We start from the raw sequence: 115,004 nt of genomic DNA, 5'->3' as shown, positions 1-115,004 counted from the left end.
TTACGTCGCTACCCGCGGCACTAAAATTAGCCCATGCCGCATTCACCTGCGGATTGGTGACGATGGTTTGCTGGATGGTGGAGTTAAGGTCGGTACTGCCAGGCGCATACAGGGTAGAAGGCAGTTGCTGAGCCAGCGCTGACAGCGGTAAGCAGGCAAGCGTTGTTAGCGTCAGCGGTCGAAAAGCTCTCTGTAAAAAGAGAGGTTTGCGTTTTGTTGTAACGTTGTCTTTCATGGCCATTGATCCCTAATAAACGTTTTCGCTACTGATGAGCAAGTCGCCTTTCCTTTGCAACAACACAAGACGCATTGTTACCCCCTGGGCTGCTTACCCGTTGAGCCCTAACGACACCCCATCACGCCTCATTACATCGCCAGTGTTTTCTTCATGAAAACACCTTAGACAAATGATATTACCTTAAATTAATCGCATGAGCGGTAGACACAAGCTATAAGAACAAAAGTCACAAAAATTTACAATAAAACCCCAAAAAAACACACTACACACGCTGCTGCATTTTTCCATGGGGAAGCTGCTGTATCACTAGCCCGCATAAAATAAGCACCAGCCCCAGCAGCGTAGAAGGCAGCATAGGCTCTCCCACCACGAGATAAAGCAGTAATAGAGAGATCGGTGGAGATAAGAAAATCAGATTCGATACCTTAGCGGTACGCGACACTTTTTGTACGGCTATTTGCCAGAAAATGAAGGCAATCCCCATTTCAAACAGCCCCACATACACCCCGGCGCCTAACGCTGGCCAACCATGCCACTGCACACCAGGGCCGAACAGTAGCAATACCGTTAACACAGGTAACCCAACGCTAAAGTTCTGCCATTGACCTACCAACGGGTGCCGCTCATCACGCGCATTAAGCAGCCAGTAAAGCGCCCACAGCAGGGTGGATGCGAGGGCAAACACAACGCCCACGGGGTCTTCAAACGCGACATTGAAGACATTGCCTCGTGTCACGATCACCCACACCCCGCTGTATGCCACCAGCCCTGCGGCTATGTCTAAACGCGTTAGCCGGTGCCCTAGCAAGGGCACTGCCAAGAACGCCATGGCAAGCGCCCAGGTGTAGTTTAGCGCCATCGCCTCTTGTCCTGGCAGCCGGTCATAAGCGGCAAACAGCACCAAGTAATACGCGACGGGATTCATCAACCCCGCCCATAGCGCTGTTCGCCAACCTTTTCGAAGCGCCTGCGCCATATTCCCTTGCTGGACGACCAGCGCCCCCATTAACAGCCACGACACCAATGCGGCGATCCACATCAACTCGAGCGGGCTCATCCACGCCAGGGCCACTTTGAACGCGGTAGCTACTGTCGACCATAGGGCAACGGCTCCAAGGCCATAAAGGACGGCCTGCTGATCTTGGCTCATCGGTCGAGGTGCCCCAAGTCACGGGCAGGATCGATCTGGTCACGTACCTGCTGTTTAAGTGATTTGATATCGGGAAACCCACCGTCGCGCTTACGCTCCCACAGCAGCGACTCATCACACCAGATTTCGAATGTACCGCCATGAGAGGGGGACAACGCCACTTCTGCCAGCTGCTCACCAAACGTGGAAAGAAGTTCTTGCGCATACCATGCGCTGCGCAGCAACCACTGACACTGGGTGCAGTAGCGAATTTGAATGCGTGCCATTATGTAAATCCCTATCGATCAGTTCCTTGACTCGCCAGCACTTTAGCTCAGTTTCTTTGCAGCATTATGTGGCATCCTAGTCAGGCATTCTGTCATCTACTATTCGTAATCGCCAAGGAACCGACCATGGCTCAACAGGAAGTTTCACAAACACAGGTGTATGAGTGGCTAACGGGCGATGATGATAGCCGGATGTGCGACGACATCCCTGATAGCGCCTGCCAAGAGCAGCCACGCAACTTTTTTCTCCACTTATTTGCCTCGCTGGGTAATAAGCTTGCTGATGAACTCTCAAGCGCCCGCCTTGTATTGCCCTGGCTGCTGGGCATCATCGGTGCTCCGGTGTGGATGATTGGGCTATTGGTTCCTATCAGGGAAGCGGGAGCCCTACTTCCTCAACTGTTTGTGGCCGGTTTTATTCGCTTAAAGCCTCAGCGTAAATGGATTTGGGTAGCCGGTGCGCTACTACAGGCAGTCGCCGCTATGGGCTTGGCACTGCTGGCTTTAGTGGGTAGTGGCGCAGTGGGGGGCCTGCTGGTATTGGCGTCGTTGGTGATGCTCTCGCTCGCCAGAGGGTTATCCTCCATTGCCACCAAAGACGTGCTAGGCAAAACCATCGCTAAACATCGCCGTGGCACGCTGATGGGCTGGAGTGGCAGCGTCGCCGGCGCTGCGACGCTGATCGCTGGTGGAGTGTTAGTGTGGTTTGGTGACCGGCCAGGCAATCTCGCCTTAGCGATACTCCTAAGCGTTGCTGCCGCTGGCTGGTTGCTGAATGCGCTGTGCGCCGCCCGCATTAAAGAAGCACCTGGAGCCGTTGAAGGAGGGGAAAACGCCTGGGACAGCATCAAACTTGGGCTCTCGCTGATGCGTGAAGACCGCACGTTTCTGCACTTTAATATGGCCAGAGCGCTACTGCTCTCAAGCGCGCTGGCATTACCCTATTTAGCGCTGCTCGGCCAACAGCAAAGCGGAACAGAGTTAGGCGGGCTAGGCATTTTGGTGGTGGTCTCTGGCCTTGCGGCCATGGTGGCAAGCCCTGTGTGGGGCAAACGGGCCGACCAATCCAGCCGACGTGTCATGCGCGACGCAGCCATTGGCACAGCCATCTGCTGCCTACTGGGTGCGTTATTGACGTGGTTACCGGGGGAGTGGGCACATAGCGTGCTGCCCTACGCCGGCATTTATGCGCTGTTAGTGATTGTGCATCATGGCGTCCGTTTAGGCCGCAAGACCTACTTGATCGATATCGCCAACCAAGATAATCGCGCCATGTATGTGGCTCTCTCAAACACCTTCACTGGCGTGTTAATGCTCGTTGTCGGCGGCCTAATTGGCGCATTGGCACAGTGGCTGGGGAGCGCTATGCTGCTGGTCATTTTGGCGTTAACGGCCATCGGGGCCATGCTAAGCGCACAGCGATTACCCGAGGCAGAGTAGCATTGCGCATTGCAAAGCCCTGCAACGCTCGCCATGATGGTTAGCAAATCGCGGTGGCTATCTGTTTTTTTGCTATTCTACCTTTGTTTGGTGGTGTAAAAGACTGCATCGTCCTGCACTAAGAGAGCCCCGCGCTGATGCACAGCGTCATGGCGAAGAAAGACGAGAAGCAACAGGAACCCATTGATGAAACGATCTCCTTTAATAAGCCCGGAGTTACTTGAACGTATTGTTGACGCTTCTGAAGATGGCATCGTCGTTGCAGAGCAGGAAGGTGACGAAAACATCCTGATTTACGTCAACAAAGGGTTCGAGCGTTTAACGGGCTACAGTGCGGATGAAATTCTGTATCGCGACTGCCGCTTCCTACAAAACGAAGACCGTGATCAGGATGCATTAACGTCGATTCGTGACGCGCTGCAAGATGGCCGCCCGTCTCGCGAAGTACTGCGCAATTACCGTAAAGACGGCACTATGTTCTGGAACGAGCTCTCCATTACACCGGTATACGATGAGGCCGATAAATTGATGTACTACATCGGCGTTCAAAAAGACGTGACCGAACGCGTTGAGGCGCAGTTAGCGCTTGCTGAACTGAAGAAACAGCAGGAACACGCTGAGTAATGCACCGACAACTAGCCACACGTGAGGCATGAACATTCTAAATAAACGCTCACGCTTTTTGCTGGGGTTCCCACAAACACCCCCTAACATTCAAATAGTACTTGAACTTCCAATCCAGTAGCGTTATATAGCGCCTAGGCGCTTATTGAGCGTTAGGCGCCTCTTGCTCTGCCAGCTTATGTGGTGTGCTGGCGACGAGGAAGGGGCCGTTGGCCGGTGCGCCGGCTTGGGTTGGAGGGCATACCATGAGCCGTGACCCCTTAAATCGTGAAACCTATACTAACGATGGGCTTGATGCTGAAGAGTTCGATAACTTAGATGCAGTCAACGACGATCATTACGGTAAAAGCAAACCCAGCAAAGCCGATACTCTGCGCGCTCGTCGCCAAGTGGAAGCATGGCTTGAAGAGCGTCGCCTACAGCGCGCAATTGAAGACGATTGGGACGAAGAAGAGTAACGCTTTACCTGGTGGATACGACCCGAGGGGCACCCATAGGCGTGCCCCTTATCTTTGTGCCCTACCCTCTCCACGCTCCCACCACCGCTACGCTGGCCTTTAGCTCCGCTGGGCACTATCATCTATGCACCAAGCCAGCATATTGCTGGTATCGCTTTTACCACAACCTAACGGATTTCCATGGCGCAATGATTTGAAAACACTGATGAAATTTTGTAACTCACTTAGGTTTACGGGCTAGGTGCCATATACCACGTGGGTTATGGGACGACCTTTCACAAGCAATCAACTAAAAACATCCTAATTCTGTAACCTTTAGGTCTTTTTTGGCACCAAAAGGTTACAAAATGCCATTACTTAACAACGAGACAATGAGTGCGAAGTCACCGACCTTCTTCAATACCTCATAGCTCTCTTCACCGTCGATTCGGACACTCCGAAGTATTGAGCAGTCTTGCTAATGCTTGCCTCGCTCTCTTGCCTCCAGCGCTTTATCTCGAGGGGATTAGTCTTCTTGGGTCGGCCCAAGTGTCGCCCTTCTGCTTTCGCACGACGTATGCCAGCCATTTGCCTTTCACGTATATTAGAGCGTTCAATCTCAGCCATTGCAGCAAGCATCGTAAGCATTGCCTTGCCAATAGGTGTGTTAAGGTCAAATCCCTCACGCAAGCTGACAATCGACACTCCCTTGCTTTGCATGAAGTGAACTGTATTAAGCACATCGACTGTATCTCGCCCGAGACGATCAATCGCATAGACCACTAGCACGTCGCCTTCACGTACATATTCTGCCAAGGCCGAGAAACCCACACGCTGCAGAGCAGGTAACACTCCCGAAGTTGCCTCGTCACTCCACCAACGTTCTACATTATGGCGATTCGCAATCTCGCTACGTTGAGAGTGAGTGCTTTGATCACTGGAGCTGACTCGGAGATAGCCGATCGTTGCCATTGAGCTGTACCCTTAATTTTGGATCATAAGGTGGGGTTTTCTTTTGAACCTAGGCCATAACCCGAAACGACACTTATGACCCACTAAGATTCAAAGATAATAGAAGCGGGTCAAAAGGTACACTTTTTGACCCATAAGTCTTGCAGAGGCAGGGTCTATATAAGAGATAAAAGATGTTGGCGGTAATATTCCGAGAAGCTAAGCGTTAGCAAGGGAGGCTCAAGAGACAGCATCTCACGCTCATTAATGTTTTTTGTAGATAACGGTTGGCCATTGTCTGCAGCTGACCCACTCTCATCAGTGCCGTGCAGATGACTGAAACGCGCTTTCTCTAATCGTAGACTTAGCTTTTGGGTTTGAAGCATTGCCTGGTCTTCGGGAAGATCGTCAGCAATTCGCTGCGAATATTTGCGTAGTAGTGGCTCGGCGATCACATAGAGCCATGCTTGATCATCTGAGTCGCCCATTTTGCGTAAAATGCGCCCTAAAACCTGCCGGTAATGCAATTCCGTGCGAATCCTGCTCAGGTACGCACAAACGCATAACCTTTGAATATCAGTCCCTTCGGAAATCATGCTTACCGCGACAATCCAGCGCGTACTGTTATATCGGTATTGGTCAATTAGCTGATGCGCCTTCGGTGTTCGGCTAGTCACCACTACATAGCTTTGACCTTTGTGGTGCAAAAGCTCGGCGATCTGATGGGCATGCTCAATGTCAGTAGCCACTACCAGACCGCCAGCATTAGGCACACTTTTCCGTTCTTGGTTAAGTCGGTCAATGCTTAGGTCTAGCACCGCATTCAGGATATCGTCGTGTCGCAACAGGTCTTCGTAGCTGATTGGCGATTCACTGAGCAACTGTTGAAATGAGGAAAACGCTTTTACCGATGCTGTACTCTCGTTCTCTTCAATCAAGCGGATCAATGGGTTATCGATAAGCGTAATTCGTGGCGAGCGACATACGCCGTCTTTAATGGCGGATCTCAGGTCATAACGGTAATCGCAGATGAGCTTTCCTTCTGGATCGCTGTAGCGAGCTAATGCGATAGGTAAGTCATCCGAACGCCAGGGTGTTCCTGACAGTGCTAACGTGTAAGTGGCTGCACTTTGGATGCGCTGAATTATTTGCTGGCCCCACGTATTGCTGAGAAGCGGATCATGGCCTGCACAGTGATGTATCTCATCAAAAATGGTTAAGGTGCGATATTCTGTGAATAACGTCCAAAAATCCTCAGGGTGATATTCCATAGACTGGTAGGTATATGCGGCCCCAACCGACGCAAGCGTATCGCCAAACCGCTGGTTCAACACCACTGTAAAGGTGCGCTGTATGCCAGCCACCACCTCTCTGGTAGGTGCAAAGCAGATAACAAAATCTATACGTCCTTCTTCAAGGAGCCATCGCGTAATTTCAGCGGCCAGACGGGTTTTACCGCTGGCAGGGGTTGCTTGTACGAACAAGTCGCTACTAAGTAAATAGTGGGACTTCGCTAGTTCCAAGCACTCTGATTGCCATTTACGCAGCCTCGTGCTCATGAACCCCTCAGCCGATGTAGTGACTTTTCTAGCGCACGTACCCGACCCATTAAGCGTGCGCTCCGGTCGTAAGCATCACGATGATCCATCACAATACTCGGCTTCAGATCAGGGTATTCATCCATAAGCTCACGAAACGCCTCGACTTCACCCAGGGTAGAAAGGAATTCACTTTGCGTTTCCTTCAATACTTTCTCCAAAGCATATTGGCTAGACGCCTTCTTAGTGCTGGAATTGTGTTCAATACTAGCGTCGTCTTTTGGAATAACAGATTTGTCTGATGTTTCATTTGTTTGCGACACGAGCCGCTGGTGCCATGTGTCAAAACTTTCCCCCTCCAGACACACGCTCGCATCTCTTATTGAAGGCAACACAAAATAGAGTTGGTCGCGTTTGCGTTTTTCATGATCTTTCTCTACCAAGCCAGTGTTGATTAGCTTTTTAACCCTTTCATAGATAAAACGCCGCAGATCAGCGCGATGCTCTGCGGCTATGCCATGTCGATGTGCGTACTGGTCACGGAGGCTGCGAATAGTGAATTGAGCGTTATCAGTGTCTAAAAGGAGCTCGAAAATGCGCTCATCAATCGAAGAAGGGGTACCCGACATGACCATCACCGTAGGCTAGGTAAAAACGAAAATGCGGATTATAGTCCGTGGCTAGATAGGCCGCAACGAAGGATAGTCCCGCCAAAAGGAAATGAGGCGGGTATGGGTGAGCTGGCGAAGACGCTGGGAAGCAATATCAGGAAAAAACGAAAGGAAAAAGGTTTCTCGCAAGAGGCTTTTGCCTTGGCTGTTGGCATCGACCGCAGCTACATGGGAAGAATCGAGCGGGGTGAAGTAAGAATAACCGTGGAAAAGCTATATGAGCTCGCTGTCGTGCTCCACTGCGAGCCAGCATCTCTTCTGCCTGCCCAAGACACACTGTGAAGGTAAGGGCAAAAACCGGCCAAGAGCGGACGTTTAGCTCGCCTTGTGGCTGGCTCCCAAATGCCTAAACAAGCTTTGCATTGGCGCAGACAGCTCTTTCCAGTCTCTGAAGCACAGGCATAGCTGCCGACGCGCCCAAGTGTCGGTGAGCATAATAACTTTATAGGAATGCTGCCGCCTGTAACGTCTGGCCACGCTCTGTGGCAAAATTCCGATGCCTATCCCGTGAGAGACCATCTCACACAGCCCTTCATATGTTTTCATACGAATGCGAAGATCAAGAAGGCTACCTGCTGCGCGTGCTTGGTCGTTAATATAATCCTGTAGGGCACTCCCCTGGGCCAAGCCTACGAAAGGCTGTTCAAGCACATCAGCAAAGCTGATCTTAGGGTATTGGGTTAACGAATGCGTCTGAGGTACGATCAAAGCCAGGTGATCCTCCATCACGGGCTGTAGCTGCAAACCTTCTGCTTTAATGGCGTCGGAAACAATACCCGCCTCTGCTAAGCAGGAAGCAATGGCTCGGATAATATCGGTACTGGTACGCTCCTTGAGCTCAACTCTAAAGCGAGGACGCTCTGCCAACCAGGGCGCAAGCCGGCTTGGGAGAAACTCGGTGAGTGCTGCAGTATTAGCGTAAAGGTGAAGGGTTCCCCGTGCGCCCACCGCGAAGTCTTGCAGTTCACCTTTCAGCATTTCCTGCTGCCGGAGTATCAAGCGCGCATGGTGTGCCAACGCCTCACCGGCTTCTGTGGATACCACTCCCCTCGGCCGCCGCTCCAATAAAGCGACGCCAGCAGCACTCTCAATTTTGCGCATCCTCTCACTAGCTGACGCCAACGCCAAATTTGCACGATTTGCTCCGGCCGTGATGCTGCCAGCATCCACGATACACAGAAATAAATGAAGATCCACTAAGTCGAGTCGCATTGAAGTTCCTCACGCTTCCCTTCGGATTATCCGAAGGGTGAGCTGATAATCCCGCATTGTGCCGGGTATTATCCCGAGCTTCAATTTAGCCCTCAATCGTTCCTAAACACGAGCCTTCTATGCACGATTCCATGTTGTATCTTTTGTTTCTGGTAGGCACCTTCCTGGCTGCTGGCGTGGTGAAAGGCATCACCGGCATGGGTCTTCCTACCGTCGCCATTGGGCTACTTGGCATGGCTATGCCACCGGCGAGCGCTGCCGCCCTTCTCGTTTTGCCCTCCCTAGTGACCAATGTCTGGCAGCTGTTTTCTGGCCCATCTGTCACGCAACTGCTGCGCCGGCTCTGGCCTATGATGCTGTGTATCTGCCTGGGCACCATCGCTGGTGCTGCCTTATTGGTGCGCGTAGATCCTCTCTGGTCTGGTTTTGGGCTCGGCATCGCTTTGATTGTTTATGCAGGTTATACGCTTATCGCCCCCGCCTTCGCCGTTCCCGCGCGCCTGGAGAGGTGGCTTTCGCCGGTTATCGGAGTGATAACAGGTATAGTTACTGGTGCGACAGGTGTATTCGTGATGCCGGCAGTGCCATATCTTGCATCGCTGAATATGAACCGGGAAGAATTCGTACAAGCCCTAGGCTTATCATTCACTATTTCCACGGTCGCACTGGCATTAGGGCTGTTCGCCTATGATGCTTTCCAAGCCTCGCAACTAGGCATGTCCGCAATGGCTATTATTCCTGCACTGATCGGAATGTGGGCGGGTCAATATGTTCGGATGAGGATCAGCCCTAAGCGGTTTCGTGTGTGTTTTTTGTTCTTTTTGATATTGCTGGGGCTTGAACTGGCTAGCCGTCCACTTCTGTAAACCGCAAGGGCCAAGGTTCTTCAATCGGCCAAGAGCGGTCTTTTAGGTGTCACTGATATAGCCCTTTAACGCCCGGCTCACGCGCCGGTTTGGAGCCGCGAAAGCGGCGGAAAATCGGTCGCCGTGCAGCCGATTGTTATGCAAAGCTCGCTCATACTGAACTTCCCAAGGGAACTCCTTTCCAGATTGGATGTTTCAAAGCCGGTCCAGTTGCGCCTAGCTCTGAGATGTCATGAGCAACTTGGTAACGCTTTCCGTTTGCTGAGATCACCTCAAGACTCAATATTGTATGCCGATGCTGATTTGGATCTGATTCCTTTGGCGGTCTATAGGCAGCATCATGCACCACAGTGAAAGGCCGAATCTCCCCTGGTTTTAACACAAACGGATCAAGATGGTTGATTGGGACTTCAAGATATGGGGCATCATGCTTCAAATGCCCAAGTGGAGATGGCCCCATCAACAAAGCGATATCCTTGATGTAAAGCTCCTGATTACCAGTATTACTGAAGGTGTAGTTCAGCTCTCTATTCGTTTTTTCACTGAGGCAATCAAAAAATCGGCTATTCAAACAAAGAATAGCTTTTGAAGATTTATGCCAGTGGGAAAGGTACAGCGCTATTAAAGAGACCAGAAAGGCACCCACCGAAACTACCATCTCCATCAGCTAACCCCTTTCATTTCGAACAACCTGTGCATAACGCCGCCAGCATGCGCGCCTTTGTAGTGGAGGCGAAGCCGCAACGGAAAAGGCGTCGCCGTGCCTGGCCTTGTTATCTTTGACTACTGGGCGAACACTTTTGCGGCGTCACCCGCAGTTCTCTCAACGGCCGCCATGACACATTGGTGTTCACTATAGGCGATTAACAAACCGCTTGGACGATGAAAGTTCGCTATACGGGCACCAGTCTCAACATTGTAAACTCTGACTGTGGAAAATCCGTTTAGAGCTCCTGCTGTTTTATGACTTGTAACCTTCCCCATCACTAAAACGCCATATCCACGCTCGCGGGACAGATTCAGTGCCATTTCAACAGGAGCTAAATTTCCGCCAGATGCGATGTCAGTGGACTCTTGCCTCAGGACACTACCTTGCACAATTCGGTTATCCACGGAGCCCTCAAGAATGGACACAAAATAATCAGTGCTCTCTTCAACAAAATCTGGATTACCTTCGAATCTAGGAACGAAGATTACAGCATTTGACGGAATCCCAGAGGCCAATTCCTCTCGCACATTTACGATAGATGGATTCGCACAAGCCTGGAGGAAGATCAGCACCAGAAAAGGAAAAATTCGGATTACTTTCATGTTACTCCCTATAGATAACGCTTGCAGCATGCGCGCCCACGGAATGGAGCCGAAGGCGCAATGTAGTGGGCGTCGCCGTGCCTGCACTGGTTAGAATGCATTTTGCCGTGCGACCCATTGTGTATGCTCACGAGAGAAAGCGAGCTCTGCTTCATTAATAAATTCTGATAGATCTTCTTCAGATTCTATTTCTTCGAGGCGCCCTTGGATTATCCCGATTTCATGTGCGGTCAGCGTATAGGCCGAGGCCAATTCATTGAACTTCTTTATTTGCATCCAGCCGATAATTGACGACGCTAAGACTATTAGTGGCTCGAATGGCCAAAACTGCCATTCTGGGAATGAGGGACGGAGCACTAGCAGGACAATCGCAGCTCCATAGGTTGCCGTACACGCGACGACCCAACGTGTTGCAGCTTTTTTGTTGTCTCTCGCCTTCTTTGTGTACCAACCTCGCTGCTCCTTAATGCGGTTTTCCATGTAAAACTGCTTACGTTCCTCAATCGATAGCGCTCTAATGTCATCCATCGAACCAGTGATCTGATCATCTGCGGCCGAATCTGGAGGGATACGGTCTCCGATGTATCGGTTGGCTCGTAAGATTTCGCGTAAATGATTTCTGAACTCAGCTCGAATTATTCGAACATCAGTTACATTCTCAAACGGAGCCGATCTGATACAGTAACGCCAAGTTGAGGTTTTAATTGACTCTGCAAGTGCCCGCCCCTTATACCAATCTTGCTCCGGTTTAGTCTTGAAGCGATAAATCAACAACGCAGCAAGTGCAATGAATACTATTGTATGTATTGACTGAACTTCTCTACTAGGATCAGCCACCATCGAAATAACTGCGGCTAAGATCAAAAGGCAGTATTCCGATTTCAGGAGTCGGTGATACCAATTCTGAGATTTCTCGGACAGATCACTTGCAGCTTTATATAGTGCCGGATAATCCAAATTCAGAGATTTCAAGGGGTTATCTCCCTGATACCCGAAACGATGGTATTAGCGTTCCAGCCAACCATCTTATTTGCTGCCAATGACACACTTATCGGTGTCCGTTCTGCACCCCATGGAATAATTCCAAGAATGGGCTTACCGAGCGATTGAGCAAAGTCAATTTCAAACTGGATCCAATCACTATGGGCTGCATACATTCCCGCGAGCACAACTACGCACTGGGCGGGACGAATCTGCTGACGAAGCTCTTCTTCAAGTGCACGGACTGACATTTGCCCAAATCTCTTGTCAACGGGCACCGAGTAGTTTGTCCACGAAAAGTTAGGAGCTGCGTTTAAAAATTTGATCGCTCGGTCATACCGTTCGCTGTAACGCCAGGCATGGCTTACGAAAAGCCTGTAATTGTGTAGGTAAGGCATACCTTATCTCCGATTGATTTCATTCTGTGGTGACTGACTTACTATTCTCTAACAGAGTATTAGACGGCGCGTTCTATGATTGAATGAACGTGCTGGCACTTTTTCCTGGCAAATGCAGCCTGCCAGATTCTCCTAAGTCAATGATCCTTATGGTAATTAATTTAAATTAGGCTGTATAATCAAAATTCGCGCGCTTGCTGCATTTTCTGGAATGTCCGCTCAGGGTCGATATCAGCCATTAGCTCGTTCCTGTGTTCATCTGCAACACAAGCTCATAAACCCGCGCAGGATCGTCCTCAATGCATAAATTGGGGCTTTTCCCATCCAGCTGCGGATGCGCTGTTTTCATCCAACGCCTTGCCAATACTTCCCCCATTACCTGAACTGCTGCTTCCCAGACATCTTCTCTGCTGGGGGTGTCGATGATTTCTCTGCCGACATCGCGCATATTCTGCCATCCTTGAATGTCGTCAGGTTCCGGGGCATTTGGATCGCATTGATCAAGTAGGATGTTGAGCCGAGCAGGTCTGACTGCTGATGCTTTCTCTAGCAGTGTCGATGTCTTCAGCAACGCGTCTCGTAACCAAGCTTCAACAGCTGCGCAGACATAATCATTTTCTTGCGGTGGCACCACAGCGCTAGTGTTGCCGCTTTGAATGATGAAAAAATATTCGGGGATAGGCAGTGCGCGACCATCACGGAGGTAAGCCAAAATCTCACCGCTCATATCGGGCAGGTAAGCATCACCGCTTTGTAAGCACTCCAGTGCTTGGCGAAACGTTTCTAGTGGCTGGGGGAATCTGTCCCGTAAATCAAAAGCGCGAAAAGCAAATACACTTTGTAAAGGGTCGTTAGTAGACGGCTTGGCTGGGGGCATCCTGCTCTCCAATAGAATACGCACTGCTATTTTCTAAACCACCTTAGCACCAGATTATTAGATTTGCTCACCATTCTGAGCTTTTTCCATTAGCATCGCTGCCGCTTAAAGCTTAACGTTCACTAGCTCTTCCCAGCGAGTGGTATAGCGCGGCGTGCGATGCTCAGCGCGTAATGTCCAGACATTTCCTGCCCGAGGCAGCCCTAGTTGTATCGTCCCTCGGCCTAATTCTCGATTGAGTTTGTCGACGGTGGCCATCAGTCGTTCGCTGCGTTTTGCTTCAACCTCTGTTTGTGGTGTTTCCGTCAGTGTTAGTTGGCGGCTGGCTTTGGGGGAGAGGTCAAGAAGCATGACGCCAGCTTTGTGGTAGGCATAGCCCTTACGCCAAAGCTGTCTAAGCCCTTGGATAGCGGCGTGGATCAACTCGCGGCTATCGTCCGTCGGTCGTTCTAGTGTCACCACCACGCGATTACGGTACTGCGGCAAGTCAGGTCGAAACGCGTTCGTGCGCACAAACACCATAACGGCACTGGTCACGCTGTGCTGCTTGCGTAGCTTTTCGCCTGCTCGGGCGGTGTGTTGGCGAAGTGCTTCACGTAGATCGTGTGGGCTAGAGGTGAGGCGCCCAAACGAGCGGGATACCATGATTTGTTGTTTGGGTTGGCTCATATCGTCGAGTTGAATCGCAGGCTGTCCGCGTAATTCCCAGACAATGCGTTCCTGCACCACGCTGAAGTGACGCCGAATGTGCTTAGGATCGGCCTCGCGCAGCTGCCAGGCGGTGTCTATCCCCATCACACGTAACCGTTCGCCGGTACGTCGGGCAATGCCCCATAGTTCGGTCACCGGTAGCTGTTTGAGTAGCGCTTGAGTGGCATGGCTATCCGCCGTTAACAGGCAAACACCTTGTTCCTGGTAGCCTGGGTGTTTCTTTGCGGCGTGGTTGGCTACTTTGGCCAATACCCGTGTCGGCGCAAAACCGACCGAAACCGGAATTCCCGTCCATTGCCGTACTGTCTGGCGTAAGTTTTGCCCATAGGCTTCTAGGGTCGCAGGTTCAAAGCCGTGAAACCCCACAAAGCTTTCGTCGATGGAGTACACCTCTACGTCCGGCGAAAACTCTGTTAGTGCCTCTGTCACGCGACGGCTCATATCCCCGTAAAGCGCATAATTACTCGACAAGAGAATAGCTTGGCGGCGGATAAACGGCGGCAGCAAATGCATGGCCGTCCCCATCTCGACACCCAGCGCTTTTAGCTCATTGGAGCGGGCCACCACACAACCGTCATTGTTAGAGAGCACACCAACAGGTCGCCCCTCTAGCGTGGGATTAAACACCCGCTCACAGCTGACGTAGAAATTATTGCAATCGACCAAGGCTATCATAGCGGTGTAGCACCTGGCAGGCTGTGCAGGACATGTGTTACGACACCCCACACATGCGATTCGCGGCCCTCCAATGGGATTGGCTTATAGGCAGGGTTACTTGCTCTCAGGTAGGCACGTTGCCCGACATGCTCTAGCCGTTTAACAGTGAGTTCGCCATCGACCGCAATAACAATCACACGCCCAGGCAGCGGCTCTAGGCTGCGATCCACCACCAGCAGGTCACCATGATGGATGCCATCACCTAACATTGAGTCGCCTTCAGCACGCACAAAGAAAGTGGCCGCAGGTCGCTTAACGACATGGCGATGCAGATCCATCTCCGCATCCAGGTGGTCATCAGCGGGACTTGGAAATCCTGCCCGCACAGCACTGGCGAACATGGGTAACGGTTGGGGTACGGGGCATAGGGCAGCAGTGCCTATGAACGAAGCGGTTGTAGTCATACGCCGAGCCTCTCAAATAACTGTTGTTTCATACAGTATACGGAGGGGCGCCGCATCAACAAGCTCTGAGTAGAGATTTATCGCTTCCTGTCAGGGTCTTCCCCGAGTTCTTTGAAGGATGGTGACGCAAGCTCATCAGCATGGGCAGTCTCAGGCGTTAGCCCATCAAGCAGGGCTGCTCCCCAGTCCTCGACACCAACGGGTTCAAACGGCTGGTTGTAGCGTTGCACGGAGCCTTTGAGCTTTTGCAGTGGGTTATTCTGTGGAGTCTCCACCGGTTTTTGCTTTTCACCTGACATCACGGCCTCCTTGGGAGGTATCACTTTTATTTTTAAAATTGCATCTTGTCACATGATGCAAATGTGATTAGAGTTAAGTCAACCTAATCGCCACATTGGCACCACATATGAATCATCTGCCCAAAGAAAGGTGTTTGCTACAGAGTATTGCCACCATTCAGCCTGGCTATCCCTTTCGTGGAAAGCTAGAGCTGGACGGTAATGGCGATGCTTTTGTTGTGCAGTACCGCCACCTTGTCGTGGGTGAAGCCCTTTATGACCCACAAGGCAAAACGCTGGATCGGGTGACGTTGCCAGGCCGAAAACGCCCAGAATATCTCTGTTCAGGCGACATCCTGTTTATGGCCAAGGGCACGCGCAACGATGCAGCGGTGGTTCGGGAGCTTCCACGCAATACCGTCTGCACGCCGAATTTCTATCACATCCGGCTTACCCCAAGTGCATGTAACGTCATGCCTGAATTTTTGGCTTGGCAGCTCAACCATGTGGATGCCCAGCGCTATTTCGCCATGTGTTCGCAGGGTTCGGCGGCACCCAGCATTACCAAGTCACAGCTGGGCAACCTGCCTATTGTGGTGCCGTCTATTGAGCAGCAAGCACTGATGGTCAAACTGGCCGATGCCGCCACCCGCGAACAACAGCTTTTTAACCAGTTAATCGAAAATCGGCAGCGCATGGTTGATGCCGCTGGCCACCAACTACTTCGTCCTAATACGACGGCAGGGAAATGATATGAGTAACGATTCCGTTAAGCAGGAACAAATCAATAAGGCGGTTTGGAACGCCTGCGACACCTTCAGGGGCACCGTAGACCCCAGCATCTACAAAGATTACGTGCTGACGATGTTGTTCGTGAAGTACCTGTCCGATGTGTATCAGGATCACTACAACAACTACGTGGCCGAATATGGCGACACCCCAGAGCTGATCGAAGAGCTGATGAAGAATGAGCGCTTCGTACTGCCTAATGGTTCCGGTTTTTACGCCCTGTATGACCAGCGGCATGAGCCAGGCAACGGCGAGCGTATCGACAAGGCCCTGCACGCCATTGAAGAAGCCAACATCGTTAAGCTAGCCGATGTGTTCCAAGACATCAGCTTCAACTCCAACAAGCTGGGCGATGAGAAGCAAAAGAACGAGCTTCTGCGCCACATCCTGGAAGACTTTGCCCGCCCGGAGCTCAATCTGAGCCCGAGTCGTATTGGTAAGCTGGATGTCATCGGTAACGCCTACGAGTACCTGATCAAAAACTTCGCGGCCACCTCCGGCAAGAAAGCTGGTGAGTTCTATACCCCGCCGGAAGTCTCCGAGCTGATGGCTGAAATCGTTGAGCCGAAAGAAGGCGATGAAATTTGCGATCCGGCCTGTGGTTCTGCATCGCTGTTGCTGAAATGTGCGAACCAGATCCGTAAAGGTGCCGATGGCTCCAAGAACTTCGCACTGTTCGGTCAGGAAGCCATCGGCAGCACCTGGGCCTTGGCGAAGATGAACATGTTTCTGCACGGCATCGACAACCATAAGCTGGAGTGGGGCGACACCATCCGTAACCCCAAGCTGCTGGATGAAAACGGTGGCCTGAAGCACTTCGATATCGTGGTGGCCAATCCTCCATTCTCACTGGAGAAGTGGGGTGTAGAAGGCGCCGAAAGCGACCCCTATGCCCGATTCCGCCGTGGCTTGCCGCCCAAGACCAAGGGTGATTACGCCTTCATCCTGCACATGATCGAAACGATGAAGCCAAAGACCGGCCGCATGGCGGTAGTCGTACCCCACGGCGTTCTGTTTCGTGGGTCTAGTGAAGGCAAAATTCGCCAGAAGCTGATCGAGGAAAACCTGCTGGATGCGGTCATTGGCCTGCCCGAAAAACTGTTTTACGGCACTGGCATCCCGGCGGCGATTCTGGTGTTCCGTAAGGACAAAACCGACAACAACGTGCTGTTCATCGATGCCAGCCGCGAGTTCAAGGCCGGCAAGAACCAGAACCAGCTCTCTGACGACAACATCGCCAAGGTGGTCAATACCTACCAGCAGCGCGACACCCGGGACAAGTATTCCTACGTCGCCAGCCTAGAGGAAATTCAGGAAAACGACTTCAATCTCAACATCCCCCGCTACGTGGACACATTTGAGGAAGAGGAAGAGATCGACCTGATGGCTGTGCAAGCGGAGCGCAAGGAGATCGAGGCTGAGATTGCGAAGCTGAACGAGCAGATGGACGGTTATCTAAAGGAGTTGGGTTATGGTGCATGAAGGATGGACACCTACAAAGCTTGGGCATATATCTTCGCTAATAACAAGCGGTTCCCGTGATTGGGCAAAGTTCTATTCAGATACTGGAAGCAAGTTTATCCGTATGACGAACCTTCGGAGGGACGGAATTCATCTGAAGCTGGATGATCTGAAATTCGTCAATATCGAGTCAGGCTCAGCTGATGGAAAAAGAACCTCTCTGCAAGCAGGTGATATTCTCATCTCTATCACAGCAGAGCTTGGTAAAATTGGTTGGGTTCCACCTGGGTTAGGTGATGCTTATATCAATCAGCACACCGCGCTAGTCAGAGTGTTGCCAACAGAGGCTGAACCTAAATTTGTGGCATATCTCCTTGCTTCGAAACCCTATCATCGTCGGATCAATGCGTTAAATGATGCCGGGGCAAAGGCTGGCCTCAATCTCACCACTATTCGGTCGCTGCCTTTAGCGCTACCTGATATCTCCGAACAAAAAAAGATCGCCCAGATCCTCTCCACCTGGGATCAGGCCATCACCGCCACCGAGCGCCTGCTTGAGAACAGCCAGCAGCGAAGAAAGGGATTGATGCAACAGTTACTGACCGGGAAGAAGCGGTTGCCGGGGTTTGAGGATGAGTGGAAAAGAGTCAGGCTCGGTTCGCTATTCAGCCGTGTAACGAGTCGAAATGAAGGCCAGAGCACAAATGTAGTAACGATTTCTGGTCAACAGGGCCTGATCCGGCAACAGGAGTTTTTCAAGAAAAGCGTCGCCTCTGAAACCCTCGACAACTACTTCTTACTCAAAAAAGGGCAGTTTGCATATAACAAGAGTTACTCGAATGGCTACCCGATGGGGGCTATCAAACGCTTAAATCGCTACGACGATGGAGTGGTTACGACGCTTTATATCTGCTTCACGCTTACAGATGAGCATGAGGCAGATAGTGACTTCTATGAGCAGTATTTTGAATCAGGACTCCTTAATCAGGGCTTGATGCAAGTGGCACATGAAGGCGGCCGAGCTCATGGGCTTCTAAACGTAAAGCCTTCAGACTTCTTCTCCCTGACGCTTCACAAACCCAATATCAGCGAACAAAAGGCGATCGCTAATGTGCTTTGTACTGCTGATAGCGAAATAGTCGCTCAGAAAGCCAGTCTTGAGCAGTTGAGAAGCGAAAAACGAGCCCTGATGCAGCAGCTACTGACCGGTAAACGTCGGGTAAACGTGGACACGGAGGCCGCATGAGCAAGCTAGAAAACAAAATTGAAGCTCGGCACCGGAACTTGTTCGATGTGTTGAATGAGCAGAAATACACCGTCGACTATTTCCAAAGGGAATACAGTTGGGGCGAGAAACACATTGAAGCGCTGGTGACGGATTTAACCTCGGCCTTTCTGAGTGAGTACACCCCTGGCGATAAGCGTGAGCAGGGGGAGGACTACAATAATTACTACCTGGGCCCCTTTGTGGTCAGCAGTAAGGATGGCAAACGCAGCATTATCGACGGCCAGCAGCGCTTAACCTCACTGACGCTGTTTTTGATCTATTTGAACAATCTTCAGAAGGAACTGCCATTTCAGGAGAAAATCGAGCCCATGATTTTCTCGGAGCTGCGCGGCAGTAAGTCGTTCAATATCACGGTTGAGGAGCGTATTCCGTGCCTGGAAGGCCTTTTCAGCCAGGGCGAGTACGTGCCCGATGACAGTGTTGATGAATCTACCCGCAATATGGCGGAGCGGTATCAGGATATTGATAAAGCGTTCCCTGAAGAGCTGAAAAACGACGCGTTTCCCTTCTTTATTGATTGGCTACGGTACAACGTGATCATGGTGGAAATCATCGCCTACTCCGATGAAAACGCCTACACCATCTTCGAAACCATGAACGACCGTGGCCTAAACCTGACGCCTTCAGAAATGCTGAAGGGGTTTGTGTTGTCGCGTTTCGATAGCACCGAAAAGCGTAAGCAAGCCAACAACTTCTGGAAGCAAGCCATGCTGGAGCTGAAAGCCTATGACAAGGATGAAGATCAACGATTCTTCCAGTCGTGGCTACGGGCGCGCTATGCCGAAAGCATCCGCCCCGGTAAGGCAGGCTCCAAGAACGAGGATTTCGAGAAAATTGGTACCCGTTTTCACAGTTGGGTACGCGATAACCTTTCCAAGGTAGGGTTGGATGCGGACAGCGGTGACTCATTTGAACAGTTTGTTCAGCATGAATTCCGCTTCTACTACAAAGCGTACCTGCGTATTTTGGATGCGGAGAAAACCCTGGTGCCGGGGTTGGAGCATGTGTTTTATATCTCCCGCTGGGGAATTGCCCCCACGCTGAGTTTGCCGCTGATGCTGGCGGCGCTTAATTCGCACGACAGCCACGCCACCGTGGCCCTTAAAATCAATACCGTGGCCGCCTATATCGAAACCTTTGTGGTGCGCCGGTCGGTGAATTTCCGAAATTTTTCCGCCAACTCCATTCGCTACACCATGTATAGCCTGGTCAAAGAGATTCGCGGCAAAGATCTGCCGGAACTTCAGCGGTTGCTAGGTCAGAAACTTGAGGGCATGCACGAGTCGTTCGAGGGCATGAAGCATTTTCGCTGGCACGGCCAGAACCGGCGGTTTGTAAAATTCTTGCTGGCCCGTATGACCGCTTGGTGTGAACAGCAGGCAGGCATGAGCAGCAGCTTTGTGACCTACTACCAGCCTGCCAGCGGTAAGCCCTTTGAAGTCGAACATATATGGGCTGATAAGTTTTCCCGTCATCAAGATGAGTTTGAACAAGAACACGAGTTCCACCACTACCGCAATCGGCTAGGGGATCTTGTTCTGCTGCCCAGAGGCACGAACCAATCGTATGGTGACCAGCCTTATGAGCAAAAAAAGGCGCACTACATCAAAGAGAATCTGTTGGTGAAGTCGCTTTGCCCGCTCGCCTACGAGAATAATCCGAATTTTCTCAAGCTGAAAACGGCTTTGAATCTGCCGTTCCAGCCGCACGACACCTTCAAAAAAGCGGATATTGAAGCGCGGCAGGAACTGTATCGCATGATCTGCGAGCGTATCTGGCCTGAGACGCTGGTCGGTACGGAGGTCGCATGAACACCACCCCGCAAGGGAACGAGCAGCATGCCAGCCACATTCCCGCTCTGGCGACACTGATCAACCTGGGCTGGACGTTTCTACCCGCCACCGAGTGTCAGGCGCTACGAGGCAGCCAGCGGGATGTGGTGATGAAGCCGGTGCTAGAGCGCGTATTACGCCAGCGCCGGTTCACGTTTAAGGGCGAATCGTACCCGCTGTCTGATCAGGCGATTGATCAGGTCATCCGCGAAATCACGACGCCCTCCATGGCTCAGGGCCTAATGGACGCCAACCAGTCCGTGTACGACCTGTTGACGCTGGGCATTACCGTGACCGAGTTCGTGGGCGGCAAAAAAGCTCAGCCAACGGTTCACTTGATCGATTGGGAGCACCTGGATAACAACGAATTCCACATCACCGAGGAGATGGAGGTGCTCTCCACCCAGGGCACCCATACCCGCCGACCCGATGTGGTGGCGTTCGTTAACGGTATTCCTTTGGCGGTGATAGAGGCCAAGCGTGCCGCCTCCGGCAACCCCAACAAGAACATGGTGGAGGAAGGCATCAGCCAAAACCTCCGCAACCAGAAAAACGATGAAATCCCTTACCTGTACGCGTTCGCTCAGTTGCTGCTCGCCATCAGCAGTAACGATGGCCGGTACGGTACGACCCACACCCCGGCTAAGTTCTGGTCAAAGTGGCAAGATGAACAGTTCGATGATCACTACGTTCAGGGCATCAAGAACCAGCCCTTGTCTGCCTCCATTAAGGACGCGCTGTTCCAGGGCAAGCCTCCGAAGATCCGGGCTTACTTTGAACAGCTATGGTCAAAACACGTCACGCCGACCGAACAAGACCGGCTTCTCGTCGGCTTGCTGGATAGGCGCCGGTTTCTGGAATTTCTCCGGTTATTCATCCTGTTCGACCGCAAAGTAGGCAAGATCGCGGCCCGTTACCCCCAGGCATTCGGCATCAAGGCTTTGTTGGAACGCATCTCGGGCTTTAAGCCCAACGGTGAGCGCCGGGGCGGCGTGCTGTGGCACACCACCGGCTCAGGTAAATCGTTCACCATGGTGTACCTCTGTCGCGCTCTACTGCTTAGTGACGCGCTAAAGAATTGCCGGGTCATCGTCGTCACGGATCGAGTGGATCTGGAGAAACAGCTCTCCAAGACCTTCCTAACCGGCGGGGCGTTTGGCAGTGACATCGCCGGTAAGAAAAGCGGTGACGCTCTCGCCAAAACACGCTCGGGCAAGGACCTGGCCAAACGTATTGGCCAAGGTAATGAGCGGATTATATTCACCATCATTAACAAATTCGCTTCCGCCGCTAAGCAACCAGAGTGCTATAACCCCTCGGAAAATATCATTGTCGTTGTGGATGAAGGCCACCGCAGCCAGGGGGGGGAAAACCACCAGCGGATGCGCCAAGCCCTGCCCAATGCCTCGTTCATTGCGTTTACCGGCACGCCGCTACTGAAAAACGAGAAAAGCGAAACTGCCGAGAAATTCGGGTCCATCATTCACGCCTACACCATGAAGCGGGCGGTGGAAGACGGCACCGTGACGCCGCTGCTGTACGAAGAGCGAAAACCCCAGCTAGATGTCAATCAGAAGGCGGTCGACAGCTGGTTTGATAAGGTGACCGCCGCCCTATCAGACGACCAGAAAGCCGATCTCAAACGCAAGTACGCCAAGCAAGGCCAAATTTATACCGCGCAGGATCGCATTAAGCTCAACGCGTTCGATATCAGCGTGCATTTCAGCGAGAACTTCAAAAAGGCAGGGTTGGAGCTCAAAGGCCAATTGGCCACGGACAGTAAGCTCAGCGCGATTCGCTATAAACAGGAACTCGATAGCGCAGGCATGGTGACCAGTGCCATTGTGATTTCTCCGCCGGATACACGCGAAGGCCATACCGATGTGGATGAAACCAACCTGCCGTTAGTGCAGGAGTGGTGGAAGAAGAACGTCACAGGCGACCCACAGGACTACGAGAAAGCCACAATAGAGGATTTCGGCACCGATGGCCCACCGGATATCCTGATTGTTGTTGATAAGCTCCTAACAGGCTTTGATGAGCCTCGTAACACCGTTCTCTACATCGACAAGCAGCTGAAAGGCCACAACCTGATCCAGGCCATTGCTCGCGTCAACCGGCTGCATCCTCAGAAGCCCTTTGGTTACCTGATTGATTACCGAGGCATCCTCAGAGAGTTGGATACCGCCATTAAGGATTACCAGAACTTTGAGGAACAGACTCAGGGCGGCTTTGCAATTGAGGATATTGAAGGCCTGTATGCCAACGTCGACACCGAGTACAAGAAGCTGCCAAGGTTGCACGACCGGCTTCTGAGCTTCTTCGGGCATATTGATAATCGCCTAGACCCTGAACCCTATCGTCAGGTGTTCATGCCTCACTATGAAGCCGATGAGGACGGTGTCGAGGTGGATGTTCGTCAGGCCCTGCGGGAGGATTTCTATGAGGCCGTCACTCACTTCGGGATGTGTTTGAAAACGGCGCTTTCCACGCAGAGCTTCTTTGATGACAAGGCGTTCACCGAGGCGGATATCCGTCGGTACAAATCTGATTTGAAGTGGTTTTCAGACCTGCGTAAGACCGTGCGGATGGATGCCCAGGAAACAGTCGATTACTCCGCCTACGAAGGGCAGATTCGAGATCTGATTGATCGTTATGTCACCGGTGTCCATGTTGCCCCCGGCGATGAGCCCGTGCTTATCGACCCCGTAGAGAGCAACCCGGATAACTGGAGCGACGAGAAGACCAAAAACGAAACCGACAAGATCAAGACGCGTACCAAGAAGACCATCGAGGAGAAGCTAGGCGACGACCCCTACGCCAAGAAGGTGTTCTCAGCGCTGCTGAAGGAAGCCATCGAAAAAGCTGAATCCATGTTCGACTACAAGGCGCAGTTCAAGCTGTTTAGCGACCTGGAAGCCAAGGTTGAAGAGCGAGAAGTGCCTGACCTACCGCTAGAGGCGTTTAGCGGAAACAAGCATGCCCAGGCCTACTACGGCACGTTTAAACTCGTGCTGGGTGACGACTTCGCTGTGTTGGAAAAAAACAAAGGCGAGCAATTGATCGACGAGGCCTTTGAGATCGATACGGTGGTGAACCGCGCCGTGGCAGAAAACTCACTGAACCCCGTGGGCATTGAGCAAGATGTACGGAAACACTTGCTCCCGAAGCTGTTCTCACTGGTAGGCTTGGATAAAGCCAAAGCGATTCTGGATGAAGTGGTGCAGATTCTACGTAACGGAGTAACAAAGTGATGACCGCTGTGGATGCCACGCAGGATGAACCACCACGCGTGTATCAAACGCGCTACGGTGAACGAACGTTCAGCTACCACCTGTGTTATCTGCCCGAACATAAAAAAGCCACGATACGGGTGCATGTTCACCCCAACGGCATGGTGCAGGTGGATGCACCCGAATCGGCACAGCTGACCGAGATTAAAGCAGCAGTGCAGCGTCGGGCGAGATGGATACTCAAGCACCTGGATGACATTGAAGAACGCCACCGCTACGTGCAGCCAAGAGCGTGGGTAAGCGGCGAAAGCATGCTCTATCTAGGGCGCAGGTACGTACTCAAGGTAATCGATGACCCAAGCCAGCGGAAGGTCACCTGCAAGCTCATAGGCGGCCAGCTGCGGGTGCAAGGTAAAGCCCTGAGTACTGAGCGTATACAAAAGGCAGTCCGCCAGTGGTACCGCGACAGAGCAGTGGATGTGTTTCAGCGCCGCCTGAATATGATGGTTGAGACGTTGCCATGGGCAAAAACGATACCCGATTGGCGCATGATCGACATGCAAACCCAATGGGGCAGCTGCTCACCCGAAGGTGCGGTACTCCTAAACCCGCACCTGATTAAAGCCAACACGCGAGCCATAGACTACGTGCTGCTTCATGAGCTGTGCCACCTGGTAGAACACAATCACAGCCCGCGCTTCTATGCACTGCTGGATAGGTTTATGCCCGAATGGCGGTCTGTGAAGGAGCGGTTGGATGGGCAGGCGGAGGTGATTTTGGTTGAAGCAACACTCGCACCAAATATCTGAATCAAGGAATAAAAGCCAAAACCGCATTAACCTACTGTAAAGGTGGGTTTTGGCTCGTTCTTTGCTACCTAAAACTGCTATCGGTAAGACTTTGGAACTGGTTGGTTAAGAATAGTTTCGTTTAGCCCATGCGCATCAGCATTGTATGCCCAGCGCGTAAACTGATCGATCAGAGTTTCCTGCGCTTTCTCTAACTCTGCTACCCGTTGTGTAAGTCGGGCAATTCGATCATTTGCGCGATCAATGTCTGTAAACAGGCGTGAAGCTCGTGAGGGGGCTTTTAGTTCAGCTTTGCGTAGCCGCATCGCCGTCTTGATGCTTTCACGGGTTAAAAGCGTTTTACGAGTAGTCTCTATTCCCAGCTCGTTCAAGCATGCTATGACAACTAGCTCCCACGTCAGCTTACTAACTCGCCAATCACAGATCATCGCCTCGATGCGCTTGACGTCTGATTCAGAAAGTCGTGCCACGTTTAACCTCCAAAGTCCAACAGTCGCTCTAGTTCAGCCACCTTTTCTTCCCGCAAATCAGTTGCGATATAGTTGGTATCTTCTTCAACCAGCTCTCCACGCATTGCTAATGCATTGCGGCCAGCCGTCCAACCATTTTCTATTCCTTTAATAAGAGCACCATCTTCGATATCGGGATTCTCCAACATTTGAATCAATTGGTCACATCGTTCCATTTTCTCCATTGTGGTTTGAAGCCAGGTGTTGGCACCATAAGCGCCCTCATCGGCTTCTCTTTGAAAAGTTTCTAAACTGCTCCGCAGATACTCTCTCTCCTCTTTGAGATTCGCCAGTTTCGTCTCATCACCCTTCACACACACATGCTCACCACACGTCAGACAATTATTAAACTTAGCGCAGGGTTCTTGCGCGTAGTCATGTATGCAGATCCCAAATTCTGTACGATGCACGATGCGATCACTTTCATCGCCAAGGTCTCGCAATCTGATCGTATCATTTGTCTTTAAAGAAGCTAAAAGATTATCACTCATAGCTGGCAGTTGGGGTATAAATGCCTCTAACTCAGCGACTTTTTCCTCTGTAGACATGTGGTTGTAAACTCTATTCTCATTTACATCAACACGTCCTGACCACCGTGCAATCATTTCTTGTGACATGCCCGAACGCTGGGCACCTGTATTAAGAAAATGACGAAAAGCATGACTATTGACTCTCAGATTCGAATATCCGTGTCGCTCAAAAATAGACTTTGTTTGTTTGTGACTGCCGGTTAGTTGTAAGCCGAGCCGAGAGCCCTCACAGCTAGTAAGACCAAATGGCTTTTGCTGCCCTTTGTAGCCATCGGCGGCAAACAACGAACCTGTTTTGAAACAAAACAATGCATCTTTCCACTTAACATTCTGCTTATCATCTGTATAAGGAAAGTGGCGAGGAAGATATTTTTCTCGCACTAAAACATTAAGCAATCTAAGCGTAACACTAAAATTATCATTAAAATCAAACCCAGCCAGCCTTCCACTTACGTAACATCGAGTACCCTTACTAGTATCATAGCCATCAAGAATTTTTTTTGCGATATTACGCGCATTAACAGATGACATTTTCTTTTTTATTATCTTTTTCAAAAAAACATTAAAAGCACTCCTGGGAGTATAGTTTTCCGTTGAAAGCATCAGTGCATCGCACACTTCATTTAAAGTTAACGTTGCATCCAGATCTTTTTCAGGAACAGCTGAGTGTGGGGGGAATAAATCAGGATTATCCTCTAGCCATTTAGCATATTCACGAGAATCCTGTGTGACTTCAATGATCCGACTTACTGCTTCTTTACAGATACCTGCCATAGCATCAGGGATAACTTTCTTATTTGCTCCAAACCCTTTGAGTGAATGCCATAGCATATAGAGTTGCTCATTCCCTTTTTCATCAGACTCAGTAAAAAAACAATCTTTTTTAATATAGATAAGCTCTCCAACACGAGAAGGCTGAGAAAGCATGATTGCTACAGCTGAAGTAGTTAAAATATCTAAAGGAAGCTCAGGCTTATTACTAAAAATCTCGCCAAGCGCTATCAAAGACTCTTCACTTGGCATTTTTTTCCGAGCATCTTCTTCACTCTTTTTAAGAGTTTCTCTTGGTATCTTTAACTGAGGCTCCCATATAAAAGGCTTAACCACGACACCAGACATATGAATATGATCAACAATATACTTTAGTTTTCTAGAAATCCGATAAGCAGAACTAGTAGAGTAATAATCTTGCGCAACAATACACGCCCTATCAAATACAGCAGCGGTTACCGCTGTTATACTGCCTTGCTTAGTAACTTCTAAAAGGGCTACTTCAAGGCAACGCAGTGCGTTCAATAAATAATTGTCAATAATTAATTTTACTGCGCGTTCATAAAATACAATTGCTTTAGCATAATCAATAAAATCTGAATGAAGCACCTCAGACTTACTACCATATTTAAAAAAAACAGAATTTTTCAGACCCCAACGAAACCAGCTTTCTGCTGACCACTGAACAGGATCTAAAGGTCTATCATAGAGATGAATTTGTGATTTCGCCCACCCAACAAACTCGCTCAGAGCGGATTTTGCCGCTAAGTTTTTTTTAGGAACGAAAGGGGTAACATTACTCATCCACAACGGCCTCATTTATTTTATTAATTACATGCATGACAGCAAGAATAGGCCGATCAAAACTGACTGCAGCATCACTATTTTTTCCAGTTGCTTCAATTGCTCGTTGTTGCCGAAGTTTTAAACGCTCAAGAACTTCTTCGTGGGGTCCTTCACGCCACGGTTGAAATTTTGAGCAGGTGTAGCAAGACACTGGGGCATCTAAATGACAACCACCTGATGCACCACAGGTGGCAATAACACCTGATTGACTACGAATACGTTTGTTTACATTATCACTATTAATAGCTTCAGCTGGGTCATAGATTAACCGGCCTTGAAACGCATTTATAACTAGAGAAAGTTGAGACTTCATTTTATCATCAATTCTTTTAGCCAACTCAGGCGAGGTTTTTATATATCGACCGACTGTACCTACTCCCTTGTGCGTTAAAGCATAAGCAATGGCATGTGGCCCGTACCCCATCCTGCTCATATCTGTTGCAAGGGTATGTCGAAACCGGTGTGAACCTAAGTGAATTTTCTCGCCAGTTCGTTCAGAAACCGGAAAACCAGGGTCATTATGCAGCCCCCAAAGTAAAGCTTTCATCGAACCATCATGCTTGTGAAATTTTTCAATTGGGCCTTTTTCAAGAAGATATAAATCAGAATCATCAACAATCACAACACTTTTATCGCCTCCTTTAGTTCGAAAAAGGGGCACGTTTGGTAATGCCTTATTCCAGTTTACTCCCAAGCGCTCATCGTTCAAAGACTGCAAAGTAACTCTCTGGAACACACGTAAAATATTATAAAGATCTGGAGCCAACGCAAATGATTGAAAACTACTTCTATATTCAAACTCATTCTGCTTAGCTTTCGGCATATTTATAACTGGAGGATTGCTATAATAATCTATATCCCCAAATACAAGTTGTTGTATCTGCCTAATTCGACACCCAGTAGCAATCAGTAGCCTAATATAAATAAAACGTTCGATCGTCAATCGATCATTACTGTACGCATCGTTTACCCAATCGAATAAAGCTTGTGTTTCTAGTGTCGTGAATGGCCCCCTTGTTGGATCCATGCTCTCAACTGGACAGGGCCTGCTTATGCCACTTGGCTTTAAGTCATAAAGAGCCATGATCACTTGTTCACTCGGACATACAGCAAGTAAATATTCTTCCCGCCAGTATTTTAAAAATGCACGTAAAGAAGAGAAATCACTTTTACTAAGCCTGTTTCTAATCGCAAGGGCATGGGTATCATTTAGCACATCAAGGCCCGCACCAGCACAAATAGTAAGTACGTATGTAAGAAGCTTTAAAGATCTTGCTGCCTTTTCTTTGGCATAATATGCTAATGCTGCAATAAGCCATGGTCTTGCAGCCTCTTGTACTGCATATTTTGCCTCTCCCACATTAGCTGCCACAGCGGTTCGATCAGGCCGCCACCAATCATCTGCAGGCGTGAAAACCCCACCCCCCTTGGCGATCATCTCTTGGCTTAGCCAAGCTTCAATATCAAGTTTTGTGGGAGATGTTGATATCATCTCAAATCCTTTTTTTATCTATCATGCATTCGCCAAGGAGTTTATTATTTCGCTCTCCCAATGCTTTATCAACTTCTTCTTGATAATACTTACGGGCATAATAATCACCCATATTCGATTTCTCTGACCAACCAAACTTAAGATTAAGGATTCTACGAACCCTCTCTACTTTATCTTCAAAGGGAAGATGCTCTATTTTTTCCGCAATTGCTTTAATAGTCCGATATACATCATGATGACGAAGTGTGTGAGGAGTTACGCCTTTAAGAACCGGAAATGCCTTCTTAGCTTTATTAAACACAGCATCAACAGACTTAATCGAGAGAGGAACACCCTCAGATTTTCCGTGTGCCACTAATAGATAAGGATGTCTTTTTGCATTTTTACACTTTCTACGCAATGCGGTATAACGAATAATCAATGCAATAAGCTCTTCTTTAGCAGGAAGAGACCGTTCATTTGTCTTAATATTTGGTTCAGACAGTCGAGTATCATCCAAGTCATTAGGCCGATGAATAATTTGAATGCGGTTTTTACGGTAATCAATATCTTTCAACTTAATTCCTAGCATTTCACTTCTACGAATACCTAGATTATAGAGAAGAAATAAAATTAAATAATTGCGCACCCTAATTTCTTCAGATTTTGGCCATGGGTTACTCTCTGACTCAGGGTAAAAATTATTTAGAAGTACTGTTTCTTGCTCAGGAGATAACCCTTTTGGCTCTATTGGCCTACGCTTCCAAGCAGGTCGTGACTCTTTAATACTGAGATCAATACGTTTTATCAGCTGCGTGGTTCGAGCGAGGCGATCATCAGGATGGCCCAAGGCCTCGTAGAGGAAGCAGAGGTAATTCTTGGCCGTTATCATGCGTGATTCAGCTTGCGAGGCACCCACTTGTCGAAAGGCGGTAGGATGCAGACGAGTGCTGTTATTCAATTTATCCAGTGTTTCTTTCGTCCAATGCGCTTGATTGGCAAACCTTGCAAGCTCTGATTCGGTAAGGTATTGGGGGTTAGGTCGCTGCTGCAAGCGCACTTCGAGCTCGATCCTTTCAGCTTTTAACCACGCAAAAAAAACGAGCAGGTCACTCAGAAATCGTTGTTGTGTGTTCGGTGAACGAACACGCATGTTTTTGAGTATGTAGAGACAGGGCCAATAAACCGGCACAGAGTCTTGAAGCAACAGCTTTACTCTGCTCTCATTGCTCAACCGAATTTCTTTAATCGACAAAGCCATACGGACACCAAAAAAGGTTACAATCTACAGATTAGCACTTTATTGGTTCTCTACAAAGAAGAACGTTACTTTTCTTTTAAAAAATTCCCGCTAACTATCTTATAGATAACAGCCACATAGAGGTATGAAAATTGTCAAAAGGTAACAAAACAGGTTCAACAGGATCTTACGTATTCACCATGAATCGGGTTGGCAAAGTAGTGCCTCCCAAAAAGCAAATTCTCAAGGATATCTCGCTATCGTTCTTTCCTGGCGCCAAGATTGGCGTACTGGGTTTAAACGGTGCTGGTAAATCCACGCTGCTGCGCATTATGGCCGGTGTCGATAAAGAGTTTGAAGGTGAAGCTCGTCCGATGCCCGGCATCAATGTGGGCTACCTGCCCCAAGAGCCACAGCTGGACGACGAAAAAAACGTCCGAGATACCGTGGAAGAGGCACTAGGAGCCATTAAAGAAGCGCAGGAGAAGCTGGACGGAGTATACGCCGCCTATGCCGAACCTGATGCTGATTTTGACGCCCTGGCCAGCGAGCAAGCGCGGCTTGAGAACATTATCGAAGCCGCCGACGCCCACAACATTGAGCGTAAGCTGGAAGTCGCTGCTGAGGCGCTGCGACTTCCAGCCTGGGATGCCAAAGTAGGTAATCTTTCAGGTGGCGAACGCCGCCGTGTGGCGCTTTGCCGCCTGCTGCTCTCAAGCCCTGACATGCTGCTGCTTGACGAGCCGACCAACCACTTGGACGCTGAATCGGTCGCGTGGCTAGAACGCTTCCTGCACGACTACAACGGCACCGTGGTTGCGATTACCCACGACCGTTACTTCTTGGATAACGTTGCTGGCTGGATTCTTGAGCTGGACCGTGGCCAGGGCATTCCGTTTGAAGGCAACTACTCCCAGTGGTTGGAACAAAAAGAGCAGCGCCTGAACCAGGAAGCGAAGCAAGAAGCGACCCGTCAGAAAGCCATCAAGCAAGAGCTTGAGTGGGTGCGCAGCAACGCAAAAGGCCGTCAAGCGAAAAGCAAAGCGCGCCTTAACCGCTTTGAAGAGATGCAGTCTGGCGACTTCCAGAAGCGTAACGAGACCAACGAGATCTACATTCCGCCTGGCCCGCGCCTTGGCGATAAAGTGATTGAGTTCCATAACGTTACTAAGCGCTTTGATGACAAGCTGCTCTATCAGGACCTCTCCTTTACCATTCCCCAAGGGGCAATTGTAGGTATTGTGGGCGGTAACGGTGCCGGTAAATCAACGCTGTTTAAGCTGGTAACGGGCAAAGAGCAGCCGGATGCCGGTGAGGTGGTGATTGGCGAAACCGTTGATATCGCCTACGTTGAACAGCTGCGTGACGCACTAGACGATAAGCAAACGGTCTGGGAAGCCGTGTCAGACGGCAAAGACATTCTCAATATCAACGGCTATGAAGTCTCCTCGCGCGCTTACGTTGGTCGCTTCAACTTCAAAGGCAACGACCAGCAAAAGCGTCTGGATGAGCTTTCCGGTGGTGAGCGTGGTCGCCTACAGCTTGCACAAACCCTAAAACAAGGGGCTAACGTGTTGCTGTTGGACGAACCTTCCAACGACCTGGATATCGAAACCCTGCGCGCCCTGGAAGAAGCCCTACTTGCCTTCCCCGGCTGTGCCATGGTGATCTCACACGACCGCTGGTTCCTGGATCGTATTGCGACCCATATTCTGGCGTTTGAGGGCGATTCAGAAGTGGTATTCTTCGACGGCAACTACACCGAATACGAAGAAGATCACAAGAAACGCGTCGGTAACGACACGCCGAAGCGCATGAAGTACAAACGTATCGACGCCTAAATTAGTAGGCGCTATACAGCGAAAAGCCCTGCTGACGTTGCCGTCGCAGGGCTTTTTTGTGTACTAAAAAATTGCTTAGCCAGCAGGCCAGGTAAATTCACGCCCACCCAGCAGATGCATATGGATATGGTAAACGGTCTGCCCGCCCATTTCGTTACAGTTCATCACCACCCGATAGCCGTCTTCTGCAAAGCCTTGCTGTTTAGCTAGCTGTGCGGCGGTATGCTGCAAGCGGCCCACCAGGGCTAAATCGTCGGCAGCAATATCGTTCAACGTTGGGATGTGCTTTTTGGGAATAATAAGCTGATGCGTCGGCGCTTGAGGGCTAATGTCGTTAAACGCCAGTACATGTTCATCTTCAAAGACGATATCCGCAGGAATCTCGCGGTTAATAATTTTGCAGAACAGACACTCCATGACAGCCTCCTAGGTTGGCGCATTTATCATTCAGCACGTTTATTATTAAATAAGATAGCCCGCTTACCCGTTAGCGAAAACGGCGCTGCGACAGCAAATGACGAACCAGCGGAGCCAAAATAAGCTCCATGGCTAGCGACATACGCGCCCCTGGTACCACCAAGGTATGCGGGCGTGTCATAAAAGAGTCTTTAATCATCGCCAGCAGCCAAGGGAAATCTACCGTTGACGGGTCCCGGAAACGAATCACTACAAACGACTCAGCATCGGTCGGGATATCCTGCACTTCAAAGGGGTTAGATGTATCGACCGTAGGCACCCGCTGGAAGTTGATATGGGTTCTGGAGAACTGTGGCTGGATATAGCGCACATAGTCATCCATTCGCCCCAAAATGGTGTCGATGACCGCTTCCTGAGAGTAGCCGCGCAGCTTGGTGTCCCTGTCGATCTTTTGAATCCACTCCAGATTCATCGTCGGCGCAACGCCTACCAGCAGATCAACATGGCGTGCAATATCATACTCCTGAGTGACTAGCCCACCATGCAGCCCTTCGTAAAATAGCAGGTCGGTGCCGCAAGGCAGCGACTGCCATTCGGTGAACGTCCCCACCCGATAACCAGCTTCAATTTTTTGCTTATCTTCCGCGTGAATATAGTGGCGAAAAGTACCGGTGCCATGCTCGCCATACTCGATAAACAGCCCTTCCAAGCGATCAAGCAGGTTCGCCTCAACGGCAAAATGAGATAGCTCATCCTTGCGCTCAGGCTCTTCACGGAACATCCGCTTTAAATCATCACGCGTGTAGCGGTGGAAGGCATCGCCATCGACCATCGCTGCATGCACATCTTCACGCAGAAACATACGCTCGAAGCTGCGCCGCACGGTAGTGGTACCCGCACCTGACGAGCCTGTCACGGCAATGATGGGATATTCTCGGGACATTACCCCTCCCTTGCATCAGCAAGCGTTTGTTTCAATGCATCGGGAATGGCCACGGGTCGGCCGGAGGATAAATCTAACAGCAGCTTATTCACCCTAGCAGTCGCCACGACCTGCCCCGATTTCGCTTTTGTAATCCGCTGATATACCGTCAACGCCTTACCTTCGGGTGTCGGTACGGCGGTTTCAATCACCAACGCATCGGGGAAACGTGCTTCCTGCTGGTACTGGACTGCCAGATCCACAACAACGCTAGGGTAACCCTGCATGTCCCACTCCGGCAGGCCCAGGGAGGAAAGCGCATGCGACCTGGCCTCATGGAGCAATGAGACCAGTGCATCGTGCCCCAAATGGCGACCGTAGTTCATATCCGTCACCCGAACCGTTAACGGATGTCGATGGATCACCGCCGAAGAGGGAAACTCCAACGCAATACGCTCCATACTTCAACTCCTTGTCGGGTGACGGTATCGCCTAGATAGGCGGTTAGCGACTACTGCTCCCGCGCCATCGCGCGGAACGCGATATCGCGACGGAACTCGACGCCGTCCCAATGAATGGCTTTGACCCCTTGATACGCCTGCTGCTGTGCAGCGGAAACGGTATCGCCCAACGCTGTGACACATAGCACGCGCCCACCGGCGGTGGTGATATCACCTTCAGCGTTGAGTGCCGTTCCCGCATGGAAGACTTTGCACTGCGCATGCTCGGCATCCACCAAGCCGTGAATCACATCACCCTTGCGATAGCTGCCTGGATAACCGCCGGCGGCCAACACGACACCCACTGCCGCACGACTATCCCACTCGCACTGTTTACCGGCCAACTCTCCCTTAGCACCCGCTAAACACAGTGCCGCTAAATCAGAGGTAAGGCGCATCATAATCGGCTGGGTTTCCGGGTCACCAAAGCGGCAGTTGTACTCAATCACTTTGGGGTTGCCTTGCGGGTCAATCATTAGCCCGGCATACAGGAAGCCGGTGTAGTCGTTGCCCTCTGCCGCCATACCGCGCACTGTTGGCAGAATCACCTGCTCCATAATGCGAGCATCTACTTCTGGCGTCACGACAGGCGCTGGGGAGTATGCCCCCATGCCACCGGTATTCGGGCCAGTATCGCCATCGTAGGCGCGTTTATGATCCTGGCTGGTCGCCATGGGAACGACATTTTCGCCATCCACCATAACGATGAAGCTGGCTTCTTCGCCTTCCAAGAACTCTTCGATGACCACTCGAGCGCCTGCATCGCCGAAGGCGTTGGCTTCCAGCATATCGCGAATCGCCGCTTCGGCTTCTGCTTCACTCATGGCCACAATCACGCCCTTACCTGCCGCTAAGCCATCGGCTTTAATCACAATGGGCGCGCCCATATCGGCTAAATAGGCCAGCGCTGGCGCGACCTCCGTAAAGGTTTGGTAATCGGCGGTAGGGATGCGATGACGCGCCAGAAAGTCTTTGGTGAACGATTTCGAGCCTTCTAGCTGCGCCGCGCGCTGGCTAGGGCCAAAAATGGTGAGGCCTGCCGCTTGGAATTGATCAACCACGCCTTCCACCAGCGGCGCTTCGGGGCCCACTACGGTTAGCGCAATCTGCTCTTGCTGGGCAAACGCCACCAAGGCATCCAAGTCGGTCGCATTAATTGCGACGTTAGTCAGCTTAGGCTCTGTGGCCGTACCCGCGTTACCTGGCGCCACAAACACCTGTTGTACGTCATTAGATTGCGCCAGCTTCCAAGCAAGCGCATGTTCGCGGCCACCGCCACCGATCATCAAAACTTTCATGGGTTTCCTTCTCAAACGGGAGAGCGTCGATGGGCGGCATTATGCCACAACACATGTCACAACGTGGCGTTAGGAGCTTTTATCCGTCTTATCCTCGTCATCCGATTGAGTAGGCTGATTGAGGGCATTTTGCCAAAAGCGCATATTCTCCTCGGCCAGCTCGCGCATAAACTCCATGGGCGAGTGACGTATCGCCTGCTGCCATTGAGACTGCATCCGCTTTTGCTGCTCTAACATGAGCTGGGTGCCTTGCTCTAAGTAGCGCGCCAGCGGCAGTGGTGAGGACATATCGTACACACGGATCAACTGAGCCAGCAGGTCGTTCGAGAACACTTCGGCTTCACTATCCGCCTGCTCTTGTTCAATAATAATCGACAGCAAAATGGTGCGCGTCAGGTCTTCGCCGCTTTTGGCGTCTTCAACGCGAAAGGGCTCTTCTTCAATGATTAAACACCGCAAATCCTCAAGAGTGACATAGCGACTCTGTTGAGTGTCGTACAACCTGCGGTTGGCATATTTACGAATTACGCGCACAGCGCATCTCCTTAAACGCGATAGAGGCTTTTGTCGCCGTTGCTGCTATTGTGCCTGCAACACGCGCCCATGCAAGCCAGCTTAACGGATTAGTGACGTTAAACACGCCTTTCCTATGACCAATAGACGACGAATATGAATTTGATTCTGTTAGATCCGAGCGAGATTGACGGTCACCAAGCCCGTATTACGGACCAGCGCCGGTTGACTCACCTGCATGAGGTGCACCGGGCCAACGAAGGCGATCGCTTAACGGTGGGTATTCAAGGCAGTGCCATGGGCAAGGCCACGCTAACGGAGCTCAACAGCACACAGGCCCTGTTTACGTTGGAAGATATCAACGAACCGCCGCCGCCAGCCCTTCCTGTGCATCTGGTGTTGGCGCTGCCACGCCCACGCATGCTGGCACGCACCCTAGAGCACGTCACTGCTTTAGGGGTGAAAGAGATAACGCTGCTACACACCAAGCGAGTTGAAAAAAGTTACTGGCAGTCACCCGAACTTCGAGCTGAAAAAATCCATCAACACCTAGTGCTTGGGTTAGAGCAAGCGCGAGATACACAGTTGCCCAACGTCACTCTCTGCAAAGGGTTCCGCCCCTTTATGGAAGAACAGCTGCCGGCACTTCTAGCAGAGCGAAGAGGATTAGTTGCACACCCCGGCATGGAGAACGCTTGCCCACGCGGAATTGATGAGCCGACGCTATTATTAGTGGGGCCTGAAGGCGGGTTTATCCCATGGGAAGTGGAGCAGCTACTGGCGGCAGGCTGCGAGGGAATGCACTTAGGCCCTCGCATCCTGCGGGTCGAAACCGCCGTTACAGCGCTGCTGTCACGACTGTTTTAGGCTGTACATAAAAAAGTTTATCAAAAGGTTCATAACAAAAGATTCATAACAAAAGTTACGACTGATCATCTTCCGGGTCGTGGGGAACGTAAGAGGCGTTCTCTGCGCACCCAGGCTCTTGCAAAAAGGTATTGCGCACGTCCAATAAGCCCAGGTGGCTAATCGTGCGCCGACCTAGCAGCAGCGGATAAATCATCTCTTCACGATCTCGCAGGCTAAACTGCTCTTCGTAAACGGTGTCGCCCATGCAAACATCCATCAGCACCACCGGGCGCTCATCACGACCACCCGCACCACGAACGGTTTGTTCGCGGTAGAGTGGACGCTCAATGCGATCACTAAACGTTTCACCACTCTCTTGGTCTTCAAGTTTTAGACGAAAGCGCACCCACTCTTCGCCATCTTTTTCAAACATCTCAATATCACGAGCATCCAGTGACGACGTGAGCGCGCCGCTATCCAGCTTGGCTTTGACCGCGATACCCCACGGCTCGATATAGGCATTTTCTACCCAGCCAAACACATTATCTTCAGCGTGCGCTTGATCACTTACTAAAGCAGCACTGACCAACATGGAGCCTGATAACACGCTGGCACCCAACACCCCTAGAAATGTTTTTCCCATTGCGACTCATCCTTGGTGAGAAATTGACGTAGCGATCAGAGAAGTTAGCGCAACAAGCGCTGCGCTAACGAAGCCGTTCTAGCAACGATTGGGTGGCAAAGCCATCCGGCACCAGCCCTTGGTCTCGCTGAAAAGCGCGTAGGCCAGTTTGGGTGTTAGGCCCCATGATGCCGTCGGCAGTGCCTACCGCATAACCGGCGTTGTTCAAACGCTGCTGGAGCGTTCTGACATCGTCACGTGTTAAAGGTGCCTCATCTCTGGGCCATGACTGCGAAATGCCCTCACGACCGGCGATGGCGTCGGCAAGCGTGGCCACCGCCAGTGCGTAGCTCGTGGCATTGTTGTAGCGCAAAATAGCGCGAAAATTCGGGCCGACAATAAACGCAGGGCCATTGGCGCCTGCCGGTACAATCACCGCGGCGCTATCGAAAGAGGGCAGTTCGCCACGTACGGCGCGCACGCCTTGGGCAGCCCACTCAGCACTGCTGCGACGATCCGTTTGGGCATAATCAAACGAGGCGGGAAGCACCACTTCTGCTCCCCACGGCTGACCTGCCTGCCACCCAGCCCTCGCCAAGTAATTCGCGGTCGATGCCATGACATCGGGAATACTGCCCCAGATGTCACGACGCCCATCGTCATCGCCATCAACAGCATAAGCTTCAAAACTGCTGGGAATAAATTGCGTATGCCCCATCGCCCCTGCCCAAGAGCCTTTCATTTGCTCTGCGGCAATATCGCCCTGGTCGATAATACGCAGCGCGGCTAACAGCTCACCACGGGCAAAATCTCGCCGACGGCCGTCATAGGCCAGTGTGGCAAGCGACTCTAGCGTCGAGAAGTCACCAAAATTGCTGCCGTAATTACTCTCTACTCCCCAAATGGCCACCACGACTTCTGCTGGCACGCCGTAGCGCTGCTCCATCTGTTGGGCTGTCTCACGGTGCTGAGCGTACTTTTCTCGGCCATTGTGGATACGCGTAGAAGACACAGCGCTGTCTAAATACTGCCAAATCGCTCGCACAAACTCAGGCTGGTAGCGGTCGAGTTCAATCACCCGCTCACGATAGCGCAGACCATCAAAAGCGGCGGCTAATGTCGCCTCGCTAATCCCCTGACTCGCTGCATAGCGCCGAAACTCACTGAGCCACTGGTTAAAGTTGGCGTAACGCACCTCTTCAGCCGCGCGGGCGTCTACCTCAGTCATTAGCTGCGGGCTGGCGTAGGCAGCAGGGCTATGGAGCGCCACCGCGGTGGCGGCAAAAAACAAAAACGGCAACGCAGCGCCACAGCGCGAACTCCACGTGGCTTTAGGCTTCAACGACAAAAGGGGGAATGACATAGGGGGTAATGACACAGGGGGGAATGACATAAGCTATCTTCTCTCGGCAGTCCTTGGCGTGAGCTGGATGATGGCTTAGAAACGGGAGAGATACCACCCCTAGGCGGACAAGCGCCATAAAACGCCCAAATGGCAAACAGCAACGACAGCCGTCAGCACACAGCGCAGCTTAAGGTACCAAGTAGCAAAGCCCTCTCGACCTTCACGGCTAATATCGTACCCCCCCATGAGCACAAAGCCCGCTAGCAGCACCCAAAGCCCGGTTACCGGGCTAAACAGCAGCGCAGGCCATGCAATTAAGCTAGGCACCATGGCGAGGATAAGCCGCCGGGCATTGTTGTCACGTGGCACCTGAAGGGCACTCCCCCAGTGAATGCCGCCCAAAAATGACAAAATAACGGCGCTATAATAAGTAAAACCGTAAATCGCACTGACCTGCCAAACGGTGGGAGCCACCCAAGCGGCAAGGCTGCCGCCCAGGAAAGGCAATAGACCCGCAAGGCCAAGGCCCCAAGCTAACCGACGGTGACTGACTGTTGATACCATCCTTACTCGTCCGTTTCTTCAAACTCTGTTGCGGCAATCAACCAGCGCTGCCATTCACTAGGCAGTACGCACGGAGGCTTGAACTGAGAAGGCGCTACGCGCCAAGGCTGGTGACGTTCTAAACCAAAAGGCAACGAATCTAGGGCAGGCAGCCAATACGCCACATACAGCCCTTTCGGGTCGTAATGCCCCGCCTGCTTGAGCACGTTAAAATAACGGTCCTGGCGAGGGTCCCGACCAACGCCTGCAATATAGCGCCAGTTGCCCCAATTGCTAGCCACATCATAATCAATCAGGCAATGCTCAAACCACCAAGCGCCCAGACGCCAATCCACCTGCAGGTCTTTGACCAAAAAGCTGGCTACGTTCTGTCGTGCACGGTTTGAAATCCAGCCCGTTCGTTTAAGCTCCAGCATAGCAGCATCAATAAACGGCACGCCTGTTTCGGCATTACGCCAAAGATTAAATGCATCGTTAGCCGGAGGCAGCTCCTCGCGACCAAACAGCGTGACGCCTTCTAATTGGGCGGCGCGATGGAAGTAATCGCGCCACAGTAGCTCAAAAATAATCCAGTAACTGGATTCACAGCTACCGTTGATAGCTTCCCACGCTTTGACTTCTTGGTGAATCTGGCGAGCGGATAGACAGCCACGGGCTAACCAAGGTGAAAAACGGGTCGAAAAGTTAGCACCCAGCAGCCCGTTACGAGTTTTCTTGTAAGACTCTGCACCGTTTTGCCGCCATAGATAGTGCTGCAAGCGGTCATTGGCTGCAGACTCGCCGCCTACAAAGACAAATCCTTGACGCTTGTCTGGCTGCCAGGCAGCGCTCACTTCGCATACGGCTTTCAGCGGCGGAAATCCGCGTGCGGCCCCTTCTGGCCAACCCGGCAAAGTGACCGGTGCGGGCTGAGGTGCACCAATAGCGCACTCTTTTTCCACACAGCGGCGAAACGCTGAAAAGCTTGCGGGAAGGTCGCTCAGCTCAAACGGTAGCGCGCTAGCGTCAAGTAAGTAACCGCTATCTGCACGGTGTAGTTGGCAGCTAGCGGGAAGCTGCGCCGCGACACGGGCAATGTGTGTCGACTCTTCGCACCCCGAGTGCTCGGCAACGCGCACTTCGCGGGCGCGTAGCGTCGCGGCAACTTCTACCACTACGTCCGCCGGGTCGCCAATACGTACCAATAGATCGCTACCCCGCTGCAACAGCTCGCCGCGCAGCTCCATGAGGCTTTGCCACAAGAAGCGCAGGCGCGCCGGACCAAGCCGGGGTGTGCTATCACCAGGCACGGCTTCTTTTAGCCAACGCTGATCCAGTACATAGAGGCAAAGTAGCTGGTCGGGGGGAGTCTCAAAATGTAGTAGAGGGTTGTCGGCTACGCGCAAGTTATCCTGTAGCCAGACAATATCAGTCGTGCTGTTCATGCTCTTGCCTCCTCGGCGTGCTGTGCTGCTTGGCCTCGCGACGGCAACGTTCGCTGCAGAAGCGCACCTCGTCCCAGCAGCGCGCCCATTTTTTCCGCCAAGTAAATGGGCGCTGGCATTGAACGCAGTCTTTTTGCGGTAAATCCTGTTTACGTCTCATCTATTCAATCTCGCTACGTGCGGGTCATGCCACGCTACGCCGTAATACATGGACATAATATCTTATACAGTACAATTATTGTATATAAATTGACACCGCTATTTTGCCGCAGCGCGCATAAAAAAAACCACCTCTAGGGGTGGTTTTCACTAACTAACGTATATAACTAATATTAATCGGGGTCAGTATTACGCGGGTGCCGCTTAGCGTTTTCTTGTGTCTCCATGCCACTTTTCAGCTCGTGGGTCAGCGGGTCGTAATTAGGGCGTAATTCATCTTTTACCGTACCGCTCCAAAGCCTGGAGCCTACAAAGTAGCCTGCCCGCCCAATCACGTGGGCGGCAATCGGCGCGGTGATTAAAATAAACACGATGATGGCAAACGAGCGTGCCACAACGCCCACTTCGGCAAAATGCATGGCCGAGGCCAGCATGATGAGAATCACCCCAAGCGCCGCCGCTTTGGTAGTCGCATGCATACGCGTCAGCAGGTCCGGTAACCGCAGTAAGCCAACGGCGGCCAATAGCATAAAGCTCGACCCCGTTAGCAGCATGGCACCTTTAATGACATCAATCATCCCGCGGGCCTCCTCGTTCAAGAAAGCGGGCAAAACCAATCGCGGCTAAGAAACCCATCAGCGCAATCACGATAGCGGCGTCCAAAAAGCTGGAAACCCCGGACTGAATCGCATAGACGCCCACTAGGCCTACGACGGTGGTAGAAAACAGCTCTAGAGCAACAACACGATCTGGCAGGCTGGGGCCACGCACCACACGTACAAACGTCAGCACCAGCGCTAACCCCATAATCACCTGGCTAATTAAAATCACAGTATCCATTAACGAAATAACTCCAGTGCCCGGTGTTCCATCTCTTTTAAGTTGCGCCGCAGTTCTTCTTCATCATCTAAGAACATCGCATGGATATACAGCACCTTGCGGTCGTCAGAGACATCTAAGCTAAGGGTTCCCGGTGTTAGCGAAATCAAATTCGCCACCATAGTGATTTCCATTTCGGTACGTGCCGACAGAGGCAGCGCAATCACCCCAGGCTGCATATGCCAAGGCGGCGTTAAAATATCGAAGGCCACCCGCAGGTTGGCCTGCACCAGCTCTTTAATAAAGAAACCGAGAAAACCGATAATACGCGGCACACGGGCGGGGTAGCCTTTTAGCGCATTAACCTGGGGTTCGATAAGCAGCAGGGCAATGTAGCCAAAAATCATGCCGACCAGCAGGTTTAGCCCTGTGAAGTCACCGCTGAGCAGCACCCACGCCAATCCTAATAGCAGATTCCAAATGGCACCGGTCATGGGCTCTCCTCCAGGCTGTTATCGACGCGCTCTGCCTGTATGTCGATGGGGTCTAGCAAAGCGGCCTCTGCGCTAGCAGACGCACCCAGCACCGCCTCGATATAGCCAGACGGCGTCATTAGCTGCTCTCCAATTTGGTTCATTACCAGCATGATGGGCTCCGCAAACACGCCAATCAGCAGCGACATCATGGCAAGCACCACAACCGGCAAGTACATCATCCACAGGCTGGGTTTCAGTAAACGCCCATCATCCCCAGCCGGTGTGTGCGCTTGGGGAACCTGATTCTCCTCGGGCAGCGCCTTCCAAAACACCTCATTCCAGATCTTCACCATGGAGTAGAGCGTCATCAAGCCAACCGCCAGCGCAATACCGGTGGCCACATACGCTTCTGCCTCTAAGCCTGCGCGGACCAGCACAAACTTGGCAAAGAACCCCGACAACGGCGGAATACCCGCCAGCGAGAAAGCACTAATAAAGAACGCTACGGCCAGCCACGGGCGCTCACGATACAACCCGCCCATTTTTTTCAGCTGATAAGTGCCCTGCAGGCGATGGGTAATCCCGCTAATTAGGAACAGGTTCGTCTTCACAATGATGTTGTGCATGATGGCAAACACACCGCCGGCAATGGCCAGCGGTGTGTAGAGCGCCAACCCCAAAATCATGTAGCCAATCTGGCTCACGATGTGGAACGAGAGAATACGGCGGAATTCATACTGCGCGGCAGCACCCAGCACCCCGGTAACCATCGTGAAGACAGCCCCCCACAGCATGATGTCTTGAAGATAGCCCATCGTCTGGTCAAAGATCAGCGTAAACACCCGGAACAGGGAGTACACGCCCACCTTGGTCAACAGCCCAGCAAACAGCGCAGACACCGCCACCGGTGGCGTGTGGTAGGAAGCAGGCAGCCAGAAAAACAGCGGAAACGCGGCGGCCTTGATACCAAAGGCCACCATAAACATCACCGCCAGCACTTCGACCATGCCGCTGTGTTCGGCTTCATCCATGCGCAGCGCGATATCGGCCATATTGAGCGTGCCTACCGTGCCGTAAAGCAGGCCTACCGCGGTGAGAAAAATCACCGATGCCAGCAGATTCAGCGTCACATACTTGATGGCCCCTTCCATCTGCGCCCGCTCGCCTCCCAAAATCAGCAGCGCAAACGATGCCACCAGCATCACCTCAAACCACACATAGAGGTTGAAAATATCACCCGTTAAGAAGGCACCCGCTACACCCGCCAACAGCAGGTGCATCAGCGGATAGTAGCCAAACTTCTCATGCCCACGGCCGGTGGTGGCCAGGGAGTAGATGCCCATCGCAAGTCCGATGATCCCGGTGAGCAGAATCATCACGGCGCTGAGCATGTCGGCCACCAGCGTAATACCAAAAGGCGCGGGCCAGCCGCCCATTTGCATAGTGATGTAGCCATCCGCCAATACAGCGATAAACAGCCACAGGCTAACCACAAATAGCGCAACGTTACCGGCAACGGCAATAAAACGCTGCATGGGCCGTGAACGCCAAAATATCAGCGAAATAGCCCCAGAAAGCAGCGGCAACAGAACGGGAAGTGCGACTTCAGGCCTCACGTGTCGGTATCCTTCATCTTGTCTAAATCATCTGCCTTAACGATTTCGTAGGCCCGGCGAATCAGTACCACTGCAAACGCCAACACGCCAAAGGCAATCACGATGGCGGTCAGCACTACCGCCTGAGGCAGCGGGTCAGCGACGTCGCCCAAGGGCTGCATCAATCCCTCAGGAATTAACGGCGGTGCGCCACGGGTCATACCTGCGGTGGTGAAAATCAGTAGGTTGGCAGCGTTAGACAGCAGCAGCAGTCCAATGACTAGCTTGACGATGGAGCGGCGCAGCATCATAAAAATAGCGGTGGCATATAACAGGCCAATCGCCAGTGCCATTAACGGTTCCATGGGCGCCCTCCTGTTAAAACTGGATTAGGTAACTTAAGGCTCATCCTTGTCCACCTCCATTAACGCCATGACCATGCCCATCACCGAGCCCAATACCGCCAAATACACCCCAATATCGAAAATCAACGGCGTCGACGCTTTAAAATCAATCACCGGAATGGTCCACCACTGGGCGGTAAGAAACGGCTGCCCCATAAACCAAGCGGGCACCACCGAGATCATTCCAAAAAAGAGTCCTGCGCCAATCAAGTCTCGTGGGTCGACCATACGCAGTACTTCTTTGGTGGCGCTAACGCCAAAAGCAAACAGGTAAAGCGTGAACGCCCCGGCCGCCACCAGCCCGGCAATAAAGCCACCACCCGGCTCATCGTGGCCACGCAGCAGCAGAAAAACAGAGAACATCAGCTGCAGCGGCATTAGAAAACGCGCCGCCGTGTTAAGAATAATCGTGCCTGATTTAACCATCGTAGGGCTCCTTCATGCTGGCTTTGTCGCTATCCGTCGCTTTGCCTTCCGTCTCCCCGTGGCGCAGCTTGAGCATCGCAATCACACCAATCGCGGCTAACGCCAACACAAACATTTCGCCGAGCGTATCGAGGGCACGGTAATCCACCAGAATAACGTTGACGATATTGCGGCCGTAGGCGAGCGGTGCACTGTTTTCCACCATATAGGTAGAGATCGTCTCAAACTGGTCGATACTCCAGGCGGTCATGATCAGCAAAAAGATCAACACCCCCATAGTGGCCGCAACGGCACCATCGCGAATGCGTTCAAGGTTGGTGGAGAGGTTCGAAAAACGCGGCAGCCTAAAGAGCACAAGCACCAGCAGAATCACGGTCATGGTTTCTACCAGCAGTTGGGTAATCCCCAAATCTGGCGCGCTGAACAGGATAAAGATCAGCGCGATAGAGAAGCCCATGATGCCTACCGAGACCACAGCGCCCAAGCGCGAGCGTGAAATCGTGGCAAACAGCGCCCCCATCGCCATGGTGCCCACCACGATGACTTCATGGAAACGCACGTCTAGAGAGAGCGCCAGCTGTGGTGAATGACGCAGCAAAATGGAGTTACCGATGAGCGCAATCAACACCACCAGCATGACCAGAATGTAGTTACGCATATAGCCATTTTGCAGCAGCCGCGTTTGCCATTCAGAGAAGCGCACAATGCCATTCATCAAGCCTTCGTAACCCGCTTCCGGGCCGTAGCGCATTATCGGAGCCAATCTCGCTAACTGGCCGCGAACGCTGTCCCAGCGCTTAAACAGGAGAAAGCCAAGGATCAAACTTACTACCGACATGATCAGCGCGACATTGACGCCGTACCAGAGTGATAGCGAGATCGGCAGTGCCTCACCCGCCACCGCTGTTGCTGCAGAGGTGAGCAGCGCATCGGCCCCCAACATAGCGGGTGCCAAGCCAAGTGCGAGCGAGCCAAATGCCAATAGACCTGGGCCGATCAGCATACTGAATGGCGCCTCATGGGGCGTTTTGGGTGTGTCGTGGCGTGCACCATAGAATGGCCGCAGCGCAATCACCGCCGCCACCGCAATGGTCAGAATGGCTGACAGAAACGCAAACAGCACCAGTAGCAGCTGAACACGTTCAGCGCCTAACGCCGCTTCAAGCATTAACTCTTTACCAATAAAGCCAAACAGCGGCGGCACGCCAGACAGCGACAGCGCTGCCACCAAGGCAATTACCGCAGTCACCGGCATCACACGCCGTAAGCCGCCCATCGCGGTAACATCTTTTGTGCCGGTTTCATGATCGAGGATACCCGCCACCATAAACAGCGCTCCTTTATACATGGAGTGCGCAAGCAAAAAGGTGACGAAGGCCGTCATCGCATAGTCAGAACCAATGCCAAGCAGCATCGTCAGCGTACCCAGCGCCATAATGGTCGAATACGCTAAGAGCTTCTTGATATTGGTATGGTGAATGGCTAAGAAGGCACCGGTGAGCATAGTGGTCGCCCCCACTACGGAGAGCACGGTGACCCACATTCCTGTTCCACCCAGCTCTGGCTGCAGGCGTGCCAGCAGGTAAATACCCGCCTTGACCATAGTTGCAGAATGCAGGTAGGCCGAGACGGGGGTTGGTGCTGCCATGGCATTGGGAAGCCAGAAATGGAACGGGAACTGCGCAGACTTGGTAAAGGCCCCGAGCAATAAGCAGATCAGCATAGGGGTATAAAGCGCATGCTGGCGCAGGTCATCGTCTGACTGCAGAATCTCACTCAAAGACCAGCTGCCGCTGGCAATACCCAATAGCACCAAACCTGCCATTAGCGCCAAGCCGCCAGCAACCGTCACAAAAAGCCCCTGACGAGCAGATTTGCGTGCTTCAATATCGGTATGGTTAAAGCCAATCAGCAGGTATGAGGTGATGCTGGTCAGTTCCCAAAAAATAAACAGCGTCAGCAGTCCATCGGCTAACACAAGCCCCAGCATAGAGACCATAAAGGCAACGAGGGCAAGGTGAAAACGGGCTATATCCTGGTGGCCTTTTAAGTAGCCCCCCGTATACACCAGGACACAGGTGCCAATGACCGTAATCAGCAAGCCAAATAGCAGAGAAAGGCCATCGAGTAAAAAGCTGAGACTAATCCCGAGCGAAGGCACCCATGCCCATTCCAGTAGCTGAGGCCCATTGCTCAGCACTAGCGGTGCTTGGCTAAACAGCCAAGCAGCGATTGACGCCGGAAACAGCGCAAGCAGCAGGCTTGCTCGCTCCCCAAACCAACGGTTGAGCAGCGGTGACGACGCTGCCAACACGAAGCCCATCAACACGGCAAATTGCATCCGGCGCTCTCTCCCTAGTAACGTTAATCCATCCCAATAAGCGGCTTATACAGGTGCATAGGCCGCTTAAACGTTGAATAAGTGTGATTTTATATGCACAGACCTTATACCAGCCTTTCCAAAATTTCTAGAAAAGTCGGTACCAATAAAAAGCCGCCTAGCGTACAACGCTAGGCGGCTTTTTTAACAAATGCGCAGTACTAAGGCGTGGATAGCCAACCAGAGAGTTCGTTATTGACCACCGCTAACAGCGCGTCGATATGGTCATCACGATCATTCAAACAGGGGATATAGCTAAAGGTTTCGCCGCCAGCTTCCATAAAGCTGTCGTGAATCTCCTCTTTAATCTCTTCAAGGGTTTCCACACAGTCGGAAGAGAATGCAGGCGAGAGAATGGCAATATGCTTATGCCCCTGCTTTGCCAGCTCAGCCACGTGATCGACAGTTTGCGGCCCTACCCACTTTTCAGGCCCAAACTGCGACTGAAACGCCGTATCCACTTCCTCTTTCGTAAAGCCTAATGCCTCACGCATTAACCGCGTGGTCTTCTGGCATTGGCAGTGGTAGGGGTCGCCTTCCATCAAATAGCGCTCGGGCACGCCGTGGTAGCTCGCGACCAGCTTGGTCGGACGGCTTTCAAAACCGTCGTACGCCTCTTTCACTGAATTTGCCAGCGCCTGGACATACGCAGGATGTTCAAAATAAGCAGGCACAGTGCGGATGTACGGCTGCCACTTCATTTTCATCAGCGTGCGGAAGGCCTGATCATTGGCGGTTGCCGTCGTGGGCGAACCGTATTGCGGGTAGAGCGGAAAGAACACGATCCGCTCGCAGCCCTTCTCTTTCATGCGCTTTAACACGCTGTCGGTCGAAGGGTTGCCGTAGCGCATGCAGAAATCCACTTCTACATCATCGCCATAGAGCGCTTTTAAACGCTCGGTCATTTTTTCCGTTTGAGCACGCGTGGTGGTTAACAGCGGGCTTTCATTCTTTTCATTATTCCAAATGCTTTTGTACGCATGGCCAGATGAAAAAGGACGCTTAGTCAGAATAATCAGCTGCAGCAAGGGCTGCCATTTCCAACCTGCGTAATCCACCACCCGCTTGTCAGATAAAAATTCGCTGAGATAGCGGCGCATGGACCAGTAGTCGGTGGCATCAGGCGTTCCCAGGTTGGCTAACACAACGCCGACCTTGGCACGGGGAACGGCAGGGTGGTTGCTGGGCGCATGGGTCAAACGCCCTTCACCGGGTTGATCCTTTACAACGCTATCGGCCATCTCGCTCACTCCTCAGGTGCAGTACATAATGGGCAAAATCTTAACACTTTTCGGCAAAGCCGCGGCATAAAGTTATACTATCAGCATTATTTGTATAACTGCAGGCTAACTCATGTCCAAGCCGTTACTGCTCGTACTAGGTGATCAGCTCACGCTGACACTACCTACGCTTCGCGATGCGCCTCCTAATGCGGTGGTTGCACTGTGCGAAGTGGCAGAAGAAGCGCGCTACGTGCCGCATCATCTGCATAAAATCGGCCTGTTTATGGCCGCCATGCGCCACTTCGCGCAAACCTTGCGAGATAAAGGCCACACGGTGCATTACAGCCGCATTGACGATGCTGACAATACCCACTCGTTGATAGAAGAAGCCGAGCGACTCGCCAAGCAGTATGGCTGTGATGAAATTCGCGTCACTCGCCCGGGTGAGTGGCGGCTGTGGAACAGCATGCAACAGCGCCAGCAGGCGGCTCTTCCCTGGCAGCTGCTTGAGGATGACCGTTTTTTCACCACGCCTGATGACTTTACCCACTGGGCAGAGGGCCGCAAGCAGCTGCGTTTAGAGTACTTCTACCGGGAGCAGCGTAAACGTACAGGGCTACTCATGGAAGGTGACACGCCGGTTGGCGGGCAGTGGAACTACGACCATGACAACCGCGAGCCCATTAAAGCCGCTTTAAGCTTCCCCACTTTGCCTCAACACGGTCAGGATAGCCTTACGCAGCAAGCCCTTAAGGATGCAGCGCACTACTTTGAGAGCCATATGGGGTCGATAGAGACGTTCAACCTCCCCGTGACTCGCCGTCAGGCCCTAGTAGACTTGAACCACTTTATAGAGCACGGGCTAGCTGACTTTGGCCGCTACCAAGATGCCATCAGCGACCGTGAGCCATTTCTTTACCACTCGCGGCTCTCTGCAGCGATGAATATTGGCCTGCTCTCCCCGTTTGAGGTCTGCGAAGCCGCTGAAGCTCACTATCATGCGGGCAAAGCGCCTATTAATGCGGTAGAGGGCTTTATCCGCCAAATTTTAGGCTGGCGCGAATACGTACGCGGGCTCTACTGGACGCAGATGCCCACTTACAAACAAGAGAATCAACTTGGCTTTACCCGAGAGCTCCCCGCTTTTTATTGGGATGCGAAGACCGATATGCGCTGCCTCCAGCGCGCTATCCAGATGACGATTGATAACAGCTACGCCCATCATATCCAACGGCTCATGGTGACCGGCAATTTTGCGCTGCTGTGCGGCGTAAAGCCCGAGGCGCTGTGTGACTGGTATTTAGCCGTTTATGCAGATGCCAGCGAATGGGTGGAACTGCCGAATACACTGGGTATGGTGTTACATGCAGATGGAGGGCTGATGGGCTCCAAGCCCTACTGCGCGTCGGGTAAGTACATCGATAAGATGTCCGACCATTGCCAGCACTGCCGCTACTCTCCCAAAGAGATCACTGGCCCCAAGGCCTGCCCGTTTAATAGCCTATATTGGCACTTTCTAGAAACCAATGCCGAACAGCTCAACCGCAACCCGCGTATGAAGCTCATCTACGGTTCGCTTTCGCGCATGAAAGAGGAGAAACGCGAGGCGATTCGCCAGCAGGCAGAGCAGTTTCTCGCCAAGCTACCCACCAGTGAAGGCTACGGCCAGCCAGCCCACACACAAGGCTATTCTCATCAGGAGACCCGCTCATGAGCCGATTCGCGACGCTAAACGCACAGGCCCCCGTCACGCTTTATCACGATGGCCACTGCCCGTTTTGTCGGGTCGAAGTTGCCTGGCTTGCCAAGCACCGTCATCACGAGCGCGTTAAGCTGGTGGATATTCAAAGCAGAGAGTTTGACGCAGAAGCGATCGGCCGCAGCTTTGACGCCATGATGGGGCAGCTGCACTTACAGGATCGTCAGGGATATTGGTATGTGGGTATGGATGCCAGCCGGGCCCTCTATGCGGTGTTGGGCTACCGGCGGCTGGTAAGACTTTCTTGCTTACCGGGCCTGCGAAGCGTCATGGATGCAGGCTACCGTTTTTTTGCCCGCCGCCGTATCCGGCTGGGGCAGTGGTGGGAAAAACGTCAGGATAAATCTGCTAGCTGATCAATTAAGATAGCGAATTAATTAAAATACTAGCGGCATACGCGAGGTCAGCGGCGCGCTGTAATGGGCGTCGCGGCCAATGACTTCATCGTGCGGAACATGCTGCACCAAGTAGGCGCGATGAATACCCGCTCGCTTCAGCTCCAGGTAGACGTCATCTAATGAACGAAACAGCATCGGCTTGTTACGTTGCATCAGCATATGGCGCTCGCCTTCTACATCCTCAAGCTCTACCTGATAGAAACGGCTGCCTGAATGAGTAATCACCCGAATTTCAAAGTTGTCGTGGCTTGCGACGAACTGTTTTAGCTCTTTCAGTTCCATGGTTCCCTCCTGTTATTGGTCATCATCATGGAGCACAGCATGACGCGGCCCCATGACAATAATATTACCTTGGCACTAACTGCCTAAGAGGGCAATAACCGAAAAGAGTTCCTGACCAATTCGTCAACTTATGGTCGTTTTACTGATATTCCGACGGGTCAATCGCCTTACCCAGCGAGTTGCGGTCAATCCAGTTACCGCCTTTTGTCTCTTTGTAACGAAAGACTACTTTGTCGCCCACGGCAACGGGAAGCTCTGCGTCTTCTGTCTGGTAGCTGTACTTCTCCCCTTCCACTACTAGGAAATAGCGGTAGAGATCGGGCATGCCCAGCCACTCTTTAAAAGGCCCCTCGCGCTCTAGCGACTGGAGTTCACCACGGCCTTCCAATTTCGGAAGACGTTTGCGGTTACCGCGCCTAAAACCACCTGCCATTTGTTACTCCTGTCTCTCTATCTGCTCGAGGCGAACTGCTCATGAGGGTGCGCATTATACGTTCTCCCCCATGACGCTCAAGTTAATCACCAAACGCTTCGCCGTAGCTGTCAGGCGCTAGATCTTCAAACCGCGTGTATTTACCAATAAAGGCCATGTGCACCGTACCAATGGGGCCGTTACGCTGCTTACCGATAATCAATTCAGCGATACCTTGGTTATCTGGGTTATCCGGGTTATACACCTCATCCCGGTAAACGAAGGCGATCACGTCTGCATCCTGCTCAATCGCTCCCGAGTTATGGCTAACAATACCATCCGCCAACCAACAGGCATCTCCTGGAACAGTTAAATCAAAGACTTCTTCTTCACCGCAAGGGCGTATATCAACGACCTGATCCCAAAAGAGATCGCTGGAAGCTATCTGAGACAACGCAGCATCGCCTAGTACATCCGCATAGCTACTAAGGGTGGCACGTGAAGGCGCAAAGCTAAAATGGGACGAGCCGCCATAAGCAGTACCACGCATTGCCGCCATTTGCCGCTGACTGACGCCTTTGGCAATCATTACCTGCTTAACATGATCAAACACCTCTTGAGGCAAAGTGTCGATATTAGTGTTAGCCACGACAGCCGCCACTTTAAGCGGCTCTAGCGCTGCCTCCTGATGCCCAAACGCTCCAATTCGCTGTGCAAAGCGCTGCTGTTGATCACTTCCAGATACATCTGCGGTATACCATCCTCCCCCTTCTCCCGATATTACATGACGAATTCGTGTCACAATCCCGAAACGCAGCAGCAGTGCGCTGACATCATCAATAAGACGTCGGCTAACCGTAGAGAAGTAGAGACGTGTGCGGCCATTTTTATCGGTCGTAATACTACCGTCGGTGGCCCACAAGTGACGCATAAACAAAGCGAGCTGCTGATTGGACAGCTTAAAGATATCGCTTGGAATATATTTTTCAGCAGAACGCTGCCCAAAAATACCCAGCGACTTCAACCAACGCCCCACCCCTTGCGCATGCCAACGATTACCATTGCCAGAAATAACGAGTTGATGCCAGTTACCGCGCCCAGCATGGCGCGTCACCGTCGAACCAAACTGTTCGGCGGAGCACTTCACGGCATCGCTATTCGCTTCACTAGCGGTGGTGTAGCGTAGCGGCTGGCCCTTGACATAGCTGCCGTCACCTAACAAATGGGCCAACAGGATAAGCGCATGCTCCTCCCACGTTATCGGGCATTCAGGCTCAGCTATCTGCCTGGCTAGTGCAATACGATCACCCACCTTCAGGTCGGCGACCGTTTTCCAATCCCACAACGCTTTTAAGCGATGCTTGCCTGTCGCACGTATGCGCCGTCCACTGGCGAGAGAAACCTCAAATACGGGCTTAGTACCCACTGACCACACTAAATCCGTCGCCGAGCGATTAAGCTTCCCATCTTCTCCTAGCGATATAACGTTCGGCGTTTGCCCTACCAACTCACCAATAGGCAATCGCTCCCCGGTGGCCAGCATCACTAGCGTGTCTCCCGTGACACACTCCCTCAAATCCGACATCACAGGCCGCTTATTGGGGCGCTGCTCTAGCGAGCGGTTAAGCTGCGAAAGCGCCACTACCGGGCACTGAAACTCTTTGGCTAACCCTTTCAGTGAGCGGGAGATCTCAGAGATCTCCCCCGTGCGGTTTTCAGAGAAGCCGGGGATCTGCATCAGCTGAAGGTAATCGATCATGACCAGCGCCATATTACCGTGCTCGCGCACAACACGGCGCAAGCGCGAGCGCATCTCATTGGGTGAGAGCGCGGCGGTGTCATCAATAAACAGTTGCTTATCTTTAAGCAGGTTGACGGCCGAGGTAAGGCGCGGCCAGTCCTCATCTTCCAGCTGCCCTGAACGCACCCGGGTCTGGTCAATGCGACCCAGTGAAGAGAGCATACGCAGCATCAGCGACTCGGCAGGCATCTCCATGGAGAACACCATGACGGGCTTGTCGCTGGCAATCACCGCATGTTCTACCAGGTTCATGGCAAAGGTGGTCTTACCCATGGAGGGGCGGCCGGCAATAATCACCAAATCGGAAGGCTGCAGGCCTGAGGTCATTTCATCTAGATCGCGAAAACCGGTAGAAAGCCCGGTCATTTCGCCTTTGAGATTGAACAGCTCATCGATGCGGTCAACGGCTTTGGTAAGCAGCTCGCTCATACCGATAGGGCCACCAGTTTTTGGTCGCTCTTCAGCAATCTGAAAAACCAGCCGCTCGGCTTCGTTTAAAAGCTCATCAGCAGGACGCCCCTGAGGAGAAAACGCTCCATCAGCAATTTGATTCGCCGCCCGGATAAGCTTACGCAGCGTCGCACGCTCGCGCACAATGTCAGCATAGGCGCGAATATTGCTAGCCGAGGGCGTATTACGAGCCAGCTCTGCCAGAAAACCCAAACCGCCCACGGTATCTAGCTGATCCCGCGCCTCAAGCGCTTCGGAAAGCGTGACCACGTCTAACGGCTTACCAGACTCCGCCAGATGAATCATCACGTTGAACACCAACCGGTGCTCATATCGATAAAAATCGTCGGCTACCAGGCGTTCAGAAACGTTATCCCACGCCTGATTGTCCAACATAAGCCCGCCTAACACCGACTGCTCCGCCTCTAACGAGTGCGGCGGCAGCTTAAGCGCTGCCGTTTCCTGATCAGCAGAAGGCTGGTCCTGCATAGCGAGCTCCTTAAAATAACGCATTGCCAACGGCGCTTATCTTAGCCGGGCAGCTTCCTACGTACCACTGGCGAATCCACAGCGGCTTAAAAAGACCCAGCGGCTTAAAAAGACAAAGGGCGCGGGAGATCCCGCGCCCTTTGAGGCGTTAGCATTGACGAGAGAAATTACTCTGCGACAACAACCACGCGTACAACGGCGTCCACTTCTGCATGCAGGTGGAGGTCGATGTCGTATTCGCCAGTTTGACGAATCGGTCCATTCGGCATACGGACTTCGCTCTTGGCAACTTCGATGCCAGCAGAGGAGATCGCGTCGGCCAGATCACGCGGACCGATAGAACCAAACAGCTTGCCTTCGTCGCCCGCTTTAGAAACCAACGACAGTTCGATGTCGTTAAGCTGCTCAGCGCGTGCTTGGGCTTCTGCTTTACGCTCAGCGGCTTGAGCTTCAAGCTCGGCACGCTGCACTTCAAACGCTTCAACGTTCTCTTTGGTGGCCGGTACGGCTAGACCGTAAGGCACCAAGTAGTTACGACCATAACCGGGCTTAACAGTGACCTTGTCACCCAGGCCGCCCAGCTTACCAATGTTGTCGAGCAGAATGACTTCCATCTCGTAAACCTCTTGTCAATTGCTGCGGGCAAGGCGTGCGCGAACGTTCGCGAATGTATCAATCAGCCCCAACAGCAGCACAATGAGAATCGTGGGCCAGGTCGTGATCAGCAGCACATAAAATGCCACCAACCACAGCCCGTTCATCCCCTTAATTCCAATAAACCCGTGCACTAACGCAATACCGGCTATCAGCAGCGGAATCCAACTCAGCATGGCCAGCGCCTGCGCACCCAATGCCATACCTGCCACCCCAAGCACCACTAAAATAGCGAGCTCCTTAGGTGTTAAACGCAGGGCATGGAATTCGTCACGAAAGCCGCCTGGGTTATAAAGCCCAGCCTGCCAGCTGCGTGCTAGCGCTAAACATACGATAGCCGCTAACAGCACCACTAACCCCGTTACGCCACCAATCACAGTGGCCGCCAAGGTAGGCGTGTCGATTCCTTGGTTGGCAAACTCAGTGAGCATGCGGTCGATCTCTTCTGAGCTCTCCCGCAGTTGCTCCAGCATAAGTTCGGTTCCACCCGGCGGGCTGAAGATGCCAAGCTGTACCATAACCGCGGCCGCTAAAGTGCCCACAATTAAGGCTTCGCCCCAACGCATCCTCTCACGCAAGATAACTGCCATCAGCGTCACGAGCAGCACGCTCGTTAGCGGAATCACATCACCCTGCGCCCACCAAAAACCTGCTGGTAGTGCGGCGGCGATAATAACCGGTAGCGCGGGGGCAAAGCCTTTGCGCAGGGTTACTAATGCCGCGATGGCCGCGCCCAACCAAAACAGCCAGGGCACTAACGCTGCTAGCGCTGCCCCGCCTGCGGCATAAGGCGTACCGCGCATCAGCCATCTTGCTAGTGCCAGCATCACGTTAAACGCTTACTGGTGGCTATCGGAGTAGGGCAGCAGTGCCAGGTAGCGTGAACGCTTGATAGCGGTCGCCAGCTGACGCTGATAGCGTGCTTTGGTGCCGGTGATGCGGCTCGGAACGATCTTGCCGGTTTCGGTGATGTAAGCCTTCAGCGTGTCGAGATCTTTATAGTCGATCTGCTTGACGCCTTCAGCGGTGAAGCGGCAAAACTTACGGCGACGGAAAAAACGTGCCATGGACTAGCTCCTTAAAACGTGCAGTGGATAAAATCAGGCAGTTTCTTCAGCTTCGCGCGGCTTTTCTTCGCGACGCGGACGCTTTTCTTCTGCCGGCTTCATCATCGGAGAAGCTTCAGTGATCGCTTCTTTGCAGCGAACAACCAGGCTGCGGATGATGGCGTCGTTGAAACGGAAGATGTTCTCGATTTCTTCGAGAGTCTCGCCGGTGCACTCAACGTTCATCAGCACGTAGTGGGCTTTGTGGATCTTGTTGATCGGGTAAGCCAGGTGACGACGGCCCCAATCTTCAAGGCGATGCACAGTGCCAGCGTTCTCAGTAACGATGCTGGTGTAGCGCTCGACCATTGCCGGCACTTGCTCGCTCTGATCCGGGTGGACCATAAACACGATTTCATAATGACGCATGGAATCTCCTTGCGGTTTGACAGCTTCCGGTGTGCGTTGAGGCAAATGCCTTAACTACGACAGGGAAGCAAGGAGTTAACTGAAATGCCCTTTCTTGGCCGCGAACAGCTGAGATAGCGCATCAAGCAGAACTGTTGATCGTACAAGTTACGTACCAATACGAACGCCCGCTTATGAATAAACGGGCGCAAGCATTCTAGTGGGCTGGCGGCTAACTTGCAAGCTGTCGCTGCCGAACGGCCTCAAACAGACAAATACCAGTAGCCACCGATACGTTAAGACTCGACACCTGCCCGGCCATCGGCAGCTTAGCCAGATTATCGCAGGCTTCGCGGGTCAAACGGCGCATGCCCTTCCCTTCTGCCCCCATCACCAGCGCGGTAGGGCCAGTCATATCAATTTCAAACACGCTGGCTTCTGCCTCACCGGCGGTACCGGTAATCCAAACACCCGCATCTTTGAGTTTCGCCAAGGTGCGTGCCAGATTGGTCACCTGATACACCGGCACCACCTCGGCCGCCCCACAGGCGACTTTTCTGACCGTGGCATTCAAAGGTGCTGCTTTGTCTTTTGCCACAATCACACCATGGGCACCCGCCGCATCGGCACTTCGCAGGCAGGCACCGAAGTTGTGCACATCGGTCACACCGTCAAGCACCAGCAATAGCGGCGGTGTGGAGGCCTGCCAGGCGCGCAGTTTCAGCCACAGCGACTCTTCACCTTCCGGCGTTAGCGGCAGGCAAAACGCCACCACGCCCTGGTGGGCAGCTCCCTGAGTGAGCTGATCCAGCACATCACGAGACTGCTCTTTCACGCGTGCGCCGCTGGCTTGGGCGCTTGCCACCACCTCTTTTAAGCGGCTGCCCGCTCCTTGCTGAACCCATAGCTCACGCGGGGCTTCACCACGCTCAAGCAGGCTCTCTAAGGCGTGGATACCGTATACCTGATCCAGGCCATCCGGTGTGCGAATAGCCGTACGTGGCTGACGTCGAGACGACGACGATTTCATGCTTAACCCTTTTTCGCTGATGGTTTGCGCGGGCCGTTACGCGTGCGGCGCGGACCGCGACGCGTCGGCGCGTTATCCGTTGCTACTGCAGCCTTCGGACCACCGCTCTCACCACGGCGCTTGCGCGGCTGGCGACGAGGGCGCGGCTTATCATCGGTTAAGCCAAAGTCGATTTTACGGTCATCCATATCTACCCGTGCCACTTGAACCGTGAGGCCATCACCCAGGCGATACGTTGCACCCGTGCGCTCCCCTTTCAGGCGGTGCTTCTCGGCTTCATAGTGGTAGTAGTCCGACGGCAGCGAAGTAACGTGAACCAAGCCTTCCACATAAAAGTCGTCGAGACGCACAAACAGGCCAAACTGAGTCACTGAGGCAATAGTACCGTCGAAGGTTTCGCCCAGCTTGTCAGACATAAACTCACACTTGAGCCAGCTCTCGACATCACGCGTCGCTTCATCGGCCCGGCGCTCGGTCATTGAGCAGTGCTCACCCAGCTCCAGCATTTGCTCGAAGGTGTATGGACACCATTTGCTTGGCGGCTCAACCGGCGCACCCTCTACCCGCACAACCGTATTGGTCTGGCGAGGGCCTCGGATAACGGAACGAATCGCGCGGTGTACAAGCAAATCGGGGTAGCGACGAATGGGCGAGGTGAAGTGCGCATACGCCTGATAAGCTAGGCCAAAGTGGCCTTCGTTCTGGGGCGAGTAAACCGCCTGATTCATCGAACGCAGCATGACGGTCTGGATAATATCCGCATCGGGACGGTCGATGATGGCTTCACGTAAGGCCTGATAGTCCTGCGGCGTTGGCATATCGCCCCCGCCCACAGAAAGTCCCAGCTCGCTAAGGAACAGGCGCAGCTTGTCGAGGCGTTCCGGTGTAGGCCGCTCGTGAATGCGGTATAGCGCAGGCAAATCGTGCTTGTCCAAGAAGCGTGCTGTGGCCACGTTCGCCGCCAGCATGCACTCTTCAATCAGCTTGTGGGCATCGTTGCGCGTACGCGGTACGATTTTTTCGATTTTACGCTCATCGTTAAAGATGATCGCCGTTTCGGTGGTATCGAAATCAATCGCCCCACGCTCTTCACGGGCCGCGCGCAGCAGGCCATAAAGCTCGTGTAAATTTGTCAGCGGCTTGACCAGCTCCGCATGCTCACGACGCAGTGCTTCACCCTCTTCACTCTCGCCATCCAGCATCGCTGCTACCTTGTTATACGTTAGGCGGGCGTGAGAATTCATGACGGCTTCATAGAACGAGTAGCGGCTGATGGCACCGGTCTTTGAGATATTCATCTCGCATACCATCACCAAACGATCAACGTGCGGATTCAATGAGCACAGACCGTTGGAAAGCAGCTCAGGCAGCATCGGCACCACTTGGCCGGGGAAATAGACAGAGTTACCCCGCGTGCGCGCCTCATCATCCAGCGCAGTGCCGGGGCGTACATAGTGAGACACGTCTGCAATCGCGACTAGGAGCTTCCAACTGCCAGATTTGGTCTTCCAAGCGCACACCGCATCGTCAAAGTCTTTGGCAGACTCATCGTCAATGGTGACCAGCGGTACATCACGCAGGTCAACGCGGTGCTTTTTATCCTCTTCCAATACCTCAGCGGAAATTTCGCTGGTTTGGTCAAACACCTCCGGCGGGAATTCTGCTGGGATATCGTAGCTGCGGATGGCGATATCGATTTCCATACCGGGGTCCATACGCTCGCCCAGCACTTCAATCACCTCGCCCACCGGCTGCACACGGGTTGCTGGCTGCTGCACTACTTTGGCAGAAATCACCTGGCCATCTTTCGCGCCAGCGCTGGCGGTGTGAGGAATGATCACTTCTTGCGTAATACGCGGATTCTCAGGAATTAACACCCCAAACTCGGGCGTATTGCTGCGGTAAACGCCCACAATCGTTTGCGTGTTGCGGGCAATCACATCGGCAATAGTCGCTTCATCGCGGCCACGACGGTCACGCCCACTCACACGCACCAGCACGTGATCGCCATGGAACACACGGCGCATTTGGCGCGGTGGGAGCACTAAATCCGGCTTTTTACCGTCATCACGGAGTACAAAACCAAAACCATCCCGATGCCCCAACACTTTACCTTTGATCAGGTCGAGCTTGTCGATCAGGGCGTAAGCACCGCGGCGGTCGCGCAACACTTGACCATCACGCTCCATCGCCGCCATGCGACGACGCACGGCCTCAAGATGATCTTCATCTTCAATGCCCAGCATCCGGCTCATGTTTTCATGGGTAATCGGCTTGCCGTAGCTTTCTAGGGCAGCCAATAAATATTCGCGGCTGGGCGCAGGATTATCGTACTTTTGCGCCTCGCGCTCGGCGTGCGGATCATCACTCAACGTCCAATACTTCATGCGATCAACATCCTTGATTGCGTTTGCGGGAGGCGGACAGTTAGCGCAAGCGCTTTGCGCTGCGGGCAGGTGTCAATGTCGACGGCGCTAGCGTCGGTGTCAGCTGCTAATAAGCTGAAGCGTGTCATATTTTGTTTGGTCATGGGCGCAGTATAGCGCTGCCCGTTCAATCACCCAACCACCTAACACCGCATTAATATGAATTCCGTGTTAAAAAAAGCGCCTCAGGGCTTGTATTTAACCACGACCTCGGTATCATACGCGCCACTTGCCCAGATGGCGGAATTGGTAGACGCGCTAGCTTCAGGTGCTAGTGTCCGTATGGACGTGGAGGTTCAAGTCCTCTTCTGGGCACCAAATAACATCATGTTATCCCCTTTTCATGACGTTATAAGGTGCAGCGGCAAGCAAGCAGCGAAGGCTGTAGTGAGTAAACATTGTAACAGTCGTTTGTATTCGCCCAGGTGGCGGAATTGGTAGACGCGCTAGCTTCAGGTGCTAGTGACCGTATGGTCGTGGAGGTTCAAGTCCTCTCCTGGGCACCATACGAATACAAACAGCGTACTGTGCAAGAGAGCTTTACAAGATGATGCGCCCAGGTGGCGGAATTGGTAGACGCGCTAGCTTCAGGTGCTAGTGTCCGTATGGACGTGGAGGTTCAAGTCCTCTCCTGGGCACCATTTTTGGTCCCGTCCGCATCATTCTTTATTCTTCCGATGTACTTTATTTATATTTCGATATCTATCTATTGCCGAGACGTCTGTCTGTAAGGCAGTTTTTTTCGTTTGTCTCCTTTCCGCTTTTACTTCCCGTATTCGCACTGCGGCTTTTAAGCTAGCCTTCTACTGCTGAGTGCTACTTTACCTGCGCCTCTATCATCAGCAGGCTATTCCCGAAGACACCTACTAAAAGCAGCGGACGACATATGCTCGCTCCCCCGCTGCCAGCCCCGTGATTCCTACACTGTGATAATAGGGCCTGCCTATTGATAGCGCCCTGGACGTCGAGCAATCTCCTCAAGCGCCCAGCCTTGCGTGCGCAGCTCGCCCTCGAGTACGGATTCCATCGCGGGCGTTAAGTCGGGAAAGAAATCCAGGCCCGTTTGCGCTTCAACCTCATCGATAGTGACGAGATAGTCATCCAGCGGCTCGTTGCCTCTCACGTCTTGAGGCATGATAAACGCCAGCGCTAAAGGGGCGTCGTCATGAGGTGCCACGATAATTTTATAAAATGCTACAGGCACTTCCACAAAGCCCACGCGGTTAAACACGTTATCCATAAAGCGTTCGGGATAAATAGGCCCTGTAATGACCTGCAATCGCTCAAAGCGGGGAGCAAAGTGGTCCATCACCGACTCTTCCAACCGCTGCCACAGCTGACGATTTAAGTTAGGCCGCTGCGGGGCCATATTGCTCATCAAAAAGGTGTCGATTTGCGCACTACGCCCATGAACGGCGGCAATGGCATAGTTGGGAGCCAAGTGCCCTCGATCATAACCGCTTCTTGAGTAGCTATCGGTACCAACAGGCCAAAGTGTGCGCCAGTCAGCCTGGAAGTTAGGCCGTCCACCAATACGAGTATCGTCTGGCACGGCCTGAAGCTGATAGCTCACCCACAGCGCGCCAACGCGAACATCGGACCAACCGGCTAAAAACCCCTCATTACGCAAAACGCGATGAAACGTGGTGGGGCGAAACTCCTCCCAGGTGGGTACGCCTTGCCAGGTATAGGCATCTTGATGCTGGCGACCTTGGAACTCCCACAACCCGGTGCCCACAATAACAAACAGCACAGCGATGCCCAGGCGTCGCCCCTGATGACGCCAGCGCACAAACGATTTCCCCAACGAAGTCACTCCCCTACAAACGTTATTCAATCACTCGCTTTTTAAGAGACGGCGAGCATTACCAACCCACTGAAAACATAGTTTCCAGGTCGTGGCGGGAGTGGACCTGCATGGCGTTCAACGTTTCAGTGTCACTGATACCTTCCACCGCGTTGAGGCGCTCGGTCACCAGCTCAGCGAGGCTCTCGAAGTCACGCGTGCGGGCAATCGCGACTAAATCGTAACGGCCGCAGGTGGAGTACACTTCGCTAATGCCTTCGACATCCGCTAAGCGTTCAGCGACGGCTTTCACTTGGCCTTTTTCAGTATTAATCAAGATCACTGCGTTTTGCATGGCACCCTCTTTGAGAACGTTCTAGTGGAAATCACTACGCAGCGAGTATAGCAGCCTGCTTGGTGCGGCCAAGCGCTGCTGGTCAGCGTGGCTAATTGTCGCGCTATTTATAAGGTTATTCGCACTAATTTTGAGCATGCGCTAGCATGTACCAGAGACCTCCGATTTATAAGACTTGTCGGAGTATTAAGAGGTGGACCACCACCCGACAACCGTAGCAAAACGTCAGACCGTGACGATAAGGAGACACCATGGCTAATCAGAGCCGTCGTAAGTTCATGCGTAACAGCGTGCTAGGCCTCGCCGCCCTGCCGTTTGGTGCTGGTATCCTGTCGAAGACTGCTTTTGCCCAGGAACTGCCGCGTCTGGATCCCTCTTCGCCCACCGCCCAGGCGCTCAACTATGTTGAAGTGGCCAGCGAAGCCAGCGACCACCCCGCCTATGAAGAGGGCGAACTCTGCTCTAACTGCATGTTCTTCAATGCAGACACAGAAGGCTGCCAGCTCTTCCCGGAAAACAGTGTTGCCCCCGAAGGCTGGTGCCAGTCGTGGACAGCCAAAGCGTAACCAAGCGCTTGGTCAATCCCATGAAACAGAAACCCCGCGCACTGCGCGGGGTTTCTGTTTTAGCATGATGCGCTAACTGGCCTCTTTGTTCTCATCCTCCACCGGCCAGTGGTAGCGGCGAGTGACCTTACCCTCCTCCATAGACACCAAATGCACGGGAAAACCCCATAGCTGCTGAAGATGGCGAATCACGGGGTAGACACTTCTGCCCAACGGCCGACGATGGTCCTGAATATGATGCAGCGTTAATGAACGGTCGCCACGAATAGCGGCTTCTACCACCTGAATATTGGGTTCGCGCACTGATAACGCATACTGGCTTGAAAGCGCCTCACGCACCCGCTTGTACCCGCGCTCATCATGAATAGCGGCCACTTCCAACATCTCTGCCTGATCATCATCAAGAATTAAAAATAGCTTTAAGTCCCGGATCACCTTGGGTGATAAAAACTGCTGGATGAAGGACTCATCCTTAAAGTTACGCATCGCAAACTCAAGCGTTTCGCGCCAAGGGCTGCCTGCAATATCCGGAAACCATTCACGGTCCTCCTGCGTGGGTGCTTCGCAGATTCGTTGAATATCCCTAAAGATGGCAAATCCCAACGCGTAGGGGTTAAGGCCACTGTAATAAGGGCTATCGAACCCCGGCTGATTAATCACCGCCGCGTGCGACTGAAGAAACTCCAGCATCAGGCCTTCATCGACTTTGCCGTCATCGTAAAGCCGGTTCATCAGCGTGTAGTGCCAAAAGCACGCCCACCCTTCGTTCATGACCTGGGTTTGCCGCTGAGGGTAGAAATACTGCGCCAGCTTACGCACGATACGCACAATCTCCCGCTGCCAAGGGGCCAGTAGCGGTGCATTTTTTTCGATGAAATAGAGTAGATTTTCCTGCGGTTCGGAGGGGTAGCATCCGCCATTGTGGAGGCCAAGCGGGTCATCCTCGCTGCGCAGGCTGCCCGGCAAAGGGGCAAGGCCCGCAGGTGCCTCAGGAATGGTTCGCCACAGCATGTTCACCTGTGTTTGCAGGTAGGCTTCCCGCTCATCCTGGCGCTTAACTTCCTCTTCCGCTGAGATAGGCGAGGGCCGCTTGTAGCGGTCAACGCCGTAGTTCTGCAGCGCGTGGCACGCATCTAGCAGTTGCTCAACGGCGTGCACGCCGTGGCGCTCTTCGCACTGGGCAATATATTTACGGGCAAACACCAGATAATCGACAATCGATTCGGCGTCGGTCCAGGCACGAAATAAGTAATTGCCTTTGAAAAAGGAGTTATGGCCATAGCAGGCGTGGGCAATCACCAACACCTGCATCATTAAGGTGTTCTCTTCCATCAGGTAGGCGATGCAGGGGTTGGAGTTGATCACCAACTCGTAAGCGAGCCCCATTTGCCCACGCTTATACGCCTGCTCCACCGCTAAAAACTGCTTGCCAAACGACCAGTGATGATAGCCCACCGGCATGCCAACGCTCGCGTAGGCATCCATCATCTGCTCGGTGGTGATAACCTCGATTTGATTGGGGTAGGTATCCAGCCGATACTCATCGGCGAGCCTAGCGAGCTCTTCATCGAAGCGCTCCAGCACGCTGAAATTCCAGTCCGACCCAGTGGCGATGGGCTTGCGGGTTACACTCATGGCGCACTCCTCAACTCGCACTACCGCTCTTGGCTCAAGCGGCGCTTAAATAGCTCACGAAAAACAGGATAGATATCTCCAGCATCGACAATCTGACGCATGGCAAACCGCTCTGGAAACTGCGCAGCCACGGTTTCATACTCATGCCATAGCGACTGATGGTCGTGGGGCGTGATTTCCACGTAGGCGTAATATTGCAATTGAGGCATCAATTGCTTCACCAGCAGATCGCGGCAGATATTGGAGTCGTCATCCCAATTATCGCCATCGGATGCCTGAGCCACGTAAAGATTCCACTGCCCGGCGGGGTAGCGTTTTTCAATGATCTTATTGACCAAATTCAGCGCGCTGGAAACGATCGTGCCCCCGGTTTCTCGGGAGTAGAAAAACTCCTCCTCGTTCACCTCTCTGGCGGCGGTATGGTGACGCACAAACACCAGCTCCACTTTCTCGTAATGCTTTTCTAAAAAGAGGTAAAGCAGCAAGAAGAAGCGCTTGGCGATATCTTTATGGTTCTGTGTCATAGAGCCTGACACATCCATGACACAGAACATCACTGCCTGGCTAGACGGCTGCGGTTGAGCGGCCAACTGGTGGTAGCGCAGGTCGTAGGTATCGATAAACGGAACCGCCTCGATGCGCTTCTCCAGCCGCTCAATCTCCGCTTTTAGCTCCACGATGCGCGCCGGGTTGCGCAGCACCGAGTCTTTGCGCTCTTCTGCCGCTAACGCTTCCTGGGCCTCCTTCAGGGCCCGCTTAATCGGCGCACGCATGGCGATACGCCGTGCGTAGGCTTCGCGCATTGAGCGGGTAATACTGATGCGCGATGGGACGCCATCTCGCGCAAGCCCAGCCCGCACCATTTTTACTTCTTCTAGTGACTTGAGTGGCTTGCGCTGCAAATGGGGCAACTCCAAACCGTCAAACACAAACTCCAAAAACTCTTCGCGGCTGAGGGTAAACGCGAACTCATCGCTGCCTTCGCCCTGATTCGACGCGCCGCCCTCCCCGGCACCACCGCCACCGCCTTGACCGCCGGGGCGGCGAATTTTATCGCCCTGGAGAAACTCCTTATTCCCCGGCGAGACAATATTGCGCGCCCCGCCCGGGCCGTGTTGAAACACCGGCTCAGAGATATCTTTGGCGGGGATCGATATCTTCTCGCCGCGCTCCATATCGGTGATAGAGCGGCGGTTCACCGCCTCCTCCACCGAGCGCTTGATATGCTTGCGATAACGCTCTAGAAAGCGCTGCCGATTGACCGCGCTTTTATGCTTAGCGTTAGGTCTGCGATCAATAAAGTAGGTCATTCGACCTCCTTAACACCTCGATCTTAAGCGCCTGGCCGCAGCGCTATAATGTGCGGGCCTAACGGCGGCCCGCTACTGTGACTTACGCACGCGCAGGTACCATTCAGACAGCAGCCGCACCTGTTTCTCGGTATAGCCTCGGTCCACCATGCGTGCCACGAAGTCCTCGTGCTTTTTCTGATCCGACTTCGACGCTTTGGCGTTAAAGGAGATCACCGGCAACAGCTCTTCGGTATTGGCAAACATCTTGTGCTCAATAACGCCTTTCAACTTCTCGTAAGACTGCCAGCTGGGGTTCATACCGTTGTTTTGTGCCCGCGCCCGCAGCACAAAGTTCACCACCTCATGGCGGAAGTCTTTCGGGTTGGAGATCCCCGCCGGTTTCTCGATCTTCTCAAGCTCCTCATTCAGCGACTGGCGGTTAAGCAGCTCGCCGGTTTCAGGGTCGCGGTACTCTTGATCCTGAATCCAGAAGTCGGCGTAGGTCACATAGCGGTCGAAAATATTCTGACCGTACTCGCTGTAGGACTCCAGGTAAGCGGTCTGAATCTCCTTGCCGATAAAGTCCACATAGCGCGGAGCCATAAACTCTTTGATAAAGCCTAAATAGCGCTCGAACACTTCCGAGGGCAGCTGCTCGCGCTCTAGCGCCTGCTCTAGCACGTACAGCAGGTGCACCGGATTCGCCGCGACTTCCGTACCGTCGAAGTTGAACACTTTGGAGAGAATTTTGAACGCGAAGCGGGTGGAAAGCCCTTGCATGCCTTCATCTACCCCTGCCGCATCGCGATACTCTTGAATCGATTTGGCGCGTGGATCGGTGTCTTTTAAATTCTCGCCGTCATACACCCGCATCTTGGAGTAGATGCTGGAGTTTTCCGGCACTTTAAGCCGCGACAGCACCGAGAACTGCGCCAGCATGCGCAGCGTATCCGGCGCGCAGGGCGCTGCATTTAGCGAGGAGTCTTCCAACAACTTTTGATAGATTTTGATCTCTTCCGACACCCGCAGGCAGTAAGGCACCTTGACGATATAGACGCGGTCTAGAAACGCCTCGTTGTTACGGTTATTGCGAAACGCCTGCCATTCGGATTCGTTGGAGTGAGCCAGAATGACGCCGTCAAAGGGAATCGCGCCCATGCCTTCCGTGGGGTTGTAGTTACCCTCTTGGGTGGCCGTTAGCAGCGGATGGAGCACCTTGATGGGTGCTTTAAACATCTCCACAAACTCCATCAGCCCCTGGTTGGCACGGCAGAGCCCGCCTGAGAAGCTATAGGCATCCGGGTCGTCCTGGGAGTAAAGCTCCAACTGACGAATATCCACCTTACCCACTAATGAGGAGATATCCTGGTTGTTCTCATCCCCCGGCTCGGTTTTGGAGATAGCAATTTGATTCAACCGCGATGGGTAGAGGCGCACCACGCGAAACTGGGAAATATCGCCGCCGTACTCTTTTAAGCGCTTAGCCGCCCAGGGTGACATCACGCTGCGCAGGTAGCGGCCAGGAATGCCGTACTCTTGCTCCAGCAGCTCGCCGTCCTCTTCCGGCGAGAAAAGCCCCAACGGAGACTCATACACTGGCGAGCCTTTAATGGCGTAGAACGGGATGCGTTCCATTAACAGCTTCAAACGCTCGGCTAGCGATGACTTACCGCCACCGACCGGCCCAAGCAGGTAAAGGATCTGCTTGCGCTCTTCAAGCCCCTGGGCGGCATGACGGAAGTACGCCACAATTTGCTCAATGGCCTCTTCCATCCCATGAAACTCGGCGAAAGCGGGATAGCGGCGAATCACCTTATTCGAAAAAATGCGTGATAGACGCGGGTCTTTCGCCGTGTCGATCACTTCAGGCTCGCCAATCGCTTCCAGCATGCGCTCGGCGGCGCTGGCATACACCTTAGGGTCGCGGCGACAAAGCGCCAAGTACTCCTCAAGGCTCATGTCCTCTTGCTGAACGCGGGCAAAACGGTCTTGAACGTGATCAAAGATGCTCATGGAACTCTCCTGTGGCCCATCCCCCAGCAGCGACCGCCCAGTGAAATCATCAATGCGGCGTGCCATTTGAGGTGTCGCTCTATCAGCGTAGTCAGCATTAGCAAAAAGTGATGACTAAACCTTCAACGCAGCGTAGCTAACCGCTGAGATACTCCTATGAGCACAGGAGGAGAGGTTTAGTTGCGTTGAATTTATGGCGTTCCTACAACGCAAAACGCCACCTTAGCGGTGGCGTTTCACAATCATAAAAGCAGCATCTGCGCAGGCAGCGGTGCGGCTACTCAAGCACCGTTTTCACATCTGCCAAAAGCTGATCCAGCAATTCAACGGTTGTGTTCCAAGCGCAGACAAAACGCGCCCCTCCAGCACCGATAAAGGTATAGAAGGTCCATCCTTTGGCTTTCAACGCTTCGATCGCATGCGGGGGTAATTCAACGAACACGCTGTTGGCTTGAGTGGGGAACATCAGCGAAACGCCGGGCAGCGCTTGTAGCCCTTCTGATAAGTAGCGCGCCATGGCGTTGGCATGTTCGGCATTCGTTAACCAAGCACCGCTTTCCAAGAGGCCCAGCCACGGCGCTGACACATAGCGCATTTTCGACGCCAGCTGCCCTGCCTGCTTGCAGCGGTAGGAGAAGTCTTCCGCCAGCTCACGGTTGAAAAACAGTATCGCTTCGCCAAATGCTAGGCCGTTTTTAGTGCCTGAGAAACACAGTGCATCGACGCCCACTTGCCAGGTCAACTCAGCAGGCGAGGCTTTGAGACTAGCGCAGGCATTAGCAAACCGCGCACCGTCCATATGCAGGCGCAGGTCGTGTTTATCCGCCATAGCGCGAATGGCCAGCAGCTCTTCGCGGGAGTAAACGGTGCCCACTTCGGTGGCTTGAGTAAGCGATACCACCTTCGGTTTCGGGTAGTGGATATCGCTGCGCTTGGTCACCAGCGCTTCAATTCCTTGCGGCGTGAGTTTGCCGTTCGCCCCTGGTGAAGTCAGCAGCTTGGCGCCGTTGGAGAAAAACTCCGGCCCGCCGCACTCATCGGTTTCAATATGCGCCAGCTCATGGCAAATCACGCTATGGTAGCTGCGCCCCATCGCGGAGAGCGCCAGTGAGTTGGCTGCAGTGCCGTTGAACACGAAAAACACGTCGCAATCGTAGTCGAACATTTCCCGAAAACGGTCAGCGGCGCGGGCGGTCCAGCGGTCATTGCCGTAGGCTAAGTCATCGGCCTGATTGGCTTCGAGTAAGTACTGCATCGCCTCCGGGCAGATACCGGAGGTGTTATCACTGGCTAAAAATCGTGGGGTACACTCCGAGGGCATGACGATAATCCTTTTGTCTGGCGGTCGTGCGGCGCAGGCTGGGTGCCACCCGCGCCTTAAATCCCTAACGTGGCTTAGTGGTTAGGGTGATCCATCAGTCTATCGCCATTTTAGCGCTAACGTCACGCCCCCTATGCGCGTTACAGCGAGGCCGCTAATCGAGTGCCCTGATCAATAGCGCGCTTTGCATCCAGCTCGGCCGCTTCATCTGCGCCACCAATCACATGAACACTCCCGCGAGCTTGGCTCAGCGGAGCAATCAAGTCGCGCACCGACTCTTGGCCTGCACACACCACGATGGTGTCCACCTCAATCACCTGCTCTTGCCCTTCGCGGCGAATGTGTAAGCCTGCATCGTCGATGCGCACATACTCGCAGCCGGTCAGCGTTTCTACGCCGCGCTGCTTTAACGAAGCGCGATGCACCCAACCCGTGGTTTTGCCCAGGTTTTTGCCCGGCTTAGAGCTTTTTCGCTGCAGCATCACAATGTTGCGCGGTGAACGAGGTGGCTGCGGTGCTTTCAAACCGCCCCGCTCGCCCACGGCTAAATCCACGCCCCACTCATCGCACCATGCGGCCACTTCCATGGCGGGGTGCCCCTCGTGAGAAAGCAGCTCCGAAACATCAAAACCAATGCCGCCCGCTCCAATCACCGCCACGCGCTTGCCTACTCGTTCAGGCTGTTCAATGGCGTCTGCATAGCTCAGCACGCTGGGGTGGTCGGCCCCGGGTAGCGCCAGTTCACGGGGCACCACCCCTGTGGCAATCACGATTTCGTCAAAGTCTGCTAGGGCGTCTACAGTGGCTTCGGTGTTTAAGCGCACGTCCACCGCGTGCTTTTCGAGCATGACGCGGAAGTAGCGCAGAGTTTCGTTAAACTCTTCCTTACCGGGGATTTTGCGAGCGTAGTTAAACTGCCCACCCAGCTCGCTGCGCCGCTCAAAGAGCACCACAGCGTGCCCACGGCTGGCCGCCGCTACCGCCGTGGCAAGCCCCGCCGGGCCGCCGCCTACCACCGCTACCCGCTTAGGCGTTTGCGCAGGCACCAGGGTGATCTCGGTTTCGTGGCAGGCACGGGGGTTGACCAAGCAAGAGGTCAGTTTGCCCATGAAGGTGTGATCCAAGCAGGCTTGGTTACAGGCGATGCAGGTATTAATTTCATCCGACAAACCCGCCTCAGCTTTACGCACCCATTCCGGGTCAGCCAAAAACGGCCTCGCCATCGACACCATATCCGCATGGCCGTCTGCCAGTACGCGCTCGGCCACCTCCGGCATATTGATGCGGTTGGTGGTAATCAGCGGAATCGATAGCGCCGCGCGAATGCGGCGGGTGACTTCGGTAAACGCCGCCCGTGGCACGCTGGTAACAATAGTGGGCACCCGTGCCTCGTGCCAGCCAATGCCGGTATTGATGACGTTCGCGCCAGCGGCTTCAATGGCCTGGCCCAGCTGTACGACTTCTCCCCAGGAGCTGCCCTCTTCCACCAGATCAATCATCGACAGGCGGAAGATCAGCAGGAAGCGCTCGCCAACCGCTTGGCGAATACGCTTGACGATCTCAACGGGGAAGCGCATACGCCGCTCAAAATCGCCGCCCCAGTCGTCGTCACGCTGATTGGTACGGCGGCAGATAAACTGGTTGATCAAGTAGCCTTCCGAGCCCATTACCTCAACGCCGTCGTAGCCCGCCTGCTGGGCGAGCGTGGCACAGCGCACGTAGTCGGCAATTTGCTGCTCTACCTCTTCACTGGAAAGCGCCCGAGGCGTGAACGGGTTGATGGGGGCTTGCAGCGCTGAAGGGGCCACCAGCTCCGGTGAGTAAGCGTAGCGCCCGGCGTGCAAAATCTGCATGCATAGGTGCCCACCGGCGGCATGTACCGCGTCGACAACATGGCGGTGCTCCGCCACTTGTGAGGCCTCTGTTAGCGCGTTAGCACCTTGAAATACCGCTCCTTCGGCATTCGGCGCAATGCCACCCGTCACAATCAGGCTTACCCCTGCACGCGCGCGCTCTGCATAGAACGCTGCCAAGCGCTCAAAGCCATTCGGCGCTTCTTCTAAATTGGTGTGCATGGACCCCATCAATACGCGGTTAGGCAGCGTTAAATGCCCCACGGTTATTGGACGAAATAGGTGCGGATAAGCTGGCGCTTGGTGCATCACGGCGCTCCTTCACTGTTATTAGTACGGCGGGCGGTCAATGGCTTGCCCCTCACATTCAAACAAGCGTATGACATAGCACTGGCTACGTACAGACTTTTACCACGCAACGGTATCGCCTTTTTATCCAGACGATGGTCGCTATATCGACTACTTTCCCCCTTGCCCCTGGCGGCAAAGCGCGTCACATTAACCGGCTAACGATAAGGGATTGAATCTAGGGAATGTGCTATGCCATTGATTTACTTTTTACCGCCGCTAGCCACCGTACTGATATGGTCCGGCAATATGACCATCAACCAGCTTTCGGTAGATGCCATCGCTCCTAGCAGTATCGCGTTTTTACGCTGGCTGCTCGCCCTCGTCGTAATGACGCCTTTTGTTCTGCCGGCCGTACTGCGTCACAAAGATGAGATCGTGCGTAACTGGCCAAAGCTCGCTCTGCTCGGGCTGTTAGGGATGGGCCTATGGCAGGGGCTGGCGTATGTCGCCGCTGAAACCACCACCGCCACCAACATGGGCATTTTAGCGGCCATGGTGCCGCTGCTAACGGTGCTGTTAAGCGCGCTAATCTTAAAAGAGCCACCAACACTAGGGGGCGTCATGGGCGGCGTGCTGGCGTTTATCGGTGTGACGGTACTATTGGGCCGCGGCAACCCGCTTTCACTGCTGCAATTACAGGTAGCCCAGGGCGATGCGCTGATGGTCGTTGCTGCTACCTGCTACGCGCTTTATGGCGTGATGCTCAAGCGCTGGTCGATGAACCTGCCGCCATGGGTGATGCTCTATGCCCAGGTCTGCTTTGCCGTACTGTTCCTGCTGCCGCCCTACTTGATGGGCCCCATGACGCCGGTGGATGGGCAAAACGTCTGGCTAATCTTGTACGCAGGCATTCCTGCCTCGGTAATCACCACATTTTTATGGATGCGGGCGGTTCGCCAAATTGGCGCTAACCAGGCGAGTATTTTTATTAACCTGATGCCGCTATTTAGCGCGCTGATTGCCATGGCGCTGCTGGGCGAACAGGTATCGGGGTTCCACTTTATGGGTGGGCTGTTAATCCTTGCCGGGGTGATCATGGCGCAAACGCTGACACGCCCGTTGGTACGCGCGGCAGCCGCCCGTAAAACGCAAAGCGTACAGCAGTGATACAATAGGCCAACTTCATTCAATGAATGGGAACCCCTGACCTATGTCCCTAGAAGAACTGCACCTTAATCTGCGTAACCTTACCAGCGACGACTACGGCCAGCTGAAATCGCTGATGGACGCGGTGTATCACGATATTGGTGGCGCTTGGCCTAAGCACACCATCGATAAGCTGATCCAGGAGTTTCCTGAAGGCCAAATCGCCATTGAAGACGATGGCGTACTGGTCGGTGTTGCCCTCACTGTACAGGTGGATTACGACGAGTTCTCCAACCCGCACAAGTACGACGACCTGATTGGCCATCGTGAAATCATCCTGAACGATCAGGATGGCGACGCCATGTACGGGCTGGATGTGTTGATCCACCCAGACTACCGTGGCTACCGCCTGGGTCGCCGCCTTTACGAAGCCCGTAAAGAGCTGTGCCGCTCGCTTAACTTCCGTGCCATTCTGGCGGGTGGGCGAATCCCTGAGTACCATCAGCACGCCCATGAATTAAACCCGGCGCAATATATCGACAAAGTGTCTCGTAAAGAGATTTACGATCCGATTCTGTCGTTCCAGCTCGCCAACGACTTTCAGGTCAAGCGTCTGCTGCGCAAGTACCTGCCGGAAGATGAGCAGTCCCGTGGCTACGCCACGCTGCTGGAGTGGAACAACATCCTGTTCGAACCCGCTGAAAGCGTACTGGATACTCGCCCGACGCAGGTGCGTGTCGGTGCCGTTCAGTGGCAGATGCGTGAATTTGCCTCTGTCGAAGCGGCGTTGCAGCAAATCGAATACTTCGTCGACGCGCTGTCGGATTACCAAAGCGACTTCGCCGTTTTCCCGGAGCTGTTCACCACCCCGCTGATGGGCCTGCAAGACCGCGCCGCGCAGAAAGACCAAACGGCCGCCATTCGCTTTTTGGCGGGCTTTACCGACCGCTTCAAGAGCGAGCTGTCGCGGATGGCGGTCTCTTACAACATCAACATCATCGGCGGCTCGATGATTGAGGTGGGTGACGATGATCGCCTCTACAACGTGGCGTATCTGTTCCACCGGGATGGCGAAGTAGAAAAGCAGCTGAAGCTACACATCACCCCCCAAGAGCGCCGCGACTGGGTGATTGAAGGCGGCGATAACCTGCAGGTCTTCGATACCGACGCAGGCCGCGTGGGCATTTTGATCTGTTACGACGTGGAATTCCCGGAGCTGGGCCGCCTGCTGGCCGACCAGGATATGGATATTCTCTTCGTACCGTTCTGGGTCGACACCAAAAACGGCTACCTGCGAGTGCGCCACTGTGCCCAGGCACGCGCCATCGAGAACGAGTGCTACGTGGTCATTTGTGGCAGCGTCGGCAACCTCCCCTCCATCGAGAATCTGGATATCCAGTACGCTCAATCAGCAGTGTTCACGCCGTCAGACTTCGCGTTCCCCCACGATGCGGTGCTGGCTGAAACCACGCCCAATACGGAGATGATCTTCTTCTCCGACTTGGACCTGACCCGCCTAACCGTAGTGCGTGCCGAAGGCTCGGTCACCAACCTAAAAGACCGCCGTAAAGATCTGTTCGATCTGCGCTGGCGCGACTGGTCGTGGAAGTCTGGCAGCAAGCAGGAAGACTAAAAGCCAGTCGACCAACATCACCGCGCATAAAAAACGCCGCCCACCGGGCGGCGTTTTGCCATTCACAGCTTTCTATTCACACCTCTACATTCACCACTTACAAATCACCACTCACCACAAAGCTACTCATCCGGCCAAACAAGGTGGCGCGGTACTCTGCCTTTGGCATCAAACGCTACGCCCTCGGCGCGCAGCTTTTCATGCTGGCGTACCGCCCCGCCGTGGTCAGCCAGCTTTAACGTCGACGCAATGACACGATGCCAAGGCAACTGGTGGCCATCGGGCAAACGACGCATAGCGGACCCCACCATGCGCGCCGTAGCTCCTTCGGTCATCTTGGCAATGCGCCCATAGGTGGTGACTCGCCCCGCCGGAATCTGATCCACAATAGTGTAAATCTGTTCGAGCAGTTCCGGGCGTGGCATGGCAACCTCATTTGGCTTATGGCGTTGGTTTAGAGCGCTTCGACCAGTTGATCAATGGCTTGGAAAGCTTCTTTCATCGCGGCATCGCGGTGGGCATCGCCCATGTTCAGGCCTTCGGCAAACACCACTTCAACATCGCTGATACCCATCAGGCCCAGCATGGTTTTCAGGTGCGGCGTTTGGCTATCGAACTCAGTGCCCGCGTATTGACCGCCGCGAGCAGCCAGAATAATCGCTCGCTTGCCTTCGATCAGCCCCTGCGGGCCGTTTTCAGTGTAGCGGAAGGTTTCACCGGCGCGCAGCACGCGGTCGAACCACGCTTTCAACTGGGAGGGAATGCCCAGGTTGTACATCGGCACCGCCAGTACCAGCACGTCGTTAGCGCGCAGCTCCGCCAGCAGCTCATCAGAGTGAGCGGCCAGTGCCTGCTGCTCTGCCGTGCGCTCTTCAGCAGGGGTCTGCCAAGCGCCTAGCTCTTCAATATCGAGGTGCGGCAGCGTGTTAGCGACCACGTCGCGGTGGGTAACGGCGACGCCATCGTGTGCAGCGGCTTGCTGTTGAAAATGGCTCGCCAGCGCATTGGACTGGCCGTTGTCGCCGAGAATAGAAGAGGTCACTAAGAGGGCACGAGTGGTCATGAAAAATCCTTAAAAATCAGAGAGAAGGTTAGGCGCTATTCTACGGCGCTTTTGGCGAAGCAAAAGCGCAACGTTTTCCGAGTTTCATTCGACAAAATCGAATTATCCGCCCCACGAAAAAGCCCCGCGCCACGCTGCACTTTGGCAACGTCGAGCGGGGCGTTTAGCACTTTTAACCCGCGTCTTTTACTTCTGCTTGGGCCACGCCTTGGGGTCGACCTTTTTGGCCAGTTTCGGGAACTGGCTGGGATCGAAGACTGGCTCTTTACCCGCTTTGAGCTGGGTGTCGTAATCTTTGAATAGCGCAAAGGCAATCGGCGATAGCAGCAGAATCGCCACCAGGTTAATGATCGCCATCATGCCCATAGAGAGGTCCGCAAAATTCCAGATCGCCCCCAGGCTGGCCACGGAACCCACCATGATCATGCCCAGCACGGCAAAGCGGTAAATCATTACCGCCAGCGGCGCACGGCGGCCTGCCAAGTACTCAATGTTGGATTCGCCGTAGGAGTAGTTAGCAATCACCGAGGTGAACGCAAACAGCAGGATGGCAATGGCGATAAACATGCCGCCCCAATCGCCCACATGGCTTGAGAGCGCCATTTGCGTTAGCTGAATGCCATTATTCTCTTCACCCGCCAGCAGTTCAGGGCCCGCCATGATGATGATGGCCGCCGTCGCGGTACAAATCACCAGGGTATCTAGAAAAACGCCCAGCATTTGAATGAAGCCCTGGGCCGCCGGGTGATCCGGGCGGGTGCTAGCGGTCGCTGCTGCGTTAGGCGCAGAGCCCATGCCTGCTTCGTTAGAGAACAAGCCGCGCTGAATACCGTTCATGATTGCTTGGGAAATGGCATAGCCCATCGCACCGCCGGCCGCCTGCTCGATACCAAAAGCGCTCTGCACGATCGTCATGATGGCAGCGGGCAGATCGCTGATATTGAGCGCCACAACGACCAGCGCCAAGATCAGGTACAGCAGCGCCATCAGCGGCACCACCAGCTCAGCGACTTTCGCAATCGACTTCAAGCCGCCGAAAATAATCGGCGCGACGATGGCCATCAAGGCTAACCCCATGGCCCAGGTGGGAATGGCAAATGCCTGCTCCATGGCCTGGGCGATGGAGTTGGCCTGTACGCTGTTGAACGCCAGCCCAAACGCAATAATCAGGCAGATCGAAAACAGCACCGCTAGCCAGCGCAGTCCCAAGCCGCGTTCGATGTAGCGCGCCGGGCCACCGCGAAAGGTGTTGTCGCCATGGTCGGTTTTGTACGCCTGGGCCAGCGTGGATTCTACAAAGCTGGTCGCCATACCCACCATGGCGGTCATCCACATCCAGAAAATCGCGCCCGGGCCACCGAAGTAGATGGCGACGGCCACCCCGGCCAAGTTGCCCGTGCCGACGCGGGCGGCAAGGCTGGTCGAAAGCGCCTGAAACGACGAGATACCGCCGTTGGATTCCCGAGAGCTGCGCAGCAGCTTGAACATATGACCGAAATAACGAATTTGAATAGCACGGGTCATGACCGTGAAATAGAGGCCAGCACCGATGAGCAGGTAAATCAGCACGCTGCCCCATAACAACCCATTGCCGCGATCCACCATCGCGGTCAACAGGGGAGGAAGAGTAAAATCCATACCAAACACGCCTTTTTTAAAACAAAGAAGGCGCATCATTCTTCACGGTTGCACCAAAATGGCAAGAAAAAGGGCAAATTTCCTGCTTTACAGTTATAAACACTGCACTGATACCCAAAGCTAATCGAATGACGCTTAGCGTGCTCCCGCCAGCCATTCCCATACGTCTGCGGCCTCATCGCTAACTTGGCGCTTGCTGGGCCGCACCAGCCAAAAGCGCTCGTCGCTGGGTACACCAATATCGAAGGGGGCCACCAAATCCTCACGCTGCTCCAACAGTCGACGGTGCGTGAGCGCCACCCCACCGCCCTGGCTGGCTAAGGCCAACGTCATTACCTGATTATCGCAGGTCAGTGACAGGCACTCTGCCTCCAAATGGGCAATCCCTGCCGCCTGCAGCCAGCCGGGCCAGCCGACGCCAAAGCCCACCGCGTGCAGCAGCGTATGCCCTGTCAGATCTTCAGGTGTGGTTAAGGTACGGGCCAAAGCCGGGGAGCATACCGGCAGCAGCTGCTCATCGCCCAGCGGCAGCATCTCAAGGCCGCTCCACTCGCCTCGGCCATAGCGAATTTCAATATCGGCCCCTTCCGGGCCGAAATCGTCGGGCCAAATAGCGCTCACCATACGCAGCAGGATATGCGGCTTTTGCCGATGCAGCGCCACCAGCCGTGGTGCTAGCCAGGATTGCTGAATCACCGGCGTTGCCCGCAGCGTCACCGGCTGTTCGCTGGTCACACCAAACACCTCGGAAGTGCCTTCACTAATCCGGGAAAACGCATCGTGAATGCTGGGCAACCACGCCTGCCCGGCAGGCGTCAGGGTCAGGCTCCGCGCGTGGCGAACGAACAGCTTTTGGCCCAAGCGGTCCTCTAGCAGCCGAATACGCTGGCTGATGGCGGCTTGGGTCACACCTAACTCGTGCCCCGCCGCGGTAAAGCTCAACGTTCGGGCGGCCGACTCAAAGGCTTGTAGCCATAACAGTGGGGGTAATTGGCTCATGAAAAAGCTACCTATAAATTAAACAGGGTCTTTGGGGCCAGATTAATCGTTTGTCACTACAAAGAGGACTCCTCATCCTAATGTCATCAACCCACAGCGAGGCCCTTATGACCAGCGCACTAGCAGCCACGGAAAAGCGTTCAGCCCCTCAAATGAGTGAACTCACGCCTTATGAACACGGCCCGGCACTCAGCGATGCCACGCTCACCGACAGCAGCCTTGCGCTGACCTGGGAAGACGGTACGCGAACAACGCTGCCACAGCTATGGCTGCGCGACCACTGCGCCTGCGCCGAGTGTCGCCATCCGCAAACCCGCGAGCGCCTCTACCTACCGCTAGACGATATCGAACAGGCACCCAGCGTTACCCTGGCAGATGGCCACCTCTATTTACAGTGGCAGGATGGTCATGTGAGCGCCTTTCATAGCGGCTGGCTTTACCAGCGCCGCCCTGAGGCGACGCGCTTTTCTGCACTGCCCGACCCGCAGCCGTGGCGCGACGACTTCTTCCCCGAAGGCGTTCGCCACGCCGACTTTTTGACCCCAGAAGGCGAGAAAACCTGGCTGACCGCCCTGCTACGAGACGGCTTAGCGCTGATCACCGACGCACCGCTGGTGGAAGAGGAAGTCAGCCGCCTTGCCGAGCGGATTGGCCCACAGCGCGCCACCAACTTCGGCGGGCGCTTTAATGTTCGCTCCAAGCCCAACCCCAACAACGCGGCCTATACCGCTGTCGGGCTACCGCTGCATATCGACTTGCCCAACTGGCAGCAGCCGCCGGATATTCAACTGCTCTACTGCCTGCAAAACGACGCCAGCGGTGGCGAGTCGCTGTTTGCTGACGGTGCCCGGGTGATCAATGCCCTGCGCGAACAGGACCCGGAAGCGCTCGTTATTCTTAGTGAGACACCCATCGATTTTCGCTTTCAGGACGACACCCACGATATCGCCATCAAAGCCCCAGTGATCACCCTAGATAGCCAAGGCGAGCTGGTGGAGATACGCCTCAATAACTGGATTCGCGACACCCTTCATCTACCCGCCGAAAAAATGGCGGCCTGGTACCGCGCTTATAAAGTGCTGTGGCAGCTCTTCCACAGCGACGCCCACCAGCTGGAGTTCACCTTAAAACCGGGCCAGATGGTGGCGTTCGATAACCGTCGCGTGCTTCACGGCCGCCGGGAGTTCGATCCCAATAGCGGTGCTCGCCACCTTCAGGGCACCTATCTAGACCGCGATATGCTGGCTTCGCGCCTGCGTGTTCTCGCCCGTACCACCGCGTAATCACAATAACCTAAGCAAGGAGGTCCCCTTATATGACGCGTTTAACCCATCCACTCGTTTCTACGATTGCCCTAAGTTTGGCAGGCGTTACCACCCAAGCCGCCATTGCCGATGACACCACGCTCGATTTCGGCGTCCCGGCCTGGCCCGGTATTACGGTAAAAACCGAAATTGCCGAGCAGCTCCTTAACCCGTTGGGCTACGAGACTCAAACCCACGAAATCGGCCTGCAGGTGATCTACCAAGGCTTGGAGAGTGGCGACGTCGACGCCTTTTTAGGCGCTTGGCTACCCGCGCAAAAAGAGATGTTCGAACCGCGCAAAGCCTCTGGCGTGCTCACCGATGTCGCCAACAACGTCGATGGCGCTCAGATGACTCTGGCCGTACCGGCGTACCTGCATGAGCGCGGCATTCAAAGCTTCGCAGATTTAGATGAACACCGTGATGAGTTCAACGGCCAAATTCATGGCTTTGGCGCAGGCTCAGCGGCGAGTGAGATTCTCCATAACGCGATGGATAACGACACCTGGGGCCTGGGCGACTGGAGCTTGGTGGATACCAGCGAAGTGGGCATGCTCTCCGCCGCTCAAGACGCGATTTCCAGAGAAGAGGCCATTGTCTGGGTCGGTTGGACGCCCCACTGGATGAACCTTGAGCTGCCCATGCGCTACCTGGAAGACCCGGAAAATCTGTTTGGTGAGAACAACGGCGAAAGCGACGTGCGCACCCTGCTGCGCAGCGACTACGCCGACGCCCACCCGGCGCTGGTCACTTTCTTTGAGCAGTTTAGCTTTACCGCCGACGAGCAGAGCTGGATGATCCAAGCCTTTGGCCAAGAGGAGCGTGACCTTTCTGAGGTGGCCCAGCAGTGGATCAACGACCACCCCGAGCGCGTGGAAGCCATGCTGGCCGGTATGACGACCACCGATGGCGACGCTGCCTGGCCTGTCATTGAAGCGCGCCTACAGTAACGCGTTCGTTCACCCCACCGCCGCAGTGGCGTATGCTGTTGCTCTTTTGCAAGGTAGGCGGTGGGAGTGGGATGTCACGGACGTTACTAAAAGGCCTTGGCCTATTCATTGCGCTAGTGGTGCTAGGGGTAATGTGGCGCTACCTGCAACAGCAGGGGCTACTTACCCAAGCGCACCTCGAAGAACTCACTACCACCATTAGCCAGTGGCAGCGAGCCCCTTGGATGTTTGCCGCCGTCATGGCCGTGTACACCTGCTCGCTGTTAGTGATGTTCCCGCTTAGCCTGCTAGTGGTGCTAACTGGCCTGCTATTTGGGCCGGTGTGGGGGTTGGCCTACGCCACCTTGGGCACATTGAGCTCTTCGGTGGTCTCTTACTGGGTGGGCCATTGGCTGGGGCGGGATGCCCTAATGCGCTACGGCGGCCGCCATTTGCGCGGTCTTTCCGGCTACCTTTCCAAGCGCGGCATCCGCACCATGACGGTGATCAACCTGCTGCCCCTTGCTCCTTTCACGCTCACCAATATGCTCGCCGGAGCGTTTCACCTTAATTTCCGCGACTACATGATTGGATCGACCCTGGGCATCGTGCCGGGGCTGGCAGCGGTGATCCTACTCGGCAGCCAGCTCGGCGCGCTATTCACTGCCGCCTCCAAGCAGGAGTTGGCACTGGCAGTGGCCGGTTTGGTGGCGGGCATTGGCTTGCTTTGGCTACTCAAGCGCGTGGCGACTGCCCGCACGGCCAAAAAACGACACGACGCCTAACGTCTCAGTTAGCCACGCTGCTTGGCCTCGCTCTCTTGTGAAGGATGCTCTGAAGAGTCGTGCTTCGCTAGCACCTCGGCATAAAAATGCGCGACGGCGCCGGCAAACTTGGCAATATCGTAGTCAGCGGAGAAGGTTTTTGCTTGGCTGCCTAGGGTATCGCGTAGTGCCTCATCCTCGGCCAGCTCCACCACACGCTGCCCCCACTTCTGGCGATTTTGTGGCGTTTTAAAACCGTTGTAGCCATCGCGCACCACGTCATCAATACCGCTTGAGCGTACGGCGACCACCGGAAGCCCGGCTGCCATGGCCTCTAAAATCACCATGCCTTGGGTTTCCGAGGTTGAGGCAAATACAAACACATCCCCCACGTGATAGTAGAGCGCCATCTCTTCCGGTGGCACGGCACCGACCAAGGTCACCTGCGCGTCTAAACCCAGCGTTTCGATCTGTGTTTGAATCGCCTGCCGATCCGGACCGTCGCCTACCAGCAGCAGGCGCAGCGCTGTCTTACCCTGGCGTTTTAGCTCCGCCAGCGCTTCCAGCATAAAGCCAATGTTCTTCTCTTTGCTGATGCGGGATACGCTCACCAGCACCGTGTCTTTAGCATCAATGTTCAATTGCTGGCGAATCGACGCCACCGCCTCTTCATCGGCGTTCGCAAAACGCGCGGCATCAATCCCGGTGGGCTGCACCAGCGTCGGCGTTTTCACGCCGATCATGCGCAGATACTCCTCTGCCGAATAGGTCGGCACAATCACACCTTGGCAGCGATTAGAAAAGTGTTTGATCAGATAGTGAGAAATCAGGTTGCGGAACAGCGCCCCCGGCAGCGGCACAAAATGCGCATAGTGCTCCAAGCGCGTGTGGTAGGTGTAGATGACCGGCACTTTCAGCCTGCGCCCCATCCATAGCCCCATCGACCCCAGCCAGAACGGATGATGCACGTGAATCACATCAGGCTTGAACTCACGCAGGCAGCGGCGAAAACGGGCGCTAAACGGATTCGTTAAGCGAAACTCACGCTTCTCTCCAAATGCCATTAGCGTAGGAACGCGCACAATGGTGTCATCATCCTGCCACGGCTCTCGGTAGCGCGGCACCAGCAGCTGAACACGGTGGTTAAGGTCGCCCAGCCCCTGGCGCAGCCGCTCAACAGAAACCGACACCCCAGAGACAAACGGGAAGTAGTTGTTCGAGACCATCGCCACCCGCAGGCTTTTTTCCAGGTAGGGCGTGGGGTCGATGTCGAAATCGGGGTAGTAGTCGCGCTCTTCAAAAATCAGCCGGTATAAGCGCAAGGCCAGCAGTGTGAGCAACCCGACAATTAGCAAAAACCGCGGATAGCTGACGTAAAAGAAAGCATAAATTGTCGATCCCACGCTGCTCAGCATGCGCCACCAGCCGGGACGGTCGACGTTTAGCCGTACAGGCGAAATGCCCACGCTGCCGCCCGCGACTTCCACCACCACATAGTGATGGAAGCTCTCATCAGCATCCAGCAGCAGGCCACCTGCGCCCCCCGTGGTGACATAGTTCACACCGTTAACGGTTTGCTGGGCGTACAAAGAGAGGTTGGCGGAGAACACCGTATCGACCCGGTACCGCTCGGCCAAGCGCATAATGCCATCGCCAAGGCGTGGGTCGTTAAGGTAGTTATCTTCTTCAAACAGCGGGGCATCCTGAATCACGTTGTGCAGCGGCAAGCCCACAAACACAAAGCGGTGGGCGGCTTCAGAGGCGGCCAGCTCGCGCTCCAGCCAATCCAACTGCCAAGAGGTAGAAGATTTACCGGTGCCATCCAGAAAAATAAAGTGACTGTTGCCCGCCACAAACGAGTAAAAGTGCGGGCCGAAGTAGTCGTAAAACAGATAGCTGCCGAAATCGCTGTCTTCATTATCGCCGTAGGTCAGTAGGTAAGGCATGTTGAGCAGCTCCAGGCTGTGGTAGATCGCCTGGTAGCTCTCCTGCTGACCGCCGCTCACGGCATTGCCCGCCGATACCATGAAGTCGATATTGCCTTGGTTCAGCAGCGGAATGATCTCGTCTTGAAAGACGTTTACCGAGTTATTGATATTGCCCACTACCGCAAAACGGTAGGCATCGCGCCCCGCTAGCCGCTCGCGTATATCGGCGACTTCACGGGTATGCAGCGACTCAAATTCGGGCTCAGCCACGTAGAGCCACACCTGATGAATAATTAAACCTGCAACCAGCGCAAGATTCAGTACGAAAAATAGCCTCAACCAGCGCTGGCGGGAGAGGCGAAAAAGACGTCGAGGCATGTCGGTGCGCTTATCTCAAAAAATCATCCAGTGGGCGCAGCCGCTAAGGCGCGGCGCAGCCGTTCAATGTGGCCAGTAACCGGCGCGAACCGCCCTGCTCACGGTGCTCACCTAACCATACCCCTTGCCAGGTGCCAAGGGCTAAGCGGCCATCGCGTACCGCAAGGCTAAGCTGAGTGCCTAGCAGGCTAGAGGCCACATGGGCAGGCATGTCGTCGGGGCCTTCTAAGGTGTGCTGGAAGTAGCTCAGCCCTTCGGGCACTAAGCGGCGAATAAAGGCATCCAGATCATGGCGAACATCCGGGTCGGTATTTTCATTGAGCGTTAACGAGGCGGAGGTGTGCATCAGCTGCACGTGCAGCAGGCCCTGGTGGCACTCCGCCAAACAGGGCAGCGCCCTGGCAATCTCATCGGTAATCAGGTGAAAGCCCCGGGGCATTTCCGGCAAGTGAATCTCTTGTTGATGCCACATAATCACTCCTTTGTTATCAGCATTGTTAAGAGGATACGGTAACAGACATACCATAGCCTATTTCCTCTACTTGCCGTGTAGCACCCAACAGGGAACCATGGCACGCAGTGCCCCACACTGATAGATTTAACGTTTATTGTTCAAGTGTTCACCAAGGAGCGAGATGATGAAATCCGCATGGCGGCCAAGGAGCATGGCCACGCTGGCAGCGGTTGCCGGCACACTGCTGATCGGCTGCACAGGTATTCCCGATGGCACCGAACCTGTCACTGGTTTTGAGCTAGAGCGCTATTTGGGCGAGTGGTACGAAATTGCCCGCCTGGACCACTCCTTTGAAGAGGGGTTGGACTGCGTCACGGCTACCTACAGCCTGCGTGATGATGGCGGCGTTAAGGTAATCAACCGAGGCTACAACCTGGAAGAGCAAGCCTGGGATGAAGCCGAGGGGCGCGCCTACTTTATTGATGATGAGAGCGTTGGGCGGCTGAAGGTCAGCTTTTTTGGCCCGTTTTACGGCGGCTATAACGTGCTTGAGCTAGATGACGACTACCAGTGGGCGCTGGTGGCAGGCCCCAACCGCGACTACCTATGGATTCTAGCCCGCACGCCAACCCTTGAAGGCGACGTGGAGCAGCGCCTGCGCCAGCGCGCCGCCGAGCTGGACTTCCCCACCGATGAGCTGATTGATGTGGTGCAGGACCAAACCTGCCCAGGCCACTAGCGCATCCCGCACGTCAGCCATTGGGCAAGGCGGGCACCCTGCCCGCCATTTCCTGCTGTAAAAAATCAATGAAGGCGCTAATGCGCGTCGGTACATGGCGGCGGTGCTCAAACACCGCGTAAAAGTCAGCGCGCACGCCCTGCCAATCGGGCAGCAGCGTGTGCAGCGCGCCGCTAGCCAGATGCTCATTCACGTCCCACCAGGAACGCAGCATCACGCCGTGGCCATCCAGCGCTAAGCGAGTAATCACCTCGCCGTCGTTGCTGGCCAGTTGCCCGCTAACTTTCACCGCCTGGCGCCGCGGCGAGTGGCGATGCTCAAAGCGCCATAGTGGGAAGTCGCTATCGTTTTCACGAATTACCAGGCAGCTGTGTTGGGCAAGATCGCTCGGCACGTTCAGCGCGGGCATCTTCGCCATATAGCTTGGCGAGGCGCACAGCACTCGCCGGTTGGGCAGAATACGCTTGGCGACTAGGCGCGAATCCGGCGGCTCGCCAATGCGAATCCCCACGTCAAAACCGTGATCGCTTAAATTGAGCGGAAAGTTAGTCAACTCCAGCCAGCTCTCTATGGCCGGATGCTCTGCGCAAAAGCGTGAGAGCAGCGGCGCAATATGCCGCCGGCCAAAGCCAAAGGTCGCGTTGACCCGCAGCCGTCCGGTGAGCCCTTGGCTCGCGGTATCGCTGAGTGCGCTTTCCAGCGTTTGCAGCTCTTCTAAAATCAGCCCGCCCTGGGTGAGATAGCGCTCCCCTTCGGCGGTCAGCGTCAAGCGGCGTGTGGTACGTGCCGCCAGCGTCACGCCTAGCCGGGCTTCTAGCTGCTTTAAGCGCTTGCTGACGGCCGAGAGCGACAGCCCCAGTTCTCGGGCAGTAGCGGTTAGGCTCCCTGCCCGGGCAAGCTGCTGAAAAAAGGCGAGGTCATCCAGCATCATGGGATTCTTCACTTTAAGGCAACAATAGCTTGCATAGTAGCCTGATTATCGCGACGCCAACAGGCGCTACACTCATACCACGGAAACACGCCCTGCTACTTTTGTGACGTCTAACAAAACAAGGAGCCCCCATGGCCCATCGTATTGCAGTCATCGCTGGCGACGGTATCGGTACCGAAGTGATGCCCGAAGGTATTCGCGCACTAGAAGCCACTGCCAAGCGCTTCAATATCGACCTGAAATTCACCACGTTTGAGTTTGGTAGCTGCGACTACTATCTGGAACACGGCAAGATGCTGCCCGACGACTGGTTTGAGCAGCTCAAAGGCTTTGACGCGCTGTTCTATGGAGCGGTGGGCTGGCCAGAGAAAGTGCCGGACCATATTTCGCTATGGGGTTCGCTGCTGCAGTTCCGTCGCCAATTCGACCAGTACATCAACCTGCGCCCCTGCCGGCTAATGCCCGGCATTAAAAGCCCGCTGGCGGGGCGCAAGCCCGGCGATATCGACTTTTATGTGGTGCGTGAGAACACCGAGGGAGAGTACTCCAGCGTCGGTGGCAAGATGTATGAAGGCACCGAGCGTGAAATCGTCATTCAAGAAACGGTGATGAGCCGTATCGGCGTTGACCGCGTGCTGAAGTACGCCTTCGATTTAGCGCAAACCCGCCCGCGCAAAAAGCTCACCTCGGCCACTAAGTCCAACGGTATCTCCATCACCATGCCTTACTGGGACGAGCGCGTGGCCGAGATGGCCAAGCAGTACCCAGAGATCGCCGTGGATAAGTTCCACATCGATATTTTGACCGCCAACTTTGTGCTGCACCCGGACTGGTTTGATGTGGTGGTGGGCAGCAACCTGTTTGGCGATATTCTTTCCGACTTAGGCCCGGCCTGCACCGGCACCATCGGCATTGCGCCCTCCGCCAACATCAACCCGGAAGGCAAATTCCCCAGCCTGTTTGAGCCAGTACACGGCAGCGCGCCGGATATCGCCGGTAAAGGCATCGCCAATCCCATCGGCCAAATCTGGTCTGGGGCGATGATGCTGGAGCACCTGGGCTATAAAGAAGCGGGCGATGCGATGGTCGATGCCATTGAAGCGGTGCTGAGCGAAGGCGATAGCCAAGTGCTCACCCGCGATGTAGGTGGCAAAGGCACCACGGTCAGCTTGGGTAAAGCCATTGCCGAGCGGATTGGCGGCTAATCCCCTATAAAAACAACGCCCTAAAACAAGCAACGCCTCGCTGCATTAGCAGCGAGGCGTTGCTTGTTTTCAGCTAGCATTTTTAGCTAACGATTAACTCGCCAGCTTAGCGGCAATTTCAGCCACGTGTTTACCCTGGAAACGGGCAATCTTCAGCTCGCGGTCATCCGGCTGGCGGGAGCCATCACCACCTGCCAGCGTTGCAGCACCATAAGGCGTGCCGCCGCTTACTTTCGAAATATCAAACTGCTCTTCAATGCCGTAGCCAATCGGCACGATCACCATGCCGTGGTGGGCCAGCGTGGTCCAGGTGGAGGTAATGGTCATCTCATCGCCACCACCGGTACCGGTAGAGGTGAATACGCTCGCCACCTTGCCACGCAGCGCGCCGTTGGCCCACAAACCACCCGTTTGGTCGAGGAAGGTACGCATCTGGCCAGCCATATTGCCAAAGCGAGTCGGCGTGCCAAAGATGATGGCATCGTAATCGGCCAGCTCTTGGGGTGTAGCTTCCGGCGTGGTGAAATCCTGCTTGCCACCCGCGTTTTTGAACGCCTCGTCTGGCATAGTTTCGGGCACGCGTTTTACCGTGACCTCTACGCCATCAACACCTTTTGCCCCTTCAGCCACAGCGGCTGCTAAGGTATCGATATGTCCATACATGGAATAATAAAGTACTAGTACCTTCGTCATTACTCACTCCTTTGCACATGCATTCAAGCATCAGACAGGTTGCCCACGGCGGGCAGCAAAACTTCTATCAAACATAGCGTAGTTAAAGGTGGATAAAAGCGAATGTTTTCGACGCTGCGCTTCGATTTCATCGATGCGCCGACCTTGCGCTTTTGCCACTTCGGCACTAATTTTTCTTGTATCGTTTTTACGACATGTTTCATTCACGTATAACGCCATGGAGTCCGGCATGACGATTTTCGAAGCACTGCGCAAAGACCACGATATTCAGCGGGACCTGCTGGCACGCTTGGTAGAAACCCACGGCGATAGCGAAGAGCGCGACACCCTGTACCAACAGGTGCGAGCCGAACTGAAGTACCACGCCAACGCCGAAGAGCGCGCGCTGTATGTCCCCATGATGGATATCGACCTTACCCAAGAAAAAGCGCGCCACAGCGTGGCCGAGCACCACGAAATCGATGAGCTGATCGAATTGTTGGACGACACCGACTATAGCGCCAGCCACTGGCTCACCCATGCCAAACAGCTGCAGCATTTGGTGACTCACCACCTGGATGAAGAAGAGCAGGAGGTGTTTCAATTGGCAGGCCGTGGCCTTCAAGAGAATCAAAAATCATCGCTAGCCAAAGAGTACCAAGAAGAGATGCGCCGACAGCGATCAAGCTAGTCAAGACGGGCGCAGCGTGATGCCTAACAGCCCCGGCTTTGAAGACCCAGGTTTTAAAGACTCAAGCTGTAAAAACGCTGGGTATGAAAGCGCTTGTGGCAATTCGCCATAAGCGTTTTTTTATACCCATAACTTTCATCATCCCACCGACCATTTTCACGCGAACGACGCCACCTCTTGTGGTCAATGGCCAGCGTGGTAAAGGTAGGGCAACAAAAAAGCGAATGCCCATGCTTAAGGACACTTTCATGCTAGGCCAATGGCTCGACTGGACGCTTGACGGCGAACGCCCTTCCCCGCGCATCGGCTGCTTTCCCAGCGGCACTTACCACCTTCACGGGCCGGGTATTTTAGAACTGACGCCCAACATTCTGCGTCCTGGCGCGCAGGCATGTATTTTTTCTGCCGCCATCCACGGTAATGAAACAGCGCCTGTGGAGCTTGTTGGCGAATGGCTAAGCGCCCTCGAAGCAAGCACCGAACAGCTCGGCGCGCCGGTTCTGGTCATCTTGGGCAACATACCCGCGTTGAAAGCTCAGCAGCGCTTCATTACTACCAATTTAAATAGGCTGTTCAAACGCGGGCTGGACGAACAGGGCAGCGAACCGGACCGGGCGCGGGAATTGATGGAAGCGGTCGATGCGTTCTACGCCCGCCACCACGCGTTACCCAAACTACACTACGACCTGCACACCGCCATACGCGGAAGTTTGTACACGCGCTTTGTGGTAGAGCCCTATGCAGAAACGGCCACCAATGCGCAGCAGTGGGCATGGTTAGCGGCCGCCGATATGCAGGCGGTGCTGCATCAGCATCAACACAGCTGGACCTTCTCTCACTACAGCAAACACTACCACCACGCCCAGGCGTTTACGTTTGAGCTTGGTCGCGTTGCCCCGTTTGGCGAGAACGACATGGCCGCCCTGGCGCCAATGTTAACCCTGCTTAATAAGCTAGGCGCCGGCTACGAGCCGCCCCAACAGCCAGTCGAGTCGATGGTATTTTTCCGAGTGAAGCACGAGCTCATGCGCCAGGCAGAAAACTTTAGCCTCTGCTTTGCCGACGATGTGCCTAATTTCAGCCGCTTTGAACCCGGCACCTGCCTGGCTAAAGATGAGGTAGCAGGCGACTTCGTGGTGGAGGAGACGCCGCTGCACGTGGTATTTCCCAATGCCCAAGTCGAAATTGGGGCACGAGCAGCTCTGCTAGTGGTACCCAGTCACGCCATCGCGTGATCTGCCGCCCATGAGTGGCACCGACTAGCATCCGTAAAGACGCTTTTATAACAACAACGTAAAGGGGCCATCAGGACACACGGCAACGTACCAAGACCAATGTCGCCCTGATAAAGTACGCGCATTTGGCACAGTCCTGATAGAATCGCCCCTTTTTTCGCGCCAGCCGCACCTAAAGCACGATTATTCATCTGTTGTTGCTGCGGCAACCCTGTACTGGAGCCTAAGTTATGGCCGCTACGCCTACTCCCCTTGAAGTGCGCAATATTAAAAAGCGCTTTGGCGATACAGAAGTCCTCAAAGGCCTCTCTCTGGAAGCCCAAAAAGGTGACGTCATCACCCTCATTGGTGCCTCCGGGTCAGGTAAAAGCACGTTCTTGCGCTGCATGAACCTGCTGGAACAGCCCGACGATGGCGAGCTGTACGTTCACGGCGAGCAAATCCGTTTCAAAACCACCAAGCACGGCCGCGAACCCGCCGACTGGAAACAGGTGGTGCAAATGCGCGCCAAGCTCTCCATGGTATTCCAGAGCTTCAACCTATGGGCGCACATGACGCTGCTGGAAAACATCATCGAAGCGCCGATTCACGTACTCGGTAAGCCGAAAAAAGAGGCCATCGAGCACGCCCACGCACTGCTGGACCGCGTAGGGCTTAGCGCTCGCGCCAACGCCTACCCGGCGCAAATGTCCGGCGGCCAGCAGCAGCGCGGCGCTATTGCCCGAGCGCTGGCGATGAATCCTGAAGTAATGCTGTTTGACGAGCCGACCTCAGCGCTGGACCCGGAACTGGTGGGCGACGTGCTGAAAGTGATGCGCGATCTGGCCAATGAAGGGCGCACCATGGTCGTGGTCACCCACGAAATGAGCTTTGCCCGCGACGTTTCCAGCAAGGTGATCTACCTGCACCAGGGCTTGGTAGAGGAACAAGGGGCTCCCGACGATGTACTCGGTAACCCACAGTCACCGCGCCTGAAGCAGTTCCTGGCTCCTAAATACTGATCCGCGAGGCACCCACACCATGCTCGATTTGCAAGGTTACGGCCCCCGCCTGATCGAAGGGGCGGGCGTTACCATTCAACTGGCCGTTCTGTCGCTAATACTGGCGGTTATTCTTGGTCTACTCACCGCCAGCGCCAAGATGTCGCGTAACTGGTTTTTACGCCGCACTGCGACTGTTTACACCACGGTGATTCGTGGAGTGCCAGATTTAGTCCTGATGATGCTGCTGTTCTTTGGCGGCCAGATCGGCGTCAACGCCATCAGCGACATGCTGTATTACAACTATGAAATTGATATTTATATTAATTTCAACGCCTTTGCCGCCGGTGTACTCACCATTGGCTTTATCTTTGGTGCCTATATGGGCGAAACCTTCCGCGGCGCGTTTATGGCAGTGGACAACGGCCAGATTGAAGCCGGTAAAGCCTATGGTATGAGCGATGGCCTAGTGTTTCGACGTATCCGCTTTCCCCAGATGATGCGCCACGCGCTGCCTGGCCTCTCTAACAACTGGATGGTACTGCTCAAAACCACCGCGCTAGTGTCAGTAATTGGCTTGACCGATATGGTGCGAGTTGCCGCTGAAGCCTCCCGCGCTACCCATGAGCCTTTTGTGTTTTTAATCCCTGTGGCGGTGGCTTACCTTCTCATTGCCAGCGTCTCTGAGTGGATTTTTGCACGGCTACAAAAACGTTACGACACCGGCTTTGGGGGGCAGTGACATGCTAGATATCTCTGCATGGTTTAACGATCTGCTGGCAGACAACCTGATCTTTACGCCCACCACCCTGGGCTACTACTGGGAAGGTTTGGTGACCACCACACAGCTGGTGTTTCTATCGCTGGTGGCCGGGTTAATTCTTGCGGTTCCGCTGGCCATTATGCGCAGCTCCAAGCATAAGTGGATCAGCCTGCCGGTCTACCTCTATACCTACGTGTTTCGCGGCACGCCGCTGCTGATCCAGCTCTACATCATCTACTACGGCGTTGTGTTCATCGACGGTATCCAGGAAACCTTCCTGTGGCCAGTGCTAAGAGAAGCCTTCTACCCGGCGCTTATCGCCTTTACGCTCAATACGGCGGCCTACACCACCGAGATCTTCCGTGGGGCGATCAAAGCCACGTCTAAAGGCGAGATCGAAGCAGCGCGCGCCTATGGCATGTCGCAAAACCTAATGATGCGGCGGATTATTCTGCCCAGCGCCTTTCGTCGTGCGCTGCCCGCTTATGGCAATGAAGTCATCTTCATGCTGCATGCCAGCGCGATTGCTAGCGTGGTGACACTAATGGATCTCACCGGCGCGGCACGCTTTGTGTATGCCCGCTTTTATGCGCCGTTTGATGCCTTCCTGTTTGTCGCGGCCATCTATCTCTGCTTAACCTTTGCGATTTTGTATTTTTTCCGCTTCCTGGAGAAAAAATTGCTGGCCCACCTGCGGCCACAAAATTCCTAGCTACAATAAATCCAACACGTCCAGCGTAAAACAAACGTTGGTTTATATGCAGGTCCCCCCTTTTCGCCAACCTCAACCTGGGGTAGCTTAAAGGGGATCACCTTCGGTGAACCTGTTTCTATTGGAGTATAAAATGAAAAAACTGCTGACTGTTTCCCTGCTGGGTTTGGCCGTTGCCGCGGCATCTTCTGCACAAGCACGCGACTACGACAACGTGCGCATTGGCGTTGACGTTCCCTACGAGCCGATGGAGTACCGCACCGCTGAAGGTGAGCTGACCGGTTTCGATATCGACCTGGGCAACGCCCTGTGCGAGCGCATCGGTGTTACCTGTGAGTGGGTCGAGCAGGAGTGGGACGGCATTATTCCCGGCCTGATGTCACGCAACTACGATGCGATCATGTCCTCCATGACCATCAACGACGAACGCCGCCAGCAGGTGCTGTTCTCTGACCCCTACATCACCATGCCGTCTGCCTGGTTCGCACCCAGCAGCCTAGGTATCAGCGAAGCCAATGAAGAGACCCTGGCGGGCAAAACCATCGGCGTTCAGCGTGGCACCCTGCAGGATAACTACGTCACCGATAACTTCAGCAGCGTCGCTGAAATCAGCCGCTACTCCACCGCCGACGACATGGTGTTGGATATGGAAGCACAGCGTCTGGATATCGTCTTCCTCGACTTCCCGATCGGCCAGTCCACGCTGCTAGACAGCGAAGAAGCTGAGTACGTGGTTGTAGGTGAGCGCATCAGTGAACCGAAAGAGTACTTCGGCGACGGTTTCGGTATCGCCTTCCGTCAGCGTGATGAAGCGCTGGCCGAACAGTTCAACGAAGCTCTGGCAGAGCTTCAGGAAGACGGCACTTACGATGAAATCTACGCCCGTTACTTCGGCGAAGAGTAAGCGCTAGCTGCTTCAGTGTGCCTCCCCGCTTGGGGAGGCACGCAAGCGAGACGCCATCATGCCAACACGTCACCTCTTATCCCCCGCGCTGCATGCGCTCCGCCCAGGTACCCGTGGCACCATTGCCCGTTTTTACCTGAGCGAATGGTTCGACGAATAGCCCACCCCTCCTTTTGGCATGTCCATGCCAACTCACGCCCCTGCGCGTGAACGTTGCCATGCGTGAGAAACGCACGGCACTCCTGCGCTTAGCGCACCCTATGCTGTAGCCGCCCTTTCAGGCGCTTGGCATTAAGCAACACCCACATACCTACTAATAATCGCTTCAGGAGACTGACTATGCGTTATGCAACGCTGTCCGTGGCCGCTATTCTTGCGGCAGGTGTTTCACTTTCATTGGTATCCACTGCCGCACTGGCGCGGGACTACGACGAAATCCGTCTGGGTGTCGATGTTCCTTACGAGCCGTTTATGTACCGCGAGGCCGACGGCACGCTCACCGGTTTTGAAATCGAGCTAGGCAACGCCGCCTGCGCCTATATGGAAGTTAGCTGTACGTGGGTAGAGCAAGACTGGGACGGCATCATTCCTGGCCTGCTGGCACGCAACTACGACGCCATCATGTCCTCCATGGCGATTACCGACGAGCGTGCCCAGCGGGTGCTGTTCTCCGAGGCCTACTACACCACCCCCAGCGCCTGGATCACCACCCGCGATAAAGAGATCGATATTGAAGACCGCGCCAGCCTGGAAGGCTTAACCGTCGGCGTTCAACGCGCCACGCTGCAGGATAACTACGTTACCGAACGCTACGGCGACGTGCTGGAGATCCGCCGCTATACCGGCGCGGACGATGTGGTCACCGACCTGATGGGAGGCCGCCTGGACCTCACCTTTATGGACTACCCCATCGCCGAAGCCACCATCGATATCGACACCCCAGAGAGCAACTACAAACGCATTAGCGACTTCATCAAGCAGCCCGAGGAGATCTTTGGCCAAGGCGTGGGCATGGCATTTCGCCCACGGGATGAAGCGCTCGCCGAGCGCTTTAACGAAGCCCTGCGTGCGATTAAAGAGAACGGCACTTATGATGAAATCATGAACCGTTACTTCAACTACGATGTACGCTTATAAGCGACCTGTTTCAATAGCGTGACGACACCAACACCAGCGCCGACCCCAGGTCGGCGCTTATCGTTTGCCCATCACTCTCCTGGGAAGCCCATGCTGACACTTGTAAAAAACGCCCAGCTCTTTGCCCCCGAACCTCGCGGGCTGTGCCACCTACTGATCGCCGACCAGCGCATTGCGGCAGTGCTGGATGCCAGCGAGGCGTACCAGTTGGGTACGCTTATTAAACACACCATCGACTTAGAAGGCCGACGCGTGATTCCCGGCCTGGTCGACCCACTGGTGCACTACATTGGCGGCGGCGGTGAGGGCGGCTTCGGCAACCGTACCGCTGAACTCAGCCTAGACGATGCCTGCGCTTCGGGTGTGACCACGCTGATTGGCGCGCTGGGCACCGATGCCCTCACCCGCACCCCCGCCAACCTGATTGGCAAAGCGCGAGAGCTGGCCGCAGGCGGGCTAAGCACCTATGCCTACACTGGCTCTTATCAGCTACCGCCGGTGACGCTGACCGGTTCGGTGGCCAGCGACATTCTCTATATTCCGGAATTTATCGGCGTGGGCGAAGTGGCGATTAGCGACCATCGCGGCTCCCAGCCCAATACCCAAGAGCTTACTCGGCTAGCCTCCGACGCCCGCACCGCCGGGCTGCTGGCAGGCAAATCGGGCATCGTGTTCATTCACACGGGCGACGCCGACTCCCACCTGGAGCCGCTGCGCCAGGTCGCCAAAAACAGCGCCATTCCGCTGGCCCAGTTCTACCCCACTCATATCAACCGCACCGGCGCGCTATTTGAAGATGGCCTGCGCTTTGCCCGTGAAGGTGGGCGCATCGACTTCACCACCAGCACCACGCCGGAGCTGCTGGCCGGTGGCGAAGTACCCGCCTCTGAGGCGGTGGCGCGGGCGCTGAAAGCGCGGATTGAGCCCAGCCAGCTCAGCTTCTCCTCCGATGCCAACGCCTCGCTGCCGGAATTTGATGACCAGCATCGGTTTATTGGCCTAAAACCCGGTAAACTCAGCAGCCTGTTTGCAGTGCTGGGCGAGTGCGTCAACGACCACCAGATCAGCATGGAGCATGCGCTGCGCTGTGCATCCACCACCGCGGCCGATGCCCTGAAGCTACCCCAAAAAGGCCGCCTTCAGCCCGGCGCGGATGCGGATTTTATCGTGCTAAGCGAAGAACGCTGGGCCATTGATCACGTCTGGGCGCTGGGTAAACCGATTTTCAGCGCAGGCTAATGCCCCATCCCCCAGCGAACTTGCTCAGCCATACCGGGTCTTTACTATCACTTAACCACATACAAGGAGGTAGCATGGCTGAATCGACGGCGGCTCACGCAACGCCACAGGCAAGCACCGCAGAGGTGTTCCGCCCCTCTTCCCACTGGACCGCCTGGGGGCAGTGGCTGGCGCTGTTTACCATGACCGTGGACCACCTGACCCGCTACGTGCTGCCAGGGGACTGGGATTTAGGCTGGGCAGGCTCTTCGATTGGGCGCATTGCGTTTCCGCTGTTTGCCGCCATGGTGGCGTGGCACGGCTTGTTTAATACGCGTAATCCGCTGCGCTATTCTCGGCGAATTTTGATTATCGGACTCGCCGCACAGCTGCCCTATATGCTGATGCCCCGCGCCTCCGATGCGTTTATCTTGAACGTCTGCTTTACCCTGGCCAGCGGCTTGGCGCTGGGTGCTCTGGTGCGCCAAGGCTGGCAGCACTACCAGCAGCAAACCTTGGGGTTAGGCTGGCTGATGCTGGGAGCCGCCGTCGGCGTAACCGTGTGGTACCTGCTGGGCTTCTGGGTGGAGTATGGCCACAACGGCCTGCTGCTGATCCCGCTGTTTATGTTTGCCATGCAGGCGCTCAGCGAAACTCGTAACGTGCTGAAATCTCGCCTCTGGGCGGGGCTGGCGGCGTTTCCCGTACTGTGGATTGCCGGGCAGATGAACGCGTCTGATATGGCTAAATCCTTTACTGTCGCCACCTGCGTCATCGTGCTAATGCTGGCCGCCGGTGCCGCTCAGCGCGTGCCCCCCGTGGCGCTTGAGATGCCGCGCCGCCTATGGCTTGCCTGGTACCCCGGGCACTTTGCGTTGATCGCCCTATGGCTGCTGCTTAGCGGTCAACTGGCAGGTTAGGCGCCTGCTCAGCGACCCGTTTATTCACTTCATCTCGCATCCAGGGCTGGTAGCGGCGCAGCCGCGCCCGGCCTTCGGTCTTCGCCTGATACATCGCGGTATCCGCTTGTTTGAGCACATCGGCATGGTCGCAGGCCGTAGCATCAAAACAGGTGTAGCCCATGCTCGGCGTCACCTCGACCCAGCGGCTCTCTAAGCGGTATTCACCTGCCAGCGCCTGCTGCACTGTTTCCATATAGCGGGCGGCCGCTGCGTTTAACGCCTCACTCTCCGTCACATCAAACAGCGCCAGCAGCACAAATTCATCGCCGCTCAGACGGGCGGCCATATCATCGTTTTGCAGACACGACTCCAATCGGCGCGCTACCTGTACTAATAAGTCATCCCCTGCTGCGTGGCCCAGGGTGTCGTTAATCAGCTTAAAGCGGTCCATATCCATAAACATCACCAAGCCACCGCGCTGGTCGCTGTCCTGCTCGTTACATAGCGCCTCTAATCGCTCGATAAACAGCCGCCGGTTGGGTAAATCGGTCAATGCATCGTAATAGGCTTGGCGGTAAATAATCGCCTCGCTGCGCTTTCGCTCGGTGAAGTCTTCAATAATCGCCACACCGCCCACCATTTGGTTGCTGGCGCTGTGCACACCATTGAAGAACGCCCGCAAGGGCGTGCCCACACTGGATTTGGGCAGTTGATAAGTGCCTTCGTAGTAGCCCGTGCCTTTCTCCAGCGCATCCCTCGCCGCCTGGGCAACCCCACGGTCGGCAGAGCGGTCCAGCATGCGGTAACCCAGTAGCTTGGAACGCTCCACGCTTAGAATATCTAACAGCTTGCTGTTGCAGTCGGTGATCTGCCCTTGCTCGTCAAAGTGCAGCACCCCCAGCGGCGAATGCTGAAAAATAGAGCGGTAGCGGTTCTCACTTTCGCGCAGCTGCGCCTCGCGGGCGGCCATGTTCACCCGCAGGGCGATATTATCGTGAATGGTGCGGCTAAAGCGGCGGCTGGTCGCCATAATTAAGCCTAAAAACAGCACCAGCATCAGACCAATCAAAATGGAGAGGGACGAGCCCTGGAGCAGAAATTGAAACTTCAGGGGCAGTAGAATGGGCAGTACAAAGCCAATGGCAATCCACCACACCGAAGAGAGGGTGGTCACGCCCCCTGCCGCAATCCCGGCCAGCACAATCGAGAGTGCGGCAATTTGGCCGGGGTGATCGTGGCTAAACAGCAACACACCCGAAGCCCCCCACACGCACCCTGAAGCAATGGCACCGATGGCAAACCAACGCAGCCAGCGCTGGCGCTGCTGCTGTAGCGCGGGCAGGCGCTTAAAGCGCTGGGCTAGCAGCAATCTAAACACTGAAATAACCGCCAGCACCGTAAACCACCCTAGCAGTAGCGCGGCATCCACCACCGGCCACATGGCCGCTACCAGCAGCCCACCCGCCAGCACGCTGCTCAGCACCGGCTGCCAAAGATTATCGTAAAGCAGGCGCACTTTTTCACCGCGCAAACGCTGCATGGTGATGTGATGGTCACGCTGATAACCACTGCGCAGCCCGGAGGCCGTCGCCGTGGCGGCGAGGGGTATGGGGGGCGACATACAAACTCCCTGTTCTTCAGTCGGCTTAACGCCAATCTTATTGGTTAGGCTTTTTTTAATACATCTGTTTTAGCACGTTTAAGTCACAAAAGTAGTGACCATCAGAAATTAAAAAGCCGCCTTTTCAGGCGGCTTCGTTGTTCATAACGTAGATTCAAAACTCCACTCAACGGGGGGCGCATCGGGTATCAACGCCTGACAAGCACGCACTTTTTCAAGCAGCTCGGCGTGACTCGACGCCACGACGTTAACGTGAGCCAGCTTACGCCCTGGGCGCTCGGCTTTGTCGTAGCGATGCAAGTGGGTGTCGGCAATGGCTAGCAGCGCGGCATTATCGCCTTCCAGGCCAATCACATTCACCATGCAGGTAGGTGCAACGGCATTCGTTGCGCCCAACGGCAAGCCTTGAATAGCCCGCAGGTGGTTCTCAAACTGGCTGGTGACCGCGCCGTCCATCGTCCAGTGGCCGGAGTTATGCACTCGCGGGGCCATTTCGTTGGCCAGCAGGCTGCCGTCACGGGTTTGGAACAGCTCCAGCGCCAGCACGCCCACGTAATCCAGCTCATCCAGCAGCACACGAATGTAGTTATCGGCCGCTTCTTGAACGCTGGCGTCCAAATCCGGTAGCGGCGCCACGGAGTAGCGCAGAATGCCGCCCACGTGCTGGTTTTCCGCCATGGGGTAGAACACCACATCCCCATCGCGGCCGCGCACCGCAATCATCGATACTTCGCGCACAAAATCAACGAACGCCTCGACGATCAGCTGCGTATGACCAATCGATTCCCACGCCTCTTGCGCCTGTTCCGGTGCTTTCAGCACCGCCTGCCCTTTGCCGTCGTAGCCTTCCGTGACCGATTTGGCCACTACCGGGCAACCAAGCTCAGCGGCGGCGGCAGCGAGCTGCTCAGCGCTTTCCACCACGCGATAGGCCGGTGTGGGAATACCCAAGCGATCAAACAGCGTTTTCTCTTCTACACGGTTTTGACACACCGCAATGGCGCGACTGCCGGGATAAACCGGCTTGTGCTGCTCAATCTGCTTTACCAACTCAACGGGGAGGTGCTCGAATTCGTAGGTCACTACATCGACCTTATCCAAAAACGCCCCCAGATGCTGGTTCTCCGGGTCGACAATCACCTCACCGATACCCGCACTGGGGTTACCGGTGGTATCTAAAAAGGTGAAGGTGTTACCCAGAGGATAGCCCGCTAGGGCCAGCATGCGGCCTAGTTGGCCTGCGCCTAGTACGCCAATATTTTTTGCAATCATACCTTCTGCCATCTGAGTGCTCATATTGGGCAACCTATTGTGCTGGCTGGTTAGATGCAGGTGCATCGGGCCGCGGATCAGGGTTATCCAACACCAATTGGGTCTGCTCGGCGCGGAACGCCTCAACAGCTTCGCGCACGGCGCTGTCCTGAAGGCCCACAATTTGTGCGGCCAGCAGGCCTGCGTTGGTGGCACCGGCTTTGCCAATAGCCAGGGTGCCTACCGCAATACCACCCGGCATTTGGGCGATGGAAAGCAGTGAATCCAAGCCCTTCAACGCTTTAGACTCCACCGGCACACCCAGCACCGGCAGCGCCGTTTGTGACGCGACCATACCCGGCAAATGAGCGGCACCGCCGGCGCCTGCCACAATCACCTGCAGGCCACGCTCAGAGGCACTTTTCGCATAGTCGAACAGCAGGTCGGGTGTGCGATGCGCCGATACCACACGGGTTTCATAGGCAACGCCCAACCGCTCTAACATCGCCACCGCGTGCTCCATGACCGGCCAATCAGATTTCGACCCCATGATCACGCCCACCTTAGGTGCGCTGTTCGACATGCAAAACTCCTCGGCCAACGGCCTACTTAAGCAAAAAAGCAGTGAAAAAAGCCGCACACAGCGCGCAGCTCACTCAGAAATAGGAAGGCACATAGTTTACCAGAGCCACGGGCATTTGCGGGCGTTAGCGTGGTCGTGAAATTTTCATCAAATTAAGCATTGAAAACCCCGCGACTTGGCGGCATTGTGTGCTTGTCATTTCCGACTGATGGAGTCACATGAGTACGGCATACTCAACTGCTCACGCAGAAACGATGGATCCTCCGCGAAGCAGCCCTGACCTCGATGTCAGGGAACTAGAAAAACGTACGCGCCTCATGCGTATTATCACCCGCCTGATCGCCGTATCAGACCTGGGAAGCCGCGAAATAGCCCGCCAGGCTGGCTTACCCGTTCAAAAGATCAGCGACCTGCTCGCCGGAAGGCTAGAGCATCTGGACATCAATGAGCTTAATGTCCTGCGTCGCACGTTAGAGCTGGAGGCGCCATAGCAGCCACGCCACCGCCACGCTAACTATCACCGCTTGAGCATCTTCCCGCCCCGGTTACTGGGGCGGAATCATGACGCCGCCCAACGCCACTACGATGACCACCAGCCAAGCCGGCAGTTTCCACACGGTGAGCAGCAAAAAGCCCGTCAACGCCAGCACGAACTCGTAAGGCCCAAGAATGGCGCTGGTCCACACCGGCTGATAGAGCGCCGCGCCTAAAATACCCACCACCGCCGCATTGGCACCACGCATCAGCGCTTGAGCACTGCTCCACTGGCGAAACTGATTCCAAAACGGCAACACGCCGACCAGCAGCAAAAATCCCGGCACAAAAATCGCCAGCAGCGCCAACAGCGCGCCAATCACGCTGGGTATCCCTGGCAGCAGCGCCCCCAAGTAAGCAGCAAACGTAAACAGCGGCCCCGGCACCGCCTGAGCTGCGCCGTACCCCGCCAAGAACTCATCTGCCGTGACCCAACCCGATTGCACCACTTCCGCTTCCAGCAGCGGCAGCACCACATGGCCACCGCCAAATACCAGCGCGCCTGAACGGTAGAACGCATCGACGACGTTCAACCAACCGGTGCTCGCCGCTAACAGCGGTAAGAGCACCAACAAAGCGGCGAATAAACCTAATGCTAGCGTGCCCGCTCTACGCGTTACCGGGAAGTGCAGCGATTCGCTAGACGATGCTGCAGCACTTTGGCGACAAAGCAGCAGCCCCGCCACGCCACCTAGCACAATCGCCGCCACCTGCCCCAACGGCCCGCTGACCAGCACTACCGCCAACACCGCTGCCAGGGCAATGCCCGTGCGGGTTTTATCCGGGCAGAGGTTACGCGCCATGCCCCACACCGCGTGGGCCACAATGGCCACCGCAACCACTTTTAAGCCGTGAATGATGCCGCTGGCCACGGGGCCATCCAGCACTGCCGCGCCCAATGCAAACAGCACCAGCACGATGGCAGAGGGCAGCGTAAACGCCAGCCACGCCATTGCCGCCCCCCAGGGGCCTGCGCGCATCAACCCTAAGGCAAAGCCTACCTGGCTACTGGCGGGACCCGGCAAAAACTGGCACAGCGCGACCAAATCCGCGTAGGCCTGCTCGCTGAGCCACTGGCGGCGTTCGACAAACGCCGTGCGAAAGTAGCCCAGGTGCGCCACGGGGCCACCGAACGAGGTCAGCCCCAGCGCCAAAAATGCCCAGAACACCTCGTTGGCCCGCCCTCGAACCGGATTCTTTTCTGACATCGTGCCCACCGTTTACCCATTAAAAAGCGCAAAGCGTTCAGGGTACGCCTTGCGCTTGACGACTTAGTGACAGCCTAATCGTGCCGGTGACTCTTCACAGATTATTCTTGGTCGGTCACCGCACCGGTACTGGCCGAGCTGACCAATTTGGCATACTTCGCCAACACGCCTTTACGATAGCGCGGCTCAGGCTGTTGCCAGGCCGCACGGCGGCGCATCATCTCCTCATCGCTGATATGCACATCAATGGTATCGGCTTCGGCATCAATGGTGATCGGGTCGCCATCTTCCACCAGCGCCAGCGGGCCACCGTCGAAAGCTTCCGGCGATACATGCCCCACCACGAAACCGTGGCTGCCTCCGGAGAATCGGCCGTCGGTAATCAGCGCCACGTCGTTGCCCAAGCCACGGCCCATGATGGCCGAGGTAGGCGTGAGCATTTCACGCATGCCGGGGCCGCCTTTCGGGCCTTCGTAGCGAATCACCACCACATCGCCCGCCACTACGGTGCCATCGTTGATGCGCGCCTGGGCTTCCTCTTCCGAGCCAAACACCCGCGCCGAGCCGCTAAAGCGTGTGCCCTCTTTGCCGGTAATCTTCGCCACCGCCCCTTCTGGCGCTAAGTTGCCAAACAGAATACGCAGGTGGCTTTCAGCTTTAATCGGGTTACCTAGCGGCGCGATGATTTGCTGATCCATCGGGTAGGACTCAACATCAGCGAGGTTCTCCGCCAGCGTCTTGCCAGTCACGGTTAAGCAGTTGCCGTTGAGCAGCCCAGCATCCAGCAGGATTTTCATCAGCGGCTGGATACCGCCAATCGCCACCAGCTCGCTCATCATGTAGTGGCCGCTGGGGCGTAGATCGGCTAGTACCGGCACACGCTTACCGATCTCGGTGAAATCGGCCAGAGTCAGCTCGACACCGATGGTGCGCGCCATACCAATCAGGTGCAGCACCGCGTTGGTGGAGCCCCCCAGGGCAATTACCACGGTCACGGCGTTCTCGAACGCCTCGCGGGTCATGATATCGGAAGGCTTAATGTCTTGAGCCAGCAGCGCCAGCACGGCTTCGCCAGCGGCTTTGCAGTCGTCGCGCTTCTCTTGGGAGATGGCGTTTTGCGCTGAACTCCCCGGCAGGCTCATACCCAGCGCCTCAATGGCCGAAGCCATGGTGTTGGCGGTGTACATCCCCCCACAGGAGCCAGGGCCAGGAATCGCGGTCTCTTCGATGTTTTTAAGCTCGATCAGGTCGATGTCGCCACGAGAATGGGCGCCCATCGCTTCAAACACCGAGACAATATCGGTGTGCCCTTTGCCGGGCATAATGGTGCCGCCGTAAACGAACACGCTGGGGCGATTGAGTCGCGCCAAGCCCATCACACAGCCCGGCATGTTCTTATCGCAGCCGCCAATCGCCACCAGGCCATCAAAGCCTTCGCAACCCGCCACGGTTTCAATCGAATCGGCAATCACTTCCCGCGAGACCAGCGAGTACTTCATGCCTTCGGTGCCGTTGGCAATGCCATCAGAAATGGTAATGGTATTGAATACCACGCCTTTGCCACCGGCGGCATCGGCCCCATCCCGAGCAAGCTCCGCCAGCTCACCAATATGGCTATTACACGGCGTCACCATGCTCCAGGTAGACGCAATACCCACCTGAGGCTTTTGAAAATCGTCATCGTTGAAGCCCACGGCGCGCAGCATGGCGCGGCTAGCCGCTTTACCGGGGCCATCCACTACTTGGGCAGAGTGGCGGCGGGTATTATGGTTGGTCGGCTCGGTCATCACGGACTCCTCTCAATGGCATGGCAAAGGGCACAGCTTGGCGGCGGTAAGCCGATGACGCAAGGAGAGTTCCAATATTGCAGCACGCTGACTGCTTAATGGGCTGGCTGTTTTTGTTGTTCAACATGTACCGTCAGCTCAAAACCACAGGCGTGTGCATAGCGCTGTAATGTTTTCCAGCCGGGGTTACTGCTTCCCCGCTCCAAGCGGCTAATGTTACTTTTTTGTGTATCCAAGCGTTTGGCAAGCTCTTCTTGGGTCAACCCGGCACGCTGGCGCATAGAAATCAGTGTGGAAGCCAAGGCAAACTCCGGTGCCAAACGCTCATACTCCGCCTCTACTTCTGGGTTTTGAAGCGCCTGCTCTTTTAGTGCTTTTAAGTTCATCATGACTGCACCTCGCGCTGTCTTGTCCGCGCTAACGTTAACGCCTGACGCGGCGTTTTTTGGCTTTTTTTGACGAACGCATGAAGAACGACAATATGTTTCCTATGCACATAACAAAACAGAGAACGGCCAATTCCCTCTTTTGCCTTTGCCCTAATTTCAAACAAACCGTCGCCCATAGATTCCGTGTGTGGTGGCCCAAGGTTAGCGCCATGAGTCTCTACCATCTCCAGTAACCGGAGCATTCTGGCCTGTATTTTGGGCGGCATACTTAAAATTTCTTGCTCGACACCTGGATAAAACTCAACCTGCCACTCCATAGCATAACCCCGCTCAAGTTATCTTTTATGATAACCCAGCGTGCATAAAAGTTCCTACTCCAGATACACGCGAGTACCCCCAACTTATGGCACCATAGCGTCACCGCTACCCGTGACGCTGATTGCCGTGAAGGAACGCCGCCGTATGCCTGCCAATGCTTTGTTCTCCCCCACTTCGCTCCCCCCCGGTTTTATGGTGGTACATGCTAACCGTTTGGAAGATTTACGCGGTTTGGCGGTGGAGTGGATGCGTCGCCAGCCGTTGGGGCCGTTGGAGAACGAAACCATTCTGGTGCAGAGCAACGGTATTGGGCAGTGGCTGAAACTGGCGTTGGCGGAAGACCCTAAGAACGGCGGCGCGGGCATTGCGGCGGCACTAGAGGTTATGCTGCCCGCGCGGTTTCTATGGCAGGCCTACCGCACGGTGCTCACTCACGTGTCGCAAAACGCCGATGCCGTGCCGGAAACCTCGCCGTTCGATAAATCACGCTTGGTATGGCGGCTGCTGCGCCTGCTGCCTACCCTGGCTGGGCAGCCGGTATTTGAGCCGCTGGCGCAGTTTCTAGAAATCGACCGCGACCAGCGCAAGCACTACCAATTAGCCGAGCGGCTGGCGGATTTGTTTGACCAGTACCAGGTCTACCGCGCCGACTGGCTGAACGCCTGGGCCAACGGCCACGATGTGCTAATTACAGCCAGAGGCGAGCACCGCCCGCTGGAAGAGCACCAGCGCTGGCAGCCCGCACTCTGGCGCATCCTGCGTGACGATGTGGCTGCCACCCAAGGCGATGCCGGGCTGAACAGCAGCCGCGCTCAAGTTCACCAGCGCTTTTTGAAGGCCACCGAGCACCTGGAAGGCCAAGACTGCCCGCCGGGGCTGCCCCGGCGGCTGATCATCTTCGGTATCTCATCGCTGCCCCAGCAAACCCTGGAAGCGCTGGCGGCGCTCTCTCGCTGCTGCCAAATCGTGCTGTGCGTTCACAACCCCTGCCAGTTCTACTGGGCGGATATCATCGAGCACAAAGACCTGCTGCGCGCCCAGCGCTACCGTCAGCGGCGCAAAACCGGCATGCCCGAAGCGCTGGATGTACTGGGCACCGGCGATGCCGATGACGCCCTGCACCTGCACGCCCAGCCGCTGCTAGCCGCCTGGGGCAAGCAGGGCCGCGACTACCTGCGCCTGCTCGATGAGCACGACGACGCAGGCAACTACCAAACCCTATTCGAGCAGCAGGCGCTGCGCATCGATATGTTCGAGCCGTTCAGCGGCGAGGATCGCCACTGCCTGCTCAGCCAGCTGCAAGACGACATCCGCGAGCTGCGCCCGGTGGCAGAAACGCAAGGCCACTGGCCCGCACTGCCCATGGACGATGACTCCATCGTGTTCCATATTGCCCACGGCCCCCAGCGGGAAGTGGAGATTCTCCACGACCAGCTGCTGGCCGCCTTCAGCGCCGACCCACACCTGCGCCCACGGGACATCATCGTCATGGTGCCGGATATCGACCGCTACGCGCCGCACATCGAAGCGGTGTTTGGCCAACTGCCCACCGACGACCCGCGGCACATTCCCTACACGCTCTCCGACCAAGCCAGCCGCCACCGCCTGCCGCTGATGATTGCGTTGGAAAAGCTGCTACGGCTGCCGGAGCTGCGCCTGTCGGTGAGCGATTTACTCGACCTGCTGGATGTACCCGCCCTGCGCCAGCGCTTCGGCCTAGAAGAGCGCGACCTGCCGGTGCTGGAGCGCTGGATGGAAGGCGCGGGCATCCGCTGGGGGCTTAACGCCAAGCAGCGCCAGCGGCTGGAACTGCCCGGCGGGCTAAGCCAAAACACCTGGGCATTCGGCCTACGCCGCCTGCTGCTGGGCTACACCGTGGGCGACGGCCACGCGTGGCAAGGTATCGAACCGTTTGATGATATCGGCGGGCTGGAAGCGGGCTTAGGGGGGCCGCTGGCGACGCTGTTAGAGAAGCTCGAAGCCACCTGGGAGAGCTTCTGCCAACCCACCGATGCCGCTACTTGGGTCGCGCGGCTACGGGAGCTGCTGGAAACCTTCTTTCTTACCGACGACGCCCAAGAGAGCATCATGCTCACCAAGCTGGAGAGCGGCTTGCAGCAGATGCTGGAAAGCAGCCGGGAAGCCGAACTCAACGACCCGCTGCCGCTCTCTATGGTGCGGGAGCACTGGCTGGCACAGATCGATGAACACAGCCTTTCCCAACGCTTCTTGGCCGGAGCGGTCAACTTCGCCACGCTGATGCCCATGCGCGCCATTCCCTTCAAGCGGGTGTGCCTACTGGGCATGAACGACGGCGAGTACCCCCGCTCCCAGCCGCCGCTGGATTTCGACCTAATGGGCAGCGACTACCGCCCCGGCGACCGCTCCCGCCGGGAAGACGATCGCTACCTGTTTCTGGAAGCGTTGCTCTCCGCCCGCGACCAGCTCTACGTGAGCTGGGTCGGCCGCAGCCAGATCGACAATACGCCGCTGCCGCCCTCGGTGCTGGTGAGCCAACTGCGAGACCACTTAGAAGCCGGCTGGCAAACGGAAAACGGCGCGCCGCTGCTGGAAACACTCACCACCGAGCATCCGCTGCAGCCTTTCAGCCGCGCTTACTTCAACAGCCCAGCAAGCCGGCTGTTCACCTACGCCCACGAATGGCGCGAGGTGCACGCCCCACGCACGCCACCCGCCGCTAGCCGCACGCTGCCAGCCCCAGAAAACGCCCCCACCAGCCTCTCGCTTGGGCAGCTAGGCAGCTTTCTGCGCGAGCCGGTGCGCAGCTTCTTTAATAATCGCTTGGGGGTCTATTTCGAGCAGGAAGCCATCGCCGAACTGGACGCCGAGCCTTTCGCCCTGGATGGCCTGCAAAACTGGCAGCTCCAAGACCAGCTGATTGCCGCCCAGCGCCACGCGGTGGATAACGGCCAGCCGCGCATGCAAGCATTGCACGAAGCATTGGAGCGCTTTCAAGGTCAAGGCGTGCTGGCCATGGGCGCGTTCGGCGAACGCATGCGCGCAGCACTCGCCGAACCCATGGAGGCGCTTTTCAACGCCTACGAAGAAGCACTAGACGCGTGGCCGCATACCCTGCCCGACACCATGATTCACTTCGAAGCCCACGGCCTCACATTAGAAGAGCCCCTGGGCGAACTGCGCCAGGATGAAGCAGGCCACCGCTGCCGCCTGCTGCTGCTGAGTAGCAGCCTGATTAGCCAAGGCAGTGGGCGCGGCCAGTACCGCTGGAGCCACCTGCTGCGCCCTTGGGTTGCGCACCTAGCGGGCAACCTGGATGGCCCGATGACGACGCAACTGCTCTCCAAAGCGGGGCATGTCACGTTAGCGCCAGTGGATGCCGAGACCGCTCGCCAGCATTTAGAAACCCAGCTAGCCGCGTGGCAAGCGGGCCTAGAAACCCCGCTGCCGCTCGCACCGCAAGCCGCGTTTGCTTGGCTAAGTAAGCAAGGCACGCCGGATATGGCGCAAGAAAAAGGCCGAGAAAGCGACGCCTACGCCGCCGCTGAAACCGCCTATGAAGGCGGACGCTACCAAACTGGTGAAGTAGCCCAAAGCGCGTATTTAAGCCGCCAGTGGCCCCGCTTCGAGCGCCTGTTCTTCGAGCAAGCCAACGGGCACACCTTTGCTACGCTCACAGAAACGCTCTACGCGCCGCTTCATCAGGCGGTCAAAGGGTAAACCAGCGTGGGTGTTACATAGCGTCGAGCGTTTCCACATCGAACGCCACAATCTGGCGTTTGGCACTGGAGAACTCGACGCCGATCAGGTGTACGGGCTTGCCAGAGGCGCGGTACTTGTCCGCATACCCTTTGTGTTTGATTTGCGCCAGCGCCTGACCTTCCGGCAGCTGCTCCACCACTTTGAACTCGAACAGGTAGATATGCCCACCAAAATCCACGCTCATATCCACCTTGCCGTGGTGGCTGGCATCTTCCACCGTCACATCCAGGCCCAGGGCCGCGAAGTGGCTGTAGAACACGCTCGCATAATGGCCTTCGTAGCGAGCAATCGGGTTGTTGCGATACCAGTCGTGAGGGAGTCCTGCATAGAGCGCCTTTAGATGCGCTTTTAGCCCGACAAGGTCATGCTGGCTTAAATGGCGGAACAGCGTCCTGCGTTCACGAGGGGCATTTTCGACTCCCAGCGATGGCAGCAAGGCGTGGTTGAGACTGGTTTCGACTTCACGGTTAGGAAAGCCCAGCGTGTACTGGCGGTATCCCAGCAGCGGCTCCTCTACCTGCTGGATGGTCAGGTAGCCGGTTTGAAACAGCAGACCTTCGGTACTGATCTGATCCACATCGAACTGGCTGAGCAGTTCATACTCAGTTTCCCAATGATCTAACGAAGGCGTAAATACCCCACGCTGTTTAAGAATATCGACCAGGAACGTCGGCGTGGCAGACTCAAACCAGTACGGCGCAAACTCGCGCTTTTGAAACAGTAACAGCACATCGAAGGGGTTGTAGACAGACACCACCTCGCGCCCACCCCAGCGGTAGCCATTGTACCACTGACGAATGGCCTCACGATCCAAGCCAGGTAGCTCCGGCGCGAACACCTTGTCGATGTCTTCGTCGGTATAGCCGCAAATCGTGCTGAAAGGAGCGTCTAAGGTGATATCGTTGAGATTGTTCAAGCCCGAAAATAGGCTGACCTTGCTGAACTTTGATACGCCGGTGAGCAGCACAAAGTGCAAATGAGGATCGGCGTCTTTCAGCACGCTGTAGAGGTTTTTCAGCCCTTCGCGCACCTCCCGAGCACGCCCAGGTTCCAGAATGTTATCCAGAATCGGCTTGTCGTATTCATCGATCAGCACCACCACCCGCTGACCATATTGCTGGTGGGCAATGCGAATAAGGGCGGAAAACTCGCCGGGAATATCGGCCTTATGGTGTTGAGTAATGCCAAGCCGCTCACGCTGCACTCGGAGCTGATCACGAATACGCTCATCGAGCTCTTCACGGCTCTGCATGACGCCATCGGCAAAGCTGATACGAATGACCGGGTAACGCTGTTGCCAGTCCCACTTATCGTGAATATAGAGCCCTTCAAACAGCGCCTGGCGGCCCTCGAACAAGCAGCGCAGCGTATCCAGCAACAGGCTTTTACCAAAGCGGCGGGGCCGCGAGAGAAAGTAGTATTTGTTCTGGTTAACCAAGCGCTCGATATGCGGGGTTTTATCGACGTAGTAATAGTCGCCCTCACGGATATCCGAGAACGTCTGAATCCCGATGGGTAGCTTACGGCGATGGGCATCCTGCACGGCGGCCTCCAGAACAAAAAACAGCGATATGAAAAGCAGTTTAGCATGCGGCTGATTCGGGCAGCGTCAGATCAGCGGGCTTTCATCCCCCTTTCCACCCAGCGATAAAATGCGCTTCGCCAACGCAATCATCTCCGGGTCGCCGGTGTTCTTAGTGGGCACATCGGACAGCTTCACCACTGGCAGCCAGCCTTGCCCTTCGGGGCGGGCCTCGACCATTTTGATCACCATGTTCATGGGCGCCACGCCAATATCGTTGGTGAAGTTGGTGCCAATGCCAAAGGCCATGCCAATCCGCCCCTGGCAGAAGGCGCGGATGCGCTCCACTTTTTCAGGCGTGAGGGCATCGGAGAAGATGATGGTTTTGCTCAGCGGGTTAATTCCCAGGCGCTGGTAGTGGGCAATGGTGGCATCGGCAAATTCAATCGGGTCGCCGCTATCGTGCCGCACGCCGTCGAACAGCTTGGCGAACTTCTTATCGAAGCTCTCGAAAAAGGCGCGGGTAGTAAAGGTATCGGTCAGCGCGATACCCAAATCCCCCCGGTACACGTCCACCCAGTGCTCCAGCGCCAAACTGTTGGCCATTTTGAAACCAAAGCGAGCGCCGTGGAACATAAACCACTCGTGGGCGTGGGTGCCGATGGGCTTCACCCCGTGGCGCATGGCCAGCAGCACGTTGCTGGTGCCGCTAAACGCCTCGCCGCCGTAGTGGCGCAGCGCTTTGACGACCCGGTCGTGCACCGCAAACGAGAAACGCCGACGGGTGCCGAACTCGGCAATCTTCAGCCCATGCTGGCGGTACAGTTCGATTTTCTCCCGCGTGCGCTGCTCGATGAGCGCTTCGTCATCTTCCGACACGCTCACGCCGCGCAGGTGATACCAAAGCTCGCTGATCAGCGCCATCAGCGGCACTTCCCATAAAATGGTGCGGTACCACGGGCCTTCCATCACCACCGAGAGCTCGCTGCCCTGCTGCTCGATCGTCACTTCGCTGGGGTCGTAACGAAAGCCCGCCAGAAAATCGAGATAGGTGGGGTCTAGGTAAAGGCAGGTGGTTTGCAGGTAGCGCTTCTCTTCATCGGACAAGCGCAGCGTCGCCATGCGATCCACTTCACCGCGCAGCGCCTCACCAAAACCCTCAGGAAACGCATGCTCGCCGCGATTGATAAACGCGTAGCGGGCATGGGCATAGGGGAAGCGTTTAATCACGGCATTCTGCATCGTGATCTTGTAAAAATCGTTATCCAGAAGCGAGGTCAGCATGAGATCCCTTCACCAGCATCAACAGATCGCCAAGAGCGGCTAGCCCGCTAGATTACCAGTTGGCGACGATACCTCACAGCCTAACCCCTGTTTACTGTGGCTTACGGCCATGGAAGCCGAGCGTGCCTACCTGTTTACAACGAATTCGACACCGTCTTTCAAACCAGCCTCTAACGCTGCTTTGCTCTTTTGCCCAGCTCTTGGCAACGCGATATAGTGCCGGTGCCTTTGGCTACCCGCCAAAGGCGCTTTGCTTTCCGCCTGCCGTGATGTTCGGAGAATGAGAATGAGCCAGCCCACCCCGCTGAACCCGCTTACGCTACCGCTTCACGGCAGCCGTTTGATTGAAGCCAGCGCGGGCACAGGGAAAACCTTCACCATTGCGCTGCTGTATGTGCGCTTGGTGCTGGGCGGGCAGCACAGTGAAGACGACACCGCCTTCATACGCCCGCTCACCCCGCCGGAAATTTTGGTGGTCACGTTCACCAACGCCGCCACGCAAGAATTACGCGAACGTATCCGCCACCGGCTGGTGGAAGCGGCGGCGGTGTTTCGTCATCAGGGTGAAGACTCACTTCTGCTAGCGCTGCGCAGCCAATACCCCGAGGCCACGTGGCCCGCCTGCGCCCGCCGCCTGGAGCTGGCTGCCGAGTGGATGGACGAAGCCGCCGTTTCCACTATTCATAGCTGGTGCTACCGCATGCTGCGGGAGCACGCCTTCGATAGCGGCAGCCTGTTCTCGCTCAATTTGGAAAACGACCAGCAAGAGCTGGAACAAGAGGTAGTGCGCGACTACTGGCGTACCTTCTACTACCCTCTGGACGCCGAAGCACTAGGCAGCATTACCGGTTACTGGAAGTCGCCGGACCAACTCCACGGGCAGGTGCGCAAACTGCTGGCCGAAAGCGAGGCCCTAGGCAGCCCACGCCCCGCGCCCGAACACACCCTAAGCGCCGCCCAAGCCGAGCGCAGCGCTCGCCTAAACGAGCTAAAAGCTCCCTGGCCTGCGTGGCTGGATGACCTAGTACCCGCACTGGAAGACGCCGCCAAGCGCAAAGCCTTCAAAGGCCAAAGCTTCAACGCCAAAAGCCGCGCCAACTGGCTAGGCGCGCTGCAGGAGTGGTGCGACAGCGACGCCACCCGCCCCGCGCTCACCGATGCCGCCTGGAAGCGCCTCACCCCAGACGGCATGGCCGAGATATGGAAAGAGGGCGCGCCCCCTTGCCCCGCCGCCTGGGAAGCGCTGGCCGAGCTGCCCGCCGCGCTAAACGCCCTGCCCGAGCCGCGTAACGACCTGCTGATTCACGCCGTGCAGTGGTGCAAAGTGCGCCTGGAGCGGGAGCAAGAGCGCCGCGCCGAAATGGGCCCTAACGACCTGCTCACCCACTTGGACCGCGCCCTGCAAGGCCCCAATAAAGAGGCCCTGGCCGCGCAAATACTGCGCCAGTTCCCCGTGGCGCTGATCGACGAGTTCCAGGACACCGACCCCATCCAGTACCGCATTTTCAACGCGGTGTACGAGGTCGCCAAGCCCCGCCGAGACGCCGCCATGCTGCTGATCGGCGACCCCAAGCAGGCCATTTACGCCTTTCGCGGCGCGGATATCTTCACCTACTTAAAAGCCCGCGAAGACACCGCAGGCCGCCACGTGACGCTGGGCACCAACTACCGCTCCAGCCGCGCCATGGTAGAGGCGGTGAACTACTGCTTCCGCTACGCCGATGAGCACCCGGCCGGGGCGTTTCTGTTCCGCGAAGAAGGCGGCGACAACCCGCTGCCGTTTCTGCCGGTAGACGCCAAAGGCCGAAGCGAACAGCTCATTCACCAGGGCCAGCCGCTGCCCGCCATGACGCTCTGGCTGCTGGCCGCCGACGAGCCGCTCTCCAAAACCGCCTACCAAACTGAGATGGCCGAATGCTGCGCCTCGTACATGGCGGAACTGCTCAGCGCAGGCCAGCAAGGCACGAGCGGCTTTCAAACCGACGACGCGCTCACCCCGCTCAAGCCCTCGGATATGGCGGTACTGGTGAACGGCCTGCAAGAAGCCCGCGCCATTCGCCAAGCGCTGGCCAGCCGTGGGGTGAAGAGCGTGTATCTTTCTGATCACGATAAGGTGTTTAGCTCGCCCATGGCCGCCCAGGTAGAGCGCTGGCTGCGCGCCTGCGCCGAGCCGCTGGCCAGCTCCCGCCAGGCCGAAGCGCACCTGCGCGCCGCGCTGGCCACCCCGGTACTGGGGCTAAGCTTGGCAGAGCTGGACCACCTGCAGCAAAACGAGCTGGCCTGGGAAGAGCGGGTAGAGCAGTTCAGCCACTACCACCGCCTATGGCAGCGCCAGGGCGTGCTGCCGCTGGTGCGCCGCATGATGGTGGATTTTGATATTCCCGCCCGCCTGCTGGCGGAGTTTGAAGAGGGTGAGCGCTTGCTCACCGACCTGCTGCACCTGGGCGAACTGCTGCAGCAGGCCAGCGCAGAACTGGATGGCGAACACGCGCTGATTCGCTTTCTGTTTGATGCCATTGCCGACCCGGAAAGCCACGGCGACAGCCACAAACTGCGCCTGGAGAGCGACGCGGATTTGGTCAAAGTGGTCACCATCCACAAATCCAAAGGACTGGAGTACCCGCTGGTGTTCCTGCCCTTCATCGCCAACCACCGCCCGGTCAAAGCCGAAGATGTACCGCTGCGCTGGCACGACGGCGTGGGCAACCTACAGCTCAGCCTAGAAGCCGATGACGCGATACTCGCCACCGCCGACCGCGAACGGCTGGGGGAAGACCTGCGCAAACTCTACGTGGCGCTTACCCGCGCCCGCCACGCCACCTGGCTGGGGCTGGCCCCGCTGAAAGACCTGGAGAACAGCGCGCTGGGTTACCTGCTAAAGGGCGGCAGCGCCCTTTCACCGGAGGCGCTCAATAACGCGCTTGGTGAGCTGGTGGAAGGCAGCGAGATACAGATTCATCAACCACCCGCGCCCACCGCAGAGCGCGTTGCCCTAATGGAGCAAAGCAGTGCGCTGGGCCACGCCCGCACGCCCACGCGCCCCGCCAAAGAGCACTGGTGGATTGCCAGCTACTCCGCTCTGCGGCTTTCCGGCACGCTCACCGCCCCGGTGCTGCCACCGCTGGAACCCACCACCGCCCAAGAAGCCACCGCCTTTGAAGTGCTGGATGAACCGCAGGATATATCTCAGCCGGAAGCGTATCACCTGCACAAATTCCCCCGTGGCCCCGGCCCCGGCACCTTTCTGCACGGGCTGCTGGAGTGGGCGGGCAAGCAAGGCTTTAATACCGCCGCGAATGATATGAACGCCCTCAACGACATGCTATGGCGACGGGTACAGCTACGCGGCTGGCAGGCGTGGCAAGAACCGCTGGCGGGCTGGCTAAGCGCCCTGCTCACCACGCCGCTACCGCTGGCCGCACCCACCCCGCAAAGCGTGGCGCTGAATGAGCTGGAAAGCTACCAAGTAGAGCTTGAGTTCTGGTTTGCCGCCAAGCGGGTGAACACCCAAGCCATCGATGCGCTGGTGAGCAAGCACTTACTGCCAGGAGTAGAGCGCCCCGCGCTGGATGCCGACACCCTGAACGGCATGCTGAAAGGCTTCATTGACTTGGCCTTCGAGCACCAGGGGCGCTTTTACGTGCTGGACTGGAAATCGAACTACCTAGGCCCCAACGACAGCGCCTACGAACCCGAGGCCCTGCGCCACGCGCTGCTCGCCAAACGCTACGACTTGCAGGCCACGCTCTACTTACTCGCCATGCACCGGCTGTTAAAAGCACGACTGCCGGATTACGACCCGCACCAGCATTTGGGCGGCTCGATGACGGTATTTCTACGCGGCAGCCGCAGCCCTGGGCGCGGCGTGGTGGGCGAACCCGCCCCGGTTGAACTCATCGAAGCCCTGGATAGCCTGTTTGCAGGCGAGCCACACGCCACCCAGCAGGAGGCCACGGCATGAGCCGCCAGCACGACACCCACACCTTCGATATGTTCGGCGAAGCCGCCAGCGCCCACCCGGCACTCGGCAGTACCCCGGAACTGCTGGCCCTGTGCGAACGCTGGGTAGCGCGAGGCTGGTTGCGGGATTTAGACCGCGCCCTGGTGCGCTTTCTCGCCAGTGAAGCCCCGGACGCCCCCACACTGCTGCTACTGGCGGCAGCACTTGCCAGCCACCAGCTAGGCCGCGGCCACGTATGCCTGGATATTAACGCCACGCTCAACGCGCCGGATTTCGCCCTTTCGCTACCGCCCGAAGGGGACGACCTCACCGACCCGCCGCCGCTGCCCAGCGACGTGCTGGCAACACTTACGCTCAGCGAATGGCAAGCCGCCCTGCACCACCCGCTGCTGACAAGCGAAGGCCCCGGCAACACGCCGCTGGTCGTAGTGACCACTCACTCAGCCAGCAGCACCCCCAGCACGCGGCTCTACCTGCGCCGCTACTGGCAGTACGAGCAAAGCCTGCACCAACACATCGCCGCACGCTTGGAAGAGGCGAATGACGCCAGCGCCTCGGGGTTACTCCCCCAAGCCCTGAACATACTGTTCAAGCAACGCAACGGCCTAGACTGGCAAAAAACCGCCTGCGCCCTGGCCGCCCGCAGCCGTTTCGGCATTATTACCGGCGGCCCCGGCACCGGCAAAACCACTACCGTGGTACGCCTGCTCGCCCTGCTGCAAACCCTGCAACTGGCCCAGCACCCCAGCCAGCCGCTACGCATTCGCCTAGCCGCCCCCACAGGCAAAGCTGCCGCCCGCTTAAATGAATCCATCGCCGGGCAGGTGAATGCGTTACCGCTCGCTGAGTTGGCAAAACTATTCAGTGAATACTCACCTGCGGCGGCAGCCAGCGAGATCACGATTCCCACGGAAGTGACCACCCTCCACCGCCTGCTCGGCGCACGCCCCGACACCCGCCACTTCCGCCACAGCGCCGCCAACCCGCTGGCGCTGGATGTGCTGGTGATCGACGAAGCCTCGATGGTGGATATCGAAATGATGGCCGCGACCCTCAGCGCCCTGCCCGCCCACGCCCAGTGCATTCTGCTGGGGGATAAAGACCAGCTCGCCTCGGTAGAGGCAGGCTCGGTACTGGGCGACCTATGCCACCGCGCGGAAGCCGCCTACTACACCCCGGCCACCGCCGAATGGCTGGCCCAGGCCACCGGCCAGCCGCTGCCTGAGGATTTCATCGACCCCGCAGGCCAACCGCTCGACCAAGCCATTACCATGCTGCGGGTAAGCCACCGCTTCAATGAACACAGCGGCATCGGCCAACTTGCCAAAGCCATTAACCAGCCGGGCCATGCGCAAAGCGAACGGGAAAAACAGCAGGCGGTAAGCGCCGTGCTGCGCCACGGCTACCCGGATATTCACCATTTGGTGATGAGTGACGACGCCGCGCTGGATAAGCTGGTGATTCACGGCAGCCCCAACGGCTTTGCAGGCAACGGCGAAGGCCGCACCGACCGCGAAGGCCAGCCCATCGCCCCGCCCACTGGCTACCGCCACTACCTCAACGTGCTGCAAGCCCAGCGCCCTCCGAGGGAGTCGTTCGAGGAAAACCAAACCGCTTTTGACGCCTGGGCCAGCGAGGTGCTCAGCGCCTACAGCCACTTCCAACTGCTGTGCGCGTTGCGCAAAGGCCCCTGGGGAGTAGAAGGGTTAAACCAGCGCATCGCCAGCACGCTGCGTAGCGAAAAGCTGCTGTACGGCAGCGACTACACGCTAGAGAAAGGCTGGTATGAAGGCCGCCCGGTACTGGTCACCCAAAACGACTACGGCCTGAAACTAATGAACGGCGATATCGGCATTACCCTGGCCGTGCCCGACCCGCGCAATCCGCAGCAGAAGCTATTAAGAGTCGCCTTTCCTTCATCAAGTGCCGCCAGCGACACCGAAAAGCCCATCCGCTGGGTGCTGCCTTCCCGCCTGCACGCGGTAGAAACCGTGTTTGCGATGACGGTGCACAAATCCCAAGGCTCGGAGTTCTTGCACACCGCCCTACTGCTACCGCCCACCCTAAACCCCATCCTGACCCGCGAGCTGGTGTACACCGGCATCACCCGCGCCCGCGAATGGCTCACGGTGGTGGAAGCCAAACGCGGGGTGTTGAATGAGGCGGTGGTGAGGGAGGTGGTTAGGGTTAGTGGGGTTGGGGGTTAATTGAAACCGACATCACTAGTTATAGTAGTGTCGGGTTTCGGCCCTGAATTCAAACATTAAGCGCAGCACCCGCGGTTTCCAGCGCTCCTGAATACTCTCCCAGGAACACTTGTGCCGGTGTCCGATACCCCAAGCGTTTTCTGGGGCGATTATTCAGCTTGGCAACGACTCGCCTCAGTGCTGAGTCGCTCACCTTTCGGAAGTCCGTCCCTTTCGGGAAATATTGGCGAATCAGTCCGTTGGTGTTTTCATTGGTGCCACGCTGGCATGAGCGGTACGGGTCGCAAAAATAGGTCTTGGCCCAGACGGCCTTGGCAACCTGTCGGTGCTCGGCGAATTCCGAACCGTTATCCAAGGTGATGGTCTGCACTGCACCTCGG

General features: G+C 55.2%; 108 protein-coding genes and 3 tRNA genes (1 of these 111 running past the window's edge). 39 read left to right on the top strand and 72 right to left on the bottom strand.

What is annotated here, in order from left to right; translation table 11 throughout:
• The 3 genes from R0J87_RS11065 to R0J87_RS11055 form a co-directional block, all read right to left on the bottom strand.
• Positions 1-235, bottom strand: partial view of a TolC family outer membrane protein gene (locus R0J87_RS11065; RefSeq protein ID WP_498886148.1) — the beginning only. The gene continues 1,574 nt to the left of window position 1, outside the view; 235 of the gene's 1,809 nt are visible here — the first part of the coding sequence; the start codon lies at positions 233-235; the stop codon falls past the left edge of the window.
• A 265-nt stretch (positions 236-500) separates the two neighbouring features.
• Positions 501-1,388, bottom strand: coding sequence for a DMT family transporter (locus R0J87_RS11060; protein ID WP_498886146.1), 888 nt, complete (start codon positions 1,386-1,388; stop codon positions 501-503).
• The gene (locus tag R0J87_RS11055; protein ID WP_498886145.1) at positions 1,385-1,654 is read right to left on the bottom strand and encodes an Rdx family protein; all 270 of its coding nucleotides are present in this window, start codon (positions 1,652-1,654) and stop codon (positions 1,385-1,387) included. Before R0J87_RS11055 ends, R0J87_RS11060 begins: the two co-directional genes overlap by 4 nt.
• 126 nt (positions 1,655-1,780) lie before the next feature.
• Between R0J87_RS11055 and R0J87_RS11050 the strand changes: the two genes are divergently transcribed.
• The 3 genes from R0J87_RS11050 (at position 1,781) to R0J87_RS11040 (ending at position 4,176) form a co-directional block, all read left to right on the top strand.
• The gene (locus R0J87_RS11050; RefSeq protein WP_498886143.1) at positions 1,781-3,094 is read left to right on the top strand and encodes an MFS transporter; all 1,314 of its coding nucleotides are present in this window, start codon (positions 1,781-1,783) and stop codon (positions 3,092-3,094) included.
• Between the two features lie 186 nt (positions 3,095-3,280).
• Positions 3,281-3,718, top strand: coding sequence for a PAS domain S-box protein (locus R0J87_RS11045; RefSeq protein WP_404342639.1), 438 nt, complete (start codon positions 3,281-3,283; stop codon positions 3,716-3,718).
• A 245-nt stretch (positions 3,719-3,963) separates the two neighbouring features.
• Positions 3,964-4,176 (top strand): PA3496 family putative envelope integrity protein, encoded by a 213-nt coding sequence (locus tag R0J87_RS11040; protein ID WP_404342641.1) that lies wholly within the window; start codon positions 3,964-3,966, stop codon positions 4,174-4,176.
• A gap of 396 nt (positions 4,177-4,572) precedes the next feature.
• Here the strand turns inward: R0J87_RS11040 and R0J87_RS11035 are convergent, their stop codons facing one another.
• The 3 genes from R0J87_RS11035 to R0J87_RS11025 all read right to left on the bottom strand — a co-directional run bounded on the left by R0J87_RS11035 (position 4,573) and on the right by R0J87_RS11025 (position 7,273).
• Positions 4,573-5,127, bottom strand: a complete 555-nt coding sequence (locus R0J87_RS11035) for a recombinase family protein (RefSeq protein ID WP_498886141.1) — start codon at positions 5,125-5,127, stop codon at positions 4,573-4,575.
• A 155-nt stretch (positions 5,128-5,282) separates the two neighbouring features.
• Positions 5,283-6,665 carry a DEAD/DEAH box helicase gene (locus R0J87_RS11030; protein WP_498886139.1) on the bottom strand — a complete coding sequence of 461 codons (1,383 nt, stop codon included), beginning with the start codon at positions 6,663-6,665 and terminating at the stop codon, positions 5,283-5,285.
• Entirely contained in the window at positions 6,662-7,273 is a 612-nt protein-coding gene (locus R0J87_RS11025) for a VspR family transcription factor (RefSeq protein WP_498886138.1), read from the bottom strand. The genes R0J87_RS11030 and R0J87_RS11025 overlap by 4 nt, the downstream gene beginning before the upstream one ends.
• 102 nt (positions 7,274-7,375) lie before the next feature.
• Between R0J87_RS11025 and R0J87_RS11020 the strand changes: the two genes are divergently transcribed.
• On the top strand, positions 7,376-7,597 hold the full coding sequence (locus R0J87_RS11020) for a helix-turn-helix domain-containing protein (RefSeq protein ID WP_249016718.1): 222 nt from the start codon (positions 7,376-7,378) through the stop codon (positions 7,595-7,597).
• A 33-nt stretch (positions 7,598-7,630) separates the two neighbouring features.
• Here the strand turns inward: R0J87_RS11020 and R0J87_RS11015 are convergent, their stop codons facing one another.
• Complete coding sequence (locus tag R0J87_RS11015) at positions 7,631-8,527, bottom strand: LysR family transcriptional regulator (RefSeq protein WP_498886137.1); 897 nt, start codon at positions 8,525-8,527, stop codon at positions 7,631-7,633.
• Between the two features lie 119 nt (positions 8,528-8,646).
• Here R0J87_RS11015 and R0J87_RS11010 point away from each other — a divergent pair, with 119 nt between their 5' ends.
• A complete protein-coding gene (locus tag R0J87_RS11010) occupies positions 8,647-9,393 on the top strand; it encodes a sulfite exporter TauE/SafE family protein (RefSeq protein WP_498886136.1) in 747 nt (248 codons plus the stop codon).
• Positions 9,394-9,544: 151 nt separating this feature from the next.
• On the opposite strand, the gene R0J87_RS11005 is transcribed toward R0J87_RS11010, so the two are convergent.
• The 8 genes from R0J87_RS11005 to R0J87_RS10970 all read right to left on the bottom strand — a co-directional run bounded on the left by R0J87_RS11005 (position 9,545) and on the right by R0J87_RS10970 (position 15,091).
• Complete coding sequence (locus R0J87_RS11005; RefSeq protein WP_110013268.1) at positions 9,545-10,057, bottom strand: hypothetical protein; 513 nt, start codon at positions 10,055-10,057, stop codon at positions 9,545-9,547.
• 119 nt (positions 10,058-10,176) lie between these two features.
• Complete coding sequence (locus R0J87_RS11000; protein ID WP_498886135.1) at positions 10,177-10,704, bottom strand: hypothetical protein; 528 nt, start codon at positions 10,702-10,704, stop codon at positions 10,177-10,179.
• Between the two features lie 90 nt (positions 10,705-10,794).
• On the bottom strand, positions 10,795-11,676 hold the full coding sequence (locus R0J87_RS10995; RefSeq protein ID WP_498886134.1) for a DUF4231 domain-containing protein: 882 nt from the start codon (positions 11,674-11,676) through the stop codon (positions 10,795-10,797).
• Complete coding sequence (locus R0J87_RS10990) at positions 11,673-12,083, bottom strand: TIR domain-containing protein (RefSeq protein WP_200205333.1); 411 nt, start codon at positions 12,081-12,083, stop codon at positions 11,673-11,675. The genes R0J87_RS10995 and R0J87_RS10990 overlap by 4 nt, the downstream gene beginning before the upstream one ends.
• A gap of 238 nt (positions 12,084-12,321) precedes the next feature.
• Positions 12,322-12,960, bottom strand: a complete 639-nt coding sequence (locus R0J87_RS10985) for a hypothetical protein (protein ID WP_498886132.1) — start codon at positions 12,958-12,960, stop codon at positions 12,322-12,324.
• A 105-nt stretch (positions 12,961-13,065) separates the two neighbouring features.
• On the bottom strand, positions 13,066-14,346 hold the full coding sequence (locus R0J87_RS10980) for a Y-family DNA polymerase (RefSeq protein WP_498886130.1): 1,281 nt from the start codon (positions 14,344-14,346) through the stop codon (positions 13,066-13,068).
• Entirely contained in the window at positions 14,343-14,792 is a 450-nt protein-coding gene (locus R0J87_RS10975) for a LexA family protein (protein WP_498886129.1), read from the bottom strand. Before R0J87_RS10975 ends, R0J87_RS10980 begins: the two co-directional genes overlap by 4 nt.
• Positions 14,793-14,869: 77 nt before the next feature.
• Positions 14,870-15,091, bottom strand: a complete 222-nt coding sequence (locus tag R0J87_RS10970; protein ID WP_498886127.1) for a hypothetical protein — start codon at positions 15,089-15,091, stop codon at positions 14,870-14,872.
• 134 nt (positions 15,092-15,225) lie between these two features.
• On the opposite strand from R0J87_RS10970, the gene R0J87_RS10965 reads away from it, so the two are divergent.
• The 6 genes from R0J87_RS10965 to R0J87_RS10940 are packed head-to-tail and all read left to right on the top strand — an operon-like array spanning position 15,226 to position 24,482.
• Positions 15,226-15,822 (top strand): restriction endonuclease subunit S, encoded by a 597-nt coding sequence (locus tag R0J87_RS10965; RefSeq protein WP_498886125.1) that lies wholly within the window; start codon positions 15,226-15,228, stop codon positions 15,820-15,822.
• A gap of 1 nt (position 15,823) precedes the next feature.
• The gene (locus tag R0J87_RS10960) at positions 15,824-17,341 is read left to right on the top strand and encodes a type I restriction-modification system subunit M (RefSeq protein ID WP_498886123.1); all 1,518 of its coding nucleotides are present in this window, start codon (positions 15,824-15,826) and stop codon (positions 17,339-17,341) included.
• The gene (locus tag R0J87_RS10955; protein ID WP_498886121.1) at positions 17,331-18,566 is read left to right on the top strand and encodes a restriction endonuclease subunit S; all 1,236 of its coding nucleotides are present in this window, start codon (positions 17,331-17,333) and stop codon (positions 18,564-18,566) included. The genes R0J87_RS10960 and R0J87_RS10955 overlap by 11 nt, the downstream gene beginning before the upstream one ends.
• A complete protein-coding gene (locus tag R0J87_RS10950) occupies positions 18,563-20,419 on the top strand; it encodes a DUF262 domain-containing protein (RefSeq protein ID WP_498886119.1) in 1,857 nt (618 codons plus the stop codon). The genes R0J87_RS10955 and R0J87_RS10950 overlap by 4 nt, the downstream gene beginning before the upstream one ends.
• Positions 20,416-23,694: a type I restriction endonuclease subunit R gene (locus R0J87_RS10945; RefSeq protein WP_498886118.1), complete on the top strand. Its 3,279-nt coding sequence runs from the start codon at positions 20,416-20,418 to the stop codon at positions 23,692-23,694. Before R0J87_RS10950 ends, R0J87_RS10945 begins: the two co-directional genes overlap by 4 nt.
• On the top strand, positions 23,694-24,482 hold the full coding sequence (locus tag R0J87_RS10940; RefSeq protein WP_498886116.1) for a M48 family metallopeptidase: 789 nt from the start codon (positions 23,694-23,696) through the stop codon (positions 24,480-24,482). The genes R0J87_RS10945 and R0J87_RS10940 overlap by 1 nt, the downstream gene beginning before the upstream one ends.
• A gap of 77 nt (positions 24,483-24,559) precedes the next feature.
• Here R0J87_RS10940 and R0J87_RS10935 read toward each other — a convergent pair whose 3' ends face one another.
• Genes R0J87_RS10935 through R0J87_RS10920 form a run of 4 tightly spaced genes read right to left on the bottom strand, consistent with a single transcriptional unit; the run spans position 24,560 to position 29,870 of the window.
• Positions 24,560-24,952 (bottom strand): hypothetical protein, encoded by a 393-nt coding sequence (locus tag R0J87_RS10935; RefSeq protein WP_498886114.1) that lies wholly within the window; start codon positions 24,950-24,952, stop codon positions 24,560-24,562.
• A 2-nt stretch (positions 24,953-24,954) separates the two neighbouring features.
• On the bottom strand, positions 24,955-27,096 hold the full coding sequence (locus R0J87_RS10930; protein ID WP_498886112.1) for a hypothetical protein: 2,142 nt from the start codon (positions 27,094-27,096) through the stop codon (positions 24,955-24,957).
• Positions 27,089-28,630 carry a tyrosine-type recombinase/integrase gene (locus tag R0J87_RS10925; RefSeq protein WP_498886110.1) on the bottom strand — a complete coding sequence of 514 codons (1,542 nt, stop codon included), beginning with the start codon at positions 28,628-28,630 and terminating at the stop codon, positions 27,089-27,091. The genes R0J87_RS10930 and R0J87_RS10925 overlap by 8 nt, the downstream gene beginning before the upstream one ends.
• Before the next feature lies 1 nt (position 28,631).
• Positions 28,632-29,870, bottom strand: a complete 1,239-nt coding sequence (locus R0J87_RS10920) for a tyrosine-type recombinase/integrase (protein ID WP_498886109.1) — start codon at positions 29,868-29,870, stop codon at positions 28,632-28,634.
• Positions 29,871-30,001: 131 nt separating this feature from the next.
• On the opposite strand from R0J87_RS10920, the gene ettA reads away from it, so the two are divergent.
• The gene (ettA, locus tag R0J87_RS10915; RefSeq protein WP_498886107.1) at positions 30,002-31,690 is read left to right on the top strand and encodes an energy-dependent translational throttle protein EttA; all 1,689 of its coding nucleotides are present in this window, start codon (positions 30,002-30,004) and stop codon (positions 31,688-31,690) included.
• Between the two features lie 75 nt (positions 31,691-31,765).
• Here the strand turns inward: ettA and R0J87_RS10910 are convergent, their stop codons facing one another.
• The 5 genes from R0J87_RS10910 to phaR form a co-directional block, all read right to left on the bottom strand.
• Positions 31,766-32,107 carry a histidine triad nucleotide-binding protein gene (locus R0J87_RS10910; protein WP_404342645.1) on the bottom strand — a complete coding sequence of 114 codons (342 nt, stop codon included), beginning with the start codon at positions 32,105-32,107 and terminating at the stop codon, positions 31,766-31,768.
• A 70-nt stretch (positions 32,108-32,177) separates the two neighbouring features.
• The gene (locus tag R0J87_RS10905; protein WP_188639388.1) at positions 32,178-33,050 is read right to left on the bottom strand and encodes a phosphoribulokinase; all 873 of its coding nucleotides are present in this window, start codon (positions 33,048-33,050) and stop codon (positions 32,178-32,180) included.
• A complete protein-coding gene (locus tag R0J87_RS10900; protein WP_498886105.1) occupies positions 33,050-33,490 on the bottom strand; it encodes an acyl-CoA thioesterase in 441 nt (146 codons plus the stop codon). The genes R0J87_RS10905 and R0J87_RS10900 overlap by 1 nt, the downstream gene beginning before the upstream one ends.
• 50 nt (positions 33,491-33,540) lie before the next feature.
• The gene (purD, locus tag R0J87_RS10895) at positions 33,541-34,827 is read right to left on the bottom strand and encodes a phosphoribosylamine--glycine ligase (RefSeq protein WP_498886104.1); all 1,287 of its coding nucleotides are present in this window, start codon (positions 34,825-34,827) and stop codon (positions 33,541-33,543) included.
• A 69-nt stretch (positions 34,828-34,896) separates the two neighbouring features.
• Positions 34,897-35,361, bottom strand: a complete 465-nt coding sequence (phaR, locus tag R0J87_RS10890; RefSeq protein WP_404342651.1) for a polyhydroxyalkanoate synthesis repressor PhaR — start codon at positions 35,359-35,361, stop codon at positions 34,897-34,899.
• Between the two features lie 135 nt (positions 35,362-35,496).
• Between phaR and R0J87_RS10885 the strand changes: the two genes are divergently transcribed.
• A complete protein-coding gene (locus R0J87_RS10885; protein ID WP_498886101.1) occupies positions 35,497-36,207 on the top strand; it encodes a 16S rRNA (uracil(1498)-N(3))-methyltransferase in 711 nt (236 codons plus the stop codon).
• A 55-nt stretch (positions 36,208-36,262) separates the two neighbouring features.
• Here the strand turns inward: R0J87_RS10885 and rloA3 are convergent, their stop codons facing one another.
• The 13 genes from rloA3 to hemH form a co-directional block, all read right to left on the bottom strand.
• On the bottom strand, positions 36,263-36,832 hold the full coding sequence (rloA3, locus tag R0J87_RS10880) for a retropepsin-like aspartic peptidase RloA3 (RefSeq protein WP_498886100.1): 570 nt from the start codon (positions 36,830-36,832) through the stop codon (positions 36,263-36,265).
• Positions 36,833-36,896: 64 nt separating this feature from the next.
• The gene (locus R0J87_RS10875; protein ID WP_498886157.1) at positions 36,897-38,174 is read right to left on the bottom strand and encodes a lytic murein transglycosylase; all 1,278 of its coding nucleotides are present in this window, start codon (positions 38,172-38,174) and stop codon (positions 36,897-36,899) included.
• A 99-nt stretch (positions 38,175-38,273) separates the two neighbouring features.
• Positions 38,274-38,720, bottom strand: coding sequence for a DUF3429 domain-containing protein (locus tag R0J87_RS10870; protein WP_498886098.1), 447 nt, complete (start codon positions 38,718-38,720; stop codon positions 38,274-38,276).
• 2 nt (positions 38,721-38,722) lie between these two features.
• A complete protein-coding gene (locus tag R0J87_RS10865) occupies positions 38,723-40,144 on the bottom strand; it encodes a DASH family cryptochrome (protein WP_498886097.1) in 1,422 nt (473 codons plus the stop codon).
• Positions 40,128-40,304 (bottom strand): DUF2256 domain-containing protein, encoded by a 177-nt coding sequence (locus tag R0J87_RS10860; RefSeq protein WP_083025732.1) that lies wholly within the window; start codon positions 40,302-40,304, stop codon positions 40,128-40,130. Before R0J87_RS10860 ends, R0J87_RS10865 begins: the two co-directional genes overlap by 17 nt.
• A gap of 172 nt (positions 40,305-40,476) precedes the next feature.
• Positions 40,477-40,881, bottom strand: a complete 405-nt coding sequence (mnhG, locus tag R0J87_RS10855; protein ID WP_044628503.1) for a monovalent cation/H(+) antiporter subunit G — start codon at positions 40,879-40,881, stop codon at positions 40,477-40,479.
• Positions 40,874-41,143, bottom strand: a complete 270-nt coding sequence (locus R0J87_RS10850; protein ID WP_188639378.1) for an MrpF/PhaF family protein — start codon at positions 41,141-41,143, stop codon at positions 40,874-40,876. Before R0J87_RS10850 ends, mnhG begins: the two co-directional genes overlap by 8 nt.
• Positions 41,143-41,616 carry a Na+/H+ antiporter subunit E gene (locus R0J87_RS10845; protein ID WP_498886094.1) on the bottom strand — a complete coding sequence of 158 codons (474 nt, stop codon included), beginning with the start codon at positions 41,614-41,616 and terminating at the stop codon, positions 41,143-41,145. Before R0J87_RS10845 ends, R0J87_RS10850 begins: the two co-directional genes overlap by 1 nt.
• Positions 41,613-43,214 (bottom strand): Na+/H+ antiporter subunit D, encoded by a 1,602-nt coding sequence (locus tag R0J87_RS10840; RefSeq protein ID WP_498886093.1) that lies wholly within the window; start codon positions 43,212-43,214, stop codon positions 41,613-41,615. The genes R0J87_RS10845 and R0J87_RS10840 overlap by 4 nt, the downstream gene beginning before the upstream one ends.
• Complete coding sequence (locus R0J87_RS10835; RefSeq protein ID WP_404342668.1) at positions 43,211-43,558, bottom strand: Na+/H+ antiporter subunit C; 348 nt, start codon at positions 43,556-43,558, stop codon at positions 43,211-43,213. Before R0J87_RS10835 ends, R0J87_RS10840 begins: the two co-directional genes overlap by 4 nt.
• Positions 43,559-43,591: 33 nt before the next feature.
• On the bottom strand, positions 43,592-44,023 hold the full coding sequence (locus R0J87_RS10830; RefSeq protein ID WP_044628498.1) for a Na+/H+ antiporter subunit B: 432 nt from the start codon (positions 44,021-44,023) through the stop codon (positions 43,592-43,594).
• On the bottom strand, positions 44,016-46,364 hold the full coding sequence (locus tag R0J87_RS10825) for a putative monovalent cation/H+ antiporter subunit A (RefSeq protein ID WP_498886091.1): 2,349 nt from the start codon (positions 46,362-46,364) through the stop codon (positions 44,016-44,018). Before R0J87_RS10825 ends, R0J87_RS10830 begins: the two co-directional genes overlap by 8 nt.
• Positions 46,365-46,564: 200 nt before the next feature.
• Positions 46,565-47,644 carry a ferrochelatase gene (gene hemH / locus R0J87_RS10820; protein ID WP_404342673.1) on the bottom strand — a complete coding sequence of 360 codons (1,080 nt, stop codon included), beginning with the start codon at positions 47,642-47,644 and terminating at the stop codon, positions 46,565-46,567.
• A 112-nt stretch (positions 47,645-47,756) separates the two neighbouring features.
• Between hemH and R0J87_RS10815 the strand changes: the two genes are divergently transcribed.
• Positions 47,757-49,340, top strand: a complete 1,584-nt coding sequence (locus R0J87_RS10815; RefSeq protein WP_498886089.1) for a cryptochrome/photolyase family protein — start codon at positions 47,757-47,759, stop codon at positions 49,338-49,340.
• Positions 49,337-49,741, top strand: coding sequence for a thiol-disulfide oxidoreductase DCC family protein (locus tag R0J87_RS10810; RefSeq protein WP_498886087.1), 405 nt, complete (start codon positions 49,337-49,339; stop codon positions 49,739-49,741). Before R0J87_RS10815 ends, R0J87_RS10810 begins: the two co-directional genes overlap by 4 nt.
• 21 nt (positions 49,742-49,762) lie before the next feature.
• Here the strand turns inward: R0J87_RS10810 and R0J87_RS10805 are convergent, their stop codons facing one another.
• The 9 genes from R0J87_RS10805 to rnr all read right to left on the bottom strand — a co-directional run bounded on the left by R0J87_RS10805 (position 49,763) and on the right by rnr (position 58,742).
• Entirely contained in the window at positions 49,763-50,065 is a 303-nt protein-coding gene (locus tag R0J87_RS10805; protein WP_311064931.1) for a DUF6482 family protein, read from the bottom strand.
• A gap of 139 nt (positions 50,066-50,204) precedes the next feature.
• Complete coding sequence (locus tag R0J87_RS10800; RefSeq protein WP_044628494.1) at positions 50,205-50,498, bottom strand: hypothetical protein; 294 nt, start codon at positions 50,496-50,498, stop codon at positions 50,205-50,207.
• A gap of 82 nt (positions 50,499-50,580) precedes the next feature.
• Complete coding sequence (locus tag R0J87_RS10795) at positions 50,581-53,241, bottom strand: replicative DNA helicase (RefSeq protein WP_498886085.1); 2,661 nt, start codon at positions 53,239-53,241, stop codon at positions 50,581-50,583.
• Between the two features lie 143 nt (positions 53,242-53,384).
• Positions 53,385-53,831, bottom strand: coding sequence for a 50S ribosomal protein L9 (gene rplI / locus R0J87_RS10790; RefSeq protein ID WP_404342683.1), 447 nt, complete (start codon positions 53,829-53,831; stop codon positions 53,385-53,387).
• Positions 53,832-53,846: 15 nt separating this feature from the next.
• Positions 53,847-54,698, bottom strand: a complete 852-nt coding sequence (locus tag R0J87_RS10785) for a hypothetical protein (protein WP_498886155.1) — start codon at positions 54,696-54,698, stop codon at positions 53,847-53,849.
• 12 nt (positions 54,699-54,710) lie between these two features.
• Entirely contained in the window at positions 54,711-54,938 is a 228-nt protein-coding gene (gene rpsR, locus R0J87_RS10780) for a 30S ribosomal protein S18 (RefSeq protein WP_009097135.1), read from the bottom strand.
• 33 nt (positions 54,939-54,971) lie between these two features.
• Positions 54,972-55,346 (bottom strand): 30S ribosomal protein S6, encoded by a 375-nt coding sequence (gene rpsF / locus R0J87_RS10775; protein ID WP_188639365.1) that lies wholly within the window; start codon positions 55,344-55,346, stop codon positions 54,972-54,974.
• A gap of 211 nt (positions 55,347-55,557) precedes the next feature.
• The gene (gene rlmB, locus R0J87_RS10770) at positions 55,558-56,355 is read right to left on the bottom strand and encodes a 23S rRNA (guanosine(2251)-2'-O)-methyltransferase RlmB (RefSeq protein ID WP_498886082.1); all 798 of its coding nucleotides are present in this window, start codon (positions 56,353-56,355) and stop codon (positions 55,558-55,560) included.
• Positions 56,356-56,357: 2 nt separating this feature from the next.
• Positions 56,358-58,742: a ribonuclease R gene (gene rnr, locus R0J87_RS10765; RefSeq protein WP_498886080.1), complete on the bottom strand. Its 2,385-nt coding sequence runs from the start codon at positions 58,740-58,742 to the stop codon at positions 56,358-56,360.
• Between the two features lie 270 nt (positions 58,743-59,012).
• On the opposite strand from rnr, the gene R0J87_RS10760 reads away from it, so the two are divergent.
• From R0J87_RS10760 to R0J87_RS10750, 3 genes are all read left to right on the top strand, one after another.
• A tRNA-Leu gene (locus tag R0J87_RS10760) sits at positions 59,013-59,099 on the top strand.
• A 101-nt stretch (positions 59,100-59,200) separates the two neighbouring features.
• A tRNA-Leu gene (locus R0J87_RS10755) sits at positions 59,201-59,287 on the top strand.
• Between the two features lie 48 nt (positions 59,288-59,335).
• Positions 59,336-59,422, top strand: a tRNA-Leu gene (locus R0J87_RS10750).
• 302 nt (positions 59,423-59,724) lie between these two features.
• On the opposite strand, the gene R0J87_RS10745 is transcribed toward R0J87_RS10750, so the two are convergent.
• Positions 59,725-60,573 carry a DNA/RNA non-specific endonuclease gene (locus R0J87_RS10745; protein WP_498886078.1) on the bottom strand — a complete coding sequence of 283 codons (849 nt, stop codon included), beginning with the start codon at positions 60,571-60,573 and terminating at the stop codon, positions 59,725-59,727.
• A gap of 73 nt (positions 60,574-60,646) precedes the next feature.
• On the bottom strand, positions 60,647-60,922 hold the full coding sequence (locus tag R0J87_RS10740) for an Lrp/AsnC family transcriptional regulator (protein ID WP_009097150.1): 276 nt from the start codon (positions 60,920-60,922) through the stop codon (positions 60,647-60,649).
• Positions 60,923-61,173: 251 nt separating this feature from the next.
• Here R0J87_RS10740 and R0J87_RS10735 point away from each other — a divergent pair, with 251 nt between their 5' ends.
• Complete coding sequence (locus R0J87_RS10735; protein ID WP_311064937.1) at positions 61,174-61,488, top strand: high-potential iron-sulfur protein; 315 nt, start codon at positions 61,174-61,176, stop codon at positions 61,486-61,488.
• Positions 61,489-61,560: 72 nt separating this feature from the next.
• Here R0J87_RS10735 and R0J87_RS10730 read toward each other — a convergent pair whose 3' ends face one another.
• The 5 genes from R0J87_RS10730 to R0J87_RS10710 form a co-directional block, all read right to left on the bottom strand.
• Complete coding sequence (locus tag R0J87_RS10730) at positions 61,561-63,123, bottom strand: SpoVR family protein (RefSeq protein WP_404342693.1); 1,563 nt, start codon at positions 63,121-63,123, stop codon at positions 61,561-61,563.
• A 20-nt stretch (positions 63,124-63,143) separates the two neighbouring features.
• Complete coding sequence (locus tag R0J87_RS10725; RefSeq protein ID WP_404342695.1) at positions 63,144-64,433, bottom strand: YeaH/YhbH family protein; 1,290 nt, start codon at positions 64,431-64,433, stop codon at positions 63,144-63,146.
• Positions 64,434-64,505: 72 nt separating this feature from the next.
• Positions 64,506-66,428, bottom strand: coding sequence for a PrkA family serine protein kinase (locus R0J87_RS10720; protein WP_404342697.1), 1,923 nt, complete (start codon positions 66,426-66,428; stop codon positions 64,506-64,508).
• A gap of 277 nt (positions 66,429-66,705) precedes the next feature.
• Entirely contained in the window at positions 66,706-67,749 is a 1,044-nt protein-coding gene (locus R0J87_RS10715; protein ID WP_404342699.1) for a threonine aldolase family protein, read from the bottom strand.
• Positions 67,750-67,889: 140 nt separating this feature from the next.
• The gene (locus R0J87_RS10710) at positions 67,890-69,911 is read right to left on the bottom strand and encodes an FAD-dependent oxidoreductase (RefSeq protein ID WP_498886074.1); all 2,022 of its coding nucleotides are present in this window, start codon (positions 69,909-69,911) and stop codon (positions 67,890-67,892) included.
• A gap of 231 nt (positions 69,912-70,142) precedes the next feature.
• Between R0J87_RS10710 and R0J87_RS10705 the strand changes: the two genes are divergently transcribed.
• Positions 70,143-71,060 carry a DMT family transporter gene (locus R0J87_RS10705; RefSeq protein ID WP_404463448.1) on the top strand — a complete coding sequence of 306 codons (918 nt, stop codon included), beginning with the start codon at positions 70,143-70,145 and terminating at the stop codon, positions 71,058-71,060.
• Positions 71,061-71,103: 43 nt separating this feature from the next.
• On the top strand, positions 71,104-72,672 hold the full coding sequence (locus R0J87_RS10700) for a GNAT family N-acetyltransferase (RefSeq protein WP_498886072.1): 1,569 nt from the start codon (positions 71,104-71,106) through the stop codon (positions 72,670-72,672).
• Between the two features lie 122 nt (positions 72,673-72,794).
• On the opposite strand, the gene R0J87_RS10695 is transcribed toward R0J87_RS10700, so the two are convergent.
• From R0J87_RS10695 to R0J87_RS10680, 4 genes are all read right to left on the bottom strand, one after another.
• Positions 72,795-73,097, bottom strand: coding sequence for an MGMT family protein (locus R0J87_RS10695; RefSeq protein ID WP_498886071.1), 303 nt, complete (start codon positions 73,095-73,097; stop codon positions 72,795-72,797).
• A 29-nt stretch (positions 73,098-73,126) separates the two neighbouring features.
• Positions 73,127-73,735, bottom strand: coding sequence for an FMN-dependent NADH-azoreductase (locus R0J87_RS10690; RefSeq protein WP_498886069.1), 609 nt, complete (start codon positions 73,733-73,735; stop codon positions 73,127-73,129).
• A gap of 186 nt (positions 73,736-73,921) precedes the next feature.
• Positions 73,922-75,373 carry an alanine/glycine:cation symporter family protein gene (locus R0J87_RS10685; protein WP_404463452.1) on the bottom strand — a complete coding sequence of 484 codons (1,452 nt, stop codon included), beginning with the start codon at positions 75,371-75,373 and terminating at the stop codon, positions 73,922-73,924.
• Positions 75,374-75,508: 135 nt separating this feature from the next.
• Positions 75,509-76,372 (bottom strand): LysR substrate-binding domain-containing protein, encoded by an 864-nt coding sequence (locus R0J87_RS10680; RefSeq protein ID WP_498886068.1) that lies wholly within the window; start codon positions 76,370-76,372, stop codon positions 75,509-75,511.
• Between the two features lie 107 nt (positions 76,373-76,479).
• Between R0J87_RS10680 and R0J87_RS10675 the strand changes: the two genes are divergently transcribed.
• The 3 genes from R0J87_RS10675 (at position 76,480) to R0J87_RS10665 (ending at position 79,390) form a co-directional block, all read left to right on the top strand.
• Complete coding sequence (locus R0J87_RS10675; RefSeq protein ID WP_498886066.1) at positions 76,480-77,655, top strand: TauD/TfdA family dioxygenase; 1,176 nt, start codon at positions 76,480-76,482, stop codon at positions 77,653-77,655.
• Positions 77,656-77,687: 32 nt separating this feature from the next.
• Complete coding sequence (locus tag R0J87_RS10670; RefSeq protein WP_498886064.1) at positions 77,688-78,626, top strand: ABC transporter substrate-binding protein; 939 nt, start codon at positions 77,688-77,690, stop codon at positions 78,624-78,626.
• 71 nt (positions 78,627-78,697) lie between these two features.
• On the top strand, positions 78,698-79,390 hold the full coding sequence (locus tag R0J87_RS10665; protein WP_498886062.1) for a TVP38/TMEM64 family protein: 693 nt from the start codon (positions 78,698-78,700) through the stop codon (positions 79,388-79,390).
• Between the two features lie 8 nt (positions 79,391-79,398).
• Here R0J87_RS10665 and R0J87_RS10660 read toward each other — a convergent pair whose 3' ends face one another.
• Entirely contained in the window at positions 79,399-81,675 is a 2,277-nt protein-coding gene (locus R0J87_RS10660) for a glycosyltransferase (RefSeq protein ID WP_498886061.1), read from the bottom strand.
• Between the two features lie 43 nt (positions 81,676-81,718).
• Positions 81,719-82,147: a secondary thiamine-phosphate synthase enzyme YjbQ gene (locus R0J87_RS10655; protein ID WP_404342719.1), complete on the bottom strand. Its 429-nt coding sequence runs from the start codon at positions 82,145-82,147 to the stop codon at positions 81,719-81,721.
• 166 nt (positions 82,148-82,313) lie between these two features.
• Here R0J87_RS10655 and R0J87_RS10650 point away from each other — a divergent pair, with 166 nt between their 5' ends.
• A complete protein-coding gene (locus tag R0J87_RS10650; RefSeq protein WP_498886153.1) occupies positions 82,314-82,868 on the top strand; it encodes a lipocalin family protein in 555 nt (184 codons plus the stop codon).
• A gap of 13 nt (positions 82,869-82,881) precedes the next feature.
• Here R0J87_RS10650 and R0J87_RS10645 read toward each other — a convergent pair whose 3' ends face one another.
• Positions 82,882-83,799 (bottom strand): LysR family transcriptional regulator, encoded by a 918-nt coding sequence (locus R0J87_RS10645; protein WP_498886058.1) that lies wholly within the window; start codon positions 83,797-83,799, stop codon positions 82,882-82,884.
• A gap of 131 nt (positions 83,800-83,930) precedes the next feature.
• Here R0J87_RS10645 and R0J87_RS10640 point away from each other — a divergent pair, with 131 nt between their 5' ends.
• Complete coding sequence (locus R0J87_RS10640; RefSeq protein WP_498886057.1) at positions 83,931-85,004, top strand: tartrate dehydrogenase; 1,074 nt, start codon at positions 83,931-83,933, stop codon at positions 85,002-85,004.
• Between the two features lie 93 nt (positions 85,005-85,097).
• Here R0J87_RS10640 and wrbA read toward each other — a convergent pair whose 3' ends face one another.
• Together wrbA and R0J87_RS10630 are read right to left on the bottom strand one after the other, a co-directional pair.
• On the bottom strand, positions 85,098-85,697 hold the full coding sequence (wrbA, locus tag R0J87_RS10635) for an NAD(P)H:quinone oxidoreductase (protein WP_188639346.1): 600 nt from the start codon (positions 85,695-85,697) through the stop codon (positions 85,098-85,100).
• 30 nt (positions 85,698-85,727) lie between these two features.
• Entirely contained in the window at positions 85,728-85,904 is a 177-nt protein-coding gene (locus R0J87_RS10630; protein WP_498886055.1) for a hypothetical protein, read from the bottom strand.
• Between the two features lie 22 nt (positions 85,905-85,926).
• Between R0J87_RS10630 and R0J87_RS10625 the strand changes: the two genes are divergently transcribed.
• From R0J87_RS10625 to R0J87_RS10585, 9 genes are all read left to right on the top strand, one after another.
• Positions 85,927-86,367 (top strand): hemerythrin domain-containing protein, encoded by a 441-nt coding sequence (locus R0J87_RS10625; RefSeq protein ID WP_404342727.1) that lies wholly within the window; start codon positions 85,927-85,929, stop codon positions 86,365-86,367.
• A gap of 248 nt (positions 86,368-86,615) precedes the next feature.
• Complete coding sequence (locus R0J87_RS10620) at positions 86,616-87,602, top strand: succinylglutamate desuccinylase (RefSeq protein WP_404342729.1); 987 nt, start codon at positions 86,616-86,618, stop codon at positions 87,600-87,602.
• 230 nt (positions 87,603-87,832) lie between these two features.
• A complete protein-coding gene (locus tag R0J87_RS10615; protein ID WP_044628468.1) occupies positions 87,833-88,603 on the top strand; it encodes an ABC transporter ATP-binding protein in 771 nt (256 codons plus the stop codon).
• 19 nt (positions 88,604-88,622) lie between these two features.
• Complete coding sequence (locus R0J87_RS10610) at positions 88,623-89,324, top strand: ABC transporter permease (RefSeq protein ID WP_404342731.1); 702 nt, start codon at positions 88,623-88,625, stop codon at positions 89,322-89,324.
• A gap of 1 nt (position 89,325) precedes the next feature.
• Entirely contained in the window at positions 89,326-90,057 is a 732-nt protein-coding gene (locus R0J87_RS10605; protein WP_253507306.1) for an ABC transporter permease, read from the top strand.
• Between the two features lie 133 nt (positions 90,058-90,190).
• Positions 90,191-90,961: a transporter substrate-binding domain-containing protein gene (locus tag R0J87_RS10600; protein ID WP_404463468.1), complete on the top strand. Its 771-nt coding sequence runs from the start codon at positions 90,191-90,193 to the stop codon at positions 90,959-90,961.
• A 339-nt stretch (positions 90,962-91,300) separates the two neighbouring features.
• Positions 91,301-92,098, top strand: a complete 798-nt coding sequence (locus R0J87_RS10595) for a transporter substrate-binding domain-containing protein (protein WP_498886052.1) — start codon at positions 91,301-91,303, stop codon at positions 92,096-92,098.
• Positions 92,099-92,188: 90 nt separating this feature from the next.
• Complete coding sequence (iadA, locus tag R0J87_RS10590) at positions 92,189-93,337, top strand: beta-aspartyl-peptidase (protein ID WP_498886051.1); 1,149 nt, start codon at positions 92,189-92,191, stop codon at positions 93,335-93,337.
• Positions 93,338-93,411: 74 nt separating this feature from the next.
• A complete protein-coding gene (locus R0J87_RS10585; RefSeq protein ID WP_083025771.1) occupies positions 93,412-94,236 on the top strand; it encodes a TraX family protein in 825 nt (274 codons plus the stop codon).
• Here the strand turns inward: R0J87_RS10585 and R0J87_RS10580 are convergent.
• The 3 genes from R0J87_RS10580 to purE form a co-directional block, all read right to left on the bottom strand.
• Positions 94,214-95,839 (bottom strand): diguanylate cyclase domain-containing protein, encoded by a 1,626-nt coding sequence (locus tag R0J87_RS10580; RefSeq protein ID WP_498886049.1) that lies wholly within the window; start codon positions 95,837-95,839, stop codon positions 94,214-94,216. The genes R0J87_RS10585 and R0J87_RS10580 overlap by 23 nt on opposite strands.
• A gap of 141 nt (positions 95,840-95,980) precedes the next feature.
• Entirely contained in the window at positions 95,981-97,135 is a 1,155-nt protein-coding gene (locus tag R0J87_RS10575) for a 5-(carboxyamino)imidazole ribonucleotide synthase (RefSeq protein ID WP_498886047.1), read from the bottom strand.
• Between the two features lie 10 nt (positions 97,136-97,145).
• Positions 97,146-97,673: a 5-(carboxyamino)imidazole ribonucleotide mutase gene (purE, locus tag R0J87_RS10570; RefSeq protein WP_498886046.1), complete on the bottom strand. Its 528-nt coding sequence runs from the start codon at positions 97,671-97,673 to the stop codon at positions 97,146-97,148.
• Between the two features lie 218 nt (positions 97,674-97,891).
• Here purE and R0J87_RS10565 point away from each other — a divergent pair, with 218 nt between their 5' ends.
• A complete protein-coding gene (locus R0J87_RS10565) occupies positions 97,892-98,164 on the top strand; it encodes an XRE family transcriptional regulator (protein ID WP_404342743.1) in 273 nt (90 codons plus the stop codon).
• A 54-nt stretch (positions 98,165-98,218) separates the two neighbouring features.
• On the opposite strand, the gene chrA is transcribed toward R0J87_RS10565, so the two are convergent.
• The 4 genes from chrA to R0J87_RS10545 all read right to left on the bottom strand — a co-directional run bounded on the left by chrA (position 98,219) and on the right by R0J87_RS10545 (position 101,908).
• Positions 98,219-99,415 (bottom strand): chromate efflux transporter, encoded by a 1,197-nt coding sequence (gene chrA, locus R0J87_RS10560; RefSeq protein ID WP_253018052.1) that lies wholly within the window; start codon positions 99,413-99,415, stop codon positions 98,219-98,221.
• Positions 99,416-99,516: 101 nt separating this feature from the next.
• A complete protein-coding gene (gene ilvD, locus R0J87_RS10555; RefSeq protein WP_498886043.1) occupies positions 99,517-101,202 on the bottom strand; it encodes a dihydroxy-acid dehydratase in 1,686 nt (561 codons plus the stop codon).
• A 95-nt stretch (positions 101,203-101,297) separates the two neighbouring features.
• A complete protein-coding gene (locus tag R0J87_RS10550; protein WP_062372690.1) occupies positions 101,298-101,591 on the bottom strand; it encodes a helix-turn-helix domain-containing protein in 294 nt (97 codons plus the stop codon).
• Complete coding sequence (locus R0J87_RS10545; RefSeq protein WP_498886042.1) at positions 101,588-101,908, bottom strand: type II toxin-antitoxin system RelE/ParE family toxin; 321 nt, start codon at positions 101,906-101,908, stop codon at positions 101,588-101,590. The genes R0J87_RS10550 and R0J87_RS10545 overlap by 4 nt, the downstream gene beginning before the upstream one ends.
• Before the next feature lie 145 nt (positions 101,909-102,053).
• Between R0J87_RS10545 and recC the strand changes: the two genes are divergently transcribed.
• Positions 102,054-105,608, top strand: coding sequence for an exodeoxyribonuclease V subunit gamma (gene recC, locus R0J87_RS10540; protein ID WP_498886041.1), 3,555 nt, complete (start codon positions 102,054-102,056; stop codon positions 105,606-105,608).
• Positions 105,609-105,621: 13 nt separating this feature from the next.
• Here recC and R0J87_RS10535 read toward each other — a convergent pair whose 3' ends face one another.
• Positions 105,622-107,193, bottom strand: a complete 1,572-nt coding sequence (locus R0J87_RS10535; RefSeq protein WP_498886039.1) for an ATP-binding protein — start codon at positions 107,191-107,193, stop codon at positions 105,622-105,624.
• A 66-nt stretch (positions 107,194-107,259) separates the two neighbouring features.
• Positions 107,260-108,456 carry a nicotinate phosphoribosyltransferase gene (pncB, locus tag R0J87_RS10530; RefSeq protein WP_404342755.1) on the bottom strand — a complete coding sequence of 399 codons (1,197 nt, stop codon included), beginning with the start codon at positions 108,454-108,456 and terminating at the stop codon, positions 107,260-107,262.
• A gap of 286 nt (positions 108,457-108,742) precedes the next feature.
• On the opposite strand from pncB, the gene recB reads away from it, so the two are divergent.
• Together recB and recD are read left to right on the top strand one after the other, a co-directional pair.
• Positions 108,743-112,417 carry an exodeoxyribonuclease V subunit beta gene (gene recB, locus R0J87_RS10525; RefSeq protein ID WP_498886037.1) on the top strand — a complete coding sequence of 1,225 codons (3,675 nt, stop codon included), beginning with the start codon at positions 108,743-108,745 and terminating at the stop codon, positions 112,415-112,417.
• The gene (recD, locus tag R0J87_RS10520; protein WP_498886035.1) at positions 112,414-114,624 is read left to right on the top strand and encodes an exodeoxyribonuclease V subunit alpha; all 2,211 of its coding nucleotides are present in this window, start codon (positions 112,414-112,416) and stop codon (positions 114,622-114,624) included. The genes recB and recD overlap by 4 nt, the downstream gene beginning before the upstream one ends.
• Positions 114,625-114,673: 49 nt before the next feature.
• On the opposite strand, the gene R0J87_RS10515 is transcribed toward recD, so the two are convergent.
• On the bottom strand, positions 114,674-115,004 hold a 331-nt coding region (locus R0J87_RS10515; protein ID WP_498886033.1), incomplete at its 5' end, for an IS30 family transposase.

It is taken from the genome of Halomonas sp. SIMBA_159 (genome assembly GCF_046536035.1).
GTDB lineage: Bacteria > Pseudomonadota > Gammaproteobacteria > Pseudomonadales > Halomonadaceae > Vreelandella > Vreelandella venusta_A.
This window is presented reverse-complemented; position numbering and strand designations above follow the sequence as displayed.

Bases quoted from the DNA above. Each gene is read 5' to 3' on its own strand.
- R0J87_RS11025 (WP_498886138.1), bottom strand. From the start codon at position 7,273: ATGTCGGGTACCCCTTCTTCGATTGATGAGCGCATTTTCGAGCTCCTT.
- recC (WP_498886041.1), top strand. From the start codon at position 102,054: ATGCCTGCCAATGCTTTGTTCTCCCCCACTTCGCTCCCCCCCGGTTTT.
- R0J87_RS10705 (WP_404463448.1), top strand. From the start codon at position 70,143: ATGCCATTGATTTACTTTTTACCGCCGCTAGCCACCGTACTGATATGG.
- rplI (WP_404342683.1), bottom strand. From the start codon at position 53,831: ATGGAAGTCATTCTGCTCGACAACATTGGTAAGCTGGGCGGCCTGGGT.
- R0J87_RS11005 (WP_110013268.1), bottom strand. From the start codon at position 10,057: ATGGAGATGGTAGTTTCGGTGGGTGCCTTTCTGGTCTCTTTAATAGCG.
- R0J87_RS10860 (WP_083025732.1), bottom strand. From the start codon at position 40,304: ATGAGACGTAAACAGGATTTACCGCAAAAAGACTGCGTTCAATGCCAG.
- recD (WP_498886035.1), top strand. From the start codon at position 112,414: ATGAGCCGCCAGCACGACACCCACACCTTCGATATGTTCGGCGAAGCC.
- recB (WP_498886037.1), top strand. From the start codon at position 108,743: ATGAGCCAGCCCACCCCGCTGAACCCGCTTACGCTACCGCTTCACGGC.
- R0J87_RS10830 (WP_044628498.1), bottom strand. From the start codon at position 44,023: ATGGTTAAATCAGGCACGATTATTCTTAACACGGCGGCGCGTTTTCTA.
- R0J87_RS10695 (WP_498886071.1), bottom strand. From the start codon at position 73,097: ATGCCACGCCCGGAACTGCTCGAACAGATTTACACTATTGTGGATCAG.
- R0J87_RS10650 (WP_498886153.1), top strand. From the start codon at position 82,314: ATGAAATCCGCATGGCGGCCAAGGAGCATGGCCACGCTGGCAGCGGTT.
- rpsR (WP_009097135.1), bottom strand. From the start codon at position 54,938: ATGGCACGTTTTTTCCGTCGCCGTAAGTTTTGCCGCTTCACCGCTGAA.
- R0J87_RS10690 (WP_498886069.1), bottom strand. From the start codon at position 73,735: ATGACCACTCGTGCCCTCTTAGTGACCTCTTCTATTCTCGGCGACAAC.
- R0J87_RS11020 (WP_249016718.1), top strand. From the start codon at position 7,376: ATGGGTGAGCTGGCGAAGACGCTGGGAAGCAATATCAGGAAAAAACGA.
- R0J87_RS10600 (WP_404463468.1), top strand. From the start codon at position 90,191: ATGAAAAAACTGCTGACTGTTTCCCTGCTGGGTTTGGCCGTTGCCGCG.
- R0J87_RS10665 (WP_498886062.1), top strand. From the start codon at position 78,698: ATGTCACGGACGTTACTAAAAGGCCTTGGCCTATTCATTGCGCTAGTG.
- R0J87_RS10640 (WP_498886057.1), top strand. From the start codon at position 83,931: ATGGCCCATCGTATTGCAGTCATCGCTGGCGACGGTATCGGTACCGAA.
- R0J87_RS10920 (WP_498886109.1), bottom strand. From the start codon at position 29,870: ATGGCTTTGTCGATTAAAGAAATTCGGTTGAGCAATGAGAGCAGAGTA.
- R0J87_RS10605 (WP_253507306.1), top strand. From the start codon at position 89,326: ATGCTAGATATCTCTGCATGGTTTAACGATCTGCTGGCAGACAACCTG.
- R0J87_RS10795 (WP_498886085.1), bottom strand. From the start codon at position 53,241: ATGCGTTATTTTAAGGAGCTCGCTATGCAGGACCAGCCTTCTGCTGAT.
- R0J87_RS10975 (WP_498886129.1), bottom strand. From the start codon at position 14,792: ATGACTACAACCGCTTCGTTCATAGGCACTGCTGCCCTATGCCCCGTA.
- mnhG (WP_044628503.1), bottom strand. From the start codon at position 40,881: ATGATTGATGTCATTAAAGGTGCCATGCTGCTAACGGGGTCGAGCTTT.
- R0J87_RS10875 (WP_498886157.1), bottom strand. From the start codon at position 38,174: ATGTCATTCCCCCTTTTGTCGTTGAAGCCTAAAGCCACGTGGAGTTCG.
- R0J87_RS11035 (WP_498886141.1), bottom strand. From the start codon at position 5,127: ATGGCAACGATCGGCTATCTCCGAGTCAGCTCCAGTGATCAAAGCACT.
- R0J87_RS10960 (WP_498886123.1), top strand. From the start codon at position 15,824: ATGAGTAACGATTCCGTTAAGCAGGAACAAATCAATAAGGCGGTTTGG.
- R0J87_RS10850 (WP_188639378.1), bottom strand. From the start codon at position 41,143: ATGGATACTGTGATTTTAATTAGCCAGGTGATTATGGGGTTAGCGCTG.
- R0J87_RS10845 (WP_498886094.1), bottom strand. From the start codon at position 41,616: ATGACCGGTGCCATTTGGAATCTGCTATTAGGATTGGCGTGGGTGCTG.
- R0J87_RS10810 (WP_498886087.1), top strand. From the start codon at position 49,337: ATGAGCCGATTCGCGACGCTAAACGCACAGGCCCCCGTCACGCTTTAT.
- R0J87_RS11050 (WP_498886143.1), top strand. From the start codon at position 1,781: ATGGCTCAACAGGAAGTTTCACAAACACAGGTGTATGAGTGGCTAACG.
- R0J87_RS10575 (WP_498886047.1), bottom strand. From the start codon at position 97,135: ATGAGCACTCAGATGGCAGAAGGTATGATTGCAAAAAATATTGGCGTA.
- R0J87_RS10870 (WP_498886098.1), bottom strand. From the start codon at position 38,720: ATGGTATCAACAGTCAGTCACCGTCGGTTAGCTTGGGGCCTTGGCCTT.
- R0J87_RS10625 (WP_404342727.1), top strand. From the start codon at position 85,927: ATGACGATTTTCGAAGCACTGCGCAAAGACCACGATATTCAGCGGGAC.
- R0J87_RS10910 (WP_404342645.1), bottom strand. From the start codon at position 32,107: ATGGAGTGTCTGTTCTGCAAAATTATTAACCGCGAGATTCCTGCGGAT.
- R0J87_RS10990 (WP_200205333.1), bottom strand. From the start codon at position 12,083: ATGCCTTACCTACACAATTACAGGCTTTTCGTAAGCCATGCCTGGCGT.
- R0J87_RS10545 (WP_498886042.1), bottom strand. From the start codon at position 101,908: ATGGAGTGGCAGGTTGAGTTTTATCCAGGTGTCGAGCAAGAAATTTTA.
- R0J87_RS10565 (WP_404342743.1), top strand. From the start codon at position 97,892: ATGAGTACGGCATACTCAACTGCTCACGCAGAAACGATGGATCCTCCG.
- R0J87_RS10740 (WP_009097150.1), bottom strand. From the start codon at position 60,922: ATGCAAAACGCAGTGATCTTGATTAATACTGAAAAAGGCCAAGTGAAA.
- R0J87_RS10835 (WP_404342668.1), bottom strand. From the start codon at position 43,558: ATGGAACCGTTAATGGCACTGGCGATTGGCCTGTTATATGCCACCGCT.
- rlmB (WP_498886082.1), bottom strand. From the start codon at position 56,355: ATGAAATCGTCGTCGTCTCGACGTCAGCCACGTACGGCTATTCGCACA.
- chrA (WP_253018052.1), bottom strand. From the start codon at position 99,415: ATGTCAGAAAAGAATCCGGTTCGAGGGCGGGCCAACGAGGTGTTCTGG.
- R0J87_RS10715 (WP_404342699.1), bottom strand. From the start codon at position 67,749: ATGCCCTCGGAGTGTACCCCACGATTTTTAGCCAGTGATAACACCTCC.
- R0J87_RS10925 (WP_498886110.1), bottom strand. From the start codon at position 28,630: ATGATATCAACATCTCCCACAAAACTTGATATTGAAGCTTGGCTAAGC.
- R0J87_RS10900 (WP_498886105.1), bottom strand. From the start codon at position 33,490: ATGGAGCGTATTGCGTTGGAGTTTCCCTCTTCGGCGGTGATCCATCGA.
- R0J87_RS10680 (WP_498886068.1), bottom strand. From the start codon at position 76,372: ATGAGCCAATTACCCCCACTGTTATGGCTACAAGCCTTTGAGTCGGCC.
- R0J87_RS10725 (WP_404342695.1), bottom strand. From the start codon at position 64,433: ATGACCTACTTTATTGATCGCAGACCTAACGCTAAGCATAAAAGCGCG.
- R0J87_RS11060 (WP_498886146.1), bottom strand. From the start codon at position 1,388: ATGAGCCAAGATCAGCAGGCCGTCCTTTATGGCCTTGGAGCCGTTGCC.
- R0J87_RS10940 (WP_498886116.1), top strand. From the start codon at position 23,694: ATGACCGCTGTGGATGCCACGCAGGATGAACCACCACGCGTGTATCAA.
- ilvD (WP_498886043.1), bottom strand. From the start codon at position 101,202: ATGACCGAGCCGACCAACCATAATACCCGCCGCCACTCTGCCCAAGTA.
- R0J87_RS10550 (WP_062372690.1), bottom strand. From the start codon at position 101,591: ATGATGAACTTAAAAGCACTAAAAGAGCAGGCGCTTCAAAACCCAGAA.
- R0J87_RS11015 (WP_498886137.1), bottom strand. From the start codon at position 8,527: ATGCGACTCGACTTAGTGGATCTTCATTTATTTCTGTGTATCGTGGAT.
- R0J87_RS10675 (WP_498886066.1), top strand. From the start codon at position 76,480: ATGACCAGCGCACTAGCAGCCACGGAAAAGCGTTCAGCCCCTCAAATG.
- iadA (WP_498886051.1), top strand. From the start codon at position 92,189: ATGCTGACACTTGTAAAAAACGCCCAGCTCTTTGCCCCCGAACCTCGC.
- R0J87_RS10865 (WP_498886097.1), bottom strand. From the start codon at position 40,144: ATGAACAGCACGACTGATATTGTCTGGCTACAGGATAACTTGCGCGTA.
- R0J87_RS10950 (WP_498886119.1), top strand. From the start codon at position 18,563: ATGAGCAAGCTAGAAAACAAAATTGAAGCTCGGCACCGGAACTTGTTC.
- R0J87_RS10595 (WP_498886052.1), top strand. From the start codon at position 91,301: ATGCGTTATGCAACGCTGTCCGTGGCCGCTATTCTTGCGGCAGGTGTT.
- R0J87_RS10980 (WP_498886130.1), bottom strand. From the start codon at position 14,346: ATGATAGCCTTGGTCGATTGCAATAATTTCTACGTCAGCTGTGAGCGG.
- pncB (WP_404342755.1), bottom strand. From the start codon at position 108,456: ATGCTGACCTCGCTTCTGGATAACGATTTTTACAAGATCACGATGCAG.
- R0J87_RS10930 (WP_498886112.1), bottom strand. From the start codon at position 27,096: ATGAGTAATGTTACCCCTTTCGTTCCTAAAAAAAACTTAGCGGCAAAA.
- R0J87_RS10730 (WP_404342693.1), bottom strand. From the start codon at position 63,123: ATGAGTGTAACCCGCAAGCCCATCGCCACTGGGTCGGACTGGAATTTC.
- R0J87_RS11040 (WP_404342641.1), top strand. From the start codon at position 3,964: ATGAGCCGTGACCCCTTAAATCGTGAAACCTATACTAACGATGGGCTT.
- R0J87_RS10825 (WP_498886091.1), bottom strand. From the start codon at position 46,364: ATGCAATTTGCCGTGTTGATGGGCTTCGTGTTGGCAGCGTCGTCACCG.
- R0J87_RS10585 (WP_083025771.1), top strand. From the start codon at position 93,412: ATGGCTGAATCGACGGCGGCTCACGCAACGCCACAGGCAAGCACCGCA.
- R0J87_RS10885 (WP_498886101.1), top strand. From the start codon at position 35,497: ATGAATTTGATTCTGTTAGATCCGAGCGAGATTGACGGTCACCAAGCC.
- R0J87_RS10610 (WP_404342731.1), top strand. From the start codon at position 88,623: ATGCTCGATTTGCAAGGTTACGGCCCCCGCCTGATCGAAGGGGCGGGC.
- R0J87_RS10800 (WP_044628494.1), bottom strand. From the start codon at position 50,498: ATGGCAGGTGGTTTTAGGCGCGGTAACCGCAAACGTCTTCCGAAATTG.
- purD (WP_498886104.1), bottom strand. From the start codon at position 34,827: ATGAAAGTTTTGATGATCGGTGGCGGTGGCCGCGAACATGCGCTTGCT.
- wrbA (WP_188639346.1), bottom strand. From the start codon at position 85,697: ATGACGAAGGTACTAGTACTTTATTATTCCATGTATGGACATATCGAT.
- R0J87_RS10670 (WP_498886064.1), top strand. From the start codon at position 77,688: ATGACGCGTTTAACCCATCCACTCGTTTCTACGATTGCCCTAAGTTTG.
- R0J87_RS10955 (WP_498886121.1), top strand. From the start codon at position 17,331: ATGGTGCATGAAGGATGGACACCTACAAAGCTTGGGCATATATCTTCG.
- R0J87_RS10660 (WP_498886061.1), bottom strand. From the start codon at position 81,675: ATGCCTCGACGTCTTTTTCGCCTCTCCCGCCAGCGCTGGTTGAGGCTA.
- R0J87_RS11030 (WP_498886139.1), bottom strand. From the start codon at position 6,665: ATGAGCACGAGGCTGCGTAAATGGCAATCAGAGTGCTTGGAACTAGCG.
- purE (WP_498886046.1), bottom strand. From the start codon at position 97,673: ATGTCGAACAGCGCACCTAAGGTGGGCGTGATCATGGGGTCGAAATCT.
- R0J87_RS11000 (WP_498886135.1), bottom strand. From the start codon at position 10,704: ATGAAAGTAATCCGAATTTTTCCTTTTCTGGTGCTGATCTTCCTCCAG.
- R0J87_RS10720 (WP_404342697.1), bottom strand. From the start codon at position 66,428: ATGAGCATCTTTGATCACGTTCAAGACCGTTTTGCCCGCGTTCAGCAA.
- R0J87_RS10815 (WP_498886089.1), top strand. From the start codon at position 47,757: ATGTCCAAGCCGTTACTGCTCGTACTAGGTGATCAGCTCACGCTGACA.
- rloA3 (WP_498886100.1), bottom strand. From the start codon at position 36,832: ATGGGAAAAACATTTCTAGGGGTGTTGGGTGCCAGCGTGTTATCAGGC.
- R0J87_RS10655 (WP_404342719.1), bottom strand. From the start codon at position 82,147: ATGTGGCATCAACAAGAGATTCACTTGCCGGAAATGCCCCGGGGCTTT.
- rpsF (WP_188639365.1), bottom strand. From the start codon at position 55,346: ATGCGTCATTATGAAATCGTGTTTATGGTCCACCCGGATCAGAGCGAG.
- R0J87_RS10945 (WP_498886118.1), top strand. From the start codon at position 20,416: ATGAACACCACCCCGCAAGGGAACGAGCAGCATGCCAGCCACATTCCC.
- hemH (WP_404342673.1), bottom strand. From the start codon at position 47,644: ATGGCCGATAGCGTTGTAAAGGATCAACCCGGTGAAGGGCGTTTGACC.
- R0J87_RS10620 (WP_404342729.1), top strand. From the start codon at position 86,616: ATGCTAGGCCAATGGCTCGACTGGACGCTTGACGGCGAACGCCCTTCC.
- R0J87_RS10970 (WP_498886127.1), bottom strand. From the start codon at position 15,091: ATGTCAGGTGAAAAGCAAAAACCGGTGGAGACTCCACAGAATAACCCA.
- R0J87_RS10700 (WP_498886072.1), top strand. From the start codon at position 71,104: ATGTCCCTAGAAGAACTGCACCTTAATCTGCGTAACCTTACCAGCGAC.
- R0J87_RS10735 (WP_311064937.1), top strand. From the start codon at position 61,174: ATGGCTAATCAGAGCCGTCGTAAGTTCATGCGTAACAGCGTGCTAGGC.
- R0J87_RS10580 (WP_498886049.1), bottom strand. From the start codon at position 95,839: ATGTCGCCCCCCATACCCCTCGCCGCCACGGCGACGGCCTCCGGGCTG.
- R0J87_RS10685 (WP_404463452.1), bottom strand. From the start codon at position 75,373: ATGGATTTTACTCTTCCTCCCCTGTTGACCGCGATGGTGGATCGCGGC.
- R0J87_RS10785 (WP_498886155.1), bottom strand. From the start codon at position 54,698: ATGCTGGCACTAGCAAGATGGCTGATGCGCGGTACGCCTTATGCCGCA.
- rnr (WP_498886080.1), bottom strand. From the start codon at position 58,742: ATGAAGTATTGGACGTTGAGTGATGATCCGCACGCCGAGCGCGAGGCG.
- R0J87_RS10805 (WP_311064931.1), bottom strand. From the start codon at position 50,065: ATGGAACTGAAAGAGCTAAAACAGTTCGTCGCAAGCCACGACAACTTT.
- R0J87_RS11010 (WP_498886136.1), top strand. From the start codon at position 8,647: ATGCACGATTCCATGTTGTATCTTTTGTTTCTGGTAGGCACCTTCCTG.
- R0J87_RS10615 (WP_044628468.1), top strand. From the start codon at position 87,833: ATGGCCGCTACGCCTACTCCCCTTGAAGTGCGCAATATTAAAAAGCGC.
- R0J87_RS10905 (WP_188639388.1), bottom strand. From the start codon at position 33,050: ATGTCCCGAGAATATCCCATCATTGCCGTGACAGGCTCGTCAGGTGCG.
- R0J87_RS10645 (WP_498886058.1), bottom strand. From the start codon at position 83,799: ATGATGCTGGATGACCTCGCCTTTTTTCAGCAGCTTGCCCGGGCAGGG.
- R0J87_RS10710 (WP_498886074.1), bottom strand. From the start codon at position 69,911: ATGCACCAAGCGCCAGCTTATCCGCACCTATTTCGTCCAATAACCGTG.
- R0J87_RS11045 (WP_404342639.1), top strand. From the start codon at position 3,281: ATGAAACGATCTCCTTTAATAAGCCCGGAGTTACTTGAACGTATTGTT.
- R0J87_RS10985 (WP_498886132.1), bottom strand. From the start codon at position 12,960: ATGCCCCCAGCCAAGCCGTCTACTAACGACCCTTTACAAAGTGTATTT.
- R0J87_RS11055 (WP_498886145.1), bottom strand. From the start codon at position 1,654: ATGGCACGCATTCAAATTCGCTACTGCACCCAGTGTCAGTGGTTGCTG.